97 protein-coding genes and 1 riboswitch (1 of these 98 running past the window's edge) are annotated in these 110,730 nt (G+C 33.4%); of the genes, 26 read left to right on the plus strand and 71 right to left on the minus strand.

The window, feature by feature from the left end; translation table 11 throughout:
• On the minus strand, positions 1-361 hold the 5' portion of the coding sequence (locus GKG01_RS02935; RefSeq protein WP_154271405.1) for a glycogen/starch/alpha-glucan phosphorylase. Its footprint begins 2,018 nt before the window's first position; 361 of the gene's 2,379 nt are visible here — the first part of the coding sequence; the start codon lies at positions 359-361; the stop codon falls past the left edge of the window.
• 172 nt (positions 362-533) lie between these two features.
• Here GKG01_RS02935 and GKG01_RS02940 point away from each other — a divergent pair, with 172 nt between their 5' ends.
• Complete coding sequence (locus GKG01_RS02940; RefSeq protein WP_154271408.1) at positions 534-1,586, plus strand: D-alanine--D-alanine ligase family protein; 1,053 nt, start codon at positions 534-536, stop codon at positions 1,584-1,586.
• A 2-nt stretch (positions 1,587-1,588) separates the two neighbouring features.
• Entirely contained in the window at positions 1,589-2,953 is a 1,365-nt protein-coding gene (gene murF, locus GKG01_RS02945) for a UDP-N-acetylmuramoyl-tripeptide--D-alanyl-D-alanine ligase (RefSeq protein WP_154271410.1), read from the plus strand.
• 94 nt (positions 2,954-3,047) lie between these two features.
• Here murF and GKG01_RS02950 read toward each other — a convergent pair whose 3' ends face one another.
• The 7 genes from GKG01_RS02950 to GKG01_RS02980 all read right to left on the minus strand — a co-directional run bounded on the left by GKG01_RS02950 (position 3,048) and on the right by GKG01_RS02980 (position 8,806).
• Positions 3,048-3,731 (minus strand): TVP38/TMEM64 family protein, encoded by a 684-nt coding sequence (locus tag GKG01_RS02950; RefSeq protein WP_172975087.1) that lies wholly within the window; start codon positions 3,729-3,731, stop codon positions 3,048-3,050.
• An 86-nt stretch (positions 3,732-3,817) separates the two neighbouring features.
• Positions 3,818-5,083 (minus strand): dicarboxylate/amino acid:cation symporter, encoded by a 1,266-nt coding sequence (locus GKG01_RS02955; RefSeq protein ID WP_154271412.1) that lies wholly within the window; start codon positions 5,081-5,083, stop codon positions 3,818-3,820.
• A 36-nt stretch (positions 5,084-5,119) separates the two neighbouring features.
• Complete coding sequence (locus GKG01_RS02960) at positions 5,120-5,965, minus strand: NAD(P)-dependent oxidoreductase (RefSeq protein WP_154271414.1); 846 nt, start codon at positions 5,963-5,965, stop codon at positions 5,120-5,122.
• A 9-nt stretch (positions 5,966-5,974) separates the two neighbouring features.
• Positions 5,975-6,736: an exodeoxyribonuclease III gene (locus GKG01_RS02965; protein ID WP_094207586.1), complete on the minus strand. Its 762-nt coding sequence runs from the start codon at positions 6,734-6,736 to the stop codon at positions 5,975-5,977.
• A 180-nt stretch (positions 6,737-6,916) separates the two neighbouring features.
• On the minus strand, positions 6,917-7,834 hold the full coding sequence (locus GKG01_RS02970) for a hypothetical protein (RefSeq protein WP_094207587.1): 918 nt from the start codon (positions 7,832-7,834) through the stop codon (positions 6,917-6,919).
• Between the two features lie 54 nt (positions 7,835-7,888).
• The gene (locus GKG01_RS02975) at positions 7,889-8,491 is read right to left on the minus strand and encodes a hypothetical protein (RefSeq protein WP_154271416.1); all 603 of its coding nucleotides are present in this window, start codon (positions 8,489-8,491) and stop codon (positions 7,889-7,891) included.
• 69 nt (positions 8,492-8,560) lie between these two features.
• Positions 8,561-8,806: a hypothetical protein gene (locus GKG01_RS02980; protein ID WP_154271418.1), complete on the minus strand. Its 246-nt coding sequence runs from the start codon at positions 8,804-8,806 to the stop codon at positions 8,561-8,563.
• 172 nt (positions 8,807-8,978) lie between these two features.
• Between GKG01_RS02980 and GKG01_RS02985 the strand changes: the two genes are divergently transcribed.
• Positions 8,979-11,879: an insulinase family protein gene (locus GKG01_RS02985; RefSeq protein WP_154271420.1), complete on the plus strand. Its 2,901-nt coding sequence runs from the start codon at positions 8,979-8,981 to the stop codon at positions 11,877-11,879.
• A 240-nt stretch (positions 11,880-12,119) separates the two neighbouring features.
• Here GKG01_RS02985 and GKG01_RS02990 read toward each other — a convergent pair whose 3' ends face one another.
• From GKG01_RS02990 to GKG01_RS03005, 4 genes are all read right to left on the minus strand, one after another.
• The gene (locus GKG01_RS02990; protein ID WP_154271422.1) at positions 12,120-13,211 is read right to left on the minus strand and encodes a type II secretion system F family protein; all 1,092 of its coding nucleotides are present in this window, start codon (positions 13,209-13,211) and stop codon (positions 12,120-12,122) included.
• On the minus strand, positions 13,201-14,361 hold the full coding sequence (locus GKG01_RS02995) for a GspE/PulE family protein (protein WP_154271424.1): 1,161 nt from the start codon (positions 14,359-14,361) through the stop codon (positions 13,201-13,203). Before GKG01_RS02995 ends, GKG01_RS02990 begins: the two co-directional genes overlap by 11 nt.
• A 103-nt stretch (positions 14,362-14,464) precedes the next feature.
• Positions 14,465-16,213 carry an ABC transporter ATP-binding protein gene (locus GKG01_RS03000; protein ID WP_154271426.1) on the minus strand — a complete coding sequence of 583 codons (1,749 nt, stop codon included), beginning with the start codon at positions 16,211-16,213 and terminating at the stop codon, positions 14,465-14,467.
• A 118-nt stretch (positions 16,214-16,331) separates the two neighbouring features.
• Positions 16,332-16,931, minus strand: coding sequence for a hypothetical protein (locus GKG01_RS03005; protein ID WP_154271427.1), 600 nt, complete (start codon positions 16,929-16,931; stop codon positions 16,332-16,334).
• A gap of 384 nt (positions 16,932-17,315) precedes the next feature.
• Between GKG01_RS03005 and GKG01_RS03010 the strand changes: the two genes are divergently transcribed.
• Together GKG01_RS03010 and GKG01_RS03015 are read left to right on the plus strand one after the other, a co-directional pair.
• Complete coding sequence (locus tag GKG01_RS03010; RefSeq protein WP_154271429.1) at positions 17,316-19,211, plus strand: S9 family peptidase; 1,896 nt, start codon at positions 17,316-17,318, stop codon at positions 19,209-19,211.
• A 3-nt stretch (positions 19,212-19,214) separates the two neighbouring features.
• Positions 19,215-20,069, plus strand: coding sequence for a YihY/virulence factor BrkB family protein (locus tag GKG01_RS03015; RefSeq protein ID WP_094207595.1), 855 nt, complete (start codon positions 19,215-19,217; stop codon positions 20,067-20,069).
• 579 nt (positions 20,070-20,648) lie between these two features.
• Here the strand turns inward: GKG01_RS03015 and GKG01_RS03020 are convergent.
• A complete protein-coding gene (locus GKG01_RS03020) occupies positions 20,649-21,731 on the minus strand; it encodes a sugar diacid recognition domain-containing protein (protein ID WP_154271513.1) in 1,083 nt (360 codons plus the stop codon).
• Positions 21,732-21,834: 103 nt separating this feature from the next.
• Here GKG01_RS03020 and GKG01_RS03025 point away from each other — a divergent pair, with 103 nt between their 5' ends.
• Positions 21,835-22,965, plus strand: a complete 1,131-nt coding sequence (locus GKG01_RS03025; protein ID WP_154271431.1) for a glycerate kinase — start codon at positions 21,835-21,837, stop codon at positions 22,963-22,965.
• Between the two features lies 1 nt (position 22,966).
• Complete coding sequence (locus tag GKG01_RS03030) at positions 22,967-24,232, plus strand: GntP family permease (RefSeq protein ID WP_110058174.1); 1,266 nt, start codon at positions 22,967-22,969, stop codon at positions 24,230-24,232.
• Positions 24,233-24,280: 48 nt separating this feature from the next.
• Here the strand turns inward: GKG01_RS03030 and GKG01_RS03035 are convergent, their stop codons facing one another.
• The 13 genes from GKG01_RS03035 to GKG01_RS03095 all read right to left on the minus strand — a co-directional run bounded on the left by GKG01_RS03035 (position 24,281) and on the right by GKG01_RS03095 (position 36,956).
• A complete protein-coding gene (locus GKG01_RS03035; protein ID WP_154271434.1) occupies positions 24,281-25,393 on the minus strand; it encodes an ABC transporter permease in 1,113 nt (370 codons plus the stop codon).
• Positions 25,380-26,477, minus strand: coding sequence for an ABC transporter permease (locus GKG01_RS03040; RefSeq protein ID WP_154271436.1), 1,098 nt, complete (start codon positions 26,475-26,477; stop codon positions 25,380-25,382). Before GKG01_RS03040 ends, GKG01_RS03035 begins: the two co-directional genes overlap by 14 nt.
• 1 nt (position 26,478) lies before the next feature.
• Positions 26,479-27,417: an ABC transporter ATP-binding protein gene (locus GKG01_RS03045; protein WP_154271438.1), complete on the minus strand. Its 939-nt coding sequence runs from the start codon at positions 27,415-27,417 to the stop codon at positions 26,479-26,481.
• 165 nt (positions 27,418-27,582) lie between these two features.
• Complete coding sequence (gene brnQ / locus GKG01_RS03050) at positions 27,583-28,878, minus strand: branched-chain amino acid transport system II carrier protein (RefSeq protein ID WP_154271441.1); 1,296 nt, start codon at positions 28,876-28,878, stop codon at positions 27,583-27,585.
• A 184-nt stretch (positions 28,879-29,062) separates the two neighbouring features.
• Entirely contained in the window at positions 29,063-30,247 is a 1,185-nt protein-coding gene (locus GKG01_RS09300) for a TVP38/TMEM64 family protein (protein ID WP_242428114.1), read from the minus strand.
• A 12-nt stretch (positions 30,248-30,259) separates the two neighbouring features.
• Positions 30,260-30,991, minus strand: a complete 732-nt coding sequence (locus GKG01_RS03060) for a YdjY domain-containing protein (protein WP_094207604.1) — start codon at positions 30,989-30,991, stop codon at positions 30,260-30,262.
• Positions 30,992-31,083: 92 nt separating this feature from the next.
• Positions 31,084-31,593 carry a hypothetical protein gene (locus GKG01_RS03065; protein WP_002835680.1) on the minus strand — a complete coding sequence of 170 codons (510 nt, stop codon included), beginning with the start codon at positions 31,591-31,593 and terminating at the stop codon, positions 31,084-31,086.
• A complete protein-coding gene (locus tag GKG01_RS03070) occupies positions 31,593-32,039 on the minus strand; it encodes a DUF4430 domain-containing protein (protein WP_225559912.1) in 447 nt (148 codons plus the stop codon). Before GKG01_RS03070 ends, GKG01_RS03065 begins: the two co-directional genes overlap by 1 nt.
• A 2-nt stretch (positions 32,040-32,041) precedes the next feature.
• Entirely contained in the window at positions 32,042-33,619 is a 1,578-nt protein-coding gene (locus GKG01_RS03075; RefSeq protein ID WP_094207605.1) for an ASKHA domain-containing protein, read from the minus strand.
• Entirely contained in the window at positions 33,603-34,628 is a 1,026-nt protein-coding gene (locus GKG01_RS03080; RefSeq protein ID WP_094208156.1) for an MtaA/CmuA family methyltransferase, read from the minus strand. Before GKG01_RS03080 ends, GKG01_RS03075 begins: the two co-directional genes overlap by 17 nt.
• Positions 34,629-34,635: 7 nt before the next feature.
• A complete protein-coding gene (locus GKG01_RS03085) occupies positions 34,636-35,289 on the minus strand; it encodes a corrinoid protein (protein ID WP_094204159.1) in 654 nt (217 codons plus the stop codon).
• A 1-nt stretch (position 35,290) separates the two neighbouring features.
• Entirely contained in the window at positions 35,291-36,073 is a 783-nt protein-coding gene (locus GKG01_RS03090) for a uroporphyrinogen decarboxylase family protein (RefSeq protein ID WP_154271443.1), read from the minus strand.
• Complete coding sequence (locus tag GKG01_RS03095; RefSeq protein WP_154271445.1) at positions 36,066-36,956, minus strand: GTP-binding protein; 891 nt, start codon at positions 36,954-36,956, stop codon at positions 36,066-36,068. The genes GKG01_RS03090 and GKG01_RS03095 overlap by 8 nt, the downstream gene beginning before the upstream one ends.
• A gap of 380 nt (positions 36,957-37,336) precedes the next feature.
• Here GKG01_RS03095 and GKG01_RS03100 point away from each other — a divergent pair, with 380 nt between their 5' ends.
• Together GKG01_RS03100 and GKG01_RS03105 are read left to right on the plus strand one after the other, a co-directional pair.
• On the plus strand, positions 37,337-38,410 hold the full coding sequence (locus GKG01_RS03100) for a uroporphyrinogen decarboxylase family protein (RefSeq protein WP_154271447.1): 1,074 nt from the start codon (positions 37,337-37,339) through the stop codon (positions 38,408-38,410).
• A complete protein-coding gene (locus GKG01_RS03105) occupies positions 38,397-39,722 on the plus strand; it encodes a Na+/H+ antiporter NhaC family protein (protein ID WP_154271449.1) in 1,326 nt (441 codons plus the stop codon). Before GKG01_RS03100 ends, GKG01_RS03105 begins: the two co-directional genes overlap by 14 nt.
• Positions 39,723-39,764: 42 nt before the next feature.
• Here GKG01_RS03105 and GKG01_RS03110 read toward each other — a convergent pair whose 3' ends face one another.
• The 9 genes from GKG01_RS03110 to GKG01_RS03150 form a co-directional block, all read right to left on the minus strand.
• Entirely contained in the window at positions 39,765-44,057 is a 4,293-nt protein-coding gene (locus tag GKG01_RS03110) for a Rib/alpha-like domain-containing protein (RefSeq protein ID WP_154271451.1), read from the minus strand.
• Positions 44,058-44,261: 204 nt separating this feature from the next.
• Positions 44,262-45,164: a nucleoside hydrolase gene (locus GKG01_RS03115; RefSeq protein WP_154271453.1), complete on the minus strand. Its 903-nt coding sequence runs from the start codon at positions 45,162-45,164 to the stop codon at positions 44,262-44,264.
• A complete protein-coding gene (locus GKG01_RS03120; RefSeq protein WP_154271455.1) occupies positions 45,157-45,975 on the minus strand; it encodes an ABC transporter ATP-binding protein in 819 nt (272 codons plus the stop codon). Before GKG01_RS03120 ends, GKG01_RS03115 begins: the two co-directional genes overlap by 8 nt.
• Positions 45,975-46,811 (minus strand): ABC transporter ATP-binding protein, encoded by an 837-nt coding sequence (locus tag GKG01_RS03125; RefSeq protein WP_094207614.1) that lies wholly within the window; start codon positions 46,809-46,811, stop codon positions 45,975-45,977. The genes GKG01_RS03120 and GKG01_RS03125 overlap by 1 nt, the downstream gene beginning before the upstream one ends.
• Positions 46,811-47,542: an energy-coupling factor transporter transmembrane component T gene (locus GKG01_RS03130; RefSeq protein ID WP_154271457.1), complete on the minus strand. Its 732-nt coding sequence runs from the start codon at positions 47,540-47,542 to the stop codon at positions 46,811-46,813. Before GKG01_RS03130 ends, GKG01_RS03125 begins: the two co-directional genes overlap by 1 nt.
• Complete coding sequence (locus tag GKG01_RS03135) at positions 47,539-48,162, minus strand: ECF transporter S component (protein WP_154271459.1); 624 nt, start codon at positions 48,160-48,162, stop codon at positions 47,539-47,541. The genes GKG01_RS03130 and GKG01_RS03135 overlap by 4 nt, the downstream gene beginning before the upstream one ends.
• A 134-nt stretch (positions 48,163-48,296) precedes the next feature.
• Positions 48,297-48,707, minus strand: a complete 411-nt coding sequence (locus GKG01_RS03140; protein ID WP_154271461.1) for a GNAT family N-acetyltransferase — start codon at positions 48,705-48,707, stop codon at positions 48,297-48,299.
• Positions 48,708-48,747: 40 nt separating this feature from the next.
• Positions 48,748-50,841, minus strand: a complete 2,094-nt coding sequence (locus GKG01_RS03145; protein WP_154271463.1) for a Tex family protein — start codon at positions 50,839-50,841, stop codon at positions 48,748-48,750.
• A gap of 127 nt (positions 50,842-50,968) precedes the next feature.
• A complete protein-coding gene (locus GKG01_RS03150; protein ID WP_094204363.1) occupies positions 50,969-51,376 on the minus strand; it encodes a hypothetical protein in 408 nt (135 codons plus the stop codon).
• A 214-nt stretch (positions 51,377-51,590) separates the two neighbouring features.
• On the opposite strand from GKG01_RS03150, the gene udk reads away from it, so the two are divergent.
• The 5 genes from udk (at position 51,591) to GKG01_RS03175 (ending at position 56,875) form a co-directional block, all read left to right on the plus strand.
• Positions 51,591-52,199, plus strand: coding sequence for a uridine kinase (gene udk / locus GKG01_RS03155; RefSeq protein ID WP_094204364.1), 609 nt, complete (start codon positions 51,591-51,593; stop codon positions 52,197-52,199).
• 225 nt (positions 52,200-52,424) lie between these two features.
• Complete coding sequence (tyrS, locus tag GKG01_RS03160; protein ID WP_154271465.1) at positions 52,425-53,672, plus strand: tyrosine--tRNA ligase; 1,248 nt, start codon at positions 52,425-52,427, stop codon at positions 53,670-53,672.
• Between the two features lie 101 nt (positions 53,673-53,773).
• Positions 53,774-55,297: a cardiolipin synthase gene (gene cls, locus GKG01_RS03165; protein WP_154271467.1), complete on the plus strand. Its 1,524-nt coding sequence runs from the start codon at positions 53,774-53,776 to the stop codon at positions 55,295-55,297.
• Positions 55,298-55,311: 14 nt separating this feature from the next.
• Positions 55,312-55,983 (plus strand): heparan-alpha-glucosaminide N-acetyltransferase, encoded by a 672-nt coding sequence (locus GKG01_RS03170; RefSeq protein WP_241684732.1) that lies wholly within the window; start codon positions 55,312-55,314, stop codon positions 55,981-55,983.
• The gene (locus tag GKG01_RS03175; RefSeq protein ID WP_154271471.1) at positions 55,976-56,875 is read left to right on the plus strand and encodes a diacylglycerol kinase family protein; all 900 of its coding nucleotides are present in this window, start codon (positions 55,976-55,978) and stop codon (positions 56,873-56,875) included. Before GKG01_RS03170 ends, GKG01_RS03175 begins: the two co-directional genes overlap by 8 nt.
• Positions 56,876-57,144: 269 nt before the next feature.
• Here the strand turns inward: GKG01_RS03175 and GKG01_RS03180 are convergent, their stop codons facing one another.
• Entirely contained in the window at positions 57,145-60,591 is a 3,447-nt protein-coding gene (locus tag GKG01_RS03180) for a leucine-rich repeat protein (RefSeq protein ID WP_154271473.1), read from the minus strand.
• A gap of 250 nt (positions 60,592-60,841) precedes the next feature.
• Positions 60,842-62,068, minus strand: coding sequence for a glycosyltransferase family 4 protein (locus GKG01_RS03185; protein WP_154271475.1), 1,227 nt, complete (start codon positions 62,066-62,068; stop codon positions 60,842-60,844).
• 214 nt (positions 62,069-62,282) lie between these two features.
• On the opposite strand from GKG01_RS03185, the gene GKG01_RS03190 reads away from it, so the two are divergent.
• Positions 62,283-63,617 carry an MATE family efflux transporter gene (locus GKG01_RS03190; RefSeq protein WP_347233092.1) on the plus strand — a complete coding sequence of 445 codons (1,335 nt, stop codon included), beginning with the start codon at positions 62,283-62,285 and terminating at the stop codon, positions 63,615-63,617.
• 45 nt (positions 63,618-63,662) lie between these two features.
• On the opposite strand, the gene GKG01_RS03195 is transcribed toward GKG01_RS03190, so the two are convergent.
• The 4 genes from GKG01_RS03195 to pdxS form a co-directional block, all read right to left on the minus strand.
• Positions 63,663-63,932, minus strand: coding sequence for a hypothetical protein (locus tag GKG01_RS03195; protein ID WP_094204371.1), 270 nt, complete (start codon positions 63,930-63,932; stop codon positions 63,663-63,665).
• A 10-nt stretch (positions 63,933-63,942) separates the two neighbouring features.
• Entirely contained in the window at positions 63,943-65,232 is a 1,290-nt protein-coding gene (locus tag GKG01_RS03200; protein WP_102164143.1) for a metallopeptidase TldD-related protein, read from the minus strand.
• Positions 65,232-66,656, minus strand: a complete 1,425-nt coding sequence (locus GKG01_RS03205) for a TldD/PmbA family protein (protein ID WP_154271478.1) — start codon at positions 66,654-66,656, stop codon at positions 65,232-65,234. Before GKG01_RS03205 ends, GKG01_RS03200 begins: the two co-directional genes overlap by 1 nt.
• 124 nt (positions 66,657-66,780) lie before the next feature.
• Complete coding sequence (pdxS, locus tag GKG01_RS03210) at positions 66,781-67,623, minus strand: pyridoxal 5'-phosphate synthase lyase subunit PdxS (RefSeq protein WP_002840912.1); 843 nt, start codon at positions 67,621-67,623, stop codon at positions 66,781-66,783.
• A gap of 109 nt (positions 67,624-67,732) precedes the next feature.
• Here pdxS and GKG01_RS03215 point away from each other — a divergent pair, with 109 nt between their 5' ends.
• Positions 67,733-69,112 carry a PLP-dependent aminotransferase family protein gene (locus GKG01_RS03215; RefSeq protein ID WP_154271480.1) on the plus strand — a complete coding sequence of 460 codons (1,380 nt, stop codon included), beginning with the start codon at positions 67,733-67,735 and terminating at the stop codon, positions 69,110-69,112.
• A gap of 58 nt (positions 69,113-69,170) precedes the next feature.
• The gene (locus GKG01_RS03220; RefSeq protein ID WP_094204379.1) at positions 69,171-70,610 is read left to right on the plus strand and encodes an aminoacyl-histidine dipeptidase; all 1,440 of its coding nucleotides are present in this window, start codon (positions 69,171-69,173) and stop codon (positions 70,608-70,610) included.
• A gap of 46 nt (positions 70,611-70,656) precedes the next feature.
• On the opposite strand, the gene GKG01_RS03225 is transcribed toward GKG01_RS03220, so the two are convergent.
• Complete coding sequence (locus tag GKG01_RS03225) at positions 70,657-71,346, minus strand: hypothetical protein (RefSeq protein ID WP_154271482.1); 690 nt, start codon at positions 71,344-71,346, stop codon at positions 70,657-70,659.
• Positions 71,347-71,545: 199 nt separating this feature from the next.
• On the opposite strand from GKG01_RS03225, the gene GKG01_RS03230 reads away from it, so the two are divergent.
• On the plus strand, positions 71,546-72,517 hold the full coding sequence (locus GKG01_RS03230) for a hypothetical protein (protein WP_094204381.1): 972 nt from the start codon (positions 71,546-71,548) through the stop codon (positions 72,515-72,517).
• Between the two features lie 55 nt (positions 72,518-72,572).
• Here GKG01_RS03230 and GKG01_RS03235 read toward each other — a convergent pair whose 3' ends face one another.
• The 12 genes from GKG01_RS03235 to yqeC form a co-directional block, all read right to left on the minus strand.
• Entirely contained in the window at positions 72,573-73,760 is a 1,188-nt protein-coding gene (locus GKG01_RS03235) for a PatB family C-S lyase (protein ID WP_094204382.1), read from the minus strand.
• Between the two features lie 86 nt (positions 73,761-73,846).
• Positions 73,847-74,248: a large conductance mechanosensitive channel protein MscL gene (gene mscL, locus GKG01_RS03240; RefSeq protein ID WP_094207683.1), complete on the minus strand. Its 402-nt coding sequence runs from the start codon at positions 74,246-74,248 to the stop codon at positions 73,847-73,849.
• A 17-nt stretch (positions 74,249-74,265) separates the two neighbouring features.
• Positions 74,266-74,712 (minus strand): hypothetical protein, encoded by a 447-nt coding sequence (locus GKG01_RS03245; protein ID WP_154271484.1) that lies wholly within the window; start codon positions 74,710-74,712, stop codon positions 74,266-74,268.
• 339 nt (positions 74,713-75,051) lie between these two features.
• Entirely contained in the window at positions 75,052-76,134 is a 1,083-nt protein-coding gene (trpS, locus tag GKG01_RS03250) for a tryptophan--tRNA ligase (RefSeq protein WP_094206338.1), read from the minus strand.
• Positions 76,135-76,136: 2 nt separating this feature from the next.
• On the minus strand, positions 76,137-77,375 hold the full coding sequence (locus GKG01_RS03255; protein ID WP_154271486.1) for a CapA family protein: 1,239 nt from the start codon (positions 77,373-77,375) through the stop codon (positions 76,137-76,139).
• Positions 77,376-77,382: 7 nt separating this feature from the next.
• The gene (rlmH, locus tag GKG01_RS03260) at positions 77,383-77,862 is read right to left on the minus strand and encodes a 23S rRNA (pseudouridine(1915)-N(3))-methyltransferase RlmH (protein WP_154271487.1); all 480 of its coding nucleotides are present in this window, start codon (positions 77,860-77,862) and stop codon (positions 77,383-77,385) included.
• A 117-nt stretch (positions 77,863-77,979) separates the two neighbouring features.
• A complete protein-coding gene (locus GKG01_RS03265) occupies positions 77,980-78,417 on the minus strand; it encodes a type II toxin-antitoxin system HicB family antitoxin (RefSeq protein ID WP_102164133.1) in 438 nt (145 codons plus the stop codon).
• 32 nt (positions 78,418-78,449) lie between these two features.
• On the minus strand, positions 78,450-78,635 hold the full coding sequence (locus GKG01_RS03270) for a type II toxin-antitoxin system HicA family toxin (protein WP_094207688.1): 186 nt from the start codon (positions 78,633-78,635) through the stop codon (positions 78,450-78,452).
• Positions 78,636-78,902: 267 nt separating this feature from the next.
• The gene (gene rpsI / locus GKG01_RS03275; protein WP_002838975.1) at positions 78,903-79,295 is read right to left on the minus strand and encodes a 30S ribosomal protein S9; all 393 of its coding nucleotides are present in this window, start codon (positions 79,293-79,295) and stop codon (positions 78,903-78,905) included.
• A gap of 11 nt (positions 79,296-79,306) precedes the next feature.
• Positions 79,307-79,738 (minus strand): 50S ribosomal protein L13, encoded by a 432-nt coding sequence (gene rplM, locus GKG01_RS03280; RefSeq protein ID WP_094204392.1) that lies wholly within the window; start codon positions 79,736-79,738, stop codon positions 79,307-79,309.
• A 188-nt stretch (positions 79,739-79,926) separates the two neighbouring features.
• Entirely contained in the window at positions 79,927-80,220 is a 294-nt protein-coding gene (locus tag GKG01_RS03285) for a cupin domain-containing protein (RefSeq protein WP_002835729.1), read from the minus strand.
• Between the two features lie 9 nt (positions 80,221-80,229).
• Positions 80,230-80,928, minus strand: coding sequence for a selenium cofactor biosynthesis protein YqeC (yqeC, locus tag GKG01_RS03290; RefSeq protein ID WP_154271488.1), 699 nt, complete (start codon positions 80,926-80,928; stop codon positions 80,230-80,232).
• Positions 80,929-81,037: 109 nt separating this feature from the next.
• Here yqeC and GKG01_RS03295 point away from each other — a divergent pair, with 109 nt between their 5' ends.
• Both GKG01_RS03295 and GKG01_RS03300 read left to right on the plus strand, forming a co-directional pair.
• Entirely contained in the window at positions 81,038-81,238 is a 201-nt protein-coding gene (locus GKG01_RS03295; RefSeq protein ID WP_154271489.1) for a hypothetical protein, read from the plus strand.
• A gap of 23 nt (positions 81,239-81,261) precedes the next feature.
• Positions 81,262-81,939, plus strand: a complete 678-nt coding sequence (locus GKG01_RS03300) for a hypothetical protein (RefSeq protein ID WP_154271490.1) — start codon at positions 81,262-81,264, stop codon at positions 81,937-81,939.
• Positions 81,940-81,974: 35 nt separating this feature from the next.
• On the opposite strand, the gene GKG01_RS03305 is transcribed toward GKG01_RS03300, so the two are convergent.
• Both GKG01_RS03305 and GKG01_RS03310 read right to left on the minus strand, forming a co-directional pair.
• Positions 81,975-83,585: a hypothetical protein gene (locus GKG01_RS03305; RefSeq protein ID WP_154271491.1), complete on the minus strand. Its 1,611-nt coding sequence runs from the start codon at positions 83,583-83,585 to the stop codon at positions 81,975-81,977.
• Positions 83,578-84,303, minus strand: a complete 726-nt coding sequence (locus tag GKG01_RS03310) for an ABC transporter ATP-binding protein (RefSeq protein ID WP_154271492.1) — start codon at positions 84,301-84,303, stop codon at positions 83,578-83,580. Before GKG01_RS03310 ends, GKG01_RS03305 begins: the two co-directional genes overlap by 8 nt.
• 86 nt (positions 84,304-84,389) lie before the next feature.
• Between GKG01_RS03310 and GKG01_RS03315 the strand changes: the two genes are divergently transcribed.
• The gene (locus GKG01_RS03315; protein ID WP_154271493.1) at positions 84,390-84,944 is read left to right on the plus strand and encodes a CD3072 family TudS-related putative desulfidase; all 555 of its coding nucleotides are present in this window, start codon (positions 84,390-84,392) and stop codon (positions 84,942-84,944) included.
• A gap of 31 nt (positions 84,945-84,975) precedes the next feature.
• On the opposite strand, the gene GKG01_RS03320 is transcribed toward GKG01_RS03315, so the two are convergent.
• Positions 84,976-85,515 (minus strand): CD3073 family putative ECF transporter S component, encoded by a 540-nt coding sequence (locus tag GKG01_RS03320; RefSeq protein WP_002835749.1) that lies wholly within the window; start codon positions 85,513-85,515, stop codon positions 84,976-84,978.
• Positions 85,516-85,674: 159 nt separating this feature from the next.
• On the opposite strand from GKG01_RS03320, the gene GKG01_RS03325 reads away from it, so the two are divergent.
• Together GKG01_RS03325 and GKG01_RS03330 are read left to right on the plus strand one after the other, a co-directional pair.
• Entirely contained in the window at positions 85,675-86,772 is a 1,098-nt protein-coding gene (locus GKG01_RS03325; protein ID WP_154271494.1) for a cell wall-binding repeat-containing protein, read from the plus strand.
• Between the two features lie 190 nt (positions 86,773-86,962).
• On the plus strand, positions 86,963-87,127 hold the full coding sequence (locus GKG01_RS03330) for a hypothetical protein (RefSeq protein WP_154271495.1): 165 nt from the start codon (positions 86,963-86,965) through the stop codon (positions 87,125-87,127).
• A gap of 75 nt (positions 87,128-87,202) precedes the next feature.
• Here GKG01_RS03330 and GKG01_RS03335 read toward each other — a convergent pair whose 3' ends face one another.
• From GKG01_RS03335 to GKG01_RS03345, 3 genes are read right to left on the minus strand one after another with little or no spacing between them, the layout of a single operon-like run.
• Positions 87,203-87,733 carry a hypothetical protein gene (locus GKG01_RS03335; RefSeq protein WP_154271496.1) on the minus strand — a complete coding sequence of 177 codons (531 nt, stop codon included), beginning with the start codon at positions 87,731-87,733 and terminating at the stop codon, positions 87,203-87,205.
• Positions 87,733-88,035, minus strand: a complete 303-nt coding sequence (locus tag GKG01_RS03340; RefSeq protein ID WP_154271497.1) for an MTH1187 family thiamine-binding protein — start codon at positions 88,033-88,035, stop codon at positions 87,733-87,735. Before GKG01_RS03340 ends, GKG01_RS03335 begins: the two co-directional genes overlap by 1 nt.
• A gap of 19 nt (positions 88,036-88,054) precedes the next feature.
• Positions 88,055-88,924: a serine hydrolase gene (locus GKG01_RS03345; RefSeq protein WP_154271498.1), complete on the minus strand. Its 870-nt coding sequence runs from the start codon at positions 88,922-88,924 to the stop codon at positions 88,055-88,057.
• Between the two features lie 160 nt (positions 88,925-89,084).
• On the opposite strand from GKG01_RS03345, the gene GKG01_RS03350 reads away from it, so the two are divergent.
• Entirely contained in the window at positions 89,085-89,474 is a 390-nt protein-coding gene (locus tag GKG01_RS03350; protein ID WP_154271499.1) for a hypothetical protein, read from the plus strand.
• Positions 89,475-89,519: 45 nt separating this feature from the next.
• Here the strand turns inward: GKG01_RS03350 and GKG01_RS03355 are convergent, their stop codons facing one another.
• The 4 genes from GKG01_RS03355 to pflB form a co-directional block, all read right to left on the minus strand.
• A complete protein-coding gene (locus tag GKG01_RS03355) occupies positions 89,520-90,689 on the minus strand; it encodes a cation:proton antiporter (RefSeq protein ID WP_154271500.1) in 1,170 nt (389 codons plus the stop codon).
• A gap of 39 nt (positions 90,690-90,728) precedes the next feature.
• Positions 90,729-90,803, minus strand: a riboswitch (Fluoride riboswitch).
• Complete coding sequence (locus tag GKG01_RS03360) at positions 90,800-91,216, minus strand: hypothetical protein (protein ID WP_154271501.1); 417 nt, start codon at positions 91,214-91,216, stop codon at positions 90,800-90,802. (Overlaps the previous riboswitch by 4 nt.)
• A 71-nt stretch (positions 91,217-91,287) precedes the next feature.
• Positions 91,288-92,793, minus strand: coding sequence for a pyruvate formate-lyase-activating protein (gene pflA / locus GKG01_RS03365; RefSeq protein WP_154271502.1), 1,506 nt, complete (start codon positions 92,791-92,793; stop codon positions 91,288-91,290).
• A gap of 54 nt (positions 92,794-92,847) precedes the next feature.
• Positions 92,848-95,124 (minus strand): formate C-acetyltransferase, encoded by a 2,277-nt coding sequence (gene pflB / locus GKG01_RS03370; protein WP_154271503.1) that lies wholly within the window; start codon positions 95,122-95,124, stop codon positions 92,848-92,850.
• A 171-nt stretch (positions 95,125-95,295) separates the two neighbouring features.
• Between pflB and GKG01_RS03375 the strand changes: the two genes are divergently transcribed.
• Positions 95,296-95,808, plus strand: a complete 513-nt coding sequence (locus GKG01_RS03375) for a hypothetical protein (RefSeq protein ID WP_154271504.1) — start codon at positions 95,296-95,298, stop codon at positions 95,806-95,808.
• Between the two features lie 14 nt (positions 95,809-95,822).
• Here the strand turns inward: GKG01_RS03375 and GKG01_RS03380 are convergent, their stop codons facing one another.
• The 5 genes from GKG01_RS03380 to GKG01_RS09140 all read right to left on the minus strand — a co-directional run bounded on the left by GKG01_RS03380 (position 95,823) and on the right by GKG01_RS09140 (position 108,246).
• Positions 95,823-96,683, minus strand: coding sequence for a neutral zinc metallopeptidase (locus tag GKG01_RS03380; RefSeq protein ID WP_154271505.1), 861 nt, complete (start codon positions 96,681-96,683; stop codon positions 95,823-95,825).
• Positions 96,684-96,734: 51 nt separating this feature from the next.
• Positions 96,735-97,361 carry a ComF family protein gene (locus GKG01_RS03385; RefSeq protein ID WP_154271506.1) on the minus strand — a complete coding sequence of 209 codons (627 nt, stop codon included), beginning with the start codon at positions 97,359-97,361 and terminating at the stop codon, positions 96,735-96,737.
• Positions 97,348-99,579, minus strand: a complete 2,232-nt coding sequence (locus GKG01_RS03390) for an ATP-dependent RecD-like DNA helicase (RefSeq protein WP_154271507.1) — start codon at positions 99,577-99,579, stop codon at positions 97,348-97,350. The genes GKG01_RS03385 and GKG01_RS03390 overlap by 14 nt, the downstream gene beginning before the upstream one ends.
• 63 nt (positions 99,580-99,642) lie before the next feature.
• The gene (gene murA / locus GKG01_RS03395; RefSeq protein ID WP_154271508.1) at positions 99,643-100,914 is read right to left on the minus strand and encodes a UDP-N-acetylglucosamine 1-carboxyvinyltransferase; all 1,272 of its coding nucleotides are present in this window, start codon (positions 100,912-100,914) and stop codon (positions 99,643-99,645) included.
• 144 nt (positions 100,915-101,058) lie between these two features.
• A complete protein-coding gene (locus tag GKG01_RS09140; RefSeq protein ID WP_241684734.1) occupies positions 101,059-108,246 on the minus strand; it encodes a cell wall-binding repeat-containing protein in 7,188 nt (2,395 codons plus the stop codon).
• 151 nt (positions 108,247-108,397) lie between these two features.
• On the opposite strand from GKG01_RS09140, the gene GKG01_RS03410 reads away from it, so the two are divergent.
• Entirely contained in the window at positions 108,398-108,949 is a 552-nt protein-coding gene (locus GKG01_RS03410; protein ID WP_002835767.1) for an ECF transporter S component, read from the plus strand.
• A 52-nt stretch (positions 108,950-109,001) separates the two neighbouring features.
• Here GKG01_RS03410 and sdaAA read toward each other — a convergent pair whose 3' ends face one another.
• Positions 109,002-109,901: an L-serine ammonia-lyase, iron-sulfur-dependent, subunit alpha gene (sdaAA, locus tag GKG01_RS03415; protein WP_154271509.1), complete on the minus strand. Its 900-nt coding sequence runs from the start codon at positions 109,899-109,901 to the stop codon at positions 109,002-109,004.
• 9 nt (positions 109,902-109,910) lie between these two features.
• Positions 109,911-110,573 (minus strand): L-serine ammonia-lyase, iron-sulfur-dependent subunit beta, encoded by a 663-nt coding sequence (gene sdaAB, locus GKG01_RS03420; RefSeq protein WP_094206362.1) that lies wholly within the window; start codon positions 110,571-110,573, stop codon positions 109,911-109,913.
• Positions 110,574-110,730: the final 157 nt, after the last annotated feature.

The raw sequence follows: 110,730 nt of genomic DNA on the forward strand, positions 1-110,730 counted from the left end.
TGAAACATGCCGCAAGTCTTCCTAGACCTCCGTTTCCCAAAGCTGCATCTTCTTCTTGAATTTCCAAATCATTGATGTCGATATCCAATTCTTTTAAAATCTGTGAATATTCTTCGTCCAAACCCATATTCAACAAATTATTTCCCAAAGATCTTCCTATCAAAAATTCTGCGCTAAAATAGTAGGCATTGCGTGAATTTTTGTGTTTGTCAGAAGTTTTCTTCCAATCTTCTGCCAATTCGTTCATTATTATTTTAGAAAAAGCTATATATTTTTCTTTTTTAGTAGAAGTTTGTAAATCTTTCCCAAACAAATTAAATAAGTTTTTTTCAAATTGCAACAAAAATTCTTCCTTTTTCATAAAATCCTCCTATTCTTAGCTCAACTATATTTTACCACATTTGTAAAATAGTCCTATTAAATTTGTATTGTTTTTTATTAAAATCAACAAAAAGGATACATTTTTCTATTTTATTGATATAATGATTTAGTTATAGTAATATATTAATGAGTCACAAGAAAGGACAAAAATTATGCAAAAAAATATATATGTATTATATGGCGGTCCTAGTACTGAACACGAAGTAAGTATCACAAGTGCTAGAACATTAATAAATAATTTATCAAAAGAAAAATACAACGTAAGCGCGATTTTCGTCCGCCGCGATAAAAAATTCATTATGAAAGAAAACATAACTGAAGAAATAAAATCCGACGACGAATTGGTGCTTGACACTGAGCTTTCTGTAATAGAATCTGTCAGCGATTGTATCAGTAAGATCAATCCTGAAAACACTGTAATATTTCCTGCAATTCACGGAAGTTACGGTGAAGATGGAACAATCCAAGGTTTCATAAAAGTTTTGGATTTGCCATTTGTAGGATGTAACGTTTTGGGTTCTGCACTTTGCATGGACAAAGGATACACTAACGATATTTTCGAATTGAACAAAATTCCTCAAGCAAAATACGTCGTGCTTTGCAAAAACGATGAATACAATTTGAAGGAAATTTTCGACAAAACATCCAAGGCTGTTTATGTGAAACCATGTAACGCTGGTTCATCTGTTGGTGTTATGAGAGCAGAAACAGAAGAAGAATTGGAACAAGCAATCCAAAACGCATTTCTATACGACAGAAGAATTTTGGTCGAAGAAGAAATCATTGGACCAGAACTTCAGATAGCAGTTATGGGCAATGACAATCCCGTTGCATCACGTCCGGGTGTATACCAAATACACGATGTAGAGTTTTTCGATTACGATGCAAAATATAACGATTCAAAAACAGAAATGCTTACGCCGTTTCCAATGGATGAAAAGTTAGAATTAAAAGCAAGACATTTGGCAGAAAAAGTGTACAAATTAATGAGTTTGTCAGGATTTTCAAGAGTTGATATGTTCGTAAAAGATAACGAACTTTGGGTGAATGAAATCAACACTGTTCCAGGACTAACTCCACATTCAATGTTTCCAGTTTTGTGGAAATGCACTAACGATATGAGTGTTTCAGAAGTATTCGACAACTTGATTGATTTGGCTGTTGAAGAATACGAAAAAAATAAAGCATATAAGTTAGAGAGGTAAATATGTTAACAAGAAATTTAAAAACAATAACAGAACTTACTAACACGATTATAAATGAAAAATACCATGATGTAATGGTAAAAGGTATCTCCACAGATACAAGAACTATTCAAAAAGACAACATGTTCATCGCTCTTAGAGGAGATAATTTCGATGGACAAAATTACATAGAGATGGCTTTTGAAAAGGGCGCATCTTGTTGTGTAGTTAACAGGGATTACAGAAACATCAACGATTATCCAGTAATCGAAGTAGATGATACAAAAGAATTTATGATGGATTTAGCTAGAGGATACATCAACAGTTTAAACTGTAAAGTAATCGCCATCACAGGATCCAATGGCAAAACAACTACAAAAGATATAATGAGTTCTTTATTAAAAGAAAAGTACAAAGTCGTTAAGACACAAAAAAATTACAACAACGAAATTGGATTATCCAAGACAATATTTGACATAGATGATGACACTGAAGTTGCCGTTCTTGAAATGGGAACTGAAAACTTTGGAGAAATCAGTCAACTTACTAATATCGCTCATCCTGATATCGCAATGATTACAAACATCGGCGACAGTCATCTTTTAAATTTGAAAACAAAAGAAAATATTGCCAGAGCTAAATTCGAAATCCTTGAAGGATTAAAAGAAGACGGGATATTTATTTTAAATAATGACGATCCAGTTCTCAGAGAAGTAAAACAAGAATACAAATTACCAGAAAAGACTATAAGTTTTGGAATAAAACCAGACAGCGATTATAGAATGGAAATGATTAAAGCTGATGAAACAGGATCGACTTTTTCAATCAACGATCATGTATTCAATATAGAATTGTTGGGACATCATCAAATGTACAACGCTACAATGTCAATAATAGTAGCTGAACTTATGGGATTGGATTATTCAGATGTTGCAAAAGGACTTAAAAATATCGAATTAACTGGAATGAGAAACGAACTTATACTACTAGATAAATTCCATATTTTAAACGACAGCTACAAATCAAATCCACAATCACTTACAAGCTGCCTAGAAACAGCTTACGGATTGCACGGCTATTCTAGAAAAATCGCCGTATTAGGTGATATGCTAGAACTTGGAGACAACGAAATAACTCTTCACAAAAATATCGGTAAATCAATCAATCCAGAAAAAATCGACTACGTATTGGCAACTGGACCATTAGCAGAAAACATAATCAAAGGAGCACGTACAAACTTTGCAGAAGACAAAGTATTCTACTTTGAAACAAAAGAAGAATTGCTAGAAAAATTGCAAGAATTAATCGTGGACAACACATTGATTTTAGTAAAAGCATCTCATGCAATGCAATTTGATAAATTAGTCGAACAAATAAAAGAATTTTAATTTTCAGTAATTTTTAATGATAGAAAAAATAACAAGTCCTTATGTCCAAACGTGCATAAGGGCTTGTTTATTTCTAGGAAAGTTTGAGGCTTTCTTATATGTTTTTCTTTGCTTGTTTATCGTTATAAATTCTCTTCATCAACATTCCAAGTGCGAACACTCCGAATAGAATAATAAGTCCTTTTACCCATGTAGATGGATTTGTCGATTTACTTGCTGCATAAGAATAAATCAAAGTAGCTGGAAGTTGTCCAATTCCTGTCGCTAAGAAAAATTCCCAAAATCCCATCGGAGTCAATCCCGCTGCATAACTTATCGGATCAAATGGAACAAATGGCAATAATCTTGCAACCAAAATTGCGTTCTTACCGTATTTGTCGAAAAATCCTTCTACTTCTTTTAATGCTCCTTTTGTTGCAAATTTTTCCGCAATATCTCTTCCCAAAAATCTAGCAATACCGAAACAAAGCGCTGCTCCAGCCATTGCAGATGTCCAAGACAATATACTTCCTCTAACCCATCCCCAAATAGCGGCGTTTGAAAATGTAATGAAAAAGGCTGGGATTGGTGCTGCAACTGATTGAAGAATCATCATCAAGAATGAAATTATAACCGCAGTTTTCCCGAAAGATCTGATGTACGCTTTTACACTTTCAAGGTCTTGAAATGATTTTGACATGTTCGTTATTCCTTCTCTTAGTGGTTTGATAAATACAAATGCAAGAACCACTACCAGAACAACGACGATTTTTTTGATATGTTTATTTTCTAATTTCACAATTATCCCTCCTTATATTCATTATATCAGATAAAAAAATAAACACTTATTGAAATATTCTATAAGTGTTTATCGTTTATTATAATTTACGAATTAAATTTTTCTCTATCAAAATATTCTTCACCTGAACTATTCGCGACGATAACTGTACACACGGCATCTCCTGTGATATTTATCGCTGTTCTAATCATATCCAAAATTCTGTCTATTCCCATTATCATTGCAATCGCAGATATTGGAAGTCCGATTGAATTAAATACCATAGATAAAGTTATCAATCCAACAGATGGAATTCCCGCAGTACCCACTGATGCAAGTGTCGCTGCAGCAATTACTGTCAAGAAATTTTGTGGTGTCAATTGCATTCCGTAAGCGTTCGCTGCAAATACTACTGCAACTCCTTGCATAATTGCTGTTCCGTCCATGTTGATAGTCGCTCCAAGTGGAATAGTAAACGAAGAAATTTTCCTGCTAACTCCAAGTTCTTCCAATTTGTTGATGTTCATTGGCACTGTTGCATTTGAAGATGATGTGGAGAACGCAAATCCCAAAACTGGGAAGAATTTCTTCAAGAATTTGAATGGATTTGCTTTTGCAAAAATAGTCAATAAAACCATATAAACTAAGAAAAGTTGCAATCCCAATCCTAAAACTACTGTGAGCATGTATTTTAACATAGAGAATATTGCAGATAATCCTAAAGTTGCAAATGTCTTAGTGATAAGTGCAAATACACCTATTGGCGCAAACTTCATTACAATCATAGTCATATCCATCATTATGTCGTTGAATTCTTCGCAAATATTTGCAACGTTGTGTGCTTTTTCTCCCAAATTCGCCAAAATAATTCCAACTAACAATGCGAAGAAAATTATTTGCAACATATTTCCTTCAGCCATAGCTTGAATTGGATTTGTAGGAATCAAATTGAGCACAGTATCTTTTATTGAAACTGCCTTCGCAGGGTCTGCTTGGGCAGCCTGACTCACTTTGCTAAGATCAATTCCAACTCCAGGCTTTATAAATGATGCCAATAATAGCGCTAAAGTTATCGCCAAAGCCGTAGTGAACAAATAAAACACAAGTGTTTTGACTCCGATTTTTCCTAATTTTTTAGTATCCCCCATGCTCATCGCGCCAGTTACAAGTGAGAAGAACACCAATGGAACAACGAGCATTTGCATTAATCTGATAAATCCTTGCCCCAATACGTCGAATATCCCATTAACTAAAATGGTATCTTTTATATATGATGAAGGGACAAATAGATTAAAAACTATTCCTACCAACAACCCCAGAAATAATCCAATGAATATTTGAGTTGTCAGTCCTCTTTTTTTCTTTTTTTTCATAAACATCTTTCCTTTTTTATAAATTCATTTTTAAAATTATAAATTATTTTTTTCGATATATTTTTGAAGAGAAGTTTGCCAATCTGTGAATTTGTAAATTTGAGAAGTGTTCAATAAGAAGTTTTCCAAAGCTGTAAAATCTGGTCTGTGACCTTCTATTCTCAAGTTTTCATCTTCGATTACTTCTGCATCAATCCCTTTTATCTTCAAAATTTCTTCTGCAAAATCTTTTCTACTAGCGACGCCTTCACATGATGCATGATAAATTCCGTAATCGTACGTATCCATTAATTTCACGATAAATTCTGCCAATTGATATGCGCTTGTAGGAGAAGAATATTGCGCTTTAGGAACATAAACTTTTCCCGTTTGAATTGCTTCTTTTATAATGTCTTCTACCCTGTGATTTACCGGAGAAAATAACCAGCTAGTTCTCAAAATAAAATGTTTCACGCTGAATTCCCTTACGAAATTTTCTCCCATCAATTTGCTTTTCCCATACATTGTCGTAGGATGTGGAGTGTCGTATTCTCTGTATGCACTTCTGGATTGTCCACTGAACACATCGTCTGCTGACATGTGAATTATTTTTGCATCCACAGTGTTCGCTGCAACCGCCATGTTTCTTGCGCCCAACGCATTTACTCTGAAAGCTTCGTCTGGATTTTCTTGGCAAGCTACAGGGTCTGTAAGTGCGGAACAATTTATGATTACATTCGGTCTGTTTCTTCTGGCAAATATAGAAGTTTCATCGGAATTCACAATGTCTACGATATATTTGTCCGTTGCTAAGACTTCATCTTCCAAAGGATCCAAATATTTCTGTAATACTTTCCCGATTTTTCCATCTGCTCCACTTATCCAAATTCTATTTCTAGTCATAATATCTCCTTAAAAATTAATCTCCAATTCAACTGGACAATGATCTGATCCCATTATACTTTGGTGAATTTTTGCATCTACAAGATTATCCTTCAAATCATCACTTACTATGAAATAATCAATTCTCCATCCAGCATTTCTTTCTCTCGCTTTTGCAAAGTATGACCAATAAGAATATTCTTCTGTTTTGTCGGGATAAAAATATCTGAAAGTGTCGACATATCCATCATTTAATAAAAGCGACATTTTGTTTCTTTCTTCGTCAGTAAATCCTGCTGAACGTCTATTCGATTGTGGATTTTTCAAATCAATTTCATTGTGGGCTACATTCAAATCCCCGCACACAATTACAGGTTTTTTATCTCTTAAAATATTCAAATAATTGTGGAATTCATCTTCCCACACCATTCTATAATCTAAGCGTTCTAGTTTTTGTTTAGAGTTTGGCGTGTATACATTCACCAAGAAAAAGTCCTCATATTCGCAAGTAATCACACGACCTTCAGTGTCGTGTTCATCAATTCCAATCCCGAAACTTACACCAATTGGTTCAACTCTTGTGTAAACCAAAGTTCCAGAATAACCAGCCTTGTTAGCTGAATAAGAATATCTATGATAACCTTCGATTTCCATTTCATCAGTCATTTGATTTTCTTTCATTTTTATTTCTTGTAAACAAAAAATATCCGCATTCAAATTATCAAATGCTTCCTTAAAGCCTTTTTTCATAACGGCTCTGTATCCGTTAACATTCCATGATACTAATTTCATATTCTCACCTCTTATTTGTTATTTATTATATCATATACTAATTTTTTACTTTTTAAATATTTAGCCTATTAATAATTTATACCCAATTCAATAAATTTTTATGTTAAATTTTTATCTAAAATTAAGTACAATAAAAAAGCTCAAAATCCCAATTCGGAATTTTAAGCTTTCTACATTATATTAACGTTTCAATGAAAATGAAATTTTATATGAATTTATTATCTTTTTTGCTTGAAGTTTCTTACATATATTCAACACATCGTTATTAGTTTTATTCTTTGCCAAATCAAATTCACAACTAAAATTAATCTTGTCTTCTTCCATGCTTGCTTTAAATCCGTAAATTCCAAGTGCCGAATCTAGTTCTTCTTTACTAGAAGAATTTATAAATTCACATTCTTTAGATGAACCTTTTGGATAAGCTGACATTCTTTTTAAAGAATTATAAGCTAAAGTATTGTATATAGGTTTTTTTAAATGTTCATTCAAAATAAAATCATTAGTATTTTCTACATAAATCGAACGTGCCAGTAAATTCGCAGCTAAATTATACCCTTTTTCATAAAACCAAGCTATCGCAGCGTTGCATATTTTCTTATCTAACAAGTCAGTTGAATCATTGTTGCTTTTTTTATCTATTGTAGATTTTTTATTTTCAGATTTATTCGTCTCTTTAAATTTGGCTTTCATTTTTTCAGCCTCTTCTTTTGAAAAACTCTCATCTATTTGTTTTTCAACATCTTCATTTATTTTATTAGGATTTCCTCCTTCTATTCTTATAAGTTCCTTCAAACAATATTCAGAGGCTTCTTGATTATTGCTAACTTCATTTGCATCTTTAAGTCCAAATTTTACACACGCTTTCGCAATAATCATATTTTCTTTTATCTCATGAGCTTCTTCATACGAAAAATTTTTATCGCAAGATTTTAAAAATTTATCTAGCTCATCATCTATAGTAGTTTTATCTTTTTCAATTTCGTTTTTTATCTTTTCATAATCTTTTTCGTCAATTTTATCTGTGGATTGAGCATTCGAGATGCTTCCAATAGACAAAATCATAATAAGACAAAGAAATATAGAAAATATTTTTTTCATGAAGTCATCTCCTTTAACTTTGTTTTAAATGATTAATTATATTTTCAATATGAACTAACGTTTTAGAGGAATTGCTATTTTATATGTTTTTAATCTTCCAGCCATTTGAAGTCTATAACAAGCATTTATTGCAAAAGCTGAAGCTGTCCTTGAATTATCGTATTTATAATCATATGTGTCATTTATAATTACACGATTTGAAGTCATATTTGCAGTAAATCCATGAATAGAATAATATGCATCAGCTTCATCCCTATTAAATCTATTTTGAAATTCTCCGTTTTTTACAGATCCTGGTGGGTAAGCTTTTTTATTTTTTAATGAATTATATGCCTTAGTCCTGTAAAAAAATTCTTTTTGAGAGTTTGTTGGAACAAATTTTTTTGAAGTATCTCCATATAATGATTTACTTAATAACATAGCAGAGAAAGTGTAACCATTTGCTTTAAACCAAGCAATTGCTGTATTAGCAATAGCAAGATCGGCTATTGTTGAACTTTTTACTGCACTCTTTGTTGCTATTACAGTATTTTCTTCTGTTATTGATTTTTTCATATTATTCCTTATAAGATCTGCTTCTTCAGAAGAAAAATAGCTGTCAAGTTCTTCCATAACCTCTTTTAAAGATTCATCTACAGTTTTTCCTTCTAATTTCACAAGTTCTTCATAATAATATACTTGAGCACTTTTATTATTTTCTATAGTCTCAGTACTTTCAATATTAAACTATTTCATTGTTTCTCTCAAAGCTAAGTCTTCTTTCTTGCTTTGTAGCTCATCATAATCTGAATCGCTCTTATAATTTTCTGCAATTTCTAATACATCTTCATTAGTATCATAATGAGAATTCACTATATTTTCCTTTTGCAATATCTCTTTTGATGCTTTAATCTCATCACTAGCTATAGATACTGGGCTTAAACTTCCCAATATAATACCAATACATAGAATCGAACTTACTATTTTTTTCATTACATATCACTCCTTCTATCTTATTTAAAAGAGAATAAAAAACTTCTCTTTAATATATTATACCACTTTTTAATATATTATACCACTTTCTTATAAATTAGGATATCATTTTCAATTTTGTTAAGTTTTCGCAATTTGATATAATATATTAAAAAGAAAAAAGGAGATTTTTATGCAAGATTATAAAAATTTTAAATTAATAGATACGAGAGAATTATCTGATATCAATTCAACAGCCTATCTTTTCGAACACGAAAAAACCAAAGCAAAAGTTTTGAAACTAGCTAACGACGACGAAAACAAGGTTTTTTCAATTGCATTTAAGACAATTCCTCAAGACAGCACAGGTGTCGCTCACATAATGGAGCATTCAGTTCTTAATGGCTCCAAAAAATACACAACTCGTGAACCATTTATGGACTTGGTAAAATCCTCACTACAAACATTTTTGAATGCGATAACTTATCCCGATAAAACTTGCTATCCCGTAGCAAGTCGTAACGCCAAGGATTTCAAAAATCTTGTGGACGTTTATTTGGATGCAGTTTTCAATCCAATTGTTTACGAAAAGAAAAATATTTTCTATCAAGAAGGATGGCATTACGAAATAAAAAATGTCGATGATGATATCAAATACAATGGTGTAGTGTACAACGAAATGAAGGGCTCCTACAGTTCAATTTACACGATTATTTTCGATGAATTGTTCAAATATTTGTATCCAGATACAACTTATGCACATTCATCGGGCGGTAATCCTTACAACATTCCAGATTTAACTTACGAAAAATTCTTGGAATTCCACGACAAATACTACCACCCATCAAATTCGTTTATTTATTTCTACGGAAATGGAAATATCGAAGAAGAATTGGATCATTTGTCAGAATATTTGGATGAATATGATTACAAAAAAATCGACTCAGACATTCCTTACCAAAAACCATTTAAGGAAGCTAAAAAAGTCCAAGTCGAATACAATATATCAAAAGACGAAGAGCCAGACGGAAAAGATGTATTGGTATATGCTGCAAATGTCGGACACATCACAAATGTAAAAGATGCATTCGTATCAACTATTTTAAGCGACGTATTGTTCTCCAACGAATCTGCGATAATCAAAGAAAAATTATTGCAAGAAAACATCTGTGAATCTGTAGAGAGCGTATCATCTTACGGCCAAGAAATCACAATGGGGGTTATCGCTGAGAACTCAGATGTAAAAAACACCGAAAAGTTTGAATCATTAATTAAACGAGAATTAGAAAACATCGTGAAAAACGGAATTGACAAGGACGAACTCACATCTACTCTTAATAAATTAGAATACGATTTGAAAGAGGCTGGAAGTTTCCACACAAAAGGAGTTATCTATTTCTTAAAATCTGCTCTAAGTTTCATGTACTCAGATAGCTACTACGACCAATTACAATTCTCAGAAACACTTGCAGAATGCAGAAAATTGATCGATACAGATTACTACGAAAAATTCATCGAAGAAAAATTGTTAAACAACAACTTCAAATTGATTCTATCATTGAAAGCAACACCAGGCCTTAATTTGAAAAAAGACAACGAAGTTAAGGAAAAATTAAAACAATACAAGGAAAGCTTGTCTGATGAAGAATTGAATGAATTAGTAGATTTGAACAAAAACTTGGAACAATTCCAATCAGAAGAAGACACAAAAGAACAAAAAGATACAATCCCTACATTGGAACTTTCAGATATTGACGCAAAACTTGAAGATGTAGAAAGAATCGAAAAGAAAATCGACAATTACACATACCTAAATCCAAATCTATTCACATCAAACATTCACTACGCATCATTTATGTTTGATTTGTCGAAGTTCTCGCAAAAAGATTACTTCTATTTGTCACTTCTATCTGATTATATCGGACTAAGCGACACTACAAATTACGACTACAAGAAATTATACACTAAAACATATCTTGCATCAGGTGGAATATTCACTGCTATTCATTTGAACAATACAAAAAACGGCCAAGATTTAAAATCCAAATTTGTGTTCAGCTTCAAAACAATAGAAAAAACAGAAGACGAATGTATTAAAATCTTGGAAGAATACTTGTTTAATGTAAAATTTGAAGACAAAAATAGATTTAAAAATATCCTTCAAAACCTAAAACAAGAATACAAAACAAGAATACTTGAAGCAGGAAACCAATTCGCATTGACACGATCAATGGCATCATTCTCAGAAAAAAGCGTGTTGGAAGATGAATGTTCCGGAATAAGCTACTACGAAAAATTGTGCGACGTGTTGAATGATTTCGATGAAAAAGCAGAAATCACTTTGAAGAAATTACAAGATTACTACGAAAAAATCGTAAATTCAAACAACATGATTGTAAGCATTATCAACGAACAAGAATCCGCAAACAAATTCTTAGAAAAATTACAAAAATCGTTGATTGCTAAAATGAACACAGAAGACATCGACATCAAATCTTCTCCGACAAAATTCTTCAAATTAAAAGAGGCATACAAGACTTCTTCAAATGTTAATTACGTTGTAAAATCAGCTGATTTGAAAAAATACGGGTTTGAATACAATTCCAAAATAACTGTGTTGACAAATATATTGAACACTTCATTCTTGTACAACGAAGTCAGAGCAAAAGGCGGTGCTTACGGAGTTGGAATGAGCGTTAGCTTGAACGGAATATTGTATGTGTATTCTTACAGAGACCCTAACATCAAAAATACAATCGACATCTACGATCAAATCGACAAATTTGTCGAAAACATGAACTTCGATGAAAAAGAAATGAAGCAATTTATAATCGGAACTGTAAACCAATTCAACCCACCAATGACTACATTCACAAAAGGAAGTCGTTCGATTAACATGTATTTGTCTGGAAGAACAATAGAAGATTACGAAAATTATCTTGAAAATATGCTACACACAACAGTAGATGACTTGAAGCAATTTGCTGAAATAATCAAAAAAGCAATGAAAGAAAATCACTTAGTAGTTGTAGGAAATGATACAAAGATAGATGAAGATGCAAATCTTTTCGACAAAATAATCAATGTAGAATAAAATATCCACTAACCAAAAAATAGGACTGTGACAACAGCCCTATTTTTTTGATGATAATATTCAATGCTTTTTTAATAATATATTCAACGCTCATGCTAAGAATATCATACGGAAAAAATTGACTTTCGTACCGCGTAAGCGAAGCGTGCTTACGATTTTAAGATTTTAAGATTTAGAAATCAACAATTTTTGTAGTCTAGATATTCGTGCATGATCGTTAATATGTTATACCACAGTTTTTTAATTAAACGAATTTATAACATCAAACATAGGAATGGTAATAGATATTACGATAAATCCTACGACTATTGCCATGAAGATTATAAGCATTGGCTCTAATATGCTAATAAATGATTTGATTGCATATTCCACTTCTCCGTCGTAGAATTCTGATAATTTTTCGAAAATATCTCCCAGTTCTCCAGTGTTTTCTGCAACTTTTAGCATGGAGTTGAACACTTGCGGAGTAATTTTTCTTTTATTGAACGCTTCTTCAAGTGTAAACTCTCCAGATTCTATTTCTCTGAAAATATCGGAAAGTTGTTGTTTGTAGTATTTGTTTTTCATGGATTTTTGAATTATGATGAGTCCATCCAAAATCGTCATGGAATTTTTGTGAGTTATGCTCAAACTCCTCGCAATTTCTGAGGAGATTATAATTTTTCTTTGTTTACCAAAAATTGATTTGGTAGTTTTGAATTTGTCCAAGTAATATCCAAATCGGGTTTTACGATAAGCTATGATAAGTACCGCAATTATTAGAACTAAAATAATTAAAATCAATAATCCTTTTTCGTTAATCGCATTTGATACTGAAATCAAAATTCTTGTAGACAGTGGCAGTACCATGTCAGAACTTTCGAACAAATCCACAAATGTCGGAATGACGTTTTTGAGCATAAATATCAGCATTACAATTCCTGTGACTGTCAAAATTATCGGATAAATCATCGCGTTTTGAACTTTTTTGTTGATATCGTAAGTTCTCTCATAGTATTTGCTCAAATCGTAGACGACTTTGTCGAGCCTTCCACTTTCTTCTCCGAGTTTCATCATTGATAAAAAAAACATATCGAAGTTTTTGTCATTTGCAAAACTTTCCGACACGCTCATTCCATTATTCAAATTCTCGGAAACTTTGTCCAAGCTCGGTTTAAGTTGTTTGAATTCTTTTTGTTCTTTAAGTAGATTTACGATTTCGATGATTGGAATCTTAGCGTTCAGAAGAATTGAAAACTGTCTCAAAAACAAAAACAACTTTTTCTTAGAAACTTTGAGATTTATTTCTTTTTTTAAGATGCTATCTTCTTTTAATAAACTGTCAATCTTCATTGTACAACCTCATTGCTTCGTCAAATGAAGTGTTGCCTAGGGCTACTTGTATCAAAGCTTTTTTAAACAAACTGTCTATCTTATTTTCTTCGCCGTAGTTTTTCAAAGATTTCAAGTTCATATCTTTTTTGATTAAACTTCTCAAATCATCGGCGATTTTTAGTATTTGCATGACAGCCATTCTTCCCTCGTAACCAGAACTACATTCATCGCAACTTCCTGGCTCGTAAATTTCAGTTGGATTTAATCCGTTCGATCTGAAAACTTCCATTTGTGAAGGTGTTGGTGTGACTTTTTTCTTACAATGAGGACACAATTTTCTCACCAATCTTTGCGCGATAACAACTTTAAGAGATGCTCTTATCATGTAATCTTCAATCCCCATATCCATAAGTCTGATTATGGACTGATAGCAATCGTCTGTGTGAATTGTTGAATAAACTTTGTGTCCAGTGATTGAAGCTCTAATCGCAAGCTTCGCAGTTTCCAAGTCTCTGATTTCTCCGACCATTATCACAGAAGGGTCTTGTCTAAGTACAAACTTCAGCGTATTATCAAATCTCAATCCAATTTTTTCGTTGATTTGAATTTGATTGATTCCAAAAATATTGTACTCGACTGGATTTTCAATCGTGATAATATTTTTATCGATTGTATTTTCTCGTTCTAGCATTGTGTAAAGCGTTGTTGTTTTACCACTTCCCGTCGGCCCACAAATCAATACCATTCCATTTTCAAATTTAGTAAATCCTTCTATCATTTGTTGTTCACTTTCAGAAATTCCAAGATTTTGCATACCGATCTTAAAAGATTCTGGGTTTAAAATTCTGATAACGCATTTTTGCCCGTGAATCGTGTTGATAATACTAATTCTAAGATCAATCTTGGAATTTTCGTAAGTATATGTAATTCTTCCGTCTTGTGGAAGTCTCTTTTCTGCAATATCAAGCTCACTCATTATTTTAATTCTAGTAATTATCTTTGAATGCATGCTCTTGTCAACAGTTTTGTATTCCACCAAACTCCCATTGATTCTAAATCTAATCCTGACATTTTCTTCGAATGGTTCGATGTGAATATCGCTGGAATTTTTCCTAATTGCATCATCAATTATAGAATTTACAAATAAAATATTATCGTTGATTTCCATTGTTATCTCCTTGTATATATCTAATTTAATTATATCATTAAAATAATTAAATCAATCTACAAATAAAAAAATACCAACTGCATTGCAGTTGATATCTTCATATTTACACCAATAATCTGCCACCTTGTGTGTACAAATTATAATAATATCCTTTTTGTTCCATTAATTGTTGGTGCGTTCCGCGTTCGATTATTCCTTCTTCGGTCAACACCAAAATCAAATCTGCGTTTTGAACCGTTGTAAGTCTGTGGGCGATTGTAAGTGAACTTCTTCCTTTTGCCAAGTTTTCCAATGATTCTTGCACGATAAATTCGCTTTTGTTGTCAAGCGCTGATGTCGCTTCGTCTAATATCAAAATAGGTGGATTTTTCAAGAAAACTCTCGCGATTGAAATTCTTTGTTTTTGACCACCTGATAACATTACTCCACGTTCTCCAACATAAGTGTCAAATCCATTTTCCAAGTTCATTATAAAATCGTACGCTCCTGCTGCTTTTGCTGCATCGATTACTTCTTGTTCTGTCGCATCTGGTTTTCCGTACAAAATATTTTCTCTGACAGTTCCACTGAACAAATACACATCTTGTTGAACCATTCCGATGTTTGAACGAAGCGATTGAAGTTTGATTTTTCGAACATCAATTCCCTCCACCAAAATTTCTCCGTCTTCTACATCGTAAAATCTAGGTATCAAATTGCACAACGTCGTTTTTCCTCCACCTGAAGGCCCAACCAATGCAACTTTCTGTCCAGGATTTATAGTGAACGAAATATTGTTCAACACATTTTCGCTATTGTTATTGTATTTGAAACTTACATCTTTTATTTCGATTTTACCTTTGACATTTTCCAAATCCACAGCGTCATCGTCGTCGAAAATTTCGATATCTTGATCCATGATTTCTGTAAATCTTTCAATACCAGTCATTCCACGTTGGAATTGTTCCGTAAATTCTACAATTCTTCTCACTGTTGTAAGTAGCGTTTGAACGTATAGGATAAATGCCACGATGTCCCCGCTACTCATTTTCCCTTCGACTAGGAAAAGCCCACCAAATAAAACCACGATAATGTACATTATTCCATCAAATGCTTTTGTTATCGTGTTAAATCCAGCCATAGATGCGTAAGTTTCTGATTTAATATCCAAGAACTTCTTGTTTCCTTTTTGGAATTTTTCGATTTCGACATCTTCATTTGCGAATGATTTTACAACTTTAACTCCTAGCAAACTGTCTTCTATGTCCGCATTCAACACTCCGATGTGATGTTTTTGTTCTTTGAATCCTTTTCGCATTCTTCTGTTGTATTTGGATGCAAACACAATCATTAAAGGAATTGATAAGAACAAAATCACCGTCAATAATGCATTCAATCTAACTAAGATTACAAATGAAACTATTATTTTGATAAGTCCAATGAAATATTCTTCTGGACAGTGATGCGAAAATTCAGTTATATCGAACAAATCAGATGTAATTCTTGCCATAATTTGTCCGACTTTTGTTTCGTTAAAATACGAATCGGAAAGTTTTTGCAAATGTTGGAACACATCGTATCTCATGTCCGTTTCAATCTTTGCTCCCATTATATGACCAGTTTTTGTCATGTAGTATCCTGCCAACAAATCTATTATTTTGATGACCAAAAGCAAAGCCGCCATTCTGTAAATCATTTCTCTTGTCAAAGAATATGTTCCAAGCCCTGCGTTTGTTAGTCTTCTCAAAATCATCGGCAACACCATATCTGTAAGCGTCGTAAGAGCAGCACAGAACAAATCAAACATCAAAATGAATTTGTATTTTTTAAAATAAGGCATAACCCTTTTTATCAGATTGAGATTTCTTTTCATACTTGTATCCTTTCTTTTAAAATTAACCAATACAACAATTATAGCACATTAAATTATTTTACATAATACAAAAACCGCCAAATCCAAAATCAATCTGATTTCAAACTCGGCGGCCAATTTATTTTGTGGATAATTTCTTCATTAATATTGTAATTGCGAAAAATCCTACCAATATTAAAATATAAATAATAATATTAAGTGTGAACAAATTTTGCTTCACAGGTCCTGAAAAAATCGAAAAATATGAAAATAAAACAATTCCAATCGCTGATATAGCAATCAAAATGTATCTGAATTTACTGTCATGAAATCTCTTTTCTTTTCTGGAAATTATAATCGGAGTTGCAATTACAGCTGCAAACATCGTCAAATAAAGTATAACTGCAGACACTGAAATTTGTTTAAATTCCAATCCTAAGAAATTTCTGATTAGATTTGTAGCAAGTCCAACAGAAGTTATCAACAAAAAGTAATATACAAATTCTATTAATTTATTCGCTATACTCACATTAGAAAAATCTTCAATGTAGTTGTTCACCTTTCGAAGTTCTGATTTATACAATTCTTCTGTAGGAATTGCACCTTTCTTTTGTAACTGCATCAAATCAATATCCAAAAGTTTCTTACATTCACTAAACGTCTTAAAATGCAGGTTTCTAGTCTTCAAATTTATCAAAATTCTTTGTTTTATATCTGAAAAATCTTCGTCCAATTTCATTCGTTTTCACCTCTCATATATAATACCATAAAAAAACTATAAATTATTCAATTGATATTCAAAAATTATTCACGATAATTTATCCCAAATTGTTGGTAAGTTTTTGTGGATAAATGTGGATAATGTGGATAACTTTGTGGATATCTTGAAATAAGCCAAATTTTTTGCACAAATTATCGTCAATTTCTGTGGAAAAGATTTGTATAACTTATTTGAAATGTATTTTCACTAAATTTATTTAACACTCAGTTAATAAATATAATCCAACTTTCAAAATACTTACATTAAAATTCAATTCATTTTCAATGTATTACTTTTCCTAAAGTATATCGTAGCAGTCTGTTATGCTATAATTATCTTAATATATTAATGAAGGAGAATTATATGAAATATTTCGATTACGATTCATTTAAAGACTTTACATTTATTTCAAAGTTAAAAGCTTTAAAAAATTCAGACGATATTTTCTGTGTTACTACCACAGCTAATATAAAAGAGAACAAATACGATTCAAATATTCATAAAATCGGAGACAATAAAAACTTCACAAGTTCCAACAAAGACTCTTCATTTTTTGAATTGAGTGATGGAGATTTGTTGATTGTGAGAAATTCAGAAAAAGAAGAAGATTCTGACACGACTTCTTTTTACAGACTTCCAGTTGCTGGTGGAGAAGCTGTAAAAGAATTCGACATCGATTTGAAAAACTGTGAAATTCTTTTCGAATTGGAAGATTCTTTTATTGTAAAATACGAATTCGATAGACATCATGAGATGAATAAAATCACAGAAGAAGAAAAAAACGAAGATGTCGAAGTTTTGACAGAACTTCCCTATTTTGAAAATGCAATTGGATTTACCGACAAAAAAAGAACGAGACTTGCTAGATATTTTCCAAGCATCGACAAAATGGATATTCTAACAGACGAATTTTCGAATATTTCATCTGTCGACATCAATGATGACAAATCAAAACTTGTTTTCGTAAGAAATTCTTATGAGAATGTTATGAAAATCGAAGATGAATTAGTTGAATACGATTTGAAATCTGGAAAAGAGTCTGTGATTTTACAAGATTTTATGATAATGTCTACAAAATATTTCAACGACGATATCGTAATTCTCGCTACAGATGGAAAAGAACATGGGCTGAACCAAGACTGTGAAATCTACAAAGTTGTGAATAGCAAAGCTGTAAAGCTAAACGAAGATCACTATTGCTTGTACAATTCCATAGGTTGTGATTTGAAATATTCTTCCGGTAGTCAAATCGAAAAAACTGACGACTACATGTATTTTGTGATTTTGGAAGAATATGGAAGTGCGATTTTAAGAATGGATAAAAATTACAAGTTCGATAAGATTTTATCCACAAATAATTCTATCAATATGATTTCTGTGAAAAACGATGATGTGTACTACGTTTTGATATCTGAAAATCACGGACAAGAAGTCTACAAATTAAATGGAGAACAATTATCTCATTTGAACAATGACGATTATCACATAAGCAAAAAAGACAAATTTATATTTGAAAACGACGGACAATCATTCACAGGCTGGGTGATTTATCCAAAAGATTACGACGAAAACAAAAAATATCCAGGCGTTTTGTCCGTACACGGCGGTCCGAAAACTGTTTTCGGTGAAGTTTTGTTTCACGAAATGGAATTATTGTCTGCAAAAGGATACTTTGTTTTCTATACAAATCCACGTGGAAGTGACGGATATGGAAATGAATTTATGGATATAAGAGGAAAATACGGAGATGTAGATTATTCAGATTTGATGAAATTCACAGATATTGTTATGGACAAATACCCTATCGACAAACTTGGCTACACCGGAGGATCTTACGGAGGATTCATGGCAAATTGGATGATGACTCACACTAACAGATTCGATTGTTTTGTAAGTCAACGTTCGATTTCAAATTGGATTTCTTTCAGTTTGATTTCGGATATTGGATATTATTTTGGAACGGATCAAAACCACACTGAAACAGTGTTAGATGATTATGATAAATTGTGGGACAAATCTCCTCTAAAATACGCAAAGAATGCCCACACTCCAACTCTTTTCATCCATTCCACAAAAGATTACAGATGCCCTGTGTCTGAAGGAATGCAAATGTTTCAAGCTTTGAAACTTAACAACACACAAACAAGGTTTGTGATGTTTTACGGAGAAAACCACGAGCTTTCACGTTCTGGAAAACCTAAAAACAGAATCAGAAGATTAAAAGAAATCTGCGTTTGGTTTGATGAATATTTGAGGTAGATGATGAAAAAACAGAAAAAAGAAAAAAAGAATTTGTTCTTCAAAAAATTACTGCAATCAATAAAAGAAGACCAAATCCCATTATTAAGCGCACAAACAACTTATCATTTTATAATGAGCTTGGTGCCATTTCTAATAGTTTTATTAAATATTGTGTTGATGGTTGCTGCCAGTAAAATTGATTTGATAATCAAATCAATGGAGGTCCTTCCCTCTGAAACGAGAAATATACTAATGACATTAATCAACACGATTATAAGTAACAGATCCTCATCTGTACTTTCCATCTCTTTGTTGGTGGCGTTGTGGTCTAGTTCTAAAGCTTTGAAATCTTTAATCAAAGCTATGAACAAAGCATTTGATGTGAGAAGCGAAAACGGATTTTTGAAAACACAACTTAAAAGCATTCTGTTCACAGTAGTACTACTTTTATTGTTGATGGTGACATTGGTATTTATCGCATTTGGTGGTTTGATTTTAAATCTAATTGAGCAATATATGAAAATACGAATACCATACTTTGCACAATTTTTCAGATATTTAATACCTATTGTATCCATGATTTTTGGATTCACATTGCTATACAAATTCGCACCTGATTTTGGTTCAACGAGAAGTATCAAATGGAAATCCGCAATGCTAGGAGGAACTATCGCAACCATCGGATGGCTTTTAATTACATTGTTGTATTCGTTCTACGTTTCCAACATTTCGAATATGTCCTTGACCTACGGTCCATTGGTAGGCGTGTTCGCACTTTTTGTGTGGATTAACTTATCTTCACAAATAATTTTGATTTCAGCAGAAATCACAGCCAACTACGACCAAGTTAAAAGAGGAGTTATTTATTCGACTTAGAATTAACTGAAATAAGTAGATTACCAGTTTTGCTAAGAATATCATACGGAGGAAATTTATCTGATTTCAAATCGAAAAAATCCGTCCAAAATCGCATTTGCGTAAGCGCTAGCGTGCTTGCGATTTTAGGATTTTGAGATTTAGAAATCACAAATTTACGTAGTCTAGATATTCGGGCAAGCTGGTTTTCTACTTTAGACTGTACCTTTAAAATCTTAATGTCAAGCGATTATGTAATTATATGAAATAAAAATAGACAAACCGATACGGTTAGAATATCATACGGAGAAAATAAGTATAAATTCAAGCGAAGTGAATCGTAAAAAATTGTGCTGTTTGAGCCGGAAGGCGAGTTCACAATTTTAGATTCACAAGCTTAGAATTTATTTATTTGCGTAGTCTAGATATTCGTTCGTATCGGTGTCTATTTTCGTATATCTTGAAACTACCTTTAGCAATATTTGTAGACAGATGAGCGGTTTACGAGTTTTTGTATTTTATTGTCTTGAAACTACCTATACATATTTTTGTAGTCTAGATATTCGCGCGTGATGGTTTTGCCACTTTTTACTACATTTTCTAATTCAATATAAAAGCCAAATACAACCTGATAAAATCTTCTACATTTCTAGGATCAAGTCCTGTGATATCTCTAAGTTTATTCAGTCTGTACTGAACGGTATTTTTGTGTACAAACAAATCCTCAGCACATTTTGTTATGCTTTGATTATTCGTCGCATAAATTTTTATCAAATCTTTGTAAATATTGTAATCTTCGTCGGAAATATCTTTCAATACGACTTGCTTGAATTTTTTGATTCTATCTTTTTTGATACTTCCAAGCAAAATTCCCAAATCTAATGTGGAATAATCCACAACGCAGTCTTTTCTTTGCAAATTATCCAACCAATCCAATGCAACCATGCAATTGTCATAGTTTTTCTTAAATTGGCTAATCATTTTGAATGAACCGCTGATGCCAAAATACACCCTACTGTCTATTGCATCGTGAATTTGGTTTCTTATTTTCTCCAGTTTTTTCTTGATGATAATCTTATCTACGTTGTTTGAAAGAATTACAATTTCTCCGTAAAAAACGCTGTATACGAAATTATTGGACAGATTATTCTCCAAAATTTTGTAAATTTTATCGGAGTCTTTCAACAAAAATCTGTTTTCGGAATTTTTGCCGACTATAACGTATTTTTCGTCTTCACTTTCCAGATATCTGTACAATCCGTAATCGTCCAACTCATTTATCAAACTCTCAAACAAATACTTGTTCATGTCCTTTTTCTTGAGTTTGTTCTTCTCAACTAGTTGTTCTTTTACTAGTATTTCGGTCATTTTTTTGATGATATTTCCGTATTTCATAACTTCGTCTTTGTTTCCAGTAATGCCGATAACGGCGATGATTTCTCCGTCGATTGTAACTGGGATATTAATTCCCTTCTTTGCTCCAACGTATTCTTTTTCATTATCAACAAAAATTGTTTCGTTTAGCTTTACGCATTCCTTGGCAGCTTCGTGATAAGTGCCAATTCTATTTGAATTTGTTGAATAAATAATATATCCTTCTTGGTCAAAAAAGTTCAAATCGTAGTCAATAACATCTTTTAATTTTTCGACTATCATTTTTGCAGTGTGATCAGAAATTCTCATTTGTTCTCCATAATAATAAATTTGTTTGTTCATTTAACATTATTATTACATAAAACATACATTTGTGCAATCGTTTGTTATAAAATTGAGATAGGAGGTTGTTATGAATATATTAGTATTGATAGACTCTTTTAAAGGAAGTTTGAGTTCTTTGGAAGCAGGAGAAATCATAAAAAAAGCTTGTGAAAAAAATCCTTCTAACAAAGTAATCGTAAAACCTGTTGCTGATGGTGGAGAAGGAACTATTGATTCATTAAAGGATATTAAAAACGCTAAAATAGTTGAAGTCGATGTACATAATCCTTTGATGGAACATCACACAGCTAGATATTTGATAGTAGATGATAAACTTGCAATTATGGAAATGAGTGAATCCAGCGGACTTACCCTTATAAAAGATAACTTGGATCCAATGAATGCTACGACTTTCGGAGTTGGCGATATGATCAAGGACGCTTTGGATAAAAATATCCGAGAATTTATCATTGGAATTGGTGGCTCTGCAACTACAGATGGCGGTATGGGAATGCTAAGAAGTTTGGGAGCGCGATTTTTTGACAAAAATGGAATCGAAATCTCAAACGGTCCAATAGGAATTATAGATTTGGAAACAATTGATTTGGAAAATTTCGATGAAAGACTTAAGGAATGCACATTCCAAATAGCTTGTGATGTGGACAATCCATTGTGTGGACAACGTGGATCGGCAAGAGTATTTGCACCACAAAAAGGAGCAAGTCCAAAACAAGTTGAAGAGTTAGATAAACTTTTGGGCAAATATCACGAAGTTACAAAAAAAGTTATTCCTGGTGCAAATGATACGATTGAGGGAGCTGGTGCTGCCGGTGGTTTGGGATATGCCTTCAAAAATTATTTGAATGCAGAATTAAAACCAGGAATTGAAATTATTCTAGAAATGCTTGGTGCAGATGTGTTAATCAAAAATTCTGATTTGGTTATCACAGGAGAAGGCAAGATGGATTTCCAAACATCTATGGGAAAAACTCCTGTAGGAATTGCAAAGCTCGCAAAGAAATACAACAAAAAAGTCATCGCTTTTTGCGGCGTTTGCGATAACGATGCAGTCTCTGTTAATGAAAGAGGAATCGATGCATTCTTCCCTATTCTTAATAAATGTATGCAAACAAATGAAGCTATGGATAAAAAAGTTTCAGAAGAAAACTTGTACAGAAGTGTTGACCAAGTAATGAAATTAATAAATTTATGGAGGTAGTATGGACAACGTAACATTTTCAACGATTGGAGCATTGATTGGCTTAGCGTTATCAATTTTTCTAATCATCAAAAACTTCCACGCAACTTACGCACTTATCATAGGCGCTTTGGTTGGTGGACTTATCGGTGGAGGCGGACTTGTGGGAACTGTGTCTGCCATGGTAAAAGGTTCTGAATCAATGATGAGTTCAGTTCTAAGAATTATGACAAGTGGTATTTTGGCAGGCTGTTTGGTTAAAACGGGTGCTGCAGAAAAAATCGCAGACACGATTATCAAAAAATTAGGCGAACAAAAGGCTTTGATTGCTATTGCGATTTCTACGATGATTATCTGTGCTGTCGGTGTATTCATTGACATTTCAGTTATCACTTGCGCACCTATCGCCCTTGCTGTTGGTAAGAAATCAAACCTTTCCAAATCCAGTATTTTATTGGCTATGATTGGTGGAGGAAAAGCTGGTAATGTAATCAGCCCTAACCCAAACACTATTGCAACTGCTGAAGGATTTAAGCTAAATCTTACATCATTGATGTATGTGAATATCATTCCTGCAATTTGCGCATTAATCGTAACGATTATTATTGCAATGGCTTTAGCAAAGAAAAAAACTGATGTCATAGATTCTACTGATTTGGAATCTTCTGAAAGAACAAACTTGCCAAGTTTCTTCGCATCAATTATAGGTCCTGTTACTGTAATTGTGTTATTGGCACTTAGACCACTTGCCAAAATCACAATCGACCCATTGATTGCACTTCCTTTGGGAGGATTTGTATGCTTATTAGCTACAAAAGAAACTAAGAATACCAAAGAATATGTCAACTACGGTTTCTCAAAAATAATCGGAGTTTGTGCACTTTTAATCGGTACAGGAACAATAGCAGGAATTATCAAAAATTCAACACTACAAACAGATATGATTAATTTGATTACTGCATTTAATCTTCCTGCATTTATACTTGCTCCAGTAGCGGGTATTTTAATGGGAGGTGCAACAGCAAGTACAACTGCTGGAAGTACAATAGCATCTCAAACATTCGCCAAATCATTAATCGATGCAAATGTAACTGCACTAAACGCAGGTGCTATGGTTCATGCAGGTGCTACAGTTATCGACTCACTTCCTCACGGATCATTCTTCCATGCAACTGGTGGATCAGTTAAAATGTCTATCGCTGACAGATTGAAAATCATTCCTTACGAAGCAGCAGTAGGTTTGACGACTACAATCGCATCGGTATTAGTATATTTAATTACAAAATAATTTTTCTCAAAAGTAAAGGCTATGAGCATACAACTCATAGCCTTATTTTTATTTGTTGATATTATCATTGCCCTTTGGTTTTGCCAAAACAGAAATCACTATAAATACTACGCTAAATCCTAATATAATCAAAAGATTCGGCAATATTTTTGAAATTTCAGGAAATTCTTCTAAAATTTCATTGTTTTTAATATAGTAAAATCCTGGAAAAATTCTACCTATTGTAAGAGCAGTTTTCCCTAGTAATTCTTGTGGAACAAATGCGCCACATAAAAATGATGATCCGAGTGAGACGATGTTCATTACTCCTTGAACTGTGTTAGAATTTTTGATTACATTTGATATCATCACAGCCATCGACACCACAGATATCGTGAATACAAACGAATTAAGCATCATTAGATTGATGTGAGTCTTTGTAAAATCGTATTTGTACAAAACACAGAACAATATCATGTAAATTAACCAGAACACAAGTCCTGTGACGATATGCCCCAGCATCAACTCCATATTAATTCTAGTTCTTGGACATGGTGATACGTTGTTTCTCATAAGAATCGGCTGCTTTTTGTAGACCAAAGCGATATTTGAAACGACTAATATCACTTGTGCAAGTAGCAGGTAATTTAAAAAGTTAAAGTAGAATTTAGCTTTATCTTTTTTGGAATTTACACTTCCCTCTTTAATGCTAACATCAATTTTTTTATCCAAATCCTCATTCGCGTTTTTTATAGCCTCGTCTTCAGTAAATCCACTTTTTTCGTAGGAACTTACTTGGCTCAGATAAATATTTATCTTTTCTTTGATATCCATCGCATAAGCATTATTAGGAGCGACTTTGTATAAAACTTGTTTTGTTGTGTCGAAATCCTCTGGAATTATTACAGCTGCGTTGATAATATCGTAGAAAAGTTTGTCGTCTACGATTGTTTCATCCATTGTTTTTATCTTAGCGTTCTTGTCCAAATAATCATACAAAGATTTGGACAGTTTAGTATTCGCTTTGTCTTGCACATAAATATTTACATCAACGGGTTTGTAGGAAGTTTGTGTCGTGTTTTTTGTCGCAAAGCTCATCAATACGAAAAATATTATCGTGTACAAAAGTATAGGAGTTTTGTGTGCCCATGTGATTTTAAAATAATTTTTAAAGACTCTCATACTCTTTACCTCTCATGAAAAATAGTGACGCTACGACAAATACAACCGTAATTATCAAAAGATTAATGATATCTTTGTTAAATCGTGCCATCGAATCGTAATAATACAACGAATACACCGCATCTGTAACAACAGCAACAGGATTTATTTTGTTGATAATGGGAAGCTTCTCTGCGATGATTACTTTTATTTCTGGAACCATCATTCCCGCTAAAAAAGACATAAGCATCGTAATAGCGATTCCCATTCCGATTTTTGTATCTAGACTTTTTTTGTTGGATACTCCAATTAAGATGCCAAAAGCAACTCCACAAAAAGATGAAATACTTGCAAGTCCTATTATCGCCCCAATTCTATCTCCGAATTCAACTCCAAGTGCGTATTTCAAATATGCGATAAATAAAACTGTGATTGCAAAATTGATAATCCAGCTGACAAGAACCGATGCAGAAAGCATTACGCTTTTTTTAGTTGGAGAAACTGCGTTACGCTTTGCGTTTGTAGATAAGTTCGCTTCGTATTGGAAGCTAACGAAAAGGCCCCACATATATCCGTAAATCGTCGTCATTCCTAAAAGCGTGTAGAAAAACACATTCACAGGATTCATGTTTTTTCTTGAAACGTCTTTGATGTGATCGTCTACATTTAAGATTTTCCCGATATCAGCCGTCGGATTTTTCTGCATTATCTTAGTTATCATGGATACTTTTTGAGAATATGAATTCATAATAGTTTCGACGATTGTCTCAGAAATCCCAGATTTTTTTGTGTAGATTTTATCCATCGAATCAATGTACGCTTTTACATCTTCGTTAGTATTCAATATATCTTCGTTTTTTGATTCTACAACCTTGAAATATTTCTCATCTTCCATCTCATTCATGAAGTTTTTGAAATTGTCGTCTTGCATAAGAGTTTCATTAACAGCTACATCAATGGTTTTGAATTTACTATTTTCATTGATATTTCCAAATGCTAATTTGAAAAAAATCCCCAGAACAATCGGAAACATCAGCGCCCAAAAAAGCATAGCTTTTTGTCTCAAAAGTAACTTAAAAGTATTTTTAAATGAATGTAGAAACATATCAATCCCTCAAATCTTTGCCCGTTAATTCCAAGAAAACATCGTTAAGACTTGGCTTTTCGACATTCAAAGAACTGTAGTTAATGTTGTTTTCATCCAAAAGTTTAATCAACTTCATTAAATACCCATCTCCATGAGAAAAATTCAACTTAACATTGCCGTCCTTATTTTCAAAATTCATCAAATGTGGAAGAGTTTTGATTTGAGATATCACATCTTCATTTAATTCTTTCGCTGTGAAGCTTATCTTCTCGTTCATTTCAATCATATCTTTGAGTTGTTCCGATGAGCCCTTTGCAATGACTTTGCCCTTGTCAATTATCACGATATTATCACACAAGAAATCAACTTCATCCATATAATGCGATGTATAAATTATCGTTGAGCCATCTTCGTTTAGTTTTTTTATGCCTTCCAAAATACTATTTCTAGATTGCGGATCAACAGCAACAGTCGGCTCATCTAGGATAATTAGCTCAGGTTTATGTGCAATTCCACAAGCTATGTTAAGCCTTCTTAGTAAACCTCCGGATAATTTTTTCGGTTTAAACTTCACAAAATCATTCAGACTTACCAAATCCAACGCTCTTTTCACAAGCTTACTTCTTTCAGATTTGTCTTGTATGTACAGTCCGCAGAAGTAGTCGATGTTTTCGTAGACAGTCAACTCATCATACACTGCGACATCTTGAAACACCACGCCAATCCTTTTTTTGATATCATAAGCATCAGCAGACATTTCTTTTCCAAAAATCTTCACACTTCCAGAATCTTTTTTCAATAGCGACAATATGCAATTGATAGTCGTGGATTTCCCACTACCGTTTGGACCAAGTAGTCCCAGAATTTCTCCTTTTTTCACGTCCAAATCTAAATTGTCGACCGCAGTAAGTTCCTTGTATTTTTTTACAAGACCTCTGACCTCTATAAGGTTTCCCATAAAATCCTCCATAAATTTTATTTCTATCTTTATTATATAATTAATCAATCATTATTGTGTAAAAAGTTTGTAAACAAAGTGCAAAATTAATTATAAAATCTCTAAATTCTGCAAATTTGTCAAAAAAATCAGCACAAAGAACAACTTTATGCTGAAATTTTTCGTCTATGCTAATTTCTTTTTATCTTGGATATAAGCAATTATTCCAAACACTGCCCCCGTAACAATCGCCGGTAACAACCATTCAAATCCAACAGAACTTAGAGGAAGAGTTTTGATTGCATCCGTAAAACCTTGTAAAATTTTAAAATTTTGATTCAAAACTTCTACGAAACTCACTACAAATGTCGCAAGCACTGCCCCTGTGTATATCAAATCGTATTTGATATGTTCTTCGAAAATTCCTAAAAAAATAAGTACCATAATTATAGGATAAACTGTCGACAGTATTGGAACTGCTGCTTTAATAAGCGCTTCAACCCCAACAAGTGAAAGCACACCAGAAATCACAACTGTTGCCAAAACAATTGGTTTGTAGCCCAATTTGTCTTTTGTAATATTCGAGAAGAAATCTCCGGCAATCGCACTGAGCCCAACTGATGTAGTCAAACATGCCAATGACACCGCAATTCCTATGGCTATTTTACCAGCTGAACCTAAAATATTTTGAACAGTTCCAAGTAGTATGTCCACTCTTGTGTTTTGAACTGTGTAAATCTTGGATGCAGTCGCCCCAACATAAATCAATCCACCGTAAATAATCGCCAATAAAACAAATGCCACAAGTCCAACCCACTTGACAAGCTTCAGTCTTTCTTCGTCGTTGACATATCCTTTTCTTTTCAAATCTGAAACTACAATCCCTGTCATAAGCGCTGCTCCAAGAGCATCCATGGTTTGATATCCTTCTGCAAATCCTTTCATAAATATCTGATTTTCGGTTGCAATATTCATAACACCAATAGGATCTACGATACACTTACCTATAATAACTAATAAAATAACTACCAATCCTGGCGTCAAATACTTCCCTATTTTATCGATAACTCCCGTTTCGTTAAATACAAAAATCGCAGTCAACGTGAAAAATATTAATGCTGTTACCCATTCTGGAGTTCCTGGAAAAACTTTCGACACAAAAACTTCGTGAGTTGTCGCTGCAGTTCTAGGAATTGCAAAAAGCGGTCCAATGGTTAATATGGTAACGGTTCCAAGAATCTTAGCAAATTTATTCCCGACTCTTTTTCCAAGATCTTCTGCTCCTCCACCCAGCTTAGCGGTGATGATTACGCCAAGTACAGGTAGTACAGGGTCTGTCAACAAAAATCCTAGCATCGCCTTTTTGTACTCAGTTCCCGAAAGCACTCCTAAATAAGGTGGAAAAATCAGGTTTCCTGCGCCAAAGAATATTGCAAATAATGCAAATCCTACGATAATGACGTCCTTAAATTTCTTATTCAAAATATCCTCCTATGTATTTCTATATCTTTATAGAAAATGATTTCATAATTAAATTTTAATTCTAAAAAGTTTTATTGTCAAATTTATTTATTTCATTATCAAAATAAAGTGATAAATTTTACTCTAAAAACTAAATTTTGCACAAAAAAATCATAGGCCACATCAATGACCTATGATTATAATTTTATTCTACTACTTTTCCGCCCTTTTTCTTTTGTTTGTCGTTGTAAACTTTCTTAGCTATACCAATCATGATTGATAATGCAAACAATGTCAAAAGACCCAAGAAAAGTTTTTGCGCTCCACCAGTCAATGTTCCTCCAACGTATGAATAAACAATTGTTGCAGGTAGTTGCCCAATTCCAGTCGCTATGAAAAATGACCAGAATCCCATGTTAGTAAGACCTGCACCATAACTTACAAAGTCGAATGAAACGAATGGTAAAAGTCTACAAATTAATATTGCATATTTTCCGTATCTTTCGAAAAATACGTCAACACTTTCCATAGCACCTTTGCTTGTTAGTCTTTCAACAGCATCTCTTCCTAAAGCTCTCGCTAAGAAAAAGCAAAGTGCAGCTCCTGCCATCGCTGATGACCAAGAAAGCATAGCTCCCTTAACCCATCCAAATATTGCAGCATTTGATAAAGTAATCAAGAATGCTGGAATAGGGGCCGCAATTGATTGAAGAACCATCAAAATAAATGATACAACTGCTGCTTGTTTTCCGTAAGATCTCAAATATGCTACAACTACATCAGTATCTAATTTTGAAATCGTAGAGAAAGCTTCATTAGTTTTAGCTTTAACTGAAGGTACAAAGAAATACAATCCCAATAAAATTCCAATGATTGCCAATGCGATAATTCTTTGGATTTTTCTCTTGTGTTTGAGTTCTGCGATTTCTTCAGGTGTTTTTTCTTCTCTTAAATCGCTAAGTTTAACTTCTTCTTCTCTCATAGCTTTACGTTCTTCTCTACTATAATACTTTTGATATTTTTTCTGAGTAAGAACTATATAGAGGTTGATTAAGTTAACAATTACGATAACTGCGATTGTAGGAATGAAAATATTCTTAACTGGTCCATGATACATTATAAACTCTTTTACAATGTAGATAAGACTTTGAGTTTTCCCACCTATTAGTGCAATTAAGAATATCGCCGCTTCCAAAGCAAAGAATACATATCTGTTGATATTTGTATAAGCAATTCCTAGTATCAATCCAAAAGCCGTAAAGATAAACATTACTAGCTGCTGGCTAACCATCATCTCAAAATTTACGTTGAATAACAAAAGTAGACAACTTAAAACCCCGATGGCTACGCCCGTAGTTAAATAATAAAATATCGCCCTTAACTTTTTCACTTGATACCTCTATTAATCTTCTAGAGTATAAGTTACAGCTACATAAGTTCCATCTTCTGGAAGAACATCAGGGTTACCAGTAAATTTAACTTCGTTTCTCTTTTCTACAGCTCCATTAGTGTAAGTTGTATTAGAAATAATTCCTACTGGACAAGAGTCCAAGCAAGTTAAGCAACCTGTTTTTTTGTTTTTTGCTCTTTCTAAGTTTCCACCAAATCTAAAATCAATTTTCTTTCCATTGCTATCTGTTATTACTTCGTTAATGTCGTAATCTTTTCCAGCGCCTTCCCAAGTTACAGTAGCACCTATTTTAGATCCTTCAACGTGAGTTTCAGCTGCATTATCTGGAGTCATATTTTCACCAGGTTTTGCACCAATTTCGATTAATGCGTTGTAGAAATCATCTGGAGTAGCATAAGCAGTAAGAACTGATTTTGCTCCGTTACTACCGTCAGTATTTACAGAAGCATGTCTTGTGTTTTCTGTGAAGTATTTTCCGTTAACTGAAGATAATACTGTAATTTTCTTAGCTTCTTTGTCAACCTTGATTGGATTATCCAAAGAAACGCCGTTTACTTCGTCAGCTTTCTTTTCTTCTGTTTTGTTTTCTTCTGTTTTAGCTTGTTCAGTTGTTTTAGTTTTGTTAGATTCTTGTTTTTTATCGTCTGCTTTTTGTGAACAGCCAGCTAATCCTACTATCGCTAGACATAAAAATCCAGCCAATAATTTTTTTCTTAAATTCATAAATAATCCCTCCATTATCAATTTGATGTTGTTATATCATCTAAGTTTAATACTGTTTGCAATTTAAACTCTATGAAATATTTTTTTTAATTTTAATTCATGATTTTTTTCTTGCCTGTAATATAGTCTTCTAATTTGTATATCAGAAAAATATATATCACAGCATTTCCTATCATATGGTTGATATCGAACGGAATTGATGTCATGTATCTTGCAATGAATACATTCATTCCCATGACAGTCATACATTCCATCAACGTGATTATAAGTCCATACAAAAATCCTGACACAGACAATGCGATAGTTTTCGTTACCAATGTTTTTTTCAATTTAAAAACATTGAAAATTGCATAGTTAAATACAGCCAAGATGAAAAAGTCTACCACTTGGAACAAAACCCATATTCCAAATCCAAGCACAAAACTTGTGACTACCATCGTGACTGCATTTACAAATAGTGACTCTTTTAGGTTTTTTTCAATTGCAAGTATCAGTATGACATCCGACAAGATTTTTACATTCGGAATTATATTCAAATAAATTCTTGTCAGGATGCACACTGCTGATAATATTGCAATTCTAGTCAAATCACTAGTTTTCATTATTTCATTTCTTGAAATTTAAATTCTATCTTGTCATTTTCGTTAACTTTGTAATCGCCGATTCCAACTTCTGCCATTTTATCGTTAACATAGTACATCCAGTATTGTTTCTTAGCTGGATCTTGTTTTACGCCTTCTAATTCAGTCATCATACCTTTTTCAAAAACTGCTTTGTGATTTTTTTCAAGGTAAGATTGCAAGTTTTCATCTTTTTTGATTTCTGCATCTTCTTTTAAGATTTCCTTGTTGTTAACTTCATCCATTACAACGATTGAAACCTTAGTAGCTTCACTCTCAGATGCTTTTTCTTCTGTTTTGTTTTCGTCTGTTTTTGCTTGTTCTTGTGTTTGTTCTGTTTTTTGTGGCTCTTGGGCCTTATCTTTGTCAGCGTTACAAGCTGTCAATGAGAACACAAGCATCATCAATACCAATAATTTTTTCTTCATAATCATCTCTCCTTTGGAAATTCCATCGCCTTAGCGAATATTTTTTCATAGTCCTTTGTCATTGATAATTCTATATAATTCATATCTTCAGCAAGAGTGGACATTTCTTCCTTTATTTTATCGTTCATTAAACACATGTACGCCCCTATTAAAGATGAATTACCTACATAACTTATTTTGGATTCAATTTCGTAAGGCAGAATACCTACCCCTACGATTGAAGATGGTTTCAAATGACTTCCGAATTGTCCTGCGACAATACATTCGTTCAAATCGGAAATATCCAATCCCTCTTCATCCAAAAGTTTTATAAAACCAGAAAGTATCGCTCCTTTTGCAAGTTGCACTTGTCTGATATCTGATTGCGTGATAACAAGTTCATCAGTCATCATGAACTCTCTTTTGTTATCCACAATTCTAACCAAATCTTTTCTAAAATCATCGACAGAGTTTGGGTCGATAATCCTACCTCTCTTATTGACGATTTTATTTCTAACAATTTCACTGATTACAGCAAGAATACCACTACCACAAATTCCTTTTGCTGGCTTGTCGCCGATTGTTTGTAATTTGACGTTTGACCCGTCAATGACAACATCTTCGATGGCTCCTTGTTCTGCTCTCATTCCGCATTTTATATTCATACCTTCAAGTGCAGGACCAGCTGCACAAGAACAACAATACAATTTGTCATTAGTCTTCAAAACTATTTCGCCGTTTGTACCGATATCTATAAACAGTGTATTTTCTCTGTTTCTCATATCTGTAACATAAGCACCTGCTACAATATCTGCTCCTATATATGCAGAAACATTGGGCAAAGTGTACAATTTTGCGTCCAAGTTCAGTCCAATATCTTCACACATCAAACTCTTTGCTTCAGTGAACACTGGTTTGTACGGGAATTTCCCCAAGCTTCTTGCATCCACTCCCAAAAGCATATGAACCATCGTAGTATTCGCCGCAATGTCAACTTCTTTGATGTCTTTTCTGTCTATTTTCGATTCGACAATCATTTTGTCAATAAGTTTGTTCATGGAACTTACAATGCTGTGTTGGAGAATTTTCGCTGCATTTTCATGTTCAAACTCAAACGTAATTCTCGTAAGCACATCCAAGCCGTACTTTGTTTGCGCATTAAGTGCGGAGTTTTTTGCGATGATGTCTCCAGTTTTCAAATCTACTAAATTCATGCACACAGTTGTAGTACCAATGTCCACACAAATCCCGTAACCGTCCCTGTATTGTTTTTCAAACTCTGGCATGTCCCCTGAATCGAGCACATCAATGGAGCTGTTTTCGCTTAATGTTTCCACGATAACATCTCCACTCATTGTAACTGCACAAGAAAGTCTGATGCCGTTTTCGATTTCTTCTTTTTTCAAAAGTCTTTTTTCGGTATCAGTTATTTCGTTGACATTTCCTTCTACAACTTTTATCTTACACTTTCCACAAGTTAACTTACCATTGCATGAGTTATCGATGTAGATGTCGTTTTCAAGCAAAGCATTCATCAAATTGTAGCTTTTGTCGTCTTCTAATTCAATTGTTCTATTTAAATTATTAATTCTTATCTTCATAATCGTAATTCTTAGATGCTGTTATTATTGATTTCAAATTTTCAAGTGGCGATCTCATACCTATTCCACAAGCTGGAGACAGGATATTTGATCCGTTGTTTACTGATATTTTAGCTAGTTTTTGAATTTTTTCACTGTCTGAATATTCAAGCGCATAAGTCGACACATTGCCCATCAACACGTGATGCTTCAAAACTTTCTTCGCATCTTTCAAAGATACGATTGAGTCGAAGCTCAAGCAATCAGAGTGAATGTCGTTGCACAAATCAAGTACAGGAGTCATTCTTCCACATATGTGAACAATTTTTGGAACGTCTTTGATTCCATCCAAAAACTTATTCAAATATTGTACAGTGAATTCTTTGAAGAATTTAGGTCCCATAATTTCACCAGTACCAGAAGGATCTGAAACTGCGATAACATCTGCTCCTGCGTCTATTTGTCTATTCGCAAATTCTATTAAATGATCTGTCACATAATCCATAAATTCGTGAACTCTTTGTGGGTCTTTCCTAAGAGCCTTGTAGTATTTTACAGAATCCATTATTGATGATGCAGTGCTAACAGGCCCTGTGATATTTCCAATAATTGGGGCGTTTTTTTCTTCGTCCTTCAAGATTTTAATAGCCTCAATCACGATATCACTTCTGGAATCTTCTTTCTTGAAATCTTTTATTTTTTCCCAATCTTTGATGTTATCGAATGCGTATTCAATAACGTGTGGTTCATAAATTTCATTTCCAAAATCGACAACAGAACCCATATCTTCAGCTTCAATCGTCATGCAGAATGGAACTCCGATATTCTCAAAAATTTTCTCGTCGTAGATAGCTTTTGCCAAATCAGCCATTTTCCTAGCATCCAAGTGAGCTTCTGGAAGATAGATATCTTTCAATTCCATTAGCTCTTTGGATATCATATTCATCATTCCACCCGGACAAATCACAGGAATTCTGTCGATGAAAATATGATTTAAAGCATTCTTCAATCTATCTTTTTCGTTAATCATTTCTATCCTACTTATCTTTTCCAACTAATTTCTTAGCAGCTTCCACAGCTTCAACGGCATTTTCAGTATAAGAATCTGCGCCGATTTTATCCGCGAATGTTTGAGAAATAGGACCTCCACCGATCATAACTTTGAATCTGTCTCTAAGACCTTGTTCTTTTAACATTTCGATAACTTTACCCATGTTGTCCATAGTAGTTGTCATTAAAGTTGACATACAAATCAAATCAGCATCGTTTTCGACTGCTGCATCGATGAAGTTTTGTAATTTAACATCACGACCCAAATCAATCATCTTAAATCCTGCAGTTTGCATCATCAATTTTACCAAGTTTTTTCCGATATCGTGAGTATCTCCTTCAACAACTCCGATAACCCCAACGCCAAGTATGTCGTCGTCATTCATTTCTACGTATTTTTGTAAAACGTCCAAACCAGCATACATTGCATCACTGCAAAGCAAAATATCTGTAATAAAATATTCTTCTTCATCGAAAAGCTTACTTGCTTGTTGCATACCTTTAATAAGTCCGTCGAAGATACCTTGTTTAGCATCAAATCCCTTGTCTATATATTCTTGGCACACCTCAGCGATGTCTTCATCTTCCATTTCTACTACCATTTCTGCCATTTTATCTAAATATTCTTGTTGTGTATTCATACTACCCCCTAATTAAAATCTCATTTATCTTCTTAAATTTCTTATCTGACAAATTCATACATCTGTCTCCGAAAATCTTGTGTTCTCCTTCAAACAAAAAGTCTACGTATCTTTGTTCTTCGTCATTTTCAATAGGTTTAAACTCTGCTTTATCCAAGCTTATCAACGCCATCGTTGATTTTGGGCATAAGTGAAAATTAAATGGCTTGTCGATGTTTTGAATATCTTCCAAAAATTTCATCAAAAACTCATCCACATATAACTGCATTTGCTTAGGACCAATAATATCAGCCCCCGCCAAACTATCGGAAAAACTAATCAATTGTATTCCACTGTCAACCAATTTTTCGATATATTCCACCAAAGCTTTTCTGATTTCATCATAAAGTTCGACGATTTTATCGTGTTTTTTCCTAAAAGATCTGAAAACCACCTCAGAGCTTGCCAAGTTATCTAATATAACCAATGGACCAGCTACCTCAACAATTACTCTTTTATCGTCCTTCATCTTGTCAATTGTTTCAAACAAAGCTTTGACATGTTTTTGATTGTAATCAAAATCAATCACAATATCATCCACATTATCGTACTTGTACTTGCTGACTTTTCCAAGTTCTGCGACAGCACCCATAGCTTCTGATTCTAATGTAGAAGACATCGGAATACTCGCATAGTCCTTATCCTTGAAATGTTCTACCAAACAGTCCGCATCTTCAAATAATCCCGGATCAGTGATGGGTGTAGTTTCCATTACAATACAATCATAAGTTCCAACTTTACTCATTATTCACCTCGATTATTACAAAATCATCGCTATCAGATAACGAATCTGATACTTCTAATCCGCTCAAAGTTTTGCTAACGAAAACTTTCTTATCTGCAATCTCTACATTTCCCTTTGCTCTCACGATACTTTTTGAATCCAAAAATTTTTCCAAATCTTCTTTTGAATTGAATTTCAATTTTTTTTGAACATTGGTCTTAAACTTAGAATCCTCGTGAGAATGTTCACCGTGGTCGTGGTGATGATGGTGTTTACCACAGCATTTGTGACCATGTCCGTGACAACAACATTCGTGTTTGTCTTGCTTTTTATTATCATAAAATTCACTTACAATATCATCAGGATTTATCTTTCTGAAATCTTCCTTATGAATAATTGCATGTTTGTTAAATTGTTCGATTGACTTCTTCACTTCTTCGATTTTTTCTTCTTCCAAGTTTTCAATATTCGTTATGTATATTATATCAGCATTTTTGATTTGATCATTGAAAAATTCTCCGAAATCATCGTGAAAGCAAATGTAGCTGTCGCAATCGACAATTGTCACGCATTTTTGTATTTGCAAATTCTCTTCGTCTTTCAAAACTTCCAATATATCCGTTAGCTTCGCAACTCCTGTCGGCTCAATTATGATGTATTCAAATTGGTTTTTGTCGATTTTGTGAATAATTTCCTTAAAATCGCTCTTCAATCCACAGCAAATACATCCCGAATTAATTTCAATTATATCGTCTATATCGTCGTTTTTAATCAACATGGAATCAATACTCACATCTCCAAATTCATTCTCCAATACCAAAGTATTTTTGGAAAAACCCAGAATGTGATTGATAAATGTTGTCTTACCTGAACCTAAAAAACCCGACACTATTATTGTTTTCATATTATCACCCACTTTTATTTTAACATATTTGATATTGAATATTGCCCAAATAATAATGACTTATTGAATAATCAAATAAATTAAGTTTCTATTTTCGATAAAGTAAATACTTTGTTACGATAAATTTTCATGATTATTTTTGTCTTATATTTCTTTTTATCAATTAAGAAATCATTATCACAAAAATATTTTTGTGTAAAATTAAAAATTTTTAATCTATAAATCAATTTTGATAAGTTTTTATTTAATTTGAATGAATAAAAACTACCACTTATAAAATATTTCAATAAATGACTGAATTTTTCTATGATAGAATGATAATGCAATTTATAGCAACAAATTCATTAAATTATTTTTAAAATTTAAAAAGGAGGATTTATATGTTCAAAGACGAGATGACTCCAAAGGAGAGAATGGAGGCCTTCTCAAAAGGTGAAGAAATGGACAGAATTCCAGTTGTTCCTGATATGGGTGTTACTATGAGTGACTATTTGGGATATAAAACTTGGGATTATTATTCAAATTCTGATGTAATCGCCGATACGGAAGTAGCTTTGTTCAAAAGGTTCTACCACGATTCCATCAGTGTGTCCACTACTTTAAGAGGAATGGCAGAAGCCATGGGAACTGAAATTTGGTATCCAGAAGATAGTATTTCACAATTAAAAGATCCAGTTGTGAAAAAGGTTGAAGATATCGAAAAATTAAAAATCATCAATCCATTAAAAGATGGAAAGCTACCAGTGTTGATAGAAGCATTGGAAAAAATCAGAGATCAAGTCGGAGATGTTGCATCAATCGGTGCTGCAATGACTGGACCATTCTCTGTAGCCGCAAGTGTTTTGGGTACTGAAACTTTACTTCGTTGGATGGTTAAGAAAAAGGATGCCGTTCATAAAATTATGGATATCATCACTATTAACAACGGTGAATACATTAAGGAAGTTGGAAGTAGAGGATTTGGAATGGGATTTGCCGATCCAGTTTCCAGTACTACTTTGATACGAAAGAAACAATTCGAAGAATTTTCACTTCCATATTTGAAGAGAAATATTGCAGATGTTAAAAAATACTGCGGTTCTTCTGCAGGTTTGCATATTTGTGGTGATTCTAAAGATTTGTGGCCATTACTAAAAGATTCTGGAATTGGTAACTTCTCATTGGATAACTGCGAAAGTTTATTGGAAGCTAAGGAAATTCTTGGTAATGACATTGTAATTACAGGAAATGTTCCTCCAGTAGATGTTATGTATTTGGGAAATACTGAAGATGTAAAAAAATCTGTAAAAGAATGTATCGACATCGGTTACGATTCTCCATGTGGATATGTGTTGTCTACAGGTTGTCAAATTCCAAAAGGAACAAAAATGGAAAATATCGATGCGTTCATGGAATATGGACGTGAATTCGGAAATTATAAAAGATTAAAGGAGCTAAAAAATGAAACCAAATAAAAAAGCACTTCTTCCACTTGTAGTGTTTGTTCTATTCTATGTATTATCAGGTGTAGTTCTTGCAATGCGTGGAATTGAAATGCCATTTTATCAAATTCCTTCACCTATTTCTATAATGATTGGTGTTGCTGTAGCATTCATTATTTTTGAAGGAACTATCAACGAAAAAGCCGACGATTTCGTAAAAGGTTGCGGCGATGAAAACATAATTATCATGTGTATTATTTACTTATTAGCTGGAGCATTTGCTCAAGTTACTAAGGCAAGTGGTGCTGTAGATTCTGTTGTAAACTTCAGTTTATCAATCGTACCTGTAAACTTCTTGGTACCAGGAATTTTCTTGATTTCTACATTCTTGTCAATTGCGACTGGTTCATCTGTAGGATCAGTAGTAGCATTGGGTCCTATAGTTTTCGGTGTTGCAGAAAAAATAGGAATCAATCCAGCACTAATGCTTGCAGCTTTGATTTGTGGAGCAATGGCAGGAGATAACTTATCATTGATCTCAGATACAACAATCGCAGCTACTAGAACACAAAATATAGGAATGAAACAAAAATTCGTAATGAACTCAAGATTTGCATTCCCAGCAATAATAATTTCTACAATTATTTTCGCAATCATTGGAAGACCAGAAACAACTATCACAATGGTTAAAGAAAGTTACAACTTGGTTTATGTAATTCCTTATCTATTGGTAATAGTAACAGCATTAATGGGAATGAACGTATTATTAGTATTATTCTCTGGTACATTGTTAGCAGGAATAATTGGTATGATTTACGGAAAATTCGACACAATTATGTTGTCACAAACAATTTTTGAAGGATTTACAGGAGTATTAGAAATCTTCTTATTATCAATGTTTACTGGTGGTCTTGCATACATGGTTAGAAAACACGGTGGTATTGATTGGATCATAATGAAAGTTAAAAAGAAAGTTAAAGGACAAAAAAGTGCTGAAGCTGCAATTGCAACATTAGTTGGACTTACAAACGCTGCTGTAGCAAACAATACAGTTTCTATTTTGATTACTGGTCAAGTAGCAGCTGAAATGACAAAAGAATACGACGTAAAACCATCACGTGTTGCATCACTTTTGGATACAACAAGCTGTGTTGTGCAAGGAATTATCCCTTACGGAGCACAAATCTTAATCGCATCAGGACTTACTGCAGGAAAAGTTGCACCAACAGATATTCTTCCATTCATGGTAAACCAATACGTATTGTTAGGTATGATGATTCTAACAATCATAACAAGATTCGGAACAAAATCTGATCCTGCTACAGAAGTTCCAGACGCTAAATAGTAAAACAAAACACCTCATATGAGGTGTTTTTTGATTGTGTAATTATCTTTTCTTTTTTGTAAAATACGCACCTATTGTGTAGAAAAGAGATGCAAGTGTTAGGTTAGTAATTTCTACGCTTGTTCCTGCTTTCGGCAATTGTGATTTAGGGTTGGATTTTTTTACTTTTTCTTTATTGTGCGATATATCTCCGTTATCCAAGCCATCTTTTATTTCTACTAATTTTTTATCCTTTGTTGTTTTTGAATTAGATTCGAATTTTTTATCTGGTATCAATTTTTCTGGTCTTTTTGATGATTTTTCAGACGTTTTTGAGGTTTGATGACTCGTTTGAGGTTTTTTTTCAAATTTTTCTTCAGTAGGTTTTATCGTATCTATATTTTTTTCTGTATTTTCTTCATTATCCTTATCTTCTTGATTTAGTTTTTTATCTGGTTTTTTTTCTTCTGTATTTTTCCCCTCATCATCATTTGTTTCAGGATTTTCAACATCTGTCTTAATTTCTTTTATCTTATAAGAAATTTCGATATCTCTTTCTGATCCATCTGAAAATTTTATGGTTACCAATACTTTTCCTTCAGATTTAGATTTGATTTCAATTTTAGAATCTCGTGGAAAATTTACAATCGCAGATCCTAGAACTTCTGTCGATAATTCTTCCGATTCAACTTCAATTACTTTTACTTCAGGCACAAATTTTTCTGCAAGTGATTTGTTTACAACGACTTTTACTCTCACAATTCTTGCCTCGCCATTTTCGAATGTTACTTTGACTTTACCGATATAATTTCCAGAAGTTTTTGTATCAATCGCACCTTTTTCTGTGATGTCTTCGACTGTTGCTTTTTCTGGCAAGTTTTTGATATTATCAGTCAAGTCGTATATTTTGCCGAATTCCACTATTTCATCGATCGCTTCTACTTCTAGTATTGGTGTGATGATGGCTGCTTGTTTTTGAACGATAATGGTAGATTTTACTTCGTCGATTGATACGTCAGAATATTTTACGATTATTGTCACATCTATTGTTCCCGCTGTTTTTGTGTCAGGTTTTTCTTTAAATTCAAAGGTTGTGTTTGCTGGCAAATTTTGTAGATTATCTATTAGTTTTTCAGCATCTATCGTTTCTCCTTCTAGGATTTTTATTTCTTTTCCAACTGGCTCATTAACTTCTGCAAGTGATTTGTTTACAACGACTTTTACTCTCACAATTCTTGCCTCGCCATTTTCGAATGTTACTTTGACTTTACCGATGTAATTTCCAGAAGTTTTTGTATCAATCGTACCTTTTTCTGTGATGTCTTCGACTGTTGCTTTTTCTGGCAAGTTTTTGATATTATCAGTCAAGTCGTATATTTTGCCGAATTCCACTATTTCATCGATCGCTTCTACTTCTAGTATCGGTGTGATGATGGCTGCTTGTTTTTGAACGATAATGGTAGATTGCACTTCGTCGATTGATCCGTCAGAATACTTTACGATTATTGTCGCATATATTGTTCCCGCTGTTTTTGTGTCAGGTTTTTCTTTAAATTCAAAGGTTGTGTTTGCTGGCAAATTTTGTAGATTATCTATTAGTTTTTCAGCTTCTATCGCTTCTCCTTCGAGGATTTTTATTTCTTTTCCTTCAGGATTATTTGCAAATGCTTGTGTTTTTGTTGCATTTGCAACTATTTCAACAGAATTTTCTATTGCTTCTCCTGGACTTATTGTCCAACTTATTGGCTCTTTGTAGTCGTTTATGTTTTCAGGATTTATTTCCACTTCTGGATATAAAGCATCACTCAAACTCAATCCTTTTTTGATATCGTAGATTTTTTCTATTTCCTTTAATCTGACACCCTCTCCTGCAATAATTCTAACTCTTACATAACCGTCAGGAATTTGTGCGCTAGGATTTTCTTCACGACTAATAATGTCAGAAAGTGGATTGATTTTTATAGTTGTGTTTACATTTTCTGTTGTATCATCCAAATAAGTAACTTTTACATTCAAATCTATCGTCTTATCTGCATCTGATTCTTTCGTATTGTAAGTTATTTCTCCTGTTTTTTTGTCAATAGAAACACCTTCAATTGTGTTTTCTATAAGTTCGAACTTTTTCACAACAGAATTATCTACAAGTTCAGATTTGTTTAATTCATTAATAAATTTCGGTGCGCTAACTGTTGCTTTTTCTCCTGGATTTGCAAAGCTGCCTGTATAAATAGGATTAAATTTGATATTGTCAGCTGCTTTTTTTACAATGATTTTATCACTAGCTGGAAGTGTCCTTTTGTAGGATGAGTATTTTATTTCAATCTCGCTACCTTCTTTTAGGCTGAATCTGTCTGTTTGATTGAACTTCCATCGCCCTTTACTATCGACTACAGCTTCCCCACTGTATTTTCCATCCACGTACAAATTAACTACTCCCCCTGTTTCAGCTGTTCCTTGAATAATTTCAGAAGCTTCATTAATTTCGTGAATAACTGGGATTCTTGTGGCTTTAGCTGTATAGATTTTGGATTTGTAAATTATTTCATTTGACAAATCAACATTATCGTAATAACTATATTTGCGTTTTTGATTGTCATACCAATGTGGATTTGTGTAATTGTTCTTGAATTCTTCTTTTAGCTTTGGTAAAACAGGTCCTGAATTTTCTGGTGGATGTTTTTCGAAAATAAAATCTGCTTTATATTCTCTGAAAACCACGTAAGTTCTATCGAAATATGACTTTCCATCTTTTCTCAAAATATCATCTATTTGCTCTTCTTTTTTCAAAGTTACAAGTTCAAATCTAGTTCTTGTGCTATTTTTACCAACTAAAGGCATTTTAGGAGGGGCTGGCTTACTTTTAAATTCTGTAACATCCTGACCGTTTGTAACAAAAAGTGGCACAAAACAAACTTCCTCAGGATTTTTTATCCCATTTAAGCTAGGCGGAAAAACAAGTTCCCAGTCATCCTCTCTTTTTACACCATCAAGTTCTCCTCTATACCAATACCAGTATTGATAGTTTTTGTCGATGGAATCAGTTTCAATTTTAATATCTCTAAATCCTGTAGATTGTGCTTTTGATTTGTGAACGAAGACAGTGATTTCCTTATCGTTAATTTTAGCATCTGTAAGTTCAATGGATCCATCATCATTTGCTACGACATCTTTTCCCAGTAAATCTTTTTGCTCTTCTTTCAAATAGACTTTTCCTATTTTTTCATCTTTCAATTTAAAAGTTACCTTGTTGTAGTCACTATTCAGATTAATCTTGTATCCGTCAGAATCGTAGGTTGGATTTGAAGTATCAGTTTTTCCGTAATAAATCACATCATTCGTCTTATACTTCGCGTAGAAATTCAATCTGTCATTAGGATTTTCTCCAATCACAGATGTATCTTCAAATTTATTTGCAAGATTTACTACAGTATCCAAGCTAGAACTATCCGCCCAACCTAAAAATTGGTGCTTTTCATCTCCACTACTAGCTGTCAGATTTTGATAAACATTTTTCCCTTCTTTATCAGTAAAATCTTTTATGTCTTTCCAAGTGGCAGATTTAAGCACCCAATAAGTCCTTGTTTTCACGCCTTCTATTTCATTGTTAGTTTCAACTTCTTCATTTTTTTCATTTAATAATTTTCCATAATGCAAAGTTCCATCATCTTCAGTGAAAGATGTCGCATTAAAATTGAGACTCACATAATCAGAAACATCTTCTGGTTTTTCTGAAGTCACAATTGGTTTTTGTTCAGTTTTAGCAGTTGTTGTTTTATCAACTTTCCACACAGCATACACAGTTTTGTTCGAAGATATGTTTTGCAAAATATCTTTTTGTGCTTCAGTAGCATCGGGACTACTTGCCCAACCTACAAATATTTTTCCATAAAAAGATGGAATTTCAGAAAATATCGCATTATCTCCAGAATTTACAGTCAATGTATTATTTTCTGTGTCAAATTTTCCACCATTAGCATCGAAAACAATTGTAAATTGTGCATTATGTCCGGGAATTTCTTGTTTTTCTTCAAAGTTTTCAGTAGAATTTGATTTTTCTTCGGAACTATAAGAAGTAATATCAATTTCTTTTATTTCAGTTTTTTCATCAGAAATATTTGAAGTGTTATCTGCGATTTTTTCTTCTGAAATTTCTGATTTTTCAAAAATTTCTTCGATTTGATCACTAGGATGTGTGTCAGTTTCTGCAAATGAAACGTTCCCACCAATCAAAAATGCGTATCCAATTATACAAGACACTACCCCAATGCTAAGTTTTCTAAGAGCATATCTAGGTCTTCTGCTAGAAGATTTATCTCTTCTTTCGGCGAGCGCTTTTTTAAAAATCTTGTTATTCATCGTTATTCATCTCCTTTTGAATTTTAGCTTGAATTATAACAAAATTTGTTTTTTAAAGTAGCGTTTTGTATTTTTTTATATTTAAATTGTTTATAACACACACTACTATTTCTATAGTAGCATATTGAGTTTTAAATGCAATAATTTCTTGGGAAATTTTCTTTCATAAACAAAAAACTCCGAGAAATTACCCCGGAGTAAGTTTTATTCTGTTAGAGCTTGCATCAATATTTCTCTGAATTTATCGATGTCAATTTCTGTAATCACTTTGCAGTTGAATTCACCATTTTCTTCTTTAATCAAATCTCTGTAGCTCATTCCTCTTGTTTCATCGTTTTGGGTGTCAATTTTAATATACATGTCTTCCGTTTCGAAAACTTCTGGGTTATCCAATACGATTACTGAGCAAGGGTCGTGAATTCCTGCATCGTTTGACGTGTAGTATTTCAATATTTTGTGTGCAAATTTGGCTGTTTTTGTTTCAATTTTATCCAAAAATTGAATTTGTTCATCAGGTATACTAGCTTTTTGTGTTACATTTAGTCCTGCCATTATGATTTTAACGCCGCTTTCAAATACAATTTTCGCTGCTTCTGGATCGACAAAGAAATTAAATTCGCTTAGACTTGTGACGTTACCTCTTGTGATGGATCCACCCATGATGCTGATTTGTTCGATTTTTTCCTTGTCTTCCGGAAAAGTTCTTAGCAGCAGTGCAATGTTTGTAAGTGGTCCTACTGCGATGATTGTGATTTTTTCAGTCGATTTTTGAATGATTTCGTGCATCATTGTAACGGAATTTTCGCTTGAAAGTTCTCCTAAATCTTCTGATTCTATCATATCTCTTAATCCTGCAATTCCATCATTTCCATGAGCTGATGCGAAATAAGGCTCTCTTACAAGTGGTACTTCTTGTCCTTTTCCCATAGGAACATTTATATCCAATAATTTTGCCAAGCATTGCATGTTTCTTGTTGTGTGTTCTATTGATACGTTTCCGTTTACTGAAGAAAGTGCCAACAGCTTTAAATTTTTCGAATTTTTAATTGCAAATAAAGCTGCTGCATCATCAACTCCCGGATCAAAATCCAATATACAATTAATCATTAGCATCTCCAAAATTTTTGATGTAATCTACAAAATCATCCACCGACAATAATTTTTCGTTTAAATTAATTGAGTTGCAAAGTCTTTTTACAACAGGTGGTTGGATGTATGCTTTTTGTAGGATTTCATCTTCATCAAAAACTTCCTTCTTATCAGCATCTTTGATGATTTCTTTGTTGGACATTACTACAACTCTGTCGAAGTTTTCAACGACGAATTCCATATCGTGAGTTATCGTTATGATTGTTTTGTTCAAATCGTGCAAATGATCGATGACTCTTTTCAAGCAACTCATAGAATATGCATCTTGTCCTGCTGTCGGTTCGTCAAATATGAAAATGTCGCAGTCATTCGCGATTGTAATTGCTATCGTGATAAATTTTCTAGTACTAAATGGCAAATCATAAGGATGGTCGTCCAAATACTCTGAAAGTTCACAGATTTCACAAGCTTGTCTGACACGTCGATCCATTTCATCTTCGTCGACTTTCAATGCTCTCAACGAAAAAGCGACTTCATCGTAAACTGTGGAGTTGAAGATTTGATCGTTTGGATTTTGGAATACGTAGCCTACTTTTCTGGATATTTGCGCTGTGGTCATATCTTTTGTGTTATTTCCATCTAACAAAATTTCCCCAAAATTAGGTCTCAATAGCCCGTTCATTAGTTTTGCACAAGTCGATTTGCCGGCTCCATTTTGTCCTACAATTGCAACTTTTTCTGAAGAATTCACGACCAAATTCAAATCATTAATCGCTTTGAATCCGTTAGGATAAGTAAAGCTTACATTTTTAAATTCTAATTTGCTCATTAGTTTTCCTCCAATTCTTTCTTGCATTCATCTAAAGTTATAGGGATGTTTTTGAAAAATCCTGGCTTTTCTTCATTTAATTTGTATGCAAGTTTTGAAACTATAGGCATAGATACATTGTGCTGCTCGATTTTGTCGTTTGATAAAACTTCGTGAGTCTCACCGTTGAAGATAATTTCTCCATCGTCCATTACCACAACTCTATCGGCGTATTCTGCTATCAAATCAATCTTGTGTTCAACCAATATTATAGTTTTGTTTTGTGATTTTAAAAGTTTCAAAATATCGAAGATTTCTTCAGTTCCCAGTGGGTCAAGCTGACTTGTAGGCTCATCAAATATCAATACTTTTGGATTCATTACGATGATTGATGCTATCGCTACTCTTTGCGATTGACCACCAGACAATTCATTCGGATTTTTATCTTGCAAATCTTCTATTTTAAGCAATTTAATAACATCAGTTACTCTTTGTCTGATTTCTTCTCTTGGAACTCCCAAGTTTTCGAGTCCATAGGCTATTTCTTCGAATACAGTTTTCTTGATTCCAGAGATTTGGCTGAAAGGATTTTGGAATACAAATCCGACTAATTCCGCCATTTCTCCTCGTTCGATATCGTTGATGTTTTTATTGTCGATAGAAATACTTCCTGTGATTGTTCCTTGAACGAAGTCAGGAATTATTCCTCTTATAATATTGCACAAAGTCGTCTTGCCGGAACCATTTTTGCCAATAATCCCCACAAATTCTCCTTGTTTAACGTACAAATCCAAGTTTTTTATCGTTTTTTCTTCTTGAAGTTCATATTTGAACGAAACATTTTTAAGTTCTATCATTATTTAAACCTCCACACCAATGCCAACACAACCAATGCAATGAAAACGTAAAAAATAATTCTGTCCGTAGTTGTTTTCTTGATTTCCTTGAGACATGTTTTTTCATTTTCAGATGCAAATCCACGTGCTTCTAGTGTAATTGTCTTTTCATCAATTTCTGAAAGTGAGGATATAATCAAAGGTCCAAGTGACGGGAAGAACGCCTTCGCTCTGTTTTTAATGGAGCCTGTTGTTTCAATCCCACGCGCTTGTTGTGCTTTTATGATTTTGGAACTTTTCTTAATCATTTCTGGAATCATAGTCATTGTCGCCATGATAACGTAACTTGTAACGTGACTTACTCTTTTTTGTTGAAGAGCTATCATCAAATCTTCAATGTCCGTTGTTTCAAAGAATAATAAGAACAATGTTATAAGCGTTAGAATGAATTTTGTTTGTTCCAAACCATTTAATATTCCGTTAAGTGTCACTCTCATAAATCCTAAATTCAAATACACGTGTTCTGTTGATTTGTCCAAGAATAATTGGAACAAAAACATTATTAATAATACTAATAACAAAACTATCCACAATTTTTTCACGTATTGTTTGAATTTATTATCCAACAAAGCTAATATCAAGCTTAATGGAAGTACGAAAAGATACGCAAACTGCCATGGCAACACCAACGAAATAATAACTGTAACTATGACCATAAAAAGTTTTGTTGTTGGGAAAATTTTAGATATCATTTTGCACCTCTCACGTATTTGTTCTTCTTTTCTTTTATGTATTGAATTCCATTAGGATATCTCAACAAATTTCTGTTAGGGATGGATTTTATAAGGAAATAAACTGCAAACGAAGTCAAAAACTTATCCAAAGTTTCTGTAAGCACAGTTGAACCTATAACAGATTCCCATAATCCTTTTCCTGTTGCAACCAAAAACGTCGTGATTGCACTTGAACCACTCGCCCCAGTAACACCACCGAAGACCAAAACAGTAATTGGCGCAGATGTAACCATTGCCACAAGCCAAATAATAACTGCTACTACAAATGTTTTTGCTGGAGTCTTGAACATTGCCTTCTTTCCACAAATCCCTGCAACCAAACCAATCGCACCACTTACAATCATGTATGGTAGTTGCGTTGGATTAGTAACAGAGGTCACGATATTTGTGACAACACCTGTAAGAAAACCAATCCAAGGACCACACAACACGCCTGTGAACACAGTTCCTATAACATCCAAATAAACCGGCAATTTTAATGCTGCAGTCAAATTTGCACCAACAAAATTGATAGCTATACCAAGCGGAATTAGTAAAATTACCGACAAGTTATAGCTCATCTTAGATTTAGATTTCATAAATTCCTCCTATAAATTTTACGAAATACTTTTCGCGTTGAATAAATTTTATCATAATACGACTAATTAATAAATCATTTTTCGTTAAAAATATGAACAAAAATTTCGTGTTGATAAAATATTTAATTTAAAATTTACAAAACTCTTAGCATACCCTTCTTGTTAGGAAATTGTTTGAAATGAAATTTTTCGTAAAATGCATCATAAGGAGTGTTCGCAAGCAAAATAATATACGCATCTTCATCGTAATTTTCGTCCAAGTATTTGCTAACCTCATTCATTAAAACTCTTCCCAAACCATTTTTCTGATATTCTGAATCCACCATAACATCAGTAACCACAAGACTAATTGCCCCATCTCCAACAACCCTTGCCATCGCAATCAACTTATCCCCATCATAAATCGATGTAATGAAAAGAGAATTTTCAATAGCAACCTTCGCATTCTCCTTCGATTTTTTATTTCCTATACCAGATTTTTCACGCAATTCGTTGTAATCATCCGGACTAACAGCTGCATTTTTTATAACGTATTTTGTATTCATAACTCACCTCATAAAAATAAGCGCTATAATAGCGCCCATTTTATAATTTCATCGACAAGGAAACCAATCCTCTTTCTTTATCTATTCCAATTATTTTTACTTTTACGGTGTCACTTACTTCGCACACTTCTCTTGGGTTTTTGATGTACGAATCGCTCATTTTGGATATGTGGCAAAGTCCATCTTCTTTTATTCCGATGTCTATGAATGCTCCGAAGTCCACGACGTTTCTGACTGTTCCTGTGACTATCATTCCTTCTTCCAAATCGTCGATTGACAATACGTCTTGTCTTAGAACTGGTTTTGGCATTTCGTCACGTGGATCTCTGCCTGGTTTTTTGAGTTCTTCGATTATATCACGCAAAGTAGGTTCTCCCACTTCCAATTCCTCTGACAGTTTTTTCACATTGATATCGTTCAAATCGTATTTCATGATTTGTTTTGCGATTTCATAGCTTTCTGGGTGAACTTCTGTGTTATCCAATATTTCTTCGCTTTCAGGTATTCTCAAAAATCCCGCGCATTGTACGAATGCTTTTGGTCCAATTCCTTTTACTTTCAATATTTCTTGACGATTAGTGAATGGTCCGTTTTCTATTTTGTAATCCACGATATTTTTCGCAGTTGTTTTCGTAATTCCAGATACGTAATTCAAAAGCGCAGAGCTTGCTGTGTTGATGTTGACACCAACTGTGTTTACGCAATCTTCCACTACTTCTTCAAGTGATGATTTCAATTTCTTTTGGTTGACGTCGTGTTGATATTGGCCGACTCCGATTGATTGTGGAGAGATTTTTACCAATTCTGCAAGTGGGTCTTGGATACGACGTGCTATGGAGATTGCTCCTCTGATTGTTACATCCAAATCAGGGAATTCTTCGATTGCAAGCTTGGATGCGGAGTAAATACTAGCTCCCGCTTCGTTTACGATTGCGTAAAAGATTTCATCGTCGATTTGCGCTAACAAATCAGATACGTACTTTTCTGTTTCACGAGAAGCTGTTCCGTTACCGATTGCGATTAGTTTGACGTTGTATTTGTCGATAAATTCCTTCAAAGTTTCATCTGCTCTTTGGATTTGTTTTCTTGCATCAGTTACATAAATTACAGCACTATCCAAGAAATCTCCGTATTCAGAAATTACAGCAACTTTGCAACCAGTTCTAAATCCCGGGTCAAGTCCAATAATCGCAGTTTCTTTTATAGGTGGTTGCATCAAATACGGTTTCAAATTGCTTTTGAATACGCCGATTGATTCGTCATCTGCCATTTCTTTCATGCTTTGACGCACTTCTGTTTCGATTGATGGAACGATTAATCTCTTGTAACTGTCTTTGACAGCTTTTTCAATCAAATCATAAGTTTCAAAATCATTTGTTCTTGCGATTTTTCTCATAATTTTGAAAATATTGTAATCGTCATTTAAAATGAACGAAACTTTCAAGAACCCTTCTTTTTCTCCTCTAAATACCGCAAGAACTCTGTGTGCTTTGACATCTTTTACTTTTTCTGAATAATCGTAGTACATCTTGTATGTGCCGGATTCGTCTTCGTTTTTTTCTTCAGTTTTCATAACCCCATCTGTTATGAACGAATTACGAACTATATCTCTGAATATTTTTTGTTCTGATACGAATTCAGCAATGATATCCAAACTTTTACTAATAGCATCATCAACTGTTTTGATTTCTTCTCCGTTGACAAATTCTGAGGCTTTTTTCTCAATCTCAGATAAAGAGTGAGTTTTCTCCATTATCATATCAGCCACAGGTTGTAATCCCAATTCAGCTGCGATTGATCCACGAGTTCTCTTCTTAGGCTTAAATGGAAGATAAATATCTTCTAATTCTGTCAAAATAGTCGCTTCGTCGATTTGTTTTTTCAAATCTTCTGTGAGTTTTCCTTGTTCATCGATAAGACGTGTGATGTCGTCTTTTCTTTCTTGCAAGTTTCTCAAATATGTAAGCCTATCGTTTAATTGTCTCAACGTTTCGTCAGTCAAATTCCCAGTGATTTCTTTTCTGTATCTGGCTATAAAAGGAATTGTGTTTCCCTCATCTAATAATTCAACCGTCTTAACAACGTTATCATATTTTATGTCTAATTCTTCTGATAATTTTTGTAGTATATTCATTCTCTTCCTTCTCTTTTAATAAACTATAATCTATATTTTAACATTATTTTATTTATTTTTCCACATTAAAGCAATTTGCACCAAAATTTCAAAAACCATCAAGCAAAACACTTGATGGTTTAATTGATTACGATTTAAATAATTTCGCCTTTTTTTCTTTTTCTAATTGTTCCAAGAAAATCTCTTTTTGAATCAAGTGAGTTTTTCTGATGGAACCTGCAATGTCTGCTACTAACATAAAAATCGTCGACGCCGACACGTAATAAAAGTCGATAAATGAGTATTCGATGAATCCTCTTGATGGAGGTGTCATTTGCCCTATGAAAAGCATCATGAATATCGCTACGAATACAATTGTGAAATTGAATTTGAAAATAAATCCATGAAAATATCCAAGTAATGCTGCGATAGCCAAGAATATCATCAAGCAATGGTCAATCAAAAATCCATGCGCATGAGACAATGTGTATCTGATGATTATCATGAACAATATGTAAATCAACGAGTAAATAATAAGTTTGGTGTTTTTTGACATTTCAAATCTCCTTTTGTTAAAACATTTTCCGTAATTGTGATTTGCTTGAATTTTTTGTAAAGTTTGCAATAAAATTTACAAAATAAAACATATCAATATTATTTTAGCACAATTTATAATTTTATTCTACAAATCATTAAAAGGTTATCCTAATTCACAGCCTTGAAAAATTGTAAAATTTATATTAAAATTAACTAATAACTAGGAGGCTAATATGAAACCGTATATTGTGGGAGTCGCAGGTGGAAGTGCTTCAGGTAAGACTGAAATCGTGAAGACTTTGAAAAAACATTTTGAAGATAAAATAGAAATTATTGAACACGACAATTATTACTTTGCTCATGATGATTTGACAATGGAAGAACGTGCGTGTTTGAATTACGATCATCCTCAAGCTTTTGAAACAAATTTGTTGATTGATCACGTTAAAAAAATTATAAATAATGAAGAAATCGACATTCCAACTTACGATTTTACAATTCACACTAGAAGTTCTGATACTTTGAAAAAATTCCCAAAGCCAATTGTGATTGTAGAAGGAATTTTGGTTTTGGAAAATGAAGAGCTTCGCAATTTGATGGATATGAAAGTTTTCGTCGACTGCGACGGAGATGTCAGACTCAAAAGAAGAATTACAAGAGATGTTGTGGAACGTGAAAGAACTATTGAATCGATTTTGACTCAATATATGGAAACTGTAAAGCCTATGCACGAGCTTTTCGTGGAACCTAGTAAGAAATTTGCCGATTTGATTGTGCCAAAAGGTGGCAAGAACAAGGTTGCTATTGATGTGCTTATCAATCATTTGGCTACGAAATTATAAAAAAACCATTTTGCTATTGACTAGAATTAGATTCTAGTATAAAATTTTAATAACTCAATAGAAAATTATGATTGTGACCAGTACCGATTATTCGGGAATTACAACACATGAGTTTTCAAGGTAGTTTCATACTTTGCATGGAACATAAGCTTTTGATTAGAAAGGTGGTACCGCGTAGATTCGCCCTTTCGTGTCAAGAGTTTTTTTATTTTATAGGAGGAGTTTATGATTAATTACGAATTTGAACATGAAAATGTGTATGACGAATTGGTAGCGCGTGGATATTTTGAACAAGCTACATACGAAGATGAATTGAAGGATTTACTCGGAAAAGAAAGAGTTCCATTTTACATTGGATTTGATGCGACTGCAGATAGTTTGACTATTGGCCATTTTATTCAACTTATGGTTATGATGAGAATGCAAGCTCACGGTCACATTCCTATTTGCCTTTTAGGTGGCGGGACTACAATGATTGGTGATCCTTCTGGTCGTAACGATATGAGAAGTATTATGACTAAGGAAGTTATCGACGAAAACGCCAGAAGATTTTATTCTCAAATGACTAGATTTATCGATTTTGGTGAAGACAAGGCTTATATTGAAAACAACAAAAATTGGTTGTTGAATTTGAATTTCTTGGATTTCATGAGGGAAATTGGCGTTCATTTTTCTGTAAATCAAATGTTGACTTTGGAAAGTTACAAGAACAGAATGAAAAAAGGTCTAACATTTTTTGAATTTAGTTATATGTTGATGCAATCATACGACTATTTGGTATTGTACAGAAAATACGGTTGTAAATTACAAATGGGCGGTTCTGATCAATGGTCTAATATTTTGGGCGGATACGATTTGGTTAGAAAATTAGAAAACGACAAAGTTTACGCTATGACTTTCAAACTTTTAACTACTGCTGACGGTGTGAAAATGGGTAAATCACAAAAAGGTGCCGTGTGGTTGGACGAAAACAAAACAACTCCTTACGATTTGTTCCAATACATGAGAAATGTAGACGACAGAGATGTGGAAAAATTCTTATTGATGTTGACATTCTTGCCAACTGAAGAATGCAAGAGACTTGGTAGCTTAGAAGGAAGTGACATCAATAAAGCTAAGGAAGTTTTGGCATATGAAGTGTGCAAATTAGTTCACGGAGAAGAAAAAGCAGAAGAAGCTCGTCAAACAGCCAACGCATTGTTCAATTCAAATGCTGTTGACGAAAATATGCCAACAACTGAAATGAAGGCTTTGGATTTTGAAAATGGAATTGGTTTGTTGAATTTGTTGACAATGACAGGACTTACTCAATCAAACAGTGAAGCACGTAGACTTGTAACTCAAAACGGAATTTCTGTTAATGACAAGAAGGAATCTGATCCAAAAAGAATTGTAACAATTCACGATTTTAACGACGATGAACTTATTATAAAAAAAGGTAAAAAAGTATATCACAGAGTAAAATTGGTATAATATTTTAAAAATAAACCCTGGCGATTTTGAATTGATTTTCAAAGTTTGCCGGGGTTTTGTGTTATAATTAAGTAAATTTAAAAATATTTGTGGAGGTGCAAATGAAAAAATTATTCAAATTTTTAACTAGTAGAATAATGCTTTTGGCAATTGTATTTATAATTCAAATTTCACTATTAGTTTATTTGATTTTAAGTTTTCAAAGAAATTTTGTGTATGTCTACACATTAAACATTATAATATCCTTCGCTTTTACTATAATGGTGGTCAACACCGATGTAAATCCGAGTTTCAAACTAGGATGGCTCATTCCTATATGGATATTCCCGTTGTTTGGAGCGGTGTTCTATTTGTTTTTCAGAAGAAACAGATTCGTTCGTGCACAACAAAGACGAATGGATACGATAAGTTCATCGTTTAACAACCATATTTTGTCGAATGGTAATGTAATTGACGAACTGGAGGGTGACTCCAAGTCAATCGCAACTTACATAAACACAACAGCTCACGCTCCTGTATTTTCTAAAACAAGTTCGAAATATTTAAAAAACGGCGAGGTTTTCTTCGAGTATTTGATGGAAGATTTGAAAAACGCAAAGGATTATATTTTCTTGGAGTTTTTCATTATCGAAGAAGGTTATATGTTTAATAATATTCTGGAAGTTTTGGAACAAAAAGTAAAAGAGGGAGTCGACGTCAGGATTTTGTACGACGATTTCGGCTGCATGACGAAACTTTCGCGTAGATATTACAACAAGCTAGAAAAAAAAGGTATCAAAGTTCAAGTTTTCAATCCGATTCGAGTTCTACCAATGCCGCGTCACAACAATAGAGACCATAGAAAAATCGTCGTTATAGATGGAAAAATAGCATACACTGGCGGATTTAATTTGGCAGATGAGTACATGAACAAAATCCAAAAATTCGGATATTGGAAGGACACAGGAATCAGAGTTACAGGTGATGGTGTGTGGTCATTTACGATAATGTTTTTGTCAATTTGGGAATTGTACGATGACAATGAGCTTGACTACGATTATTATTTCGAAAAAACTGTGCCAAATGTTTCCGAAAACGAAGGCTATTGCCAACCTTATACGGATTCTCCATTAGACGATGTTCCTGTTGGAAAGGGTGCGTACATGCAATTGGTGTCTCGTTCCAGAAATTATTTCTACATTACAACTCCGTATTTGATTCCTTCCGATGATATGATTGATTCCCTAAGAGATGCGGCGTTAAGCGGTGTCGATGTTAGAATCATGACCCCTGGAATTCCCGACAAAAAATTGGTGTATATGGTTACAAGAACATACTACAAAACTCTTTTAGAAGCGGGCGTTAGAATTTTCGAATATTCGCCAGGATTTTTGCACGCAAAAAGTTGTGTTACAGATGACAAACGTTGCGTAATTGGCTCAATCAATCTTGATTTTAGATCATTGTATCTGCATTTTGAAAACGGAGCGATGTACTACGATTCACACATTATTTCCGATTTAAAGGAAGATTTCTTGGAAATGCAATCACAATCACAAGAAATATTTTCAAGACAATTGGAAAACCAAAACCTATCAAGAAAAATACTTTCCGTAATACTAAAAGTATTCTCGCCAATGATATGATGAAAAGAAATAATTTGATCGATACGTTAAGGGGATTTGCAATTGTCAACATGGTAATCTACCATTTGCTATTCGATTTGGTCTACATGGAAAATTTCAAAATTGAATGGTTTGAAAACACCCCAGGCTTGATTTGGGAGAGATTCATCTGCATAAGCTTCATTTTGATATCGGGCTATTGCTTCAATTTATCTCGCAATCACAAGAAACACACCATCACGCTTTTTATCGTGGCTATGATTTTGAGCGTTACGACGTATTTCTTCGCAAATGAGTTTTTCATAGTTTTTGGAATAATTCATCTGTTGTGCTTGGCATCATTCATAACGATTTTTGTCGACAAATTAACCCTTAACAAAAAAATATTGTGTGTCCTATCGTTTGTAATGTTCATTCTAACTTACAAAATAAGCTCTCATCCAATGGATATAAGTACCAATCTGTTTAGTTTCGTGGGATTCTACAACGATAAGTTCTACAGTGGCGACTATTTCCCATTACTACCTTGGTATTTTATGTATTTGGTTGGATATTGCGCAGGAGACTTTTTAGATATAAAATTAAATGTAAGAGAGAATGTATTATCTAAGATGGGCAAAAAAAGTTTGATGATTTATTTAATTCACCAACCTATAATAATGATAATTGTACAAATCGTAAAATTTTTAGGAGGATTTAATGAATAAATTCAAAAAATCTATCGTTATGTATCACGATAATTCAGGACAACAAGATATATTTGAAGTATTAGGCAAATGTAGTCCTAATATATTAAAATTATCAAATGAAACAGTGTTTTTCCAAAGCGAAGAACAAGGTGATTTCTACAAAAAATGTGAAGAATTAAAAGATTTTGATTTGGTAATCGTAGTTGGCGGCGACGGAACAATAAACGAAGTCATCAACGGATTATATGATTACGATATGGATCCTGTTATAGGAATTATTCCAGGAGGATCATTCAACGATTTTTCAAAAACTGTCAACATCGGAGCAAATCCAGTAGAGGCAAGTGAGAATTTGTTAGATTCAGAAGTCAAAGAATACGACTGTATATTAAATGACGACAAAATCGCTCTGAATTTCTGGACAGTAGGAATGGCATCCGAAAACGCACAAAAAATGCAAGAAGCTGACAAATCAACATTCGGTGTATTGACATATATTCCAAAAATTTTTGAAACATTAACACAAGACAATTCATTTGATTATGAAATGGAACTCGACGGCGAAACGATAAAAGGAAATGCCGTTATGGTATTTGTCGCTAATGGATTATACTCAGGAGGTGTTGAAGTTCCAATCTCCGACATCAGCCCAAGCGATGGAGTGTTGAATGTGTTTGTTGTTGAGCAATCAAACATCGGAGCATTCAAAGCAATGTTCGGACAATCAAACAGCTTTGATTTCAACGAACAAAACGAAGGCGTCAAAACATTCAAAGCAAAAGAAATAAAGTTCATCTCCCCTGAAGGATTAGTCGCAGATACAGATGGCGAATTGTATCAAAAAACACCATCAAACATCAAAGTCGTAGAAAAAAGATTCAAATTCTTATCAAAACCATTAGAACAATAAAAGTATAGAAGAAAAGCTAACTCGTTTGAGTTAGCTTTTTTTAGGTTAAAATTTTAATATAAAAAAGAGACCATCTGAGTGGTCTCCAGTTTAATCTAAGGTTAAAACAATATTAAGGGAGGAGATTGTTTCTTGAGATTAAACTTACTTTGTTTATACTTATATAATAGACTATGAATGTGTACTAATTATGTTCAAATTAGTAGAGATTATGTTTTTTGTTTTTTTAGTGAAAACGCAGCACATTATTTTTATGTGCTGCGTTTAGTTTATTTGATCAATTCTTTTACAACTGATTCACTTATTGAGTTTTCTCCGCCAAATACATTAACTTTTTCAAATTTTGCTTCTTCAAAAGCTTGTTTTGTTGCTTTTGGAATTTCATTTGCTTCTGTTAATAATATTGGGCAATTAATGAAGCCTATTACTAAGCTGTCTGCAAAGTTTGTTCCGTTTGCGATGTTAACTTCTTTTCTGTCTTTGAAGTCGTATTCGTAGATTTTCTTTGCTGTTTCGTAACGGTTTGCTCCTGCAATTCTTGTAGGGTTTGGAAGTTTGTTTTCTACTTCTTTGGAGATTGTTTTTTCTCCTCCTACAATTATTACTTTGTCGATTTGTTTCAATACTTCTTGTGTTGCTTTTGGTATGTTGTTTTGTTGTACAAGTAGTATTGGCATGTTGTGTTTGTTTGCGAGTGGTGCTACTGTTAATGCGTCAGCGAATGTTTCACCACTTGCGATGACTGCTTGTTTAGTTCCTGTACGTTTGATGATTTCTTGTGCAATCTTAGCACTTGTTTCGTATCTGTCAGATCCAGCTATTGTTTGTAGGTTGTATTTAGATAGGCTTTCTTTTGTCTTATCTACTGATTTTTCTCCACCTATTACAACTACATTTTTAGCTCCTAATCTCTTGATTTCTTGTGCTACTACTGAATCTAATTGATCTTTTTTAACTAGCAAGATTGGTGCTTTTAATGCTTTTGATAATGCTGATGCTGATAAGCTGTCTGCGAATTGTTCGTAGTTTGCTACGATTACTGTTTCAGCTGTGTTGTAGTATTTCTTGGATACTTCTACTGATGTTTGAATTCTGTCAGCTCCTGCTACTCTTGTTGTAGTTTTTTGTTGTTCAGCTGGTGTGCTTGGAGTTGTTGTTCCAGGTACGCTTGGAGTTGTTGTTACTGTACCAGATTGATCTGGTGTTGTTCCTGGGTTATCACCTGGTTTTGTAGGATTTTCCTTTTCAAAATCTTTGCAAGCATCTTTTATTGCATTGAAAATTCCTTCCCTATGGTATTTTGCTCTATCATCAACTTTTCTGATTTTTCCAAGACTATCTACATTTGATTTCAAAATATCTGAGTAATTTAGACCTTCATAATCATCCAAAGTCTCCAAAGCCAACATATGATAACCATCATTATCTTCATCAACATTCAAAATCTCATTTCCGTATTCGTCTTTTTGTCCTTTTCCAATAGTGTAAGACATGTCTAACACATACAAGATTTTGCCGTTTTTGTCAAAATACACATTCATTCCAATATGATAAGATGGAATCGGAAGTGGCGTTTTAAGTTCAAAATGACCTTGCTTCATAATTGAATTTACCATGTTCCCTTTGTTTTCAACAATATTAATAAGATTTTGTAATTCTTTTGTTAAACGAGTTAATTTATTATCCACAACGGCAGAATTATTATAAGATTTTTTTGCGTATTCAAGTTTATCTTTCAAAATCCCAGAATTTTCTGGATGATTTTTAATCGTTAATTCTCCTTTTTTAATTAATGAGTCTAACTTATAGCGATTTATAAAAAACTGAGTATCATGGATGTACTTTAACTTCGCACCCTCAGATAATTTGTCTTGTTTTAACAGCTTTTCACATTCAGCCTTCATATCTTTGAATTGCTTTTGAGTATCATCTCTAAGTTGTGTTAAATTTAACTTATTTAATTCATCCAAAACTTTTTTCAAATCATCTTTGTTTTTCGTAGTTTCTTCAGGATTAACAACAAAATTGTTTCCATCAGCTAATGTTTTTCCTTTTATTTTAACTAAAACTTTTTTGTGGTTATCCTCAACTTTGTTATCGTCAAATGCGTTAAATTTTATTTCTTTGATTTTATTCGAAAATTCAATCTCTTTTAAATTATTGTATCTGAATGCTTCTTCTTTTACACTTTCCAAATTTTCGGGCATTGTAACCTTTGTAATGCTATTTTTGTAAAAAGTTTGAACAGATATTTCTTTTAATTTTGTTAATAAACTCAAATCCAACTCAGATATTTTGTTATTACAAAAAGCCATTTCTCCTATTTTTTCAACTTTATCGCCCATAAACATTACATTTTGTGCATCGTTATTTCTAAAAGCTGAATTTCCAATTTCTCTAACATTTGGATAAATCACTATTGCAAATAATTTATTAATATGAAACGCACTACTTCCAATTATTTCAGTATTTTCGCCTAATTCAAGCATTTCTATCTTGTTATTCATGAATGCTCCGTCTCCAATTATTTTTAGAGCCTCAGGTGCTTCAAATTCTGTCAAATAATTAGACTGAAATGCAAATTTCCCGATTTTTTTCACAGTTTTCGGAAGCTTTACGCTTTGTAAATCGTACTTATTCAAACTACTATTTTCAAAATCCACATTTCGAAAAGCATCATCTCCAATTTCATCAACAACATATTTCCCATTCTTTTCAGGAATTACAAGATTTTTATTTTCACGAACTTTTAATTTGCCGATACCAGAAAATCCTAGAACCTTGCCTTTATCAAATACAAAATCTTTTTCATCCCATTTTGAACTATCCACATCTACTGAAGTTGTCTTATCTTCTTCTGTCGGGTTTACAATAGAAGAAGAATCCTTGTTGTCCACATTTCCATTTGAGAAAAGCACAACTTTCATCGCGTAGTTTTCATCGCCAGAATTTCCACTAAATGCATCAATCTCAATTTTTTTCACACTATCTGGAAGTTTCACTTGCTTAATTTTATTATCTTGAAAAGCTTGTTCTTTTATAATTTCCAATTTTTCACAATTAAATTCTAATTCTGTAATTTGATTAGATTTAAAAGATCTTTCTCCTAAATTTGTTAAATTTTTAGGTAAAATAAGTTTGCCTTCTATTTGGTTATCAAAAAATACTTGTTCTCCCAAAAATTCCAAATTATCCGGTAATTTTATAGTCTTTAAACTTAGATGTGCAAATGCATAATCACTAATTTTAGTGATGGTCTTTGGTAAATTAACGCTTTTAATATTACTATTTTCTTCAAAAGCATCTTGCCCAATATAAGTATATCCTTCAGGAATCTCTACAGATTCTATGTCTAATTGATGGAAATCTTCTCCAAGCTTTTTAATTTCGTTTCCATCAACATCTAAGTTGTTAACCTCTCCATTTTCGCCTTCTCTTTGAGTATACTCGTCAATCGCACTGCTCTTATTGTAGACAAAAGCAAAACTTGCTATTTTTTTCAAATCTACATTTTCTTTGCTTTTTGATGGCAGTACTACATTTCGATTTCTTTTTAGCTTTTGCACTCCGCTTTTTGAAAAACCGTATACAGTATCTCCCACAATCTCAAAATCCTCCGCTGTATATTTGTCATCCGCTGCTTTGGAATTAATATTTAATCCAAAAATCAAAGCAAATACAAAAACCAAAGAAAAAATAATCTTCTTTTTGTTCATACGAACCTCCTATTAAATTAATAATGATATTCTTTATCATCTAAAGAACTTTTTTTATTTTACTATAATCTCAATTTCTTTTCAATGATATTTGTTATCAAATTAATTTTAAAAAAAGTTTCGTGCTTATCAATATCTTCAAACACATAATATTGAGCTAGCTAAAATTTTATACGTTACTTTTAGCAATCTTATATACACAAAAACAGCTCTTAATAAATTAAAAGCTGCATTCAGTAAATTTTATATTCTATTGTAAATTTGCAATCTCCATTAACTCATTCTCAATTTCAAGCATTATGTGATCCCAAGAATGTTTTAATACTAATTCGTGAATTTTTTCTGGTATTGGTTCTTTGTTTTGTATTCTGATTATTTGTTGTTCAATTCCTTTTGCTAATCTATCAACAAATGGTTCGATTTCTGAATCATAAGGTTCATCGATTGATTTGAGTCGTGGCATTTCGACAAATTCAATTGCGCTACTTTTATTTATTTCATCGCCTAATGTTTCTATGAGTCCTTCTATTTCTGTGACTACGACTCTCATTCCACAACCCAATGCTTCAATTGCGATAAGTCCCAATCCTTCATAATAGCTTGGCAAAATGTAGATGTCAGATTCTCTCATTTTGTTAGAGAGTTTTTTCTGACAAGATGTGTTGTGCAAATCAAAGTGGAGTGAATTTCCTGTGTTGTCCCACAACTCAACTTTTGTTTCTATATCTACATCTCCCACTAATGTGAGTTCCAAATTATCGTATTTTTCTTCTAATTTTTTGAAAGCTTTGCAAAGTTCGTACACTCCTTTTGCGTGTGATAATTTCCCTGCAAACAAAAGCCTTATTCTGTCGTTTTGTGGGTCTTCTTTTCTTCTGTAAAATATGTCGCTGTTATAGCCTCCACCCGTTACAACGATTTTTTCTTTGTCGATTTCAAATATATCGGAGATTGGTTCTACGTCTTTTTTGCTTAATGCTAGGACTTTTTGTGCGCGGTTCAGATTATTCACACATGTCATAAACAATTCTGGGTTGAGGTTTGTTTGTCTGATGTCGGTTCCATGATTTAGTAATAAAACAGGAGTTTCATCGAAAATATCTAACACGAGACTGCTTAGCATCCAACAATGATGAGATACGACTACGTCTGGTTGGAATTCTTTCTTTGCTTTTTTCAATTGTTTTGTGAATTCATTTGTCCAATCTTCAATCATATCGTGTGTCATATCGCTGTATTTTGTGGAATCGTAAGGCATTTCATCGCTCATTCCAACTATTGGGAAGTTCAACTTTTCGCTTTTAAATTCCACTGGATATTTTTTGATTGTTTCATCCAAATTTAATTGGATATTATCTTGTATTCCAAATATAGCAGCATTTTCATGATTTTGTTGCATAAATTGAATTACGTTTGTAAAATAAACGCCGCTTCCTGTTTGCTTCGGAAGTTGTGCGATTACGTGTAGTATTTTCATGTTATCATCCTTTTTATTATTATTCTTACTTCTATATTATCATAATAAGATTTTAATTGCTTTAGTTATTTATTGAAAGTTTTTATAAATCATTGATTATGTTTGTTGTTTAATGTATAATAGCTTGTATTATTTTGATTAGGGGGCGATTATTATAGAAAATTTAAACGAACAACGATCAAATCTTCTCGGCAATGAATCCATTCCGAAATTAATCTGGAAGTTTTCAGTTCCAGCTACTATAGGAATGTTGGTTCAAGCTTTGTATAATGTTATAGACAGAATTTTCCTAGGTGCCGGTGTAAATCAAATGTCAATTGGTGGCGTTTATTTGATTTTCCCGATTTTTTTATTTCTGATGGCATTCGGAATGTTGATTGGTGTGGGTGGCAATTCCCTTTCTTCAATCAAATTTGGTGAAGGTAAGAAAAAAGAATCAGAAATCATTCTTGGCACATCTATGTTTTTATCTATTATTTTCGGAATTTTGATATCAGCGATTTTTCTTTTAAATTTAAAATGGTTTTTAAAAATTTTCGGCGCGAGTGATACTTTGATGCCTTACGCTTATGAATATGGAAAAATTATTTTGTATGGTGCACCTTTTCAAATGGTTGGTTTTGCAATGAACAACTTCATCCGTGGCGAAGGAAATCCTAGGGCTGCGATGGTGACGATGTTTATCGGGGCAATCAGCAATATTATTTTGGATTATGTGTTCATTTTCCCTATGAAAATGGGAGTACAAGGCGCTGCTTGGGCGACTATTATCGGTCAAATTTTGTCTTGTATTTGGGTTGTTAGATATTTCCTTTCAGATCGTGCACTGTTGAGACTTAAAAAAGAAACATTCAAGCTTGATTTGCATTATTGTAAGCAAATTTTCGCGCTTGGTTCTGCTCCATTCGCAATGCAACTTGTAGCTAGTGGTATTAATATTATTTTCAACAATTTCCTTAAAATTTACGGTGGCGACTTGGCGACATCATCAATGAGTGTTATCTATAGTGTTTCACAAATTGCATTCATGCCGATTTTTGGTATCAACCAAGGTATCCAACCAATTTTAGGATTTAATTTCGGAGCACATAAATACAGACGTGTTCAACACACTTTGAGAATTGCTATTGTAGCTGGAACTGTGTACATGGTTTTGAACTGGGCATTCACTATGCTTAGACCAGATTTATTGGTGAAGATTTTTATTTCAAGACCAGAAGATTATGCAGTCATCAAGGACATCGCAATTCCTGGACTTAGAATTTACAACTCAATGATTTTCATGCTTGGATATTCCATAATTGGATCGTCATTATTCCAAGCAATCGGCAAACCAAAAATCGGTTTCATATTGACAATGACAAGACAACTTATTTATTTGTTACCGTTGATGTTGATTTTCCCAAAACTTTTCGGACTTACAGGCGTGTGGTCAGCGATGCCAGTGTCTGATGTTTTATCCACATTAACTACGACTTATTTCTTGGTTAAATCAGGATTTTGGGTTAAAACAATTCACAACGACGACGAATTTGTTCTCGGAATTTAAAAAAGGTTTGAATATTGGATTTCCAATGTTCAAACCTTTATTTTTTTAGAATATAAATACCGAAACTAGAATAGACACTACAGCTGTTATCATTATCATAGCTAACTTGTAATCAGAAGATGCTTTTTTGAATGATCCTTTATTGAAAATAGCAAACGTAGCCGATGCTACTACAAATATTGTAGCTGCTATTTTCAAAAATCCTACAGCATCAAACTCATTTGTCCTGAAAAATCTGTAGATTGATATCAATAAAATGTATCCAATACAATACGCATATAATTCCAACACTCCAAATCTATCTTTTTGTTTCAATTTTACCTCCTTATTTTCCTGCAATAGTCACATTATCAAATGCAATAACTGCTGGTGCTAAGCTGTTTTTGCGAGATTTCAATTCTTTTGAGAAAATCATAGAATCTTGAACTTCTTTTACATTTAATGAAATTGAACCACCTGTTATGAATGATTCCACGCCATCTTTTACAAGTCTTGCAAGTCTGAATTCTCCACCAAAATCTCCAGTAGCGCTGTCCATCAAGAATGAGGAGAACGCCAACACTTCAATGTAATCTTGTGATTTCAATTCTTCGACAGAAATATCTCCACCACTCACTTCGAAAACTGGTGATTGTCCCATATTTTTTACGTTCAAATAATAACTATACTTTGCATTAGTAACCAAATTTTCTACGACACCATTTTTGTACAAATCATATTCTACAAGTTTTTTACCTTCTGAATCGACAGGTCTTTTGTTGATTGATGTCTCCAATGTTGGATTGATTTTCATGTTGAAGTTTACTTTTGGATTATCTCCGAAAAATCTCTCGCCTAATTTTGCAGAGCTGATTTGTTGATAAATCATGGCATCTCTTGCTTGATCATAATAGTAGTACAAGAATTCTTCCACAGCTTCGTTTGATAAAATAACTCTCATATTTTCCATTTTTTCATTTCTAACGGCGCTGGATCTTTTTTCAGTTTCCAAAAGTTGTTTGTCGACGATTTCTTCGATTTTTAAGTAATCAATACTTGTCAAATCATATCCGTTGAATATTTCTACAGGTTCATCCCCAACGTTACAATCAGTTACGATTTCAAATGTAAATTTGTTAGATGGATATTCTACATCCACGCCCTTTGATGTAACCACATGCTTGTGGTTTTCGTAGGCGAAAATCTCACAAGAATTTACTTTTGATTGGTAGCCGTAATCTTTGTAGATAACATCGTGTACTTTTTTGAAATTATCTGTCAAATTTTCACACACTTTGATGTCTTTAAGTGTGGCATAACCTTCTTCTTTTTCTGGAAGTTCGTAGTATTTGTTCTTGACAAATTTCGCTGCAAAAGCAGTTCTGTCGATTTTTTCTTTGATTTCATCGTCACTGTCACTTAAGTTCAACACAACTGTGCTGTCACCTTTGAATTTGTCGCCATTTTCTTCAAAATCCACGAACACCCTCACAGATGTTTCATTAGTCACGCAACTTCTGTTCATGTCTACTTCGTCTTTTATCAAAAATACTTCGTTGGATTTGGACACAGTGTTGACAACTATCCAGTCGGTAATTTTTTCGTTTTGTTTTAATATATTTATTAATCTTTCCATTAACTTAAAATCCCCTTTGCCTTAATGTATGATCCACCAGTCGATGTCTTAACCCATTCTTTCCAGCCTTTTCCACAATATCCTCCACCAGAAAGTACAAGTCCGTTGGAAACTTGTGTGATTGATTGCAATAAATCTGGAACATATCCTGTCAAATAAACTGGGCTTACGATTTTGCCAGTTAATTTGCCATCTATGATTTCACGGCCTTTCATTGCTACGCATTGAATTCCCCAGTTTTTTGGATCTTCCATTCCAGATGAGAAACCTTCCAACAAATATCCTTTGTCAACTGATTTAATCATATCTTCAACGGAATCTTCTCCTTCTTCAAAGAAAGTGTTAGTCATACGAGTGTAAGCTTTTCTCTTGAAAGATTCTCTCTTGCCGTTTCCTGTGGATTCTTGTCCCAACAAAATCGCAGACAATTCGTCGCACATTCCATGACGCAAAATTCCCTTGTCGATAATCACAGTATCTCTTCCCAAGTTACCTTCGTCATCGAACAAATAGCTTGACACCTCATCGAAAGCTGTCGCACCGTCGTGCATTATTATCTTGTCACTTGCAACTCTCTTGTCTTGGTATTCTTTTCCTTTTGCACGTTCTTTTACATACATATCCATTTCAGCTCCGTGGCCGAAAGCTTCGTGAGCGATAAGTCCTGTAAAATCAGGATCGCAAATTATGTCGTATTCTCCAGGAACGACTCTGTCTGCTGTAAGTAATTCTTCAGTTCTTCTACAAGCATCTTCCGCTGCTTTTTCGAATTCAGAAATCAATTCACTTCCACACAATCCAGAACTAGAAATGAAATCTATTTTAGTATTGTTCCCATCAGTTGCTGCTGCCATTGCAAATCCTGTTGAATAAGCATAAGATTGGTACAAATCTTTATTTTTAGATAAGAAAATTTTATTAACTTGCGTAATATTCAATCTCAAAGAAAGTTGAACGATTTTTTCGTATTTCGCTTTAACTTCGTCGTGAATTTTTTGTAACGTAGTGATTATTTTTTCTGGATTATCTTGTTCTGGTAAGTTTTCAACTTCAGTGATTCTTTCTTTTGTAATTTCGTCATCATTCGGAAGTCTGTCGTAAGTTACTCTGTCCAAGCCTTCGACGATTTTTTTACGATCTTCAAGTGCGATTTTACGGACATTTTCGCAAACTTCATCTACATTTACTTCGTTAAATGAATACTCACTAAATCCCAAATCAGTGTACACTCTGATCACGAATCCTCTTTGGTAATCAGGAGATGGATTTAATGAAATTGCTGATGTAGTCACAGAATAACTTGCCCCATCAACATCGCAACCCAAAATAGAAACGTATTTGAAATCAGTTTCCAAATTTTTTATAATTTCTTGTAATTTAGATTTATTATCTAATAAAAATTTTGATGTAGTTAGTTTTTTCATGTTCTACCCCTTTCATTAATAATTATAGTAAATACTTCTAGCTATTACAATCACTTTAAAGAAAATGATATCACAAAAAATGGCTACCAATTTTCAGGTAGCCTTTGTGTAATTTATTCGAATTTTATCTATTAGCCATGATTACTTTTATCTCATCGGGATTAATTCCCACCATTGCTTCTCCTAAATCTTTGCTCACTTCAAGCAATACATCAGGATTATTGTAATTTTCTACAGCTTTTACGATAGCTTTGGCACGTTTTTCTGGATTTCCACTTTTGAAAATTCCACTACCAACAAATACCCCTTCAGCTCCCAATTGTCTCATCAACGCCGCATCAGCAGGAGTTGCAACTCCACCTGCAGAAAAATTAAGTACAGGTAATTTTCCATTTTCGTGAACGTATTTCAATAATTCAAAGCAAACTCCCATTTCTTTTGCTTTGTCGTACAATTCATCTTCCTTCAAAGACTTCACCAATGAAATTTCGCCCATGATTTGTCTCATATGTGTAACAGCTTGGACAACATCTCCCGTTCCAGCTTCACCTTTTGTTCTAATCATCTTAGCGCCTTCTTTGATTCTTCGTAAAGCTTCCGATAAATTTCTCGCTCCACAAACAAAAGGAGTGTTAAATTTTGATTTGTCGATATGATATTTATCATCTGCTGGGGACAAAACTTCTGATTCGTCAATGTAATCAATTCCCAACGATTCCAAGATTTGCGCTTCAACAAAATGACCAATTCTAACTTTTGCCATCACAGGAATTTTGACAGCTTTCATGATTTCCTCAATCATTTTAGGATCGCTCATTCTGCTAACTCCTCCAGCAGCTCTAATATCTGCAGGAACTCTTTCAAGTGCCATTACGCTTACTGCTCCTGCTGCTTCTGCAATCCTCGCTTGTTCAGCATTGATTACATCCATTATTACTCCGCCCTTTAATTTTTCATTTATATCCATTAAAATCACCTCGCCTTTATAATACATGCAAATTGCATCTAATTATAGTAGCAAAATAAAATAATTTTATGGGTACAGATGTGTTATACTTAATCCAACGGAGGATTTTATGTTCATAAATTTAAACGACAAAGATTATTTGTATAATCAAATTTACGATTCTATAAAAGAAAAGATTAACACGAAACAATTGAAGACCAATGACAAGCTTCCTTCTATTAGAAAATTATCGAATGAGCTGAATATTTCGATAAATACTGTGTCCAATGCGTATTATCAATTGGAAAAGGAAGGATACATTCGTTCCAGTGAGAGAAGTGGGTTTTTTGTGGAAAAATCTGGTCATATTTTGCAAAGCGATACAAGCTTTGATGATGAGGATATGATTGTTGCAGAAAAGAATTCTTACCTGTATGATTTTTCATTTTCAGGTGTGGATAAATCTTGTTTTAAATACAAGCAGATCAGAAAAGCTTTCAGGGATTCAATTAATGAAGATGATGATGCTATTTTGGGTAAGGTCGATGGTTTGGGATTATTTTCGTTGAGGTGTTCTATTTCAAATTATTTGAAAGATTTCAGAGAAATAATCGTGAATCCCAACCAAATTGTCGTGAGTTCCGGAAGCAACGAGTTGTTGATTTTGATTAAAAATCTTCTTAACAATCCCGTTTTTGGTTTCGAAAATCCTGGATATGCATATCACGGAATTGGTTTTTACAATAATTTCAACAGTACGCCGATTGATGTGAATGAAGATGGAATTGATATAGATTTTCTAAAACAAACAGATGCAAATGTTGTAAGCGTGACTCCTTCTCATCAGTTTCCCACTTCTGCGATTATGCCGATTAATAAAAGGATTGATCTGTTGAATTGGGCTTACGAAAAAAATAATCGCTACATAATTGAGGATGACTACGACGCAGAATTCAAATACAAGCTTCGTCCTATCGCTCCACTGAAGACTTTGGATGTTAATGATAAGGTGATTTACATCGGGAATTTTTCGCGTACGGTGACTCCAGCGATGCGTGTGAGTTTTATGGTTTTGCCTAAAAATTTGATGAAGAAATTTTATTCTGTACTAAAATCTGAGAGGTGCCCTGTGTCGATTTTCGTTCAATCTGCACTGTCCAAGTTCATAGACAGTGGAGATTTTGAAAAGCAGGTCAATCAGATGAAGAAGGTGTACGCAAAAAAATACGAAATTATTTTTTCAAAAATTAATGGCTGTAAATTCATTGATTTTGAGAAAACTGATTGTGGCACTTCTGTAGTAATCAAGGTCGATAAGAGAATTGACAGTGATGTTTTGTTGAAAACTTTGAAAGAAAATTCCGTGTATGTGATTCCTATCGATGATTTTTATTTGGATAAAAATATGAACACTAATGTGTTTTTGATTGGGTTTGCGAAGATGAGCTACGATGATATCTCTAATGGTATGGATATTATCGTAAATGTTGTAAATAATCTTGTCAATTAGATTACAAAATAATGTAAAAGAGTTATAATAAAGTAAGAATATATATAGGAGGTTACTCATGCAAAAATATGAAGATTTAGAACCAAAGAAAGTGTTCCATTGGTTCAAACAATTAAACGATATTCCTCGTGGTTCAGGAAATGAAAAAGCTGTATCAGATTTTTTGGTTAGCTTCGCAAAGGAAAGAGGATTGGAAGTGTACCAAGATTCTCTTAACAATGTTATTATCAAAAAAGATGCTACAGAAGGTTACGAAAATTCAGAACCTGTTATTTTGCAAGGACACATGGATATGGTTTGCGAAAAAACTGATGATTCAGACCACGATTTCTTGAAAGATCCTATTTCAATGCACGTTAAGGACGGATATGTTTATGCAGATAACACAACTTTAGGAGCAGATGACGGAATCGCTGTTGCTTTTTGCTTAGCTATTTTGGATTCTGATGATGTGGCTCATCCAAAATTGGAAGTTCTTGTAACTATTGACGAAGAACGTGGAATGGACGGAGCAAATGGCGTGACTGCTGAACATTTGAGTGGAACTCGTTTGTTAAACATCGACACTGAAACTGAAGGAGACTTCATAGTAAGCTGTTCTGGTGGAGCAAATGCTATAACTACTTTCAAGAGCGAAAAATCAGATGGTTTGTCAAAGGCTATTGAAATTTCTCTTTCTGGATTAAATGGTGGTCACTCTGGTCTTGAAATCCAAAAACAAAACAAAAATGCCATCAAAGTAATGGCAAGACTTTTGAACAAAGTTGCTTTGGAAATGGATTTTAGATTGCAAGAAATCTCCGGTGGTTCAAAACACAACGCCATTGCTAAGAACGCTCACGCAGTCATCACTGTAGATGATTTGGATAAAGCGATGGATATTTTAAACGAAATTGGAGAATACGTTCGTCACGAAGGTAGAAAAACAGATCCTAACTTGGTTTTGGATATTAAAGAAACAGAAAAAACAGAATTTTCTTATTCAAAAGAAACTTCCCAATCAATCGTTAAATTCTTGTATTTGTTAATCAACGATGTTATCTCAACTTCACAAGACATCGAAGGTTTGGTTCAAACAAGTTCTAACGTTGGTATTGTTGAAGCAGACGACGAAAAAATCAAGGTTACTTGCTGCGTAAGAAGTTCTGTAGAAAGCGAACTTCACAATATGTTCGACAAGATCAAATCATTAGCTTATTTGACTCACGGAACTACTGTTATCGAAAAAGAATACCCAGCTTGGGAATTCAACACTGATGGAGAATTGGCAAAAGTTGCTCCAGCATTGTACGAAGAAATGACTGGCAAGAAAGCTAATGTTACTGCAATCCACGCAGGTTTGGAATGCGGTTTGTTGAAAGGCGTACTTCCAGACTGCGATATGATTAGTTTCGGTCCAGATATTTTCGGAGCTCACACTCCATTGGAACATTTGGGAATTGAATCTACACAAAGAATGTACGATTACACATTAAAATTATTAGAAAAATTAAAATAACAAAAAAATTAAGGAAAGTTCTTTTTTATGAACTTTCCTTTTTAAATTATTTGTATTCGTGATTTTCTAAAACATGGATTAAATCTTCATTAGTTTCTTTACTTTTTTGAACTTCAAACATTCCCATATATGAATAAAAATCGAGCGAATACATATCTTTTATATCCTTATCTATCTCTGAATCCGATAAATTTTCTCCATTCATTACCAATGTTTTTTTAAGATAATTTTTTATATCTTTTTGGGATAGTTTAGTTTTATAATTTGCTGATTCTATCATATCTTCAGCAACTTCTTTTTCTACAATATAGCCTTTATTATCCTTATGCAATAAAATTCTTACAATTGCGCCTTCTCCAGATTTCTTATCCCTAGTAGAAATCCATGTCTTCACTAAAACTAAAATTTTGTCTTTACTTTCATACTTATCCAATATTTTCAACTCGGATAATTCATAATACTTATAATCTGGTTTTTTGGCTAAAAATTTTTCAAGACTTTCACTCAATCTAATTTTATTTGTATCTTTTTCTAGCTTGTAGTATTTTTGCGTAAAAAACATTTTTACAGTTTCGTTTATATTAGCTTTTTCTTTTTCATCAACAGAAACTTTTACCGTTTCTTTTGGAGTCTCTACACGCTTGTCGTTTCTAATTTCTTGTTTTTGACATGAAGATAAAAGTAAAACCATAATAATAACAAGAGTAATTGTTTTTCTTAATTTATCGATTACCATATTTCCCCCTAATATACATTCCTAATTTTGATAGTGAAACATTCATTCTAACTTATGTATGTGTTGAAACACCACATTTTTATCTATATTAATATTATATCATCAAAAATTCAATCTCATGTTACAATAAGTCTACAATTGTGAAATTTTTAAAAACATTTGCCAAAATCTGTTATAATATTAGAGTCAGGGGGAATTTATGAAAAAGAAATTTACATTAGTGTTATTATCACTGCTTATGATAATAACTTTAAGCGCTTGCTCTCAAACAAAAGAAAAAGTGAGCCTATTAAACGATTTTAGAAAAACAACTGAATGGAAGAACCAATCTTACGAATTTAAGAACGAAACTTCCAAGCTAAAGGAAATGAAGGTCACTGCAACACAAGACAAAACGACAGGCGTTGCAATGGCAACTGTAACAAGCGATATCGCACAATTAGCTGGTCAAGGCAATAATTTGGGAGAGCTTCACTTCGCAATCCAAGATGGAAAAGCGTATTTGAATTACGATGCATTCGCTAACAATCTTCCACCAAAAATGAAGGAAGCTTTGATTCAAAAGAATTTGTACTTCAATGTTACACAAATTTTGCAAAAATTAACTGAACAAAACTTCCAAGCTACAACTGTAAGAGATTTCACAGTTTTCATGCCACTTTTGTCATCAAATGCGAAATTCCAAGTTAGAATTGCAAAAGACTTTGTAATTGACAACCAGGAATTGAAGGTTACAGATGATGGCAACCACAAATATTCTGTGAATTTGACTGGTGAACAATGGGCAAAAGTTATGGAATATTCAAGAAAAACTTTATTGAAAAACTTCAAAGAATACGCCAAACTTGCCAAGGGAAGTGATCTTACAGAATCCGAACAACAAAAACTTCAACAAGTTGAAGAAAACCTAAAATCAGAACAATCACAAAAAGAATTCGAAGACAAAATCAACACTTTGAAGACAACTAACAAAGACGATATGTTTAATTTAACATTCGAATTCAAAGACAAATCATACGATGTTCATTTGAAGTCCACTCCTAAATCAAAGGATGCTGAAAGCTTGAATATTTCATTAAATTCAAAAGAAGACACATCTATCAACAACCCAAAAGCACAAGTGGATAATGGTCCTTTCGAATTTATGCAACAATTTTTAAATATAAAATAATTGAACTTAAAATAAAAAATCCCGAAGCTCAATTGAGTTTCGGGAAATTTTTTGTCTATTTGTATATTTCTTGTAGCAAATTATCCAATCTAACTAACGCGTCTTTTACAACTTGTGTTGGAGCTGCAACGTTAAATCTTACGAATCCATCGCATTCACCGAAGAATCTTCCGTCAGTAAAAACCAAATCAGCTTTTTCGCCCAAAGTTTTAAGCAACTCATCGCTATTTAATCCCAAACATCTGAAATCCATCCACATAACATAAGTCGCTTGAAGATGATTTACGATAATTTTAGGATATTTTTCTTGGAAGAAATCGTACACGATTTTTTGGTTGTTGTCGATAACTTGAATCATTTCTTTAAGCCAGTCTTCAGCTTCATCAAAAGCTAATTGTGTAGCTTCAAGTCCCATAACATTGACAGTGTTGCTTCTCATTACATCCAAAGTTTTCTTGTATTGAGCCATCATTTCAGGATCCGAAATAATCGTATATCCACAGCAAAGTCCAGCCAAGTTAAAAGCTTTTGTAGCAGATTGGCAAACAACAGCTTTTTCGATTAATTTTCTATCCAATGAAAGCACAGATGTGTGTGTATTTCCCGGCATAACAATATCTTGCCAAATCTCATCAACCACAACAATAACATCATTTGCATTTGCAATCGTGATTACTTTTTCCAAATCATCCTTGCTCCACAAAATTCCGCCTGGATTGTGAGGGTTGCAAAGAATGACCATCTTGTTTTCAGCTTTTTTACATTCTGATTCGAATTTTTCAAAATCAATTGAGTAATTGTTGCGTTCGTCAGAAATCAAAGGAACATCAGCCATAACTCTGTCGTTAAATTCAATCGCAAATCTGAATGGACCATACACTGGTCTCATAATCATTACAGAATCACCTTTTTTCGTAAAAGCACTTACTGCAGCAAAGAATCCATCTACAACAGTTGGAACTTCGACAATCCATTCTTTTTTGATATCAGCATTATGGTGTTTCTTGTCCCAATTTATGATACTATTGTAAAATCTGTCTGTAGGGGCACAATATCCCAAAACCAAATTATCTAAGCGTTTTTTCAATCCATCGATAATTTCCGGCGCATTTTTGAATTCCATATCCGCAACGCTGAATGGAACAACATCTTTTTTCATGTTTGGAAATTGTTCGCTTCTTACAGCCCATTTTCTAGAGCCCATTTCGTTTCTGTCACTAATCGTTTCAAAATCGTATCTCATCTGTATCTCCTTATTATAAATTATTACGTTTTCAGTATAACACAAAACCAACAAAAAAAGAGGATACAATCCCCTTTTCAGTTAAATTATTCTGTTAATTCAGATGTACAATGTGGACATCTAGTAGCAGTAATGTCGATTTCACTCTTGCAATATGGGCAAGTTTTTGTTGTTGGATCAGCTGCCGGTTCTTTATGCAAAGCATCACGACCTTTGTTGATAGCCTTAACCATCAAGAAAACAACAAATGCTATAATGATAAATTTAACCAAAGCATCCAAGAATAAACCATATTGTAACTTAACACCTGCAACAGTTGCTGCCATTTCCTTCATGTTGACACCCGCTGTTGCTGCTCCAATCAAAGGTGCAATAAGACCGTTGATAAGTCCATCGACCATTTCCTTAACAGCAGCACCCATGATAACGGCAACTGCCAAATCCATTACATTACCTTCAGTAATAAATTTCTTAAATTCTTTTAACATAATACCCCCTATAAAAATTAATCATTCATTAAATTCATTTTTTCCTTTTGTAAATTATAAACTTCTTTTTTCAATTGTTTAATTGCGTTTTCGCAGTTTTTCTTGTTAGATAAAATTTGCATTTGAACAACAGAATCAAAAACTTTGTTATCAAAATAATCTGCCAAGAAAAATGGTTTTTTATATCTGAAACCAACACTTGGTTTCTTGTCCAAATCAATCATAATATTGTTGAACTTTCTAATCGCCAAGTCAGCCTTCTTCGCTTGATTCTTCGCCTTTTTTAAATTCGATCTTTTAATCATAGTAGTAATAGTCTTACCCTTGAAAATATCGAAAATTCCCCATCCTGATGCTGTACCCAAATAAGATTGTACCTCATTCAAGCTAGCTATAGCAATTTCTCCAAGCTTAATAGCTTCGTTTATATTATATAATCTGGATCCTACTTTTGCTCTTAACATAATAAACTTCCTTTCCTTTATTATTTATACCCTTAAATAATAATTTTAAGCAAGGAAAAATCAAATAAAATTTACATTTTATTAATCAAGCAAAAATCAACCACTGACTTGATTGACATATATAAAAAATATAGCAAACCTTTCATGCTAAGAATATCATACGGAAAAAATTGTCATGATTTCAAATCGAATAAATCCGTCAAAATCGGACTGCGTAAGCTTCAGCGTGTTTGCGATTTTAGGATTTTGAGATTTAGAAATCATCAATTTTTGAAGTCTAGATATTCGTGCATGATGGTTTGTTATACATAATCAACCCTGACGTGATTGATTTCTCTTTTATTTGTATTTTTGTTGTTGTTTATTAATCAATTCCACATCTTCAAAGTAGTTGATTCCCATTGCAGCTTTTACTTTCTTCAAAGTTTCTGCTCCAACTTCTCTGGCATCTTCTGATCCTTTTAACAACATATCGAAGATTTCTGGAATATTTTGTTCGTAGTGTTTTCTTTTTTCTCTGATTGGCGATAATTCTTTTTGCAAAATATTGTTCAAGAATTTTTTGATTTTGACATCGCCAAGTCCACCACGTCTGTAATGATCTTTTAATTCGTCCAAATTTTTATAATCTGGAAGAAATTCTGAGAAATCATCGTCTGTACAGAAAGCGTCCAAATAAGTGAACACTGTGTTTCCTTCAACTTTTCCAGGATCTGTGATTTGAATGTGGTTAGGATCTGTGAACATACTCATTACTTTTGATTTGACATCTTTTTCAGAATCCGACAAATAAATACAGTTACCTAATGATTTACTCATCTTAGCTTTTCCGTCTAGTCCTGGAAGTCTGGAACAGATTTTGTTGTCAGGAATTACAGCTTTTGGTTCAACCAAAACTTCTGAGTAATAATTGTTGAATGTTCTGACTATTTCACGTGTTTGTTCCAACATTGGAAGCTGGTCTTCTCCAACAGGAACTATGTTTGCATTAAAAAGCGTGATATCAGCTGCTTGGCTGATTGGATAAGTCAAAAATCCAACAGGAATGCTCGCTCCAAATTCTTTTTGTTTGATTTCTGCTTTAACTGTAGGGTTTCTTTCGAGTCTTGAAAGTGTAACCAAGTTCATATAATAAAACATCAATTCTGTTAGTTGTTCAACGTGTGATTGCACAAAAATCGTAACTTTATTAGGATCAATCCCACAACTTAAATAATCAAGCGCAACTTCAATGATATTGTCACGGACTTTGTCTGGATTGTTAAAATTGTCAGTCAAAGCTTGTGCATCGGCAATCATGACATACATCTTGTCGAAGTCCCCTTTGTTTTGCATGATAACTCTGTTTTTTAATGAGCCTACGTAATGACCCAAATGTAATTTTCCTGTTGGTCTGTCACCTGTAAGTATTATATTTCCCATTTTTACTCCTTGTTAAAAATTTTCTCGTAATGTTGATTTGCTCTGTTCAATTTTGATATTATCTTGTCTTTTCTTGGATAATTTATTTCTGAATTGAGGACTTGATTTACTGGAACTACTACATATCTTGTAGTCACACTATCTGTGTATTTGTCTACATAGTATGGCTTGTTTTCGAAAGTTTTTACAGTTGTCTTGTCCCCAATTTTCTCAATTTTAATATCCGAGTACACTCCAATCTCTACACCGTAATATTGTCCGTAGGATTCTCTTTGATCTGATACTAGATTTCCCATCGAATAAACGCAGTATGATTTCTTGCCGTCGTTTTCAATAACATCAGCCTTTTGTATTGTGTGCGGATGCGATCCTATCACCAAGTCCACTCCCATGTCCGCAAGTTTCTTAAACGTGTTTTTCTGATATGCGTTAGGATAATCAGAATATTCCTCTCCCCAATGCATGTAGCACATTATCACATCGGCGTGATTTTGCTTTAAATAATCCACATCTTTTTGGATTTGTTCCATATTAATCAAATTCACCGCGGTGTCTCTTCCGGAATTAAGCATAGAATTTTCAAATCCATTGAGCATTTGTGTATATGAGAAAAATCCAACCTTTATTCCTTTCACATCGATAATAAGTGGATTAGTCGATTCGTTCTCCTTGAAGGTTCCAGTTCTTTTCAAACCATACTTTTCAATAGCTTCAATCGTGTGGTCAATTCCTTTCAGTCTCCTATCGTAAGAATGATTATTGGCAGTGCTCACCACATCAAATCCTGTATCTTTTAAAGCTTTTATAACATTTTCGTGCGTTGCAAATTCTGGATAACCACTCATGTCTGATGCATCCTTAGCAATAGTCGTCTCCAAATTGACTATGGATAAATCACTCTTACCCACAATATCTTTAATAACCGCAAAAGAATCCGTAAAATCATAATTTGTAGCTTTTGCTTGGCGAATTTGAGTTATGTGATTCATATAATCGCCCCAACAAGTTATGGTTATCTCTTTCTTTTCCAGCTTTTTATTCTCTTTTGGTTTTTCTGAATTGTCATCAGCTTTTTCTTTTGATTGAGATTTTGATTGCGCAGCATTTTTCACTTGAGAACTTTTTTGTGATGCTGTGTGGATTGGAGATTTTCCAGAAATCTCTGAATATCTAAAGCCAATCACACCAACTAAAATCACTATAAGAAAAGCCAATGCAACAGTTGTCTTTTTTCCCTTCATTTTATCCTCACTTATGATATGGTAAATTGTTAATTATTCTGAAACTTCGGTAAATTTGTTCCAACAAAATCAACCTCATCAGTTGATGTGGAAATGTAAACTTGGAAAAAGAAAGCGCATAATCGCTCCTGTCAAGTACACTTTTTGCCAGTCCCAAAGATCCGCCGATAACAAAACAAATATTAGAATGACCTTGTACAGTTAAATTTTCAATCTTGGCGGCTAATTTTTCGCTAGTAAGTTGATTTCCCAAAATCTCAAGCGTAATCACGTAGTGATTGTCCTTGATTTTCGACATAATTTTCTCCGCTTCCTTGTCCTTCACAATCTCCTTTTCGCTATCCGACAAGTTCTCTGCAGCACTCAAATCATCAACCTCAATTATGTTTAGCTTGCAGTGCGCAGATAATCTTTTCGAAAATTCAGCAATACCTAGTTTTATGTATTTTTCCTTAACCTTACCCACCGAAATTATATCGATATTCAAAATAATCACAACCTTTTTACTTTAATAAGTATATCATATATTGATTGGGAGTATAAAATAATAATTTTTTACGCAAATAAAAAAGGACTATCAAAAAGAATAGTCCTTTGAAAATATTTATTTTATAGCTTCATTTTCAATAGCAACAGTTAAAACTTTTGAAAAATTCAAATTCAATCTGTTCCCCAAATCGTTCGCCCATTTTGGTATGGACAAAGTTTTTTTTACTAATTTAGTGTTTTCAAAATATTTTTCTACATCAACACAAATCATCGAAATAAATGATTCATTCTCAATGTATTCTAAATCAATTTCAGGATCATCTCTGAAGGGATCATTTCCTTCAAGTGACAAATCATTAATGTTACTAACTTTTGGCAAATCTATTCCTTCTTCGATATATCCCGACACAGTAATTCCCAACCAATCACTAGCCATAAACAAAGCATCTGAAATATCTTCTCCTTGCGTTCCTGAATACTCAAAATCAGGAAAATTAATAAAATATCCACCTTCTGGTTCTTTGTAAAACAATGCAGGATAACTTACTAACATAAAACACCTCCATTAGATATTGAAGTAGCGGGCTATAATAGCCCAGCTTGCTTCAATATTTGTCTTTCTGTCCCTTTTTTCAATTCACCTTTAGGAACAGGAATTGATCTTACTCCTGACTTTTTCATTTTGATATGTGAGCCTTTGCCCTCACTTTTTACCTCAACGAATCCATGTTGTTTCAGAAGTTTGACCATTTCTTTTTGTGTCATCGGCATGTGCACTTTACCTCCTGACACTCTTATTATACGTATTAATACGTAATACGTCAATATATTTCTAATAATTTTTTACGCAAATAAAACAAACACAGACATAAATCTGTGGAGGTAATTTTGTAAATATTTCCCCTGGAGAACTAGTATATCATAAGCTTATTAATAATGATGGTGTGAACTTTGGTGTGAATTTTGATAAATAAGCATAAAAAAAGCACTTGATGGTGTGAACCAAAAAGTGCTTTTCCATTGATATATAATTGTTTTCTATCTCTTACTGAATTGTGGAGATTTACGCGCTTTTTTCAAGCCGTACTTCTTTCTTTCCTTTTTACGAGGGTCTCTAGTTAAGAAACCTGCTCTTTTTAATTCAGCTCTGTAGTCTGGGTCAACTTCTAATAAAGCACGAGCAACACCATGTCTAATAGCACCTGCTTGACCAGTGTATCCGCCACCTTTTACATTAACAGTAACATCATAGCTTTCAGCATTGTTAGTTAATTCCAAAGCTTCTTTAGCTATAACTCTTAATGTATCGAAGTTAAAGTATTCACTTATATCTTTTTTGTTAATTGTGAATTTTCCACTTCCTGGTACTAAAGTAACTCTAGCAACAGAAGTTTTTCTTCTACCAGTTCCTTGATATCTATTATTAGCCATTTAATTACCTCCTACTTAATTTCCAAAACTTCAGGGTTTTGAGCGATGTGATCGTGATCAGCGCCTCTGTAAACTCTTAATTTTTTAGCCATTTGACGACCTAAAGAGTTGTGAGGAAGCATACCAACGATAGCATGAGTTACAGCTCTTTCTGGATCTTTCTTCATTAAGTCTTTGTAGGTAATTGATTTAAGACCACCAGCATATCCTGTGTAATGTCTTAATTCTTTTTGTTCTAATTTTTTACCTGTTAATTTAACTTTTTCTGCATTAATTACGATTACGTAATCTCCAACATCCGCATTAGGAGTAAACATTGGTTTGTTTTTTCCTCTTAAAATAGAAGCAACTTCAGTAGATAATCTACCTAAAACAACATCTGTTGCGTCTACTACATACCATTTTCTTTGGATGTCATCTTTCTTAGGTATATAAGTTTTCATTCAATTCATCCTTTCCTTTATTTACAATATTTGGCTACTTGGACATCGCTGCCAAAAAGCGATTGTTTTCTCACCGGGAATTTAGACACGTCGCACACCCGGCCATCGGCGACTTTCTGTATTGCATAAAAGGAAATGACTCCTTTTACATACCAAAATATTATATACTCTCTTGATATAATTGTCAACTATTTTATTGTAAAACACAACCACACACATTCATCGCTTGTGCTTTTCACTTCGTGAACGACATTTTTCGGAATAAAATACGTATCCATTTCCTTAAGTCTCACATCTTTTCCTTCTACATTTAACATCGCATCCCCCTTAATCACGACAACAAATTCGTCAAAATCCTGATTGTACGGCCCAGATGTTTCGTTTTTTGATTGTATTCTGTGAATATCAAACTTTTCATTTCTAACAATTGTATCCTTAATAATATGATTTTCATCAAAATTCAAATCTTCTAGTAAATTCATAAAATTCTCCTAATATATCTTAATAATTTCCCCAAAACTCATCACAAAAATCTTCACATCCACATCAATTCTCTCAATAATATCCATCGCATTTTCAATGTCTTGTTTTGTGTCTGCCTTATTCAAAATCAAAAATTTTTTCGCATCGTACGAATTTTTGAACAGACCACAATTAGAATTGATGATTTCTGCGTAGCTTTCTGTCGTCAAAGTATTGGGATTTCCAATAATTTTCTCCATATATTCTTTTCTGTGACAAAATCTCTCATCAAAAGGCTTGTCCACACTATCAAGTCCCATCACACCAACGCAATGCGTGATATTTCTAGGATTTACAGGCTCATCTTCACGTGGAGCTTTGATTGATCTTGTCTTTGCCCCATCCGTTTCCAAAATTATATTGGAAAACAATCCTTCATCAAAAATTTTGTCGAAAAATTCCGGCTCAAATCCTATTTCTTTTGTGTCTGTACGTGATTTTGATGCAAAATATATTTTCCCGTCCACAATTTTCGCATTATCATCGAATTTGTACAAATAATCAAATTTATCTTCACTCACAATCCCCATCTTCGTCGTCGTACTCACAATGAATGCTTCATTCATTGATTTGAACTCATTTGCAAGCAAAAAAACGCTCGAAGTTTTCCCACCAGCACCTTGAATCGCTATCATGTTTTTATCTTTCAAACTCATAAACTCCAACATAATATCACCATTTTTATTATCTCACAAAATTTTCAAATACAAAACCCAATTGAAAATCTGCACCAATGAATTATAATTAATATATAATAATATATTAAGGAAGGCATTTATGAAAATAGGATTTAGAACACCAAGCTTGAAGAAATCATTCAAAGCAAGAACAACTTCAAAGTACAAAAGACAACTAAAGTCTGCAATCGACCCAACTTATGGAAAAAAAGGAGTTGGTTGGATTAAAAACCCCAAAAAAGCACTTTATAACAAGATTTATAACAAAACAACAAGAAGTATATTTGATATTTTCAAGTAAATAAACATAAAACAGAGGTACACATGAAAAAATTTCTAAAATTATTTGGCATAGCATTTGCAATCGGGATAGCCATGCTAATCATAAGCCTTGCCTTTAAAATCGACGACAAAGTAATGATTAAATATTATTGGATAATCGGTGGAGTTGTCTTGGCAATCATTTTAATCGTAAACACAATTTATTACTCCTACAAAACAAACGAATTGAAACATTCAATGAAACTGTTTGAAGAAATGAAATACAAAGATTTCGTCAACGAATTAGAACCTAAAATTCCCAAAATCAAAAACCAACACATCCAAACAGTGATGAAAATGAATTTGGGCGCTGGATATTTGGAACTTAATGAACCAAATAAAACATTATCAACTTATGAAACAATTTCAAAAGACCAATTGAAAAATCAAGACCTTCAATTGATATATTGGCTCAATACAATGATCGCCCACTTCAAATTGAACGATCAAATTAAGTTTAATGAGCTATTCACAACACACGAAAAACTTTTAAAACAATTTGAAAACAGTCCAAATTACGGCGAAAACATCAAACAATTGTATATAATGAAAAACATATTTGACGATGATTTTGTATTGGCAAGAAAAAACTTAAACAAATTGAAATCAAAATCCACAAACCCGAGATTCAAAAAAGAATACAAAAGATTGGAAAATATAATCAAACAACACGAAAAATAAAGGCTGTGAGCGTGAACTCATAGCCTTTTTCATTTCTAACTTTTCTTCAAATTAAATGTCCTATCTCCCTTAGCCAACACCAAGAAATATCCTACAACTGTATAAATCACGCAGATTGCTAAGGCTACTAATCCTATGTTGAAATTCAATTTTATTTGAAGTATTATTATTCCCCAAAAAAGTAACGATTCGAATGTGTTGAGTATTGAGTAGACTACGTTTTTGCTTTTGAGTCCTACTGTGAATGGTTGAAGTAGCATGTACATGTAGAGTTGTTTTACTGATTGATACAAGTAGATTATGATGACTGCGACTGCGGCTTTTATTATCAAATCTGTTGTGTTTAATTTTGCGGCAAATATCCAACTTATTATCAATAATAACACCAATCCAAATGTAGGTGCATTGTCTTTTAAATTTTGTTTTATTCTAAAATTTAGTGTGTCTTTTATATTTTGTTTATTGGCGTAAATCATTTGTTTCATCAAATATCTATCCATATTCAAGAACATAAATCTATTGAATGATTCTGGAACTGCTATTTGTATTCCGAAATACAACAAGATTATCGGAAATACTGACACTAATATTTTCAAATCACTTGGTTTCGGATTGATTGTGAGTCCTCTTAGTACGATAAATCCAATTACACCAACAGCCAAAATTATTCCCGAACGAATTAGAATCATTTTTTTGTATTTGTGTTTGAATCTGTAGCGGAATAATTTGTTGATGTATTCAATCCCGTTGTAATTATCGTAAATTCTCACGTTTTCTTGTGCTATTTTTTCGTCGTCGATTTGGTATGCGACTGTGTTGATATCCTTAAATGTGTTGTCGTGATCGATTATAGATTTGTTCGTGATTTCAATTCTAGCGATATGTCTGATTTTTTCTGTTTTATGAATGAAAATCGCACCGACAATGTATGCAATAATCCCGAAAATAAGCGCGTAAGTTGAATAAAATATTTGTACGAAGATTTTGGATTTCGTGCTGTACAATACCAAAAGTCCCATTCCCAATAGCAAAATCGCCCACATGCAGAAGTAGTTTTCGGTTAAATGTTTTTTGCTTTTTGTGGAATAGGCTAAAATGTTGATGTATTTGATTAATTTTCTAAATCCAAGGCAGAATACAGTGATGTTGAGTGCATTCATTGGGTTGATGTCGAATATAGCGAAAAATATCGCAAATATTATTCCAGAGATTGCAAAACTAATGTCTGACAAATAATCTTGCAAAACCGTGTATTTTTTGGCGTCAAGTTTCAAGGCTTTGACACAAATCGAATCCTCGTTATCGAAACTTACGTACGTAAATTCTGAAATCATGCTTCCAATTACAGCCGAGATGTAAAACAAGGACAATAATATATTTTCTTGGATCGTTCCTTTGAAAATCCTCGCAGCTCCAAATACTGCAACGCCGTAGATTGCCGCGCAGTACAAGATTTTTAAAAACAATGTTTTGATTACGTATGAAATGTAAAAAAACGCAGAATATCCAAAGCTCAACACGTCATTTCCATAAATATCCGAAGGAATAATCTTCTTGAAAATTGAAAGTTTACGAAGTTGATACACTGTCTGATTGAGCTTCATCTTCATAACTAATCTCAAATAAGTGCTAAGATAATTACTCATCAGTCTCATCCTTTAAAATGTCGTAAAGATCTGCATCGAATTTGTCATCATTTTTGTCCAAATCCAATTTTTGTAACTTTTTGTGATGAAGCAGTACAATTTCTTCGCTCATTTGTTTTGCCAAATCCAACATGTGCGTAGACAAGACAATAATTCTTCCTTGTGATTTCAATTCCATCAACAATTTTTTGATTTGCGTACTGATTACAACATCCAAGCTTGTCAATGGCTCATCTAAAAGCAAGACTTTCGGTCTTGAGATGAACAGTGTTATCAAAGAAATTTTGCTTTTCATTCCGTGCGAATAATCTTTTATGAGTCTATTTTGATCTTTCTTGGAAAATTCCATCATTTCCATGTAATCTTCAACTGTTTTTATATCGTTTGGAGAATTGATGTCACGATAGAATTTGATATATTCATATCCTGTTAGAAATTCAGGAAGAAAATTTTCAGAAAAAAGCATTCCTATATCTTCTTTTTGAAGTTTTTCAGTTGAACCTTCTTGAAGTTTTTCAGTTGAACCTTCATTTTCCAAGTAGAATTCTCCTGAATCAAAATCTATCTCATCGTATAAGACGTTGAACAAAGTTGTCTTTCCGGCTCCATTTCTACCCAAAACAGAAGTGATGACTCCTTCTTTGAATTCGTAATTTACTTCGTCTAGTACCAATTTGTCATCGTATTTTTTAGTCAAATTTTTGATTACTAATTTCATTTTCTCCTCCTGTTTACTAATGTATTAATTATATCACACATTGTAGTGTTTGAAAAATATGCTATAATTGTTTTATAGAGGTGCGTATGCAAGAATATAAGAATATAATTTTGGTGTCACATTGTTTATTGAATGAACTTGCTATTGTAAAAAACGATGCTGGCAGAAAAGATAATTTGAGTTTGATCAAAAATTTAATGAAAATGAACGTTGGAATATTCCAATTACCTTGTCCAGAAAATAGAATGTACGGGCCCAATCGCTGGGGAAGCGTGTACGAACAATTCGACAATAATTTTTACAGACAAACTAGCCGTGATTTATTAAGCCCCATTGTCAACGAAATCTCCGATTATATCAAGGACGGAGTAAATTTTTTGGGAGTTATAGGAATAGACGGTTCTCCTAGCTGTGGAATCGGGCTTACTTGCAAATCAGAAGAATTCAAAGGAGAAATCTCCGCTATAAAAGACATTGCTCATTGTGTAAATTCCGTAGAAATGACAGATGACAAGGGAGTCTTCATGGAAGAATTAGAAAAATTATTCGAAGACAAAAATATCGAGTCAAAATTTTACGGCTATAATGACAGTAATGTAGATGAAATAACAGAAAAAATCGAACAATCTATAAAAAAATAACGCATACTAGATGCGTTATTTTTGTGCTCATTTACAACATAGCTTTGACTCTTTTGTAAAGCAGCGAAACTATGGAGCAAGTTATTATTTTGTCCACTAAATTGCTGGCAACTCTTGGTAAAAAAGCTGCTGAGAAAATAGTTTGGCCAGAGTTTTTGAGTGCAGTGAAGAATACATCATTGAAATCGCCAGTGATTCCTCCATACACAAATACTGCGATTGGTGTACCGATTAATGGTGCAACGATTGATAAAATAATTCCTGTTACAACTGCTGTTTTCAAATCAAATTTTCTCTTTTTAGCTATGAATCCTACTATCAAACCTACCGCCAAATTTACTAACAGAAACGGAATTTCTCTTGGATCTTTCAAAACTCCCAGGATAACATTAGTCAACGCTCCTGTACAAGCTCCCCAGAAAGGTCCCAAAACCACAGCTGTAAATACTGTGCCGACAGTGTCCATAAACAATAGCGGTATTTTCAATCCGCCTACGAAAATTCCTAAAATGATATTGATTGCAATTCCAACTGCTGCAAAAACCATTTTCTTAGTTGAGTTATTTCTCATATTTCCCTCCTTTTGTATTTGTTTAAATTATATCACAAACGTTATTCAGAACAAATATTTATAGTATGAAATTTGAATCTCTACAATTTTAAAACTTGCGTTCTTTCAAAATAAAAGTATGATATAATTGAGATATAGAATAAATAAAGGAGATTTGTTATGAATTTAAAAAAGAAATTATTAGTAGCAGCTCTTGCTACAGCTATGGTTTTCCCAACAGTATCTATGGCTTCAAAATTAAACGTTCAAAGATACTCAGGAAGTAGCCGTGTTGAAACTGCAGTTAACGTTAGTAAGGACCAATTCTCATCAGCAAAATCAGCTATTTTAGTTAACCAATTAGCATTCCCTGATGCTTTAAGTGCAACAGTTCTAAGCAAAGGAACTATGCCAGTATTATTCTCTGAAGCAAATAACATCAGCGCTGATACATTGAACCAATTAAAATCAATGGGCGTTGAAAATGTTTATGTTTTAGGTGGAGAAAAATCAGTATCAAACGCAGTTGTGAATTCTGTAAAATCAGCTACTAACGCTAAAGTTGTTAGAATTAACGGAGCTGACAGATACAAAACAAACGCTCAAACAATCAAAGACAACGTAAAACAAACTTCAGAAGTTGTAATCGCAAGTGGCGAAATCTACGTTGACGCATTATACGGAGTAAGCTATGCAAACAAAGTTAACGCACCAGTAATGTTAGTTCAAAAGAACAACATCCCAGCAGAAACTTTGAAAGTTTTAAAATCTATGAATGTAACTAGAATTACAATCATCGGTGGAGAAAAAACTATCACTCCTAAATTAGAAAAAGAATTATCAGAAATAGCTGTAGTAGACAGAATCGCTGGATCAAACAGATACGAAGGTTCATTGAAGGTAGCTAAGGAAGTTTACGGAGATAAGCTTCAAACTGCATTAGTAGCTAGTGGAGAAAACTTCGCAGACGCATTAGTAGCTGCACCAGTAAGTCAAAAATTGGACGCTCCAATCTTACTTGCATCCAAAAATTCAGTAGAAAGTTCTATCGTTTCTTACTTAAGAGACAACAAAGAATTAGCAAACATCAAAGTATTTGGTGGAGTTAACGCTATTGGATCAAAAGTATTAAAAGATTTGGAAAACTCTTATTATACTGTAGGTGAAAACGGAGAAAAAGTTATCGACGGTGGTACAATCATCGTAGAAAAAGTTAAAAACAATTCTACTGACAAACCAACTGCAACAACTCCTGTTGAAACTGGAACACAAAAATAATCTATCAAAACAAAGCTGTGTGAAGTCAAATTCACACAGTTTTTTTTGATTCAATTTAACCTAAAATTAAAAAATATTTTACATATAAAAAATAATCAATTGATATAATCATATTAGGATAATCTAAACATAAAAATTGTCTTTAAAAAAATGTTTTTGTTAAATTTTTTGACTTACGAAAGGATTAAAAATGAATAAGAAAATTTTGAGAATTATCGTTGGTTTAATATGGATATTAGCCGCTGTTTTTTCTTACAGAAGAGGTAACAATATCGCAACAATCGTATTGGCATTACTTGGACTTGTATTTATTTTTATGGGACTTAAATCATCTGACACATCTACAAACAAATAAAAAAAGATGCATCATTAGTAGTAGAAGCTACAATGATGCATCTTTTTTTTACATCTAATTTTGCAATAAATTTCATCAGCTGAACAAATTATAAAACACATTCGTCGGTATCAAAAACAGATACGGTGCTGTTATTATTGCCAATGTCAATGAAACTTTTTTGATTTGAGATTCTGACAAATCAGTATTTTTGAACGAAAATTTGCGGTTGAATACATACACCAAAAATCCTGCGAACATAACTGCTAGAATCATAACCAAAATTCCCCAAGGTGTTTCGTAATAATCGTTCAATATTGGAATTGAAATATTATCGTGGAACCATTTTGCAAAAGTATTTCTAGTTCCAGTAATTCCAAATGATAAAATCATCAAAACGGCCGTAGCGATAATATCTGCGACAAATCCAAGTGCTACAGTCTTTGCGATCGATTTTTTTATAACCTCCATTGGTTTTTCTATTTTAATTAATTTTAAAGCCAACAAAGTTACCAAGAAATCCACCAAAATATTCAACGGTACAATTGCAATCCAAGTTACTGGATACAGCCACACAATCCAGACTGGAAATATCAAATTATACAGTTTTACAGATTTTTTGTTCATTATTTTAACCTTTTATTCACAGAATCCAGTTTTTGCTCAAATGATGCATCCTTATCTCTTCTGTCGTCAATTTTAATCACAGAATACACTCTGTCCACACCTTCTGTAAACACCGCTTCTTGCATATCGCGTACGGCTTTCAACAATTCGTCGATGTCTCCTTGCATCACAGTTCCCATTGGATTTAATTCAACTTTTATATTTTCTTTATTTCTCACATTATCGTAAGCTTTCGCAACGTATTGTGATAAACTTGTAGTTTGTGTTCCTATTGGAACTAATGTTAATTCTAAAATAGCCATTGTAATCTCCTTATAAATCTTATAAATTCTTCAAAATCTTAATCGTATCTTGGATTTGTCCATCTCCAGGATTTTTAATATCGTCAAAATCAACACCCATCACAATAATGATGTATTTCTTGCTATTTTTTTCGGACAAAGTTGCCCAACAAAGCCCTGCTTTTTCCGTAGTACCACTTTTGCCGCCAATAATTTTGAAGCCATCTTGATCATAATCTTTCAATCTCCCAAGAACTGTACTTTCGATTTCAATTCCTTTTGGATGATCCAAAGTTTTAGTAGAAGTGTACTTATCAGTCGTGAAAATCTTGTAGAATTTTTCATTTTTCAATGAATTTTTCAACAAAAACGCCATATCTTTTGCACTCGAATAATGATCATCCTCATCCATTCCTTCAGGATTTTTGAAATTCGTATTAGTTAATTCCATATTCTTTGCGTTTTCGTTCATCAAATCCACAAATTTTCCCTTGGAACCACTTGCATTAATAGCCAAGCTATCTGCACATTCTCCGGCAGAAGCAAGCATTGTTCCATACAACAAATCCTCAAAAGTAGTAGGCTCATTACCATAAAAACCTGCCATTGAAGCGTTTTGTGCAACAAGTTTTTGGTAGCTTTTCTTATCTATCGGAGCTTTTTTATCAAAATCTTCAATTTTTCCTATAGCTGTATACACCGTCATCATCTTGGTCAAAGACGCAGGATACACTTTCTTGTCTGGATTTTTGGAGAAAATTTCCTTATCATCATCAATTGAGTAAACGTAAATACAATCCGCATTAAAGCTAAGCTTGTCAAATTTATTCTCGTTTGCAAATTTGAAAATGAAGAACATTCCAACGACAATCAACATAGTAATCCCTGCTATCTCAAGTTTCTTTTTCATAATTCACCCCGTTTGTTCATTTCAATTATACCACTAATTTTTTCAAATAAATCTCATTTGACATATCTTAACATTTTTATCTTGACATTATTTTTTATTTTGATATGATTTAGGTAAATAAATGATTTAGTTAATTAATTATATATCGGAGGTGTTTTTCATGAAAAAAATAATGATATTCGTAATGATATTCGTATTGATAATTTTCCTATTAATATATTTCTTTCATACAACTAAAAAAGAAGAAAACGTAGTACTATTGGGAGTAGAATGTGACATAACAGATATTAATACCTCTGACAAAATACTTACAATTATAGGCGCTGATAGTGGCAGGGAAATTATTCAACAAGAGTCAAAAATCGACTGCAAAGATTTAGAAAAAGATGGCAAGATAGTAGAATTTAATTCTTCAAACGAACCAAATATTTTAAAATTCGATGATTTAAAACAATCTAATAGGATTAAAATAAATGTAGATGAAAAAGAACTACAAAACAATAATAAATTTTTGAAAGTAAAACAAATCGAACTGTTAAACAAAAACTAGAATAAATTGGCTACAACCGCCAATTATTCTAGTTTTTTCAATTTTTTATGTTGTTAACAATTTCTTATACAAATTATCCACCATTATCGCTCCAAATGGTGCAGTAATCAAAATAGAAATAACCGCTACAGTCAAAGCCATATCCCCCACTTGCAATCCCATCGATAATGGAATTGCACCGATTGCTGCTTGCACAGTTGCTTTTGGAGTGTAGGCTATCATGCAGAACAATCTTTCTTTTGGTGTTAGTTTTGTTTTTAAAACAGATGCGTACACTCCAATCATTCTAAAAATCAATGCGCAAATTACCAAAACGACCACCATGATTCCAGAATTTATCGCGTATTTTACATTCACAGTCGCTCCTACTAATACGAACAAGAATATTTCTGCGCCAACCCACAATTTATTGTACTTTTCCGATAATCTTTCAGCCAAATCTTCGTAAATTTTCTTTACAACCATGGACATCGCCATTATTGCGATAAGTCCCGAAAATGGAATCGGTGTTATTTTTTCCAATTCCAATATCAAGAACGAAATGCTCAACACAATCAACACTTTCACAGTGTCACGCATATGAAATCTTTTGAAAAATCTTACCAACAAAAATCCTATTCCAGCTCCTACGACACTTCCAATCAAAATAGAAAAAGGAATGGCGATAAACTTAAACACATTGATATCTCCTGTTTGTGCGAGAGATGTCAGCGATGTGAACACAACTATGCAGAAAACATCGTCGCAGCTACTTCCTGCCAAAATAAGTTGTGGGATTTTGTGTTCATCTCCGTAGCCTTCTTCAATAAGTCGTATCATTCGTGGAACGACAACTGCAGGAGACACCGCAGCGATAATCGATCCGATTATAAATGCATCCAACACATCCACCTTCAAAAATATCGGTGCTAATATTCCCACAGCGCACATTTCAAAAACTGCCGGCACGAAACACATTAACACAGCCGGTCGTCCGATTTTTTTCAAATCATCGATGTCCAGTGACAACCCCGCACGAGTCAATATAATTACCAGTGCAATTGTTCTAACTTCAGATGAAATATCCAAAATTTTCTTGTCAATCAGATTCATGGCGAACGGTCCGAGAGTTATTCCCACGATTAAAAATGCCAATATAGGTGGCAATTTTATTTTTTTGAAAAATTTTCCTAACAACAAGGACAAAATAATTATAATTGCTATACTTCTTAACATAATTCCTCCATTACATAATAAAAAAGCTGATGAGATCTGTAAAAAACAGAAGTCATCAGCAAAATTTTTGCGTTTTAGTTAATAACAAGGGAGCACTTCATTCCCCAAATCTATTTCCATGAAAGTTCAAACTTACCACATGCTTTGTTGTAGTTGAAAACCAAGCGGTATCTCTCGGATTCGTTCAAATAATCAGAAGAAAATCCATTCATCTTGTTTAATTCGAACACTTTGTTGCCTAATGAATCTATGAGGCTTACTGTAACGTTGCCGCTTTCCAATTCACTGTCCAATTTAAAATCGTAAAACCCACTTTTTTTGACTTTGAACACTTTTGTAGCTTTACCGCTAGTTTTTTTCAAACTTGCGTGGATATTGTCCTCCAAAATACCTTGTGTTTGATAAAACCACAAAGCAGACATGCTCCTAAAATATCCAACTCCATTCATATACATAAAGTATACCACTGCAACAATTGCAATTACCGAAAAAATAATTAAATAGCTCGGCTCACCGGGTAAATCCATAATAAAAATCCTCCATATATTTCAAAATTTCTGATAATAATATACCACAACAGAAAGTTTTTTACAATAAACTACAACACCAATTCTTCTAATATTTTGACATTTTTTATAACAATAACCTTGGTTCCAATCAAATCGATATATCCAAGCTTTTTGAATTCTCCTAATTTTCTAGTAATAGTTTCTCTTGTAAGTCCAGAATAATTTCCAAGTTCTTCTCTGTTCATCGCAAGGTCTAGCCTTATTCCGTCCTTAGTTTCCACGCCCATTGTATCTTTTAATCGTAATAAAAGCGCCGCAGTTTTCATAGTAGCATTGCTAGTGGATAATCTTTGCACCAAATCTTCTGCAAGTCTAATTCTTTCGAAACTTTTCTTCAAAATTTTAGTAAGGGCAAGTGGTGAATTTATCAAATATTTATTGAAAATATCCCTAGGAATCATAATAACTTCACAATCTGTCAACGCTTGACCCATGTAGATGTATTCCACATCTTCCAAAATATTATGACCACCCACAAAATCATTTTCGTGATACAAATACAAAATTTGTTCTCTTCCATCAATCGTATTGTGAAAAACTTTTATCGTACCTTTGTGGATTACATACATGTTTTCGGCAGAATCTCCAGGCTTAAAGATGTAGTCTTCTGCTTTTAGTTTAAGAAATTTCATTTTTTTAATTGCTTCATCGTAATCGACATTATCAATTCCTTTGAAAAGCTCCACATCTTTTATGGCTTCCAACAAGTATTTTTTATCATCTTCCATATCAAATTGCTCCTCTGTTATTTTCCTAGCTTGAAAATTCAAAGCCTCATCGCGTCTGCTGTCGCTTACGGTCTTCGCAAATTGTGCATTAACGTATTTTTCAAATTTTTCAGCAGCTTTTTTATCCATCGCTTCGACATTTTCAAGGAAGTATTTCCTACCTAAATTTTTGTATTTGTATACTCCCCCTAAATGATATGGTAAAATTTCAATTCTTTCAACCATATTTTTTATTTTTCCTAAAGATTCTACAAACTTATCCATTTCTTCATAGTTATCGGTAAATCCAGGAACCATGACATGTCTCGCCCAAATATTTCCACAAAAACCATTAGATTCTAAATTATTTACAAATTCTAGGAAATTCTTGTCTTCCATAAATGTAATTTGCTTGTACAATTTGGAGTCAAAAGCTTTGAAATCAAGTAGCATTGTATCTATATATGGAAGAATTTCTGAGTAGTATTTTTTATCGCCAACACCAGATGTATCCAAACAAGTGTTGAATCCTTCTTGTTTGAGTCTTTTCACCAATTCTTTTAAGAATTCTCCCTGCAACAGAGGTTCTCCTCCAGAAATCGTGACTCCACCTTCTTGTCCATGATACGGCTTGTATCTTTTCGCTATTTTTATAATTTCATCTACAGTGTATTCTTTTCCACCATGTATGTTTTGAGAATCTGGATTGTGACAGTAAACGCATTTCAATGGACAACCTTGCAAGAAAAATATAGTTCTGTTTCCCGGTCCATCGACAAGTCCCATAGTTTCTATAGAATGCACGTAACCTTTTATTTCATTGTCCATAATTTTCTCCCATCGTCAAAAAGGGCATACGAATATGCCCTTAATAAAATTTATTTATACAAACTCATGGAATGTTCTGTTGATTACATCTAGTTGATGTTCGCGGTCCAATTGGTTAAATCTTACAGCATATCCCGAAACTCTTATAGTTAAGTTTGGATATTTTTCTGGATTTTCCATCGCGTCTTCCAACAATTCACGATCCATTACGTTAACGTTCAAATGGAAAGCGTCTTGGTTGAAATATCCATTCATGATGTTTGTCAAGTTTGTAATTCTTTCTTCTTCGTTTTTGCCAAGCGCATTTGGAATGATTGAGAAAGTATTTGAAATACCGTCTTGATTTACGTTCTTGTAAGGCATTTTTGCTACAGAGTTCAATGAAGCAAGTGCTCCTGATTTGTCTGCGCCATTCATTGGGTTTGCTCCTGGTGCAAATGGTTCGCCTTTTTTACGTCCGTCTGGTGTGCTTCCAGTTTTCTTACCGTAAGTTACATTTGATGTAATTGTCAACAAACTCAAAGTATGTTCTGCATTTCTGTAAGCTTTTGTTTTTCTCAAAGATTCTATGAAGTACTTGCTTATAGCTATTGCCAAATCATCTGCTCTGTCATCGTCATTTCCGTATCTTGGGAAATCTCCATCAACTTCAAAATCGACAGCCAATCCGTTTTCGTCTCTGATTGGTTTTACTTTAGCATATTTTATCGCTGACAATGAATCTGCTGCAATAGCAATTCCTGCGATACCAAATGCTATGAATCTGTGAACTTCTGGATCGTGAAGAGCCATTTGTCCTTTTTCATAAGCGTATTTATCGTGCATGAAGTGAATTGTGTTCATTGTATTCACGTAAACTTTCGCAAGTTTATCGATTACTTTTTTGTAATTTTCAAGAACTTTATCGTAATCCAAAATTTCTGAATCGTCTCTTTCAATTCCATCGATAACAGTTACGATATCTCCCGTTTTCTTGTCTCTGTAAACTTCGTCTACACCACCGTTGATTGAATACAAAAGTGCCTTTGCAAGGTTTGCTCTCGCCCCGAAATATTGCATTTGTTTTCCAACTTGCATTGCAGATACACAACAAGCTATTGCGTAGTCGTCGCCGTAAACATCACGCATTACATCGTCGTTTTCGTATTGAATGGAAGCTGTTTTGATACTCATCATTGAACAGAAATCCTTGAAAGCGCGTGGCAAATTATCTGACCACAAAACTGTCATGTTTGGTTCTGGTGATGTGTCGATGTTGATCAAAGTGTGCAAAAATCTGAATGAAGTTTTCGTAACCAAAGTTCTTCCATCAACGCCCATTCCACCGATTGATTCTGTAACCCAAGTAGGATCTCCAGCGAATAATTCATCGTATTCAGGAGTACGAAGATGTCTAACCATTCTAAGTTTGATAACTAATTGATCCACCAATTCTTGTGCGTGGTCTTCATCCAAGATTCCCTTGTCCATATCTCTTTTGATATAAATATCCAAGAACGCTGTGTTTCTTCCGATTGACATCGCAGCTCCGTTGTTTTCTTTTACCGCTGCCAAATATCCAAAATACAACCATTGAACAGCTTCAGTTGCATTCATTGCTGGTCTTGATATATCAAATCCGTAACTCATCGCCATGTCTTTTATTTCATCGAAAGCTCTGATTTGTTCAGAAAATTCTTCACGTCTACGAATGATTTCTTCAGTAGCATCTCCCGTCAAGTTTTCCTTGTCTCTAATTCTCATAGCTTTCAAATAATCGATACCGTACAAAGCAATTCTTCTGTAATCGCCGATAATTCTTCCTCTTCCGTACGCATCAGGAAGTCCTGTCAACAAACCAACTGATCTGAAAGTTCTCATTTCTTTTGTGTAAGCGTCAAATGTTCCTTGGTTGTGTGTTTTTCTGTATTCGTTGAATTTTTCTTTTATAACTGGATCCATTTCCAAATCATAAGCCTTCAAAGAATTTTCAACCATTCTGAAACCACCATATGGATTCATAATTCTTTTCATAGGTTCATCTGTTTGTAATCCAAAAACAACTTCATTGTCCTTGTCAATATATCCTGCATCAAAATTGTTAATTCCGCTGAATCTTTCAAGGTCAACCTTGATTTTCTTAGATTTTACTTCTTCAACGATCATATCGTTTACTTCTTTCCACAAAGTTTTAGTTTTTTGTGTTGGACCTACTAGGAAAGAATCGTCCCCTTCGTATGGAGTGTAGTTTTGTTGAATAAAATCTCTCACATTGATTTCATCTGCCCAGTCTCCATCATTGAAACCTTCCCAAGCTTTTTTGAATTGTTCATTATCGAATAAATTGCTCATACATATCTCCTTTTCTTATTCTTAACGTTATATTAAGTATATGTTAAGGCAATTTTAAATACTGTGATTATAATCACACCATGATAATTTTTATCAAAGAAATCTTACAATATTTCAATATTGCTTGTAAATAAGTAAAAAATAGGATATATTTTAAATACGGAGGGTTTTATGAGAATAAAAATATCTAACAGTAAACTAATAATTCTTGCAATTCTAACATTTGTGATAGAAACCATCGCCGTTGTTGCGACTCAAAATCTCACAGGAATTAATAGAATTTTCATTATAATTTCATTTACTTTAATCACAACGTTCGCACTTTTTCTAAGTTATATCTTGATTCAAGTACTTCACAATATGATAATGGATAGAAAAATCGCCGGTGAAATCAGAAAATACATGCTTGATTACGAACAAAATGGAAATTTGGACAAATTATTTCAAAATTTCAAAAAGATAAAAGATAAACCAAAAACAGATTATGCAAAAAGCTTGTATTATTTTAACTTGGCGATAGCCTATGTGGAAGATCATCAATTCCAAAAAGCACGTGAAGTTTTGCAAAAATCCACTTTACAAAAATACAACCAATCATTTAATCAGATTTTCAAAATGCTTTTATCCGATATCGACAAGCACGAAAAAGAATACAACGAATCTAAAAAAACGCCAGAAAATTAATTCTGGCGTTTCGTTTATTGAATTCTAAGTCCCATTTCACCGAATGAATCTGCGTGTTCAAAATCGTGGTATTTGAATCCTCGTTGGAACCATTCGTTTCTAAGTTCGGATGAACCGTGTGTGAATTTTTCCGGTTGGACATATCCTTGTCCCATTTTTTGAATGTGATCATCGCCGACACTTTGGACTGCACTTATCGCTTCCTCAATGTCTCCTTCTTCCAAATATCCTTTTTCTTTAATGTAATAACTGAACACTCCTGCAAAATAATCCGCCTGAATTTCCAATGCTACGGAATATTTGTTGGCGTCTTTTTCGTTCAATCTACGTTGAATATTGTGAACTCTATCCAAAATTCCTAGTTCTTTTTGGACGTGGTGGCCAACTTCGTGCGCCAACACATAAGCCATCGCATAATCGCCACCGTCAGCTCCAAGCTTTTGAGTCAACATATTGTAAAAAGTTACATCCATGTAGACTGTTTGATCCAGTGAACAATAAAAAGGCCCTACGTTTTTGTCCGCATTTCCGCAACCTGTAGACACTGCTCCTTCAAAGAAATGAAGCTTTGGTTCGTTGTATGTTTTATTTATTTCAGAAAATTTTTCGTGCCACACATCTTCTGTGTCCTTCAACACAACGCTTAGCATCTTTTCGGCTTGTTCAACTTTCTTGCTACTCGCTTTTTCAGATTTATTTACTTGTTGTTCTTGCTGAGTCCTGTTTTGTTCATTAATAATATCGCGTGGATTTCCTCCAAACAAAGAATACACAATCACAAGCAAAAGCAGTCCAACTCCGCCAATTTTAACCGGTCCTCCACCGGATGAACCTCTGCTTACATTTGAACTTCCTTCTCTACCTTGCCATTTCATATTTTGCCCCCAATATATTTTAATATTTCGTTAAACTATTTATACCCAATTTTAATATTTTTCATTAGACCTGCTAGACACTGCGACAAATTTCAAATCCGCATAATTTTCATTCAAAGTTTTTTTGATTTCTCTTAAAGTGTTCTTCGTCGTCACAATATCATCCAAAACGAGAATCTTCTTTTCAGACAAATCAGCGTTCAATTCAAACGCACCTTGTAGATTTTCAATTCTTTGAAGTTGTGATAAATTATGCTGAATTTTGGTTTCCTTCACTTTTACAATCGCATTTGGCAAATATTCCATGTCCGAATTCTTTGCCACTTCTCTTGCAATCTCGTGAATGTGATCAAAACCACGTTTATTTATCGTGGATTGTGTCGAAGGAACTTTTAAAAGCGTGTAGTCTTGTAAATTTTTATGTTTGATCTTATCTGTAACCACATCAGCCAAGAAATATCTAACAACTTGTTTGCGGCTGAGCTTGTAATCGTAGATGAGTTTCTTCGTCAAACCTTGGTGAAGTAATGGAAAATAACAATCCGTACCGTCGATATCCCTGTAACCGTCCACGAAAACCAACTTGTCAAAGCAATCTTCGCACAACAAATATTTGTACTGTTTTTTCTCGTGACAAATTATGCAGCGCTTTTGAAATAAAAAACTAAAATCCCTCATCTTCGAACATCTCTCTCATCATTTCTTGTTCGTCATCGTCGATATCAAAATCCATGTATTGTTTGATTCTTCTGTCCAAGCCCGAATTTCTCTTCATTATTTTATTGTTGGATATCATTTGGCGTAAATTTTTCAAGCTCCCAACCAAAACGACGATTTCTCTTGCCCTTGTGATTGCAGTGTAGAGCAAATTTCTCGTCAACAACATAAACGGAGCCTGTGTCACTGGAATTACTACGATTGGAAACTCACTTCCTTGTGATTTGTGAATCGTAATCGCATAAGATAACGTCAAACCGTCGCATTCTTTTTTCGTGAAACTTGCAGTTTTGTCGTCAAACAACACATCAATCGTCTCATCAATAGGATCGACGTATGTAACCCTTCCGATATCTCCGTTGAAAACCCCCATCGTATCATCGTCGATGAATTCTTTCGTGTAATCATTTTTGATTTGCATAACTTTGTCGTTGAGCCTAAAAATCCTGTCTCTTTGATCGATTTCTTCAGTCATCGGTGTTTTCGGATTCAAAACTTCTTGCAAAGCTGTGTTCAATTCCTTCGTTCCGCAGCTGGATTTTTTCATCGGAGTTAGCACAATTATATCGTCAAACTCATCTTTTTTGTAGAAATTGGGAAGTCTTTGTGCGCACAAATCGAGAATCGTCTGCTTGGCACGTTCTGGGTCGTTTTCTTCAATAAAGAAAAAATCCTTGCCCTTTTCATTCAAAATAGGAAACTCTCCGTTGTTAATCCTGTGCGCATTCACAATTATGTTGGAGTTTTGTGCTTGACGGAAAATTTTCGTCAATTTTATCGTGGTGATTTCTCCACATTCTATCAAATCGTTAAGCACATTTCCCGCTTGTACACTTGGAAGCTGGTCACAGTCTCCAACAAAAACTACCCTCGTATTAGAATCCAACGCTCTCAATAAACTATCCGCTATGAAAATATCCATCATACTGGCTTCATCTATGATTATCAAATCACAATCTATAGGATTATCTTCGTCGTGATCAAAAATCGTTCCATTTTCAACTGGAATGTATCCTAGAATTCTGTGAATAGTCTTCGCTTCTTCGTTGCAGCTTTCAGAAAGTCTCTTCGCTGCACGACCAGTAGGCGCTGCAAGGATAATATCCTTATCATTATTCTTGAAAATTTTCGTAATATTGTTGATAATCGTTGTTTTTCCTGTACCAGGTCCACCCGTAATTATCAGCATTTTTTCGGTCATAGATTTCTTGATGGCTTCGATTTGTAATTCATCCAAGTGTTCTTTTTCTAGTTTTGACAGCTCGTATTCCACATCGAACTCGTCTTCTATTTCGCTTTGCAAAATATTCGCAATATTCCTCGCACATCTCATCTCTGATTTTTCGATTTGTGGAAGGTAGACTCTGTGCTCATCACCAGTATCATCGATTGCAATAATTCCATTTACAATCAAAGATTCCAACGTTTCTTTTCTGTTTTTGATTTCAATATCAAGAAGTTTTTCAACTCCATCTATCAAATCTTCTTCCAAAACATAGCAATTCCCATTGGAATTTGCTTCCTTCTCCATAAAATATTTGAACGCAGCTTTAATCCTAAATGGAGAATCTGGTTCAATGTCAATCCTCTGCGCAATGATGTCCGCCGTTCTAAACCCAATTCCCCTAATATCATCAATCAAAGTGTATGGATTTTGCATGATAATCTTTTTAGTATCTTCCTTGTAAAAATCAGAAATAATATTTGCTTGATGAAGACTTAGTCCCAATGATTGCAAATACAAAAAAATCTCTGCGTATTCTTTTTTCTCGTCGAGCGATTCTTTTATTTTCTTGTAGTTTTTCTTACCAATTCCTTTGACTTGTAATAATTTGGATGGAGAATTTTTCAAAATTTCCATTGTATCTTCGCCAAATTCTTCTACGATTCTTCTTGCAGTTGTCTCTCCAATTCCTTTAATCAAACCACTTTGAAGATAATTGATAATATTGTACATGCTAGGCTTGCTGGATCTTTCAACGAAAATTATGTTGTATTGTTCGCCATATTTCGGATCTTGAACTTTATTTGCCTCAATATCCAAGAAATCTCCCGGCATAACCTTGAAACTATTGCCCTTGATAATTCTCTCTTCACCGTCTTTGTCTACAGAAAAAATCCTGAAACCATTGGACTCGTTTTCAAATATTATATTTTTGACAGTTGCTGAAAATTTCATACACTCACCTACAAAAAAGAGGGTTGTTCATTCAAATAACAATCCCTCCGTTTATATAATTTATTAATCTTCGATTTCAATTCTTTCGATATTTGCTCCTAATTTCTTGAATTTCGAAACAATATCGTCATATCCTCTGTCAATATGATAAATGTCTGTTACATTTGTAGTGCCATCTGCCACAAGTCCAGCCAAAATCAAAGCCGCTCCAGCTCTCAAATCTGTAGATTTAACAGTAGCACCTTGAAGAGAATCGACTCCAGCAATGCTCGCTTCATTTCCTTCAGTTGCAATAGCAGCGCCCATTTTTTGAAGTTGTTCCACATGCATAAATCTATTTTCAAAAACAGTTTCTTCTACACTACTTTGACCCTTGCATACAGTCATCAACGCCATAAATTGCGCTTGCACATCTGTAGGAAAACCAGGATATGGTAAAGTTTTAATCTTCGTTCCTTTTAATCTGCCAGTTGAAATAACTCTGATAGAATCTTCGTCCTCGTTTTCGATAACCTCGCAACCAACTTCACGAAGCTTTGCAATAATCGGCATAATATGAGATGAAATACAATTTTTCACAGTAACATCTCCACGTGTAATCGCACTTGCCACCATAAAAGTCGCAGCTTCAATTCTATCTGGAATGATAGTGTGTTTTGCTCCACCTAATTTGTCAACTCCGACAATTCTAATTGTAGAAGTACCAGCGCCACGAACCTTCGCTCCCAATTTATTCAAGAAACTTGCCAAATCTACGATTTCCGGTTCCTTTGCAGCATTTTCAATAACTGTTTCTCCCTTTGCCATCGTTGCTGCCATCATAATATTTTGAGTCGCACCAACACTAGGAAAATCCAAATAAATTTCCCCACCAATCAAACCATCCTTTGCGATAGCTTCTATCTTTTCGTCAGTCGATTCAATCTCAGCACCCAATGCCTTAAATCCTTTTAAATGCAAATCCACAGGTCTCGAACCGATCGCACATCCACCTGGCAAATACGTCTTAGTTTCACCAAGTCTTGTCAACAAAGGTCCCATTACCAAAAATGAAGCCCTCATCTTGTTCATCAATTCGTGTGGAGTCACAGAATTATTGACATTGCTACTATCTATCTCAACCTTATTCTTATCCAAATAAGTTACTTTCGATCCCAATTCTTCTAAAACTTTTAATATAATTGAAACATCCTTTAACTTTGGAACATCTTCTAAAATTATCGGCTCAGTTCCTAAAAGAGATGCTGCTATAATAGGAAGTGCTGAGTTTTTGGCTCCGTCAATCTTGACCTCGCCCTTCAAATTTAAACTTTTTTTTACTTGTATAACTTCCAAAATAACCTCCATCAGTCATTCGTTTTTCTTATTTATATATAAAATATTATATCATATCCATTTATCGTTGACTAATTTTTAAGGGTTTTACATATCTTTTTAAAAAACAAAAGCCTCCTTTTTATAAGGAAGCTTTTGCGAAATTTATTTAGTTTTTTCGTAAACTATAGTGTATTCAGGATTGTCTCCGATTTTATTTACTCCTAGTAATGTTTGAAGATTTCTGTAATCTGTATAGTCTACACCACTCTCTAATTTTATTTCATTTTTATCTGAATTACGAACTATTTTAACAGGTCTGTAGTTTTCAATCGCATCTGGATAAATTCCCGCTGCGCATTCTCCAAAGAAGCTGTACGATTTCTTTTCTACAGAATTTTTGATTGTGCTACCATCTACATCAACGTAGTTTAGTTTCAACGTTGTTTCTTGGTTTTCCAAATCAAATTTACCATCATTAGTTTTTCCAGAAGCTAAAATTTTTGCACGAACTACGACATTTTCATCGTAGTTTTTGCCATCAACTGCAACTTTGTATGTGAATGTGTGATCTCCAATCAAATTTCCCGGTCCAATTATTTCCATAGTTTGATAATTTCCATCGCCATCAATTCCAATCAATGCTGGAACTACCATCTTAAATGCTGCAGCTCCTAGTGAAGGTTGGTTTACGATGTACCATTCTACTCCTCTTTCGTCAAAAATTCTAACTCTAGTTTTCGTCGCTTCTAAGTTTGTTCCATAAACGTGAGTAAATGTCTTCTTGGATTCTTGATTTGTTGGTGCAACACCATAAGTTATATCTGGAATTTCTCCTTTATCTGTAGAAGTTGCTCCATAAGTTTGAATTTTCATAAATGCAAGTGTAGAGGCATTTACATCCTCGCCGTCTGCAACCAATGAAATTACGATTGAATTTGCTCTGGATCTTGGATTATTTCCAGGTAATTTTTCGAATTTTCCATTTATTTCTGGTTTGTACAAAATTTCGTAGGATACAGTTCTATCTGTTTTATTTTCTGGAAGTTCAAATGTTATAGTTTGTTCATCACCAGTTCCAAAAATTGTTCCTTCAACTTCTGGTTGTTTTCCTTCTTTTGAAAGTTTTGTTTGCATTACAGCTTTTACTTTTGCATCTTGTGACAAATTCATTCCATTAACTTTGACAGTGACTTTTCTGTTATTGTTAGTGATGACCTTGTCACCTTCGATTGTAGCTTGACGAACGATTGGCTTTCCAATATTGATAAAATAATCAACATCTTTGTTCAAGCTTTCAGTTCCTTTTTTTCTAAATACTCCTTGATCTATTTTAATTTTGGCTTTTTTAGTGCCAAGACTTTTTACCTCTAGTGGCTTTTCAAGTGTAACTACGAATTTCTTATCTGACAACTCAATAGTATCTTTGTCTTTTAATTTTTCATAATTTCCATCAGCGTTTTTATCAATGCTACTTCCAGCTTTTAAGCTTCCATCAAATACTTCTTCAATTTCTTCATCAAAACCAACTTCAATTATCTTGCCGTCTTTTGATGCGTGAACATAACTTGGCATTATTTCTTCATACGACGCTTCATCTTCAGTGTATTTTACTCTGAAATATGCTTCGTAGGATTTGGAAATGTCTATATTATCTCTTACCAAGATTTTGTATACATCTTCTTCATTGCCTTTTGTTAAAATCGGATTATCTGCAACAATTTGCACGAATTTTCCTGAATTTTCAAACGTTGGTCTTATACTATCGTCTTTTACAAATTTTCCGTTTTCAAGTCTATAGAATGAAACCCTCAAATTATCTGGATTTACATTCTCACCAATTATATTAGCTTTTAACTTTTCTTGTTCATTTTTTAGAATTGGTGTGAGAACATTGATTTTTTCAATAGTTGATTTTGTCTTTTCAGATGCATTTTGTTTTATTTCAACCGATTTTTCATAGAAGTTATTCTTAGATCCAGTTGAAGTGGCATAAATTTTGTAAGTTTTTTCTGTTGCTTCTTCATTCTTAGGTGCTTCAAATTCCAAAGTTCTCCTTGCACCATTTCCACTAACTGTAATTTGTGGGAAAGTTTCGTTTCCTTTATCATCAACCAATTTGACTACGAATTTGTCATCGGAAACATTTTTAAAACTGCCCATTGCTGTTAATGTAACTTTTCCACCTTCTGCATCCAAATTTTCTATATTTTCTAGTGATAAATCCATTATTCCTTCAGGAATTTGTTCTTCTGTATCTGATTTTTCTTGTGTTATTTTTACAGTTGCTTTTGCATAATCAGTTTTAGATCCTGTGGATGATACGTAAACTGTGTATTCTTTTTCCTTTGTTGTTGTGTTTTTAGGAATTTCAAACGAAACAGTTATCATATTCTTATTCACATCACCTGAAACATCTACCTTAGGGAATGTTTCGTTGCCATCGTTGTCGACAAGTTTTACAACAAATTTGTCATTCGTAATTCCTTTCAATATACCCATTACTTTAACTGTCGCAGTAGAAGAATCCTTTGATACTTTGCTTGAAGTTTGTAATATGAGTGCTTGAATATTTTCCTCTGCAACTTTTTTGTCTTTTGTTTTGACATACAACTTACAGTCGCTTTCAGGCATTGTAAATTGGTAAGAATCTCCTACTTGTTTGAAGTTTACTTTCATCGGATCTCCTTCTTCATTCAATCCACTTACATAAAACATCGATATTTCTTTTCCAGGTTTTGCTTGTACTACAACAGTATCGCCTTTTTTAGCTTGTGATTTTTCTTCGCCATTTACTGTTATCACAACGTCCTGATTGCTTGAATTAATCTTGAATGTTTTTTCAACTTCTTGTGTTCCCGAAGCTTTTTCTTGAGTTAAAGTAAATTCAGATTTTTTGAAGTTTTCCTTCTTCCCAGTTGATGACACGTAAATTTCGTATGTTTTTTCCTTGTCAGTAGTATTTTCTGAAACTTTTATATTAATAACTCTGAAAGCTTTTGATGCATCTCCAGTAACTTCAATTTCAGGATAAGTTTCTTTTCCATCTTCATCGACCAATTTTACTATAAATTTATCACTAGGAATGTTGTTGATTTGACCAATAACCCTGATTTTAGCAATAGCATCTTTTGCTGGAAGCTTGGAGTCTGTGTTGTTATCAATCCTGGCTATTTTTTCTTCTTCAGGTGTTTCTGGTGTTGGAGTTTCTTCTTTTCCAGCTTGTTGAGTTATTTTAGCATCAGATTTAAAAAATTTATCTTTTTTACCTGTTGATGTTGCGTATATTTCGTATGTTTTTTCCTTATCAGTAGTATTTTCTGGAACTTTAATATTTATAAATCTGAAAGCTTTTGAAGCCTCTCCAGTAACTTCAATTTCTGGATAAGTTTCTTTTCCGTCTTCATCAACCAATTTTACTATGAATTTGTTGCTTGGAATATTTTTGATTTGACCAGCAACCTTAATTTTAGCAATAGCATCTTTTGCTGGAAGATTCGAAGTTGTGACTTCTTGAATCATCGCGATTTTTTCTTCTTCAGGTGTTTCTGGCTTTTCTTCCGGCTTTTTCACTTGTAATTTTACGTCATTCAAGTTCCATCCGTAAGCTTCTGCAAATTCAATTTTCAAATTAGCATTCACAGTTTTTCCGTCATTTGCTTTTAAGAATTCATCTGTAACTTCTAAATTTATTTTGTCATTTTTTACATCAAAAGTAGCTTTTACTCCTTCTACATTAGTTGTTACATTTACAAGTTCAGATGCATCTTCCATTTCAAAAGCTTTGGCAAATTCATTAAATAAATTTCCTAGTCCCTTATATTCTGTTTCAAATGAAACTTTGTTGTTATCAACTGTAACTGATTGAGTTTGAGTTACATTTTGACCATGGAATCCAATGCTTCCTGCTCCTTCTTCTTGTTCCATATATCTTGGTAAAATATAATCAGCTAATTTCGAATAATCCTTGATTTTATTATCCGAAAAATCTAGATGATTTATTTTTTCCATTCCAAGAATTATATCTACATTTTCGATTCTGTTTGCAGACACGTCAAAAAACGTCAACTTAGTTAAGTTCTTTAGAGAAGAAATATCTGTAATTCCATCGTAGTTTATCCTCTTTTCTCCTTCTTTTTTAACCTTAACATTATTGTGAAGATCCAATCCAGTTAAGTTTGTCAAATCTTTAAGTGGTTCAACATTTTCAATTATATTGTTGTACAATTTTAAGAACTCTAAATTTTTAAGGTTCGCTAAAGGTGATACATCTACAATTCTGTTTCTTTGAAGTTCCAAATATTTCAAGTTTTTCAAGTCTTTCAATGGACTAATATCTGAAATCTCATTTTCATTTACTTTTAATTTTTCCAAATTAGTAGCGTATTCAATTCCTTTTAAGCTCTTCATGCCTCTTGTTACCATGAATTTGAAATCTTTTGTATTGGATAAATCTTGGGCTTTTCCTAGGATTGAAAATGTGTTTTTGGATTCTTCTGTAAATATTGGCTTATTAGTCTTCTTGTCTAAAAATATGGATACTTCCTTCAAAGATTCCATTTCTTGTTTTGTAATGCGTTGATTATCTTTTCTATTCACATCCAAGTTTTTATTCAAAACCTTTAATAACTTCGCATCTTCAATGTCTACATATTCTGGCTTTTCTGCTTCTGAATCTTTCAAGTTTACAAGTTCAATACTATAACTGTACACTGGATCGGAGTATGATTTACTATCGAATGAATATTCCAATTTCAAGCCTTCGATATCTTTTAGCGTCATACCATCTTCCAATGTAAGTTTGATTTTGTTGTTTTCAGTTACTTCTGCTTTAACTTTAGGATTATCTGATTTGATTTCTTTGAATTTAGTGAATATTTTGTCTATTAACTTAAATGGATTATCGAATTCTACAATATTTCCGTTTAATTTGACATCTGATACTGTTGTAGATAATTTGTCAGCTTCTAATGAGTAAATACTTTCTGCTTTAAGTGGTGTCAAGTCAGTAATTTGTGTTTCGCTTACATTGATATCTCCCAATTGCTTCAAATCTTTTGCTACTGAAATGTCTTTAATAGGATTGGAATGTACATCTAAATTGTACAATTTTGCTAAATTTTTAAGCGATGCTATATCTTTTATTTGATTTTTGGATAAATCTAACATTCCTAATCCCGTTAAATCTTTCAACGCTTCTACTGATGTAAGTTTATTACCAGACAAGTTTACATCATTTAATTTCGTTAACGTAGAAATAGAATCTATAGATTCTAATCCGTTTTGAGCAATGTATAATTCTGTTAAATCAGTAAGCTTAGATGCGTCTATTTTTGTAATTTTATTATTATTTAGATTCAACGTTTGTAGTTTTGATAAATCTGCAATTGGTGACACATCTTCTATTTGGTTATTTTCTAAGTTCAAGTAATTCAATTTTGTATTGTTTTGTAATGAAGATATATCTTTTACTTTGTTATTATTGGCCATTAACCAATTCAAGTTCTTGTAATTTTTAGTAACGGAAATATCGGAAATTTCATTATTTCTAATATCAAGATTTTCAACATTTATTAAATCTTTTAATACTGATATGTTGTTAACTTTGTTTACTGAAATATCTAAACTTTTAAGATTTTTCAAATTATTAAGAATGGATACATCTTCAATTTGATTGTGAGAAATGTATAGTTTTTCAAGTCCAGTTAAATCTTTTAATGGCGTTAAATCTTTGATTGCATTGTGTGATAATCTCAATAATTTTAGCTTCTTCAAATCTTTCAATGGTGTTAAATCATCAAATGACTTAGAAGAATCATCTGGATTTCCACTAATAGTAAGTGTTTCCAAGTTTTTCGCAGCTTCCATACCTTTGATGCTATTAAATTCTAATACATTATAGTTTTCATCAAATGATCTATGACCAAAAGATTGAAGTTGTTCCATATCTTTTACTGTCAAATCTGTTGCATTTGGGTCGATTCTGTAGTTTTTGTCAAGCAATTTAAAGTTATATTCATTTATATCTTCTTCAACTACATCTTTTCCATCGTAGTTCTTGAAGAAATTTAGAAGTTTTTCTTTTAATTTTGCATCACCAAATTCTACAACTTTGTCTTCTGGTTTTTCATATGGTTTTTCTTCTTCACTCTTTTTGTGTGCTTTGATGATTTCTTCTTTTAATGCATTAACGCCTTCTACTGTTTTAGCTTTGTTAATTTGGTCAATGTACACTGGTGATGTTATTCCATTTTCTTTTAATTCTTCAATCGCTTTTTCTTTGGCTTCTTTTAAGGCTTTTTCTTTTGCACTATCATCTGGCTTTTCTTCCGGCTTTTCTTCCGGTTTTTCTTCGCCTGGTTTTTCTTCCGGTTTTTCTGGTATTGAAGGATTGTCTGGTGTTGGTGTTACTGAAGGTGTGTCTGGTTTTTTATCTTCAGTTATTTCAACACTTGCTATTTCTTCAATTTGTTTTGAAGATACTGATAACTTTCCGCCTACTACTGTGATTTCTTCTGTGTTGTTTTCTTTAACTATTTGTTTGATAAATTCTGTGTGACTAGGATCTGTAAGTAGTATTGGTTGATTATTCTTGTGTGCTAATGGAGCTACTGACAATGCATCAGGATAGTTTCTTCCGTCTGCCAACACAAACTTTTTTAAATTTCCGAATTCTTTTGCGATTATCAAAGCTGTTTCATAACGGTCAGCTCCTGCTAATCTTCTTGTGTTTTCTAATCCTTTTATATTAACAGATTTTTCTCCGCCGAAAATTAAGGAGACCTTGTCCTTTGTGATTCCTTTCGGTAAATTGTGTCCATCTGTCAAAATAATTGGCAAGTTTTCTTTTGTGGAAAGTGGTGTTGCACACAATGCATCTGCAAATGTTAATCCACTTGCGAGTGCAACTTTTCCGTTGGGATTTAAGTATTTGTACACTTCTACTGAAGTTTGATATCTGTCTTTCCCTGCTAATCTTTTAACATTTTTTAGACCGCTAATATTTACCGATTTTTCTCCACCTACTATTATTATTTGCTCTGGGTTAAGTCTATCGACTTCGTCTTTAATGTCTTGTGGAAGCTTTTCTTTTTGTGTCAATAATACTGGTGCATTTTCCTTGTTAGCCAAGCTTCCTGCAGCCAAACTATCTGCAAAATTTTCCCCACTGGCAAGTACAACGGTTTTTATGTGATTTGGGAATGTTCGTTGGCTGATTTTCGCTGATGTTTCGTAACGATCTGAGCCGCTTATTCTGTCTACTTTGATTTTGTTTTGTTCTTCTGCGAGAACTGGTGTGAACGAACTCATCACCATACTAGCAGTAAGAATTACTCCTAAAAATTTCTTCATATTACCTCCTGATTTAAAATCTACACTTTATTATATATTCCCACATCAATATTGACTAGTGATTACTTATTGAAATTTTCTATAAATAGATTATTCTTCTTATTTTTATGTATAAGTGGTATAATTGTGTAAATGATTTAAGGAGGAAAAAATGAAATTAACTACAAAAGATTTGACTAAAATCGGAGTGTTTGGTGCTTTGACTATCGTTCTTGGACTTACTCCTTTGGGAATGATTCCGATTGGACCAGTTAGAGTGACTACACTACATATTCCAACTATTGTTGCTGCTTTGGTTGCAGGACCTTGGGTTAGTTTATTCGTGGGATTATTGTTCGGTTTGTTTTCATTGGTAAATAATATTATTGCACCGACAATTCTTTCATTTATGTTCTACAATCCATTGGTTTCTGTGCTTCCAAGAGTTTTGATAGCTGTTGTGACTTATCAAGTTTACAACAAATTAAGAGACAAAAACGATGTGATTCGCTACGGAATTCCAGCGATTTGTGGAAGTGTTATGAACACAGTTGGTGTTTTAGGAATGGCATTTATTTGTCATTCAAAGCAAATCGAAAGCGTTATGCATGTTAAAGCGCAATATTTTCTTGGAGGAATTGTCGCTACGAATATGCCTTTTGAAATCGTGATATCATTCGTGTTGGCGATTTTGATTGCAAAAAGTGTAAACAAAAACAAATAGTTCAATTAAAAAATCCACAAGATTTTGAAAATCTTGTGGATAATTTTTTGTTTTAATCTTCGACGTCATCACTGATGTTGCAAGATCCCAAAAATCTTCTTCTGATATCTTGACCAGTTTTTGTTCCTGCAACTCCACCCATTCCTGTTTCTCTCAATGATGGTGGAAGAGTTTTGCCGACTTTTCTCATTGCTTGGCACACTTCTTCAAATGGAACTATACTTGTGATTCCTGCCAATGCCATATCAGCGCTAATCATTGCGTTTGTAACTCCCATTGCATTTCTGAATGTGCAAGGATATTCTACAAGTCCTGCGATTGGGTCGCATACAAGTCCCAATACATGTAGGATTGCAAATGATGCTCCATGGAATATTTGCTCAATAGATCCACCTCTTAAAAATATCAACGCACCGGCTGCCATCGCTGCTGCAGATCCTGTTTCCGCTTGGCAACCTCCGTCAGCGCCAGAAAATGTTGCGTATTTTCCCAACAATTGTCCAACACCGATAGCTACTAACATTGCATCGATAAGTTCTTCGTGTGAGCAGTTGTATCTTTGTTTAAAACTCATAAGAGCTGCTGGCAAAATTCCAGATGAACCTGCAGTAGGTGATGCTACGATTTTTCCCATAGCCGCACTGATTTCCAATGTTGAAAAAGCCATCGCCATTGCTTCTGCTGTAAATTGTCCTACTATTGGTTCATTTTCATTTGCATAAACGTGCATTTTATGTGCAAATCCGTCTATCATTTTTTGATTAGTCACTGAAGGTGTTTCCAAGAAATCTGTCGCAGATTTTTCCATAACATCTAGCATATGTGACAATTCACTTCTGATGAATTCTTCAGATTTGCCAGTTCTTTCGTTTTCTATTTCTATAACGTATTCGTAAAAAGGTCTGTTTTCCTTCTTAACAGTATTGATTATTTCTAATGATGTATCAAACATAAACTCTCCTTAATTTCGTTGAATATATTTTGTGAAAAGAAATCTATCGTCTTTCAATAAATTTTCTGTCAAATCTTCGCCGATATTTTTGTCTAATTCAACAATCAAAGTTACTATTCCGTCATGTTTCAACGTCTTCATTCCTTCGATGTTGTAACCATTTCTAGCAAGTTCTGAAGAAATATCCGCAATAATTCCTCTTACATCCACGTATTTCAATAAAATTGTAGGATAGCTTCCTGTAAATTGAACAGCTATTCCGTTGATATCTATGATTTCAATATTTCCTCCACCAATTGATGAGCCAACGATGTACATAGTAGTTCCATCTTCGTATGTAAATGTAATCTTCGCAGTATTTGGATGCACATCCCCTAAGTCAGCTTCTCTGAAAACATAGTCAATTCCTCTTTGTTCAGCTATTGCAAATGAATCTCTAAGTCTAATGTCGTCTGGTTCAATTCCCAATACACCAGCTAATAAGGCTCTGTCTGTACCGTGACCCTTGTAAGTTTTCGCGAATGATCCATGAAGATCAAACTCAACTTTTTTGAACTCATTTCCAGCAATCAAAAGAGCAGTCTTTGCAATTCTACAAGCACCTGCAGTGTGAGAGCTAGAAGGTCCAATCATTACAGGTCCCAAAATATCAAAAATATTATATTCTCCCATAAAAACCCCCTAAGTATTTTCCTTAACAATTATATCATATCAAATTCAGTGGATAAAGAAAATCAGGAAAATTTTCCTAAAAAAACCTGCTAACAAAAGTCAAGCATAACCTGAAATTAATTTCAGGTTATTTGATTATTTGAGTAATTAAATTAGT

This window comes from Finegoldia sp. BIOML-A4 (assembly GCF_009679635.1).
GTDB classification, from domain to species: domain Bacteria; phylum Bacillota; class Clostridia; order Tissierellales; family Peptoniphilaceae; genus Finegoldia; species Finegoldia magna.

Bases quoted from the DNA above. Each gene is read 5' to 3' on its own strand.
- GKG01_RS03010 (WP_154271429.1), top strand. From the start codon at position 17,316: ATGAAATATTTCGATTACGATTCATTTAAAGACTTTACATTTATTTCA.
- GKG01_RS03325 (WP_154271494.1), top strand. From the start codon at position 85,675: ATGAATTTAAAAAAGAAATTATTAGTAGCAGCTCTTGCTACAGCTATG.
- GKG01_RS03255 (WP_154271486.1), bottom strand. From the start codon at position 77,375: ATGAAGGGAAAAAAGACAACTGTTGCATTGGCTTTTCTTATAGTGATT.
- GKG01_RS03000 (WP_154271426.1), bottom strand. From the start codon at position 16,213: ATGAAAAGAAATCTCAATCTGATAAAAAGGGTTATGCCTTATTTTAAA.
- GKG01_RS03060 (WP_094207604.1), bottom strand. From the start codon at position 30,991: ATGAATTTAAGAAAAAAATTATTGGCTGGATTTTTATGTCTAGCGATA.
- GKG01_RS03090 (WP_154271443.1), bottom strand. From the start codon at position 36,073: ATGAGTAAAGTTGGAACTTATGATTGTATTGTAATGGAAACTACACCC.
- GKG01_RS02955 (WP_154271412.1), bottom strand. From the start codon at position 5,083: ATGAAAAAAAAGAAAAAAAGAGGACTGACAACTCAAATATTCATTGGA.
- GKG01_RS03390 (WP_154271507.1), bottom strand. From the start codon at position 99,579: ATGAAATTTTCAGCAACTGTCAAAAATATAATATTTGAAAACGAGTCC.
- GKG01_RS02940 (WP_154271408.1), top strand. From the start codon at position 534: ATGCAAAAAAATATATATGTATTATATGGCGGTCCTAGTACTGAACAC.
- GKG01_RS03215 (WP_154271480.1), top strand. From the start codon at position 67,733: ATGTTCATAAATTTAAACGACAAAGATTATTTGTATAATCAAATTTAC.
- GKG01_RS02990 (WP_154271422.1), bottom strand. From the start codon at position 13,211: ATGAAGATTGACAGTTTATTAAAAGAAGATAGCATCTTAAAAAAAGAA.
- udk (WP_094204364.1), top strand. From the start codon at position 51,591: ATGAAACCGTATATTGTGGGAGTCGCAGGTGGAAGTGCTTCAGGTAAG.
- GKG01_RS03185 (WP_154271475.1), bottom strand. From the start codon at position 62,068: ATGAAAATACTACACGTAATCGCACAACTTCCGAAGCAAACAGGAAGC.
- GKG01_RS03305 (WP_154271491.1), bottom strand. From the start codon at position 83,585: ATGAGTAATTATCTTAGCACTTATTTGAGATTAGTTATGAAGATGAAG.
- GKG01_RS03235 (WP_094204382.1), bottom strand. From the start codon at position 73,760: ATGAGATACGATTTTGAAACGATTAGTGACAGAAACGAAATGGGCTCT.
- GKG01_RS02965 (WP_094207586.1), bottom strand. From the start codon at position 6,736: ATGAAATTAGTATCATGGAATGTTAACGGATACAGAGCCGTTATGAAA.
- GKG01_RS03385 (WP_154271506.1), bottom strand. From the start codon at position 97,361: ATGAGGGATTTTAGTTTTTTATTTCAAAAGCGCTGCATAATTTGTCAC.
- GKG01_RS03025 (WP_154271431.1), top strand. From the start codon at position 21,835: ATGAATATATTAGTATTGATAGACTCTTTTAAAGGAAGTTTGAGTTCT.
- GKG01_RS03130 (WP_154271457.1), bottom strand. From the start codon at position 47,542: ATGATATCTAAAATTTTCCCAACAACAAAACTTTTTATGGTCATAGTT.
- GKG01_RS03085 (WP_094204159.1), bottom strand. From the start codon at position 35,289: ATGAATACACAACAAGAATATTTAGATAAAATGGCAGAAATGGTAGTA.
- GKG01_RS03375 (WP_154271504.1), top strand. From the start codon at position 95,296: ATGAGAATAAAAATATCTAACAGTAAACTAATAATTCTTGCAATTCTA.
- rplM (WP_094204392.1), bottom strand. From the start codon at position 79,738: ATGAAAACTTATATACCTAAGAAAGATGACATCCAAAGAAAATGGTAT.
- mscL (WP_094207683.1), bottom strand. From the start codon at position 74,248: ATGTTAAAAGAATTTAAGAAATTTATTACTGAAGGTAATGTAATGGAT.
- GKG01_RS03175 (WP_154271471.1), top strand. From the start codon at position 55,976: ATGAATAAATTCAAAAAATCTATCGTTATGTATCACGATAATTCAGGA.
- GKG01_RS03245 (WP_154271484.1), bottom strand. From the start codon at position 74,712: ATGTTAAGAGCAAAAGTAGGATCCAGATTATATAATATAAACGAAGCT.
- cls (WP_154271467.1), top strand. From the start codon at position 53,774: ATGAAAAAATTATTCAAATTTTTAACTAGTAGAATAATGCTTTTGGCA.
- GKG01_RS03265 (WP_102164133.1), bottom strand. From the start codon at position 78,417: ATGTTAGTAAGTTATCCTGCATTGTTTTACAAAGAACCAGAAGGTGGA.
- pdxS (WP_002840912.1), bottom strand. From the start codon at position 67,623: ATGGATATAAATGAAAAATTAAAGGGCGGAGTAATAATGGATGTAATC.
- GKG01_RS03350 (WP_154271499.1), top strand. From the start codon at position 89,085: ATGAAAAAAATAATGATATTCGTAATGATATTCGTATTGATAATTTTC.
- GKG01_RS03065 (WP_002835680.1), bottom strand. From the start codon at position 31,593: ATGAAAACTAGTGATTTGACTAGAATTGCAATATTATCAGCAGTGTGC.
- GKG01_RS02960 (WP_154271414.1), bottom strand. From the start codon at position 5,965: ATGACTAGAAATAGAATTTGGATAAGTGGAGCAGATGGAAAAATCGGG.
- GKG01_RS03035 (WP_154271434.1), bottom strand. From the start codon at position 25,393: ATGAGAGTCTTTAAAAATTATTTTAAAATCACATGGGCACACAAAACT.
- GKG01_RS03410 (WP_002835767.1), top strand. From the start codon at position 108,398: ATGAAATTAACTACAAAAGATTTGACTAAAATCGGAGTGTTTGGTGCT.
- GKG01_RS03040 (WP_154271436.1), bottom strand. From the start codon at position 26,477: ATGTTTCTACATTCATTTAAAAATACTTTTAAGTTACTTTTGAGACAA.
- GKG01_RS03045 (WP_154271438.1), bottom strand. From the start codon at position 27,417: ATGGGAAACCTTATAGAGGTCAGAGGTCTTGTAAAAAAATACAAGGAA.
- GKG01_RS03110 (WP_154271451.1), bottom strand. From the start codon at position 44,057: ATGAATAACAAGATTTTTAAAAAAGCGCTCGCCGAAAGAAGAGATAAA.
- GKG01_RS03335 (WP_154271496.1), bottom strand. From the start codon at position 87,733: ATGAACAAAAAATCTGTAAAACTGTATAATTTGATATTTCCAGTCTGG.
- GKG01_RS03285 (WP_002835729.1), bottom strand. From the start codon at position 80,220: ATGAATTTACTAGAAGATTTGAATTTTGATGAAAATCATATTATTAAG.
- GKG01_RS03310 (WP_154271492.1), bottom strand. From the start codon at position 84,303: ATGAAATTAGTAATCAAAAATTTGACTAAAAAATACGATGACAAATTG.
- GKG01_RS03345 (WP_154271498.1), bottom strand. From the start codon at position 88,924: ATGAAAAAGAAACTTGAGATAGCAGGGATTACTATGTTGATTGTCGTT.
- GKG01_RS03380 (WP_154271505.1), bottom strand. From the start codon at position 96,683: ATGAAATGGCAAGGTAGAGAAGGAAGTTCAAATGTAAGCAGAGGTTCA.
- GKG01_RS03005 (WP_154271427.1), bottom strand. From the start codon at position 16,931: ATGAAATTGGACGAAGATTTTTCAGATATAAAACAAAGAATTTTGATA.
- tyrS (WP_154271465.1), top strand. From the start codon at position 52,425: ATGATTAATTACGAATTTGAACATGAAAATGTGTATGACGAATTGGTA.
- GKG01_RS03200 (WP_102164143.1), bottom strand. From the start codon at position 65,232: ATGGAAAGATTAATAAATATATTAAAACAAAACGAAAAAATTACCGAC.
- trpS (WP_094206338.1), bottom strand. From the start codon at position 76,134: ATGGGAAATATAATACTTACAGGTGACAGACCAACAGGAAAATTACAT.
- GKG01_RS03115 (WP_154271453.1), bottom strand. From the start codon at position 45,164: ATGATTAATTGTATATTGGATTTTGATCCGGGAGTTGATGATGCAGCA.
- GKG01_RS03095 (WP_154271445.1), bottom strand. From the start codon at position 36,956: ATGAAAACAATAATAGTGTCGGGTTTTTTAGGTTCAGGTAAGACAACA.
- GKG01_RS03180 (WP_154271473.1), bottom strand. From the start codon at position 60,591: ATGAACAAAAAGAAGATTATTTTTTCTTTGGTTTTTGTATTTGCTTTG.
- GKG01_RS03295 (WP_154271489.1), top strand. From the start codon at position 81,038: ATGAAAATAGGATTTAGAACACCAAGCTTGAAGAAATCATTCAAAGCA.
- GKG01_RS03135 (WP_154271459.1), bottom strand. From the start codon at position 48,162: ATGAAATCTAAATCTAAGATGAGCTATAACTTGTCGGTAATTTTACTA.
- GKG01_RS03340 (WP_154271497.1), bottom strand. From the start codon at position 88,035: ATGGCTATTTTAGAATTAACATTAGTTCCAATAGGAACACAAACTACA.
- GKG01_RS03355 (WP_154271500.1), bottom strand. From the start codon at position 90,689: ATGTTAAGAAGTATAGCAATTATAATTATTTTGTCCTTGTTGTTAGGA.
- GKG01_RS03070 (WP_225559912.1), bottom strand. From the start codon at position 32,039: ATGAAGAAAAAATTATTGGTATTGATGATGCTTGTGTTCTCATTGACA.
- GKG01_RS03020 (WP_154271513.1), bottom strand. From the start codon at position 21,731: ATGAGAATTTCTGATCACACTGCAAAAATGATAGTCGAAAAATTAAAA.
- GKG01_RS09140 (WP_241684734.1), bottom strand. From the start codon at position 108,246: ATGAAGAAATTTTTAGGAGTAATTCTTACTGCTAGTATGGTGATGAGT.
- GKG01_RS03270 (WP_094207688.1), bottom strand. From the start codon at position 78,635: ATGCCGATGACACAAAAAGAAATGGTCAAACTTCTGAAACAACATGGA.
- GKG01_RS03230 (WP_094204381.1), top strand. From the start codon at position 71,546: ATGAAAAAGAAATTTACATTAGTGTTATTATCACTGCTTATGATAATA.
- GKG01_RS03220 (WP_094204379.1), top strand. From the start codon at position 69,171: ATGCAAAAATATGAAGATTTAGAACCAAAGAAAGTGTTCCATTGGTTC.
- GKG01_RS03140 (WP_154271461.1), bottom strand. From the start codon at position 48,707: ATGAATACAAAATACGTTATAAAAAATGCAGCTGTTAGTCCGGATGAT.
- GKG01_RS03030 (WP_110058174.1), top strand. From the start codon at position 22,967: ATGGACAACGTAACATTTTCAACGATTGGAGCATTGATTGGCTTAGCG.
- GKG01_RS03360 (WP_154271501.1), bottom strand. From the start codon at position 91,216: ATGGATTTACCCGGTGAGCCGAGCTATTTAATTATTTTTTCGGTAATT.
- GKG01_RS03080 (WP_094208156.1), bottom strand. From the start codon at position 34,628: ATGATTAACGAAAAAGATAGATTGAAGAATGCTTTAAATCATATTTTC.
- GKG01_RS03300 (WP_154271490.1), top strand. From the start codon at position 81,262: ATGAAAAAATTTCTAAAATTATTTGGCATAGCATTTGCAATCGGGATA.
- pflA (WP_154271502.1), bottom strand. From the start codon at position 92,793: ATGGACAATGAAATAAAAGGTTACGTGCATTCTATAGAAACTATGGGA.
- GKG01_RS02985 (WP_154271420.1), top strand. From the start codon at position 8,979: ATGCAAGATTATAAAAATTTTAAATTAATAGATACGAGAGAATTATCT.
- GKG01_RS03105 (WP_154271449.1), top strand. From the start codon at position 38,397: ATGAAACCAAATAAAAAAGCACTTCTTCCACTTGTAGTGTTTGTTCTA.
- sdaAB (WP_094206362.1), bottom strand. From the start codon at position 110,573: ATGGGAGAATATAATATTTTTGATATTTTGGGACCTGTAATGATTGGA.
- GKG01_RS03205 (WP_154271478.1), bottom strand. From the start codon at position 66,656: ATGAAAAAACTAACTACATCAAAATTTTTATTAGATAATAAATCTAAA.
- GKG01_RS03225 (WP_154271482.1), bottom strand. From the start codon at position 71,346: ATGGTAATCGATAAATTAAGAAAAACAATTACTCTTGTTATTATTATG.
- GKG01_RS03100 (WP_154271447.1), top strand. From the start codon at position 37,337: ATGTTCAAAGACGAGATGACTCCAAAGGAGAGAATGGAGGCCTTCTCA.
- GKG01_RS03330 (WP_154271495.1), top strand. From the start codon at position 86,963: ATGAATAAGAAAATTTTGAGAATTATCGTTGGTTTAATATGGATATTA.
- yqeC (WP_154271488.1), bottom strand. From the start codon at position 80,928: ATGTTGGAGTTTATGAGTTTGAAAGATAAAAACATGATAGCGATTCAA.
- GKG01_RS03015 (WP_094207595.1), top strand. From the start codon at position 19,215: ATGAAAAAACAGAAAAAAGAAAAAAAGAATTTGTTCTTCAAAAAATTA.
- pflB (WP_154271503.1), bottom strand. From the start codon at position 95,124: ATGAGCAATTTATTCGATAATGAACAATTCAAAAAAGCTTGGGAAGGT.
- GKG01_RS03145 (WP_154271463.1), bottom strand. From the start codon at position 50,841: ATGAATATACTACAAAAATTATCAGAAGAATTAGACATAAAATATGAT.
- sdaAA (WP_154271509.1), bottom strand. From the start codon at position 109,901: ATGTTTGATACATCATTAGAAATAATCAATACTGTTAAGAAGGAAAAC.
- GKG01_RS03120 (WP_154271455.1), bottom strand. From the start codon at position 45,975: ATGAGCAAATTAGAATTTAAAAATGTAAGCTTTACTTATCCTAACGGA.
- GKG01_RS03150 (WP_094204363.1), bottom strand. From the start codon at position 51,376: ATGTCAAAAAACACCAAACTTATTATTTACTCGTTGATTTACATATTG.
- GKG01_RS03075 (WP_094207605.1), bottom strand. From the start codon at position 33,619: ATGAAGATAAGAATTAATAATTTAAATAGAACAATTGAATTAGAAGAC.
- GKG01_RS02995 (WP_154271424.1), bottom strand. From the start codon at position 14,361: ATGGAAATCAACGATAATATTTTATTTGTAAATTCTATAATTGATGAT.
- GKG01_RS03125 (WP_094207614.1), bottom strand. From the start codon at position 46,811: ATGATAGAACTTAAAAATGTTTCGTTCAAATATGAACTTCAAGAAGAA.
- GKG01_RS02980 (WP_154271418.1), bottom strand. From the start codon at position 8,806: ATGAAAAAAATAGTAAGTTCGATTCTATGTATTGGTATTATATTGGGA.
- GKG01_RS03315 (WP_154271493.1), top strand. From the start codon at position 84,390: ATGCAAGAATATAAGAATATAATTTTGGTGTCACATTGTTTATTGAAT.
- rpsI (WP_002838975.1), bottom strand. From the start codon at position 79,295: ATGGCTAATAATAGATATCAAGGAACTGGTAGAAGAAAAACTTCTGTT.
- GKG01_RS03320 (WP_002835749.1), bottom strand. From the start codon at position 85,515: ATGAGAAATAACTCAACTAAGAAAATGGTTTTTGCAGCAGTTGGAATT.
- murF (WP_154271410.1), top strand. From the start codon at position 1,589: ATGTTAACAAGAAATTTAAAAACAATAACAGAACTTACTAACACGATT.
- GKG01_RS02970 (WP_094207587.1), bottom strand. From the start codon at position 7,834: ATGAAAAAAATATTTTCTATATTTCTTTGTCTTATTATGATTTTGTCT.